We start from the raw sequence: 83,013 nt of genomic DNA on the forward strand, positions 1-83,013 counted from the left end.
GAAGCGAGCCCTCCGGCGCGGAGCGCGACACGGGGGAAGCGGGCCCTCCGGCCCGTACGCCGGGCAGAATGCCCCCATGACCGCCGAGGAACACTCCGAGCACCCCGAGCTGCTCCAGCGCTGGAACGCCACCCTGCTCGCCGCCCGCGCCGGCCACGGGGGCCCGGACCCCGCCCCGTACGGCCGCAACCTGCTCTCCCGCTGGGCCGAGCCGCAGCGCCGGTACCACACGGTCGACCACCTGCGGGCGGTCCTCGACCGCATCGACGAACTCACCGACCAGGGCGGGGAGGGCGGCGAGCTGGAACTCGTCCGCCTGGCCGCCTGGTTCCACGACGCGGTCTACCGCCCGGACCGCTCCGAGAACGAGGAGCGCTCGGCGGTCCTCGCCGAACGGGCCCTGGCGGAAGCGGGTCTGACGGCGCATGAGGTGCGCGAGGTGGCCCGGCTCGTCCGCCTGACGGTCTCCCACGACCCCGCCCCGGGCGACCTGAACGGCGAGACCCTCTGCGACGCGGACCTCGCGATCCTCGCCACCGCCCCCGATACCTACGGGGGGTATACGGCGGCGGTCCGAGAGGAGTACGCCTTCGTCCCCGAGGACGCCTTCCGGTCGGGCCGCGCGGCCGTCCTGCGCCAGCTCCTCTCCCTCCCCCGGCTCTTCCACACGCCGTACGGCGCGGCGGTGTGGGAGGAGAAGGCGCGGGAGAACATGGAAAGGGAACTCGAAGAACTGACGGACATGTCCGACGCGGGCTGAGCGCGATCCGATCCGACGTCAAAACGTAATGGAAGCGGCCCTGTACCGCCGGTAAGATCATTCTGCTTATTCTTCGCCAGCGAGAGATGCCGGGAAAGACCATGAAACTGCGCAGGGCCGCCCTTCCGATTTCCGCCGTCATACCGGCCCTCCTCGCCATGTCCGCGTGCAGCGGCGATTCCTCGGAATCCGACGGAAAGAAGCCGAAGGTGAGCGCGAGCGCGAAGAGCGAGCAGAGCGCCGAGGAGAAAGAGGCCGCCGAGGCGAAGCGCCTGGGGGCATTCGACGGAAAGGCGCTCGAAAAGGCCGCCATCACCGGAAAGACGGCGGGCTTCGACGCCAAGAAGATCGCCAAGGCGGATGTCGAGGCCGGCCGCGGCATGGAGGCCGACAACAAGGCCTGTCAGCCGCTCGCCAGCCTCATCGGCGGTTTCACGCACGTCCCCGCCGTGAGCACGGTGCACCGCTCCCTCCAGCCCGAGGAGGCCGTCAACGCGACCGTCGGCTCCATGTGGCTCGCCTCGCACTCCGAGGACGACGCCACCAGGGTCATGAAGGAACTCCGCACGGCCGTCACCGCCTGCCCCAAGGGCTTCAAGACCCTGGGCCTCACCTACGGCAAGGTCGAGAACCTCCCCGCGCCGAAGCTCGGCGACGAGGCCGTCGGCTACCGCATCACCGGCGACATCGGCAAGCAGAAGGTCCCCATGACGTACACGGTGGTACGCAGCGGGGGCGTCATCGCCGCGTTCTACGGCGTGAACATGCTGGACCAGAAGAAGGCGGCGATCCCGGAACCGGTGATCAAGGCCCAGCTGGAGCGGATCGCGAGCGCGAAGGGCTGACACCGCTTCCGTACGGACGAGCAGGGGGCCTCCCCGGTGCGCAGTGCACCGGGGAGGCCCCCTTCCTCATGCGCTCGGACCGTCAGCTGACATTCCCCGATTCCGCCGGGAACTCCGGCGGCCAGGGCCCGTCGTACAACGACTCCCGCTCACCCATCAGCTCGTACTCCGCCTCCCGCCAGTTCGGATTGGAGCTGACGACGAAGCTGTCGCCGTCCCGCTCCAGCATCCAGGTGTAGACGGCGTCCTCCGCCGGAATTCCGTGCCGTTCGCTGAGCACGCCGAACTCGGCGGCGGACGCGCGCCGAATGTGGAGCCCGTGCCGGTAGAAGGGCTTGAGGAACATCAGTTCCACATGCCCGAAGGAGACCTCGACCTTCGTCGTGGTCCCGTCCACCAGCGTGGCCTCACTGGCCAGGAAGAGCTGTCGGTGCGAGGGGAGAAACGCGGTGACCCTGAAGAGCCGTCCCTCCCGGATGAAATCCGTCATGACCGCCATCCTCCTCTCACTATTCGACCGGTGTTCCGTTGGCGTAGGTCAACTTCGTCGGGTACGCCCGCTCGAACACCTTCTTGCCGGCCGCGTCGAGCACCGGCTTGCCGGCGTCGTCGAGCTTGACCATGTACCACTTGATGGACGCCCAATTGCGGTACTCCATCCGGAGGGCCGCACGGAGTTTGACCATCTCCCACGCGGTTCCGAAGCCTTCCTTCCGGATGGTCGCCCAGTCGCCGGCCGTGATCCCCTCCCCTCGCTGCAGAAGCAGGGTCAGCGCCTCGTCGGCGCTCTTGGCACCGGCGACACCGTCCAGGGTCACGGAGAGCTCCACGTTGGGGTTGACCACCGCTCGCTCCACGCCCACTGTCCAGATGGGGCGCTCACCCAGCCCCATGGCTGCCGGGAGGTTGGTCCCGAACGCCTTGTTGTTGAACGTCTCCGCACCGAGGGACTTGGCCAGATCGTCCGAGTAGGGGTTCACCCCGAGGGTGATGTGATCGCCGTCCTTCACCAGATCACTGAGGATCTTGGTGCATTCCTTGATGACGTCGTCGTCGACCGCCGCGACGGAGAACGCCGCGAGCTTGAAGGTCCCGGTGTTCGCCGTCTCGCACGTGTCGCCGAGCTTCCGGAGGAGACGGCTGATGACGCCCTGGACCGCGGCCTCGGTCAGGCCGATGGTGCGGAGCGCCCGATAGGCGCTCATGAACCCGACGCCCATCCTGAGGGAGGCGTCCATCGCCATCACCGCGGCCTTGCCCGCCTTGAAGAGCGGGCCGGCGACGAACCAGCTCGCCGCCCAGGCGCAGTCGCCCCAGCTGCCGCCGGAGACACCCGGCGTGAGCAGCTTGGCGCAGCCGATGAAGTCGCCGAGCAGGATGTCGACCGGGTCGATGCCCGAGTTGAACTCGGCCATCGTCAGCGTGACGGTGAGGGTCTTCGTCTCGGCCTCGGTCACCTCGGGGCCGAGGTAGAACGTTTCGGCCTTCGGGCAGCTGCCCGCGGACGTGTACGACTCCCACGAGACCATGCACATGTACACGTCGACGTGCGACTTGTACGTGACGTCGGACGTGATCTTGCAGTCCCCGAAGTGGAGGATCGGGTTGCAGTTGTCCTTGACGACGTTCTTCGGTTCACCGATGTACTCGATGTGGTCGAGGACCGCCCACGTGTCGCTGATGCCGGTGGTGACACCCTGCGAGATCTGCTCGCTGCTGCCCCCCTTCTCCGTGCGGTCCGCGGCGGCCTGGGCCTCCTCCGCCGCGTCCCGGGCGCCGGCGGCGGCCGTCTCGGCGGCCGTCGCGTCCGTCTCCGCCTGGGTGGCGGTGGCACGGGCGCTGGCGGCGTCCTCCTCGGCCTTGGTGGCCACGGCGCGGGCGTTGGCGGCGTCCTTCTCCGCCTCGGTCGCCGCGGCGTCCGCCGCGTTGGCGTCGGTCTGCGCGTCGCTCGCCGCCGACGACGCCGCCAGCGCGTCGTTTCCGGCCGACATGGCATAGCCGTCGGCACGGCCGGCGGCCGCCTGGGCCTCCTTGGCGTCCTTCGCGGCCTGGGCCGCGGACTCCTGGGCCCTCAGGTACGCCTTGGCCGCGCGGGACGCGTCGGCCGCGGCTGCCGCGGAGGCCTGCGCCGCGAGCTTCATGTCCGCGGCGGCCTGTTCGGCCAGGGCCTTCGCCTCGGCGGAGAACCCTTCGGCCTGGTTGGCCGTGGCAGCGGCCGCGGCCGCCTGCTGCTGCGCGATCGTCAGCGACTGCTGGCCGGTCAGCACCGCGAACGCCGCGGAGCTGTCGACCTCCTGGAACGGACCGCCGAGGGCTATCGCCTCGTTGGCCGGCTTGATCACCGCCGCGGCGGAGTCACGGGCCGCGAGCGAGGACTGCACGGCCGCGAGGGCCTTGCCTGCCGTGGTCGCCGCCCAGGTCGCGGTCTGCAGCGCCTCGGAACGGGCGGCAGCCGCCTCCGCCTTGGCGACCTTGGCCGCCGCGGTGGCCTTCTCGGACTGCTCCTTGGCGCCCTTGGCGTCGGCCGCGGCCGCCTGCGAGGCGTCGATCGCCTCGGCCGCCGCAGCGTGGGCCGCGGCGGCGGAACCGGCCGCGATCCAGTAGGACGCCCAGGCGCTGTCGGCCGCCGCCTTGGCGCGGGAGGCGGAGCCCTGCGCCTTGGTGGCCGCCTCGCGGGCGTCGGTGGCAGCGGCCGTGGCCGCGTTCGCCGACGCGCGTGCGTTGGTCGCCGCCGTGGTCGCCGTGTTCGCGGCGGAACGTGCGTCGGTCGCCGCGGCACGGGAAGCCACGGCGGCGTCCGTACCCTCGTCGGCGGCGGCGTCGGCCTCGAAGGCCGCCGCCTTCGCGTTCAGCGAGTCCCGACGCTGCTCGGCCTCAAGGGCGTTGTCGCGTGCGGCGACCGCGTCGCGCTCCGCCTGCTCGGCGACGGCCCTCTTGGACGAGGCCGTGGATCCCGCCGCCTCGGCCGAGGTACGGGCGTCGCTCGCTATCCGGCCCTGGGCGACGGCGTCTGCCTCGTGGCCGGCCGCCTTGTCGCGCTCGCGCTCGGCGGTGGCCCGGTAGGCCGCCGCGTTGGCGCGCTCCAGTTCGGCGACGGCACGCGACGCCTGCGCGTCGGCCGCCGCCTTCTTGGCTTCCTGCTCCTCCGCGAGGGCCGTCTCCTTGGCCTTCTTGGCGGTGGCGGCGTTCGCCGCGGCCGAGGCCGCGTAGGCGTCGGCGCTGTCCGCCGCGGCCTTCGCCTGAGCGGCGGCCTCCTGCGCGGCGATACGACGGAACTCCGTGTTGATCGCGTGCGCCTCGGTCTGCGCCAGGGCGAGGAGCGCCTCCGACGTCGAGACCGTGGCGTTCGCCGCGTTCAGCGCCGTCTCCGTCGCCTTCGCGGCGGCCGTGGCGGCCGCTCCCGAGGCGCGGGCGACCTGGACCGACTGCTGGGCGTACATCAGGCCACGGCCGCGCGGCACCTCGGAGGCGTCCGCGATGGCCCAGGCCTGCTGCTGGCCGGTCACCGCGCGCTGCGACGCGGCGGCCGCCAGGGCGGCCTGCTCCTTGGCCTTGGTGCTCAGCGCCTGGACCTTGCCCCGGGCGTTCGTCAGGTCCGTCTTCGCCTTGTCGAAGAGGGCCTGCTTCGGCTTGAGGATGTGGTCCGGGTCGGCTTCGAGCTGGTCGTGCCAGTACTTCTGCCAGCGCAGGATCTGATCCGCGCGCCACGCCTGGCCGATGGCCTCGATCATGGTGGCGGTGGCGGTCCGGGTCGCGGCGGCGGCGTCGGCCTCCGCCTGCATGATGACGGCGCGCGGGGCGGCCTGACCGGCGTACTCCGACTCCCACTCGGCCGCGGCCTGGGAGACGGCCTCGCTCAGGGCATTGCGCGGGTCCACCGGGTCGCTGTGGTTGCACGAGGCCCACGCCTGCTTGAGGTTCTCCACCTCGACGCGGAACTCGGGGGTGCCCTCGGTGACCTTCTGGGCGGGGAAGCCGCCGTGCCGCAGGTAGGTGGCGATGTCGGCGGACGTCGTACCGCCGTAGAAGCGGGTGTTCTGGACGTTGGAGTCGCGCAGCATGAAGTCGGCTGCGAAGTCGTGCCAGCTGTCCTTGCCGCGGTTCTGCTCGGTGATCTCGCGGGCCTTGTTGATCGCCTCGGGGCTCGCGTTGGTGTGCGCGTCCCAGCCGATGCGGCCGGCCAGCTTCGCCTGCGTGGCGTAGGTGTAGGCGCTGATGTCGGCGCCGAACTCCGGCGCGTGCAGCGTGATCCCGTCGTCGAACGAGCTCATCGCGTACGGCCGGTTGGCGTCCTCCAGGACGGCCTTCTGGGCGGCGAACGCGTCCAGGTAGGCGTAACCGGCGTCGCGGTCCTGGTCGGCGGCCTGCCCCAGGGGCATGAACCCGATCCAGCCACGGTCACCGATGACGGCTTCCAGGCCGCCGTCGCCGCCGGTGAGGCCCTGAATGGCGACGGCCTTCGTCTTGGCGCCGCCCGCGTGCAGGGCGACTCCCGCGAGGCACCGGTTGAGACGCGGGGTGGAGCGGACGTCACGGATGACGGCCGCGAGGTCGTTGAGCCGGCGCAGGGCGTCGTCCGCGTCGTTGAAGATCGTCCGCATGCCGTCGGAGACCTTCTCGATCGCCGTCGCGAGGGCGGGGATCCGGCCCACGATCACGGCGGACGAGGTGACGTCGACGAGCTCCCAGAGGCAGTCCTCGACGTCGTAACCGGCCAGGCATGCCTTGACCTTGGCGGCGTCGAGCTGCTCGAAGAGGATCTGCCCGCCGTTGGCGGTGGCCCACTCGACGACGTTCACGGAGACGGCCGCGAGGCCCTTCCGGTAGTCGTCGACACAGGTCTGGCCGCAGGCGTCGAGAAGGATCTTCTCCTCGCGCTCACCGAGCGCGGGCCAGTTGGAAGCGCCACCCTTGATGGGCGTGGTGCCCTCGGTGAGCGCGGCCTGGTGCGCGGCCTCGTTCTTCGCCCGCTGCTCCTCCTCGGCCTTCTTCGCGGCCTCCTCGGCGGCGGAGCTGTCGCCCGCCGCGTCACCGGCCTTCGTCTCGGCGTCCTTGGCCTCCTGCTCCGCCTCGGCCGCCTTGCGCGCGGCTTCCGCGGCGGCTTCGGCGGACCGGCCGGCCTTCTCGTTCGCCTCGGCGGCGTGCCGCTCGGCGTCGGTCGCCTCGCGGTCCGCCTCGACGGCCGCGCTGCTCGCGCCGTCCGCGGTGAGACGGGCGGAGACGGCGTCGTTCCCGGCCTGCTCGACGTGCCCGGCGGCGGCGTCGGACGCCGCCTTCGCGCCGGCCTGGGCGGCCCCGGCCTCGACGGCGGACGCCTGGGCGCGGGCCACGGCCTCGACGGCACGCACCGAGTCGGCTGCCGCGCGGGCGGCCGCCTCGGCGGCGAGCTTCGCGTCACCCGTGGCCTGCGCGGCGGTCTGCTGCGCGGACTCCGCGGCGGCGGTCGCCTCGACGGCCTTCGCCTCGGCAGCGGCGGCCTGCTGCTCGGCAACCGTCTTCGACGACTGGCCGACGAGCACGGCGAACGCGGCGGCGCTGTCCTTCTCCTGGTACGGCGTGCCGATCGCGATGGCGTCCCCGGCGGCGGCGACCGCGGCCGTGGCACTGTCACGGGCGGCGAGCGCGGCCTGACCCGCGGCGTAGGCGCGGCCCACGACGGTCGCGGCCGACTTCACTGCCTCGGCGGCGCCGGTCCCGGCGGCGACCGACTCCAGCTGGGCCTTCTTGGCCAGCTCGGTGGCGTTCTCCGAGGCCGTCGCGGCGTTGTCGGCGCGGATCGCGGCGTCCTGCGACGCGTCGAGCGCGGTGGCCGCGGCGACGTGCGCGGTAGAGGCCGCGTCGAGGGAGGTGCGGTACGCCGACCACGCGCTGCTCGCGTTGGCCTGGGCGCGCTCGGCGGCGCCCTCCGCGGTGGTCGCGGCGGTCCGCGCGCCGACGGCGGCCGCGGTGGCCTGGTCGGCGGCGGTCTGCGCGGCGGTCGCGGCTTCGACGGCCTGGTTCGCGGCCGTACGGGCCGTGGTGGCCGCCGTACGCGTCTCGGCGGCTGCGGCGGTGCCCTCGGCGGCGGTGGCCGCGGCTTCGAGCGCGGCGGCGCGGGCCGCGGTGGCCTGCTTCGCCCGGAGTGCGGCGATCGCCTTCTCGCGCGCGGTCTGCGCGGCCTTCGCCTTCCCGTCGGCGACCTTGCGCTTCGCCGAGGCGTCGGTTGTCGCCGTACCGGCAGTCGTGTCGGCGTTCTTCGCCGTCGTCTGCTGAGTGGTCGCTCGCTCCTCGGCCTCCTTCGCCTTGGCCCGCTCGGTGGCGGCCTTGGCGCGGGAGGCGACGGCGGTGGCCTGCTCCGCCTGCGCCTTCGCCCGCTCGGAGGCGGCGGTCGCGGCAGCGGTCTTGGCCTTGTCCCGCTTCTCCTCGGCCGTCGTCCGCGCCGTCTTCGCGGTCGCGGCGCTCTCGGCGGCGGCCGTGGCGTTGGCCTCGGCGCTGTCGGCGGCGGCCTTCGCCTGGGCGGCGGCCTCCTCGGCGGCGACCCGGCGGAACTCGGTGTTGATCGCGTGCGACTCGGTCTGCGCCTTCGCGAGCAGCGCGTCGCTGGTGGCAATCGTCGCGTTCGCGGCGGCCAGGGCGGTCTCGGTGGCCTTCGCGGCGGCCTCGGCCGCCGCGGAGGACGCCCGGGCGACCTGGACCGACTGCTGCGCGTACATCAGACCCCGGCCGCGCGGCACCTGGGTCGCGTCGGCGACGGCCCACGCCTCCTGCTGCGCGCTCGCGGCCTTCTGGGCGGCGGCGACGGCCTTGGCGGACTGCGCCTTGGCCTCGGTGACATGGGCGGTCGCGTTGGTCCGCGCCTGCGCCAGGTCGGCCGTGGCCTTGTCGTAGAAGGCCTGGTCGGGCTTCTCGAAGATGGTGTCGGGGTCCTGGGCGAGCAGGTCCACCCAGTACTTGCGCCAGGACAGGATCTGGTCGGCGCGCCACGCCTGGCCGATGGCCTGGACCATCTGGTCGGTGGCCTCACGGGCCGCCGCCGACGCCTCGGCCTCGGCCTTGATGATGGTGGCGCGCTGGGGCGCCTGCCCGGCGTACTCCTGCTCCCACTCGACCATCGCGTTCATGACGGGCTCGTTGAGCGTGCGCCGCGGGTCGACCGGGTTCTGGTAGTCACAGGCCGCCCAGGCCTGCTTGAGGTCCTCGACCTCGACGCGGTACGCCGGGGTGTCCTTGGCGGGGGCCTCCTTGGCGAAGCCGCCGCGCCGCAGGTAGGACGCGATGTCGCTGGAGGTCGTACCGCCGAAGTAGTCCCAGGTGACGTCGCTGTCCCGCAGCATGGAGTCCGCGGACCAGTCGTGCCAGTCGTCCTTGCCGCGGTTCTCCTCCGTGACCGCCTTGGCGCGGGCGACGGCCTCGGCGCTGGCCTTGCTGTGCTCGTCCTTGCCGAGGCGCCAGGCGAGCTCGGTCTGGGTGACGAGCGCGAAGCGGGTGACGTCCTCGCCGAAGCTCGGCGCGTGCCACTCCATGTCCTCGCTGGCCCACGCGGACTCGCGGTAGGGCTTGTTGCCGTCGTCGAGGGCGGTGGTGCGCTCCGTGTTCAGGTTGGAGTAGACGCCGGCCGCTTCCTTGTCGGCGTCGGCGGCCTGGCCGAGGGGGCCGTAACCGATCCAGCCGCGGTCGCCGACGGTGTCGCGGAGCTGCTGTTCGGTGCCGGTCAGGCCCTCGATGGCCTTGGCCTTCATCAGGGGGCCGCCGACGTGCAGCGCCACACCGGTCAGACAGCGGTCGAGCCGCCGGTCCTGACCGATGGTGTTCCGGTCGTAACCGGTGTCCTCCTCCGGCACGGTGTCGGCCGCGGCGGGCACGGCCTGGACGAGGCCGGTCAGTACGGCCGAGGCGGTGACGAGGGCCGTCACACTGACGGCCCTGGCCACGGCGGACCGTAGACGACGCCGGCGTCTGCCGGCGTCTCTGAGCAATGACATGTTTCTGCCTGGCAATCTCTCGATCGTCCGGCAGCCACTCTGCGTGGGCATGACAGATGACGGCTCGCCGCCCTACGAGGTCCCCCCTCGACACGGCATCGCCGGCGCGCTCGTCTCCCCACGAGCTGGCGCTGCCGCTTACCCGGCGACCATGTCACGCAGGATTCGCCACGGGAAGATCAAATAATCGTCACGAACGGGAAGACGCGACCCAGCGGCAGACAAACCGACCCCGCTGTTGATCATCTTGTTACCCGCCGTAAGGAAGCGCGCATGGGCAACCGCCCGTCTCGCATCACGAGACACCCCCACCGCCAGGAATGACAGGCACAAAACATCCGTTCACCCATGCCATGGCCTCTCTCTCCGCCGAAGGCACTGCCCCCGCCCCCGCTCCCGCCCGGATGCCCCTGGCCGTCCACGTCCTCGGCCTCTCCGTCTTCGCACTCGGCACGAGCGAGTTCATGCTGACCGGACTCCTCCCGCCCATCGCGGAGGACATGGACGTCTCCATCCCCCGGGCCGGGCTCCTCATCTCCGCCTTCGCGATCGGCATGGTCGTCGGCGCACCGCTGCTCGCTGTCGCCACGCTCCGGCTCCCCCGCAAGACGACCCTGATCGCCCTCATCACCGTCTTCGGCCTCGGCCAGGTGGCCGGCGCGCTCGCCCCCAACTACGCGGTCCTCTTCGCCTCCCGCGTCATCAGCGCCCTCGCCTGCGCCGGCTTCTGGGCGGTCGGCGCGGCCGTCGCCATCGCCATGGTCCCGGTGAGCTCGCGCGCCAGAGCCATGGCGGTCATGATCGGCGGCCTGTCCATCGCCAACGTCCTCGGCGTCCCCGCCGGCGCCTTCCTCGGCGAACACCTCGGCTGGCGCTCCGCGTTCTGGGCGGTCGCCGCCGCCTCCGCGATCGCCCTCACCGGCGTCGTCACCCGCATCCCGCACATCACCCTCCCCGAGACGAAGCCGCGCATCACCCACGAACTGGCCATCTACCGTGACCGCCAGGTACTGCTCCAGATCACGATCGTCGCGCTCGCCGCCGGCGGCGTCTTCTGCGCCTTCTCCTACCTGGCCCCGCTCCTCACGGACGTCTCCGGCCTCGACGAGAGCTGGGTCTCCGGCGTCCTCGCGCTCTTCGGGATCGGCGCCGTCATCGGTACGGCGATCGGCGGCCGGGTGGCCGACGCCCACCTCTTCGGCGTCCTGCTCACCGGCATCACCGCGTCCACCGTCTTCCTCCTCGCCCTCACCTTCCTCGCGTCCAGCCCGGCCGCCACGATCGCCCTGACCTTCCTCCTCGGCGTCTCCGCCTTCTACACGGCCCCGGCCCTCAACGCCCGCATGTTCAACCTCGCCGGCGCCGCCCCCACCCTCGCCGCCGCGACGACCACCGCGGCCTTCAACCTCGGCAACACCGGCGGCCCCTGGCTCGGCGGCCTCACCATCGACGCCGGCCTCGGCTTCGCCTCCCCGGCCTGGGCGGGCGCGGCGATGACGGCGACGGCACTGGGCGCGACGGCCGTGGCGGTGAAGCTCCACAAGTCCCCGTCCCGCGTGGTGACATCGGGCACTCCGCAGGAACAGAAGGTCGTATCGTCCCGCTGACGTCCCACACGCGCTCACGGGGGAACTCCATGACCACGAACACCACGGACACCACCGACACCACCACCGCAGTCACCGTCATCGCACGGCTCAAGGCCGCACCGGGCAAGGAACGGGCCGTACGGGACCAGGCCCTCGCGCTGGTCGAGCCGACGCTCGCCGAACCGGGCTGCCTCTCCTACCGCCCGTACGAGGACCCACTGGAGCCCGGCTCCTGGATCGTCGTCGAGGAGTGGACGAGCCGGACCGCCTTCGAGGCACACCTCAAGAGCCCCCACCTCACGGCGGCGATGACGGCAGGCGCGGAGCTGCTGAGCGGCCCGCCGGAAGAGACCGTGCTCGTACGGGCCACCTGAGCCCTTCCCGAGGCGGGGCCCGCTTCTCCCTGGCCGGGAGGAGCGAGTCCCTCAGTTACGCCCCCGCGCCCAGACAGGCGGCGCCGTACTCCTCAGGAGAACCCCATGACCGGGAACCGTAGCCGCAGTCACTGACACCGCTGATCACCCGGCCAAGGCTCTGGACCGTCGACCCGCTCATGGAGTGCGCCCGCGCTCGGCGCCACCACGGATGAGCCGCTACGGGCTCGGCGGGCGGTTCTTCGGGCGTCGTAGGCCCGCCTCCGTGAGGCGGCGGAGGAGTTCCTTCGAGCCGACCTCGACCGCGCCGCCCGCCACCACGTCCGCGTAGCGGTCGGACGGGATGTCGTAGTGGTCCCGCTCGAAGGCGCGGGGCGGGGCGCCGATCGAGGCGGCGAAGGCGTGCAGCTCCTCGAAGGAGACGTCGCTGACCAGGTGCGACCACATGCGGCCGTGGCCCGGCCAGGTCGGCGGGTCGATGTAGAGGGTCACGTGGGACACCCCACCCGTTCGATGCGGAGGCTGGTGGGACACCCCACCCGTTCGATGCGGAGGCTCACGTCAGGCCGCCCACCCGTGCGACCACCACTCCCTGCTTGCCACAGACCCAGTGCGGGTCCGGGCCCAGTTCCGGTTCCACGTCGAGGGCGTGCGGGTCGCCCGAGGCGCAGACCGGGCAGAGCGGCCAGCGTCCGTACCGTTCGAGCAGGGCGTCCTGGACGTCCTGGGCCACGAGCCCCGCGACGTACGTCACGCCCTCCGGCCACTGCTCGACCCACCAGCGCCGGTGGGTCACCGCGTCCTCCACCATCGACACGACCTCGGCGGCGGCCACCTCTCGGGCCACCAGGTCGGCCAGTACCAGCGCGCGAGCGGCGTGGAGCGCCTGCTCCACCGGGTCGATCTCGTCCATGCACTCATTGTCACCCGGCGCCGGGAAAGGGCGAAGGTCCCGTCCGCTTCCGGGACCGATCCGGAGCCGTCCGGGCCCGAGGGGGTCTTGTCGGGCCAGTCGGCCGAAAGTATCTTTCAGGTGTGACCAATGAAGTGAAGGAAAGTTTCACGGGCGACGCGCCCGCCGCGCCTCCCGCCCCCGCCGCCCTCGCGGCCAAGGTGCGGACCCTCGCGCCCTCCATGACCCGCTCGATGCAGCGGGTCGCCGAAGCCGTCGCCGGAGACCCGGCCGGCTGCGCCGCCCTCACGGTCACCGGCCTCGCCGAGCTCACCGGCACCAGCGAGGCGACCGTCGTCCGCACCGCCCGGCTGCTCGGCTACCCCGGCTACCGCGACCTCCGCCTCGCCCTCGCCGGCCTCGCCGCGCAGCAGCAGTCCGGCCGCGCGCCCGCCGTCACCGCCGACATCGCCGTCGACGACCCCGTCGCCGACGTCGTCGCCAAGCTCGCCTACGACGAACAGCAGACCCTCGCCGACACCGCCGCCGGACTCGACACCGTCCAGCTCGGCGCCGCCGTCGCCGCGCTCGCCACCGCCCGCCGCGTCGACATCTACGGTGTCGGCGCCTCCGGCCTCGTCGCCCAGGACCTCGGCCAGAAGCTGCTCCGCATCGGCCTGATCGCGCACGCCCACAGCGACCCGCACCTCGCGGTCACCAACGCCGTACAGCTCCGCTCCGGCGACGTCGCCATCGCCATCACGCACTCCGGCTCCACCGGCGACGTCATAGAACCGCTGCGGGTCGCCTTCGACCACGGCGCCACCACGGTCGCGATCACCGGCCGCCCGGACGGCCCGGTCACGCAGTACGCCGACCACGTCCTGACCACCTCCACCGCCCGCGAGAGCGAACTGCGCCCCGCGGCCATGTCGTCTCGCACCAGCCAACTCCTGGTCGTGGACTGTCTGTTCACCTGTGTCACCCAGCGTACGTACGAGACGGCGGCCCCTGCCCTCGCCGCCTCATACGAAGCCCTCGCCCACCGCCACTCGCCCAGGACCCGCTGACCCGCCCGCCGACCCGCCCGCCGACCCGCCCGCCGAGCGTCACACGTCGACCGCCAACGACGCCGACGACGTCCACGCACCGAAAGAGCCGCACATGTCCACCTCCGCCACGTCCGCCGCGTCCGCCACGTCCGCCGCGTCCTCCGACACGTACTCCGAGCTCCGCGCCCAGCTGGCCACCCTCACCACCGAGGCGTTCCGCCCCGAGCTCGCCGAGATCGACCAGCTCCCGACCCTGGACATCGCCCGGACCATGAACGGCGAGGACCAGACCGTCCCCGCCGCCGTCGCCCGCCAGCTCCCCGCCATCGCCGCCGCGATCGACGCCACCGCCGAGCGCATGGCCCGCGGCGGGCGGCTGATCTACCTCGGCGCCGGCACCGCCGGCCGCCTCGGCGTCCTCGACGCCAGCGAGTGCCCGCCCACCTTCAACACCGACCCCTCCCAGGTCGTCGGACTGATCGCGGGCGGCCCCTCCGCCATGGTCAAGGCCGTCGAGGGCGCCGAGGACTCCAAGGAGCTCGCGGTGGAGGACCTGACCGGACTCGGACTCACCGCCGACGACACGGTGGTCGGCATCTCCGCCTCCGGCCGCACCCCGTACGCCATCGGCGCCGTCGAGCACGCCCGCACCCTCGGCGCGCTGACCATCGGCCTGTCCTGCAACGCGGACAGCGCGCTCGCCGCCGCCGCCGAGCACGGCATCGAAGTCGTCCCCGGCCCCGAGCTCCTCACCGGCTCCACCCGCCTGAAGGCCGGCACCGCGCAGAAGCTCGTCCTCAACATGATCTCGACCATCACCATGATCCGCCTCGGCAAGACCTACGGAAACCTCATGGTCGACGTCCGCGCCTCCAACGAGAAGCTCCAGGCCCGCTCGCGGCGGATCGTCGCCCTGGCCACCGGCGCGCCCGACGAGCAGATCGAGGCCGCGCTCACCGCCGCCGACGGGGAGGTGAAGAACGCGATCCTCATGATCCTCGCCGACATCGACGCCCCCACGGCCGCCCGCCGGCTCACCGCCTCCCAGGGTCACCTGCGTGCGGCGCTGCACGCGACCGAGCCCACCGCGTGACCCATCCCCTGGACCCCCGTCCCAGCAAGCTGGGGGTGGCGGTCGGGGACGGATCTCTTCGGTCCGGGACAACATGGCGTCGGTGAACGCATCGCCTGACCATTTCGCGACAAACGTCAAGTGAACGTGCAGGTCGTGGACAACATGACGCCCCGTTCTGACATCAGGGTGAGGATGCCAGCGTGGCGATGTAAACCGACGCCACGTTCTCGGCCGCGAGCCAAGACACCCTGGTCAAGCGACAGTTCGGAAGCCCGTCAACAGCCTGAAGAGGGTCAGCTCCCCAACTGCGCCAGAAACCCTTCCCGGCGCACCCCGGAAAGCCCTCTTCCCGGGCCTGAGGCGGGTGCACGGCGACCCCGCACACGGGGCCCGCCCCCTGGGGTCACACCTCCACCCGGCGCCCCCGCAGGGCCCACACAGCACACCCGCACACCACCTCTGACCTGGGCTTTTACCCCTCCAACCCCTATCCTGGAGATCGACTCGGAGGGGGATCCCGATGGACCTGAACAACCGTGACATCCGCACGGTCGAGGACGTACTGACCCTGCTCGACGGGCTCTTCGCGCCCGACGCCGACCGGTGGACCGAGGGCGGCGCCGACTGGTGGGACGGCTTCTACGCCGACCGCGACAAGCCGGTGCCGTTCTTCGTCCCGAAGCCGGACGAGAACCTCGTGGCGTACGCCGAGAAGGGCCTGCTCCCGGCCGGCGGGCGGGCCCTCGACCTCGGGTGCGGGCCCGGGCGGAACAGCCTGTACCTCGCGTCGCTCGGATACGAGGTGGACGCCGTCGACCTCTCCGCCACCGCGATCGCCTGGGCGGAGGAACGCGCACACAAGGCCGGCGCGACCGGGTCCGTGCGGTTCGTGTGCGGCGACGCCTTCAGCAGCCCCGCCCTCGACGGCCCGTACGACCTCGTCTACGACTCCGGCTGCTTCCACCACCTGCCCCCGCACCGCCGCGTCAGCTACCTCGCGCTCCTCGACCGCGTCCTCGCGCCCGGCGGGCACCTCGCGCTCACCGCGTTCGCCGCCGGGGAGGGCGGCATGGGCTCGGAGCTGCCGGACGCCGACTTCTACCGGAAGGGGAAGCTGGACGGCGGACTCGCCTACACCGACACGGAGTTGCGCACGCTCTTCGCCGACCTGACGGAGGTCGAGGTCCGCCGTATGCGCGACGAACCCACCACCTCCCCGGCCTTCGGCGAATCCTTCCTCTGGACGGCCCTCTTCCGCCACTGAGGAGGAACAACCGGCCCGCCCCGCGCCCTCACATCGTCCGCACGTGGTCCGCGAGCCGTTCGTACTGCTCGCGGACCCCCGCTTCCATGCCCGCCGCCAGCGCCTGGTCCCTGAGCTCGTTCGAGGGCCAGACGGAGGTGCTGGTCAGAGCCGTGCCGCCGTCAGGGGTCGCGTCGAAGGTGAGGGTGACGCGGACGGGGCCGGCCTCCGGCATCTGCTCGAAGACCTCCGTGTAGTCGAGCCGCTCGACCGTGACGACGTCCTCGTACGTGCCGGAGAAGACGATCTCCTGGCCGCCGGGGGCCGTCTGCCCCCAGCGCCAGGCGCCGCCCACGCGCAGGTCGATGTCGACGACCGTCGTCGTCAGCGCGGCGGAGCCGTACCACTCGCGTACGTGCTCGGGGCGCGTCCAGGCCTCCCACAGCAGGCCCGGCGGGGCGTCGAAGGTCCGGGTGATGACCAGTTCGCGATCGGCGGGCGTCGTCAGCAGAATGACCATGGTCTCGGCCCTTCCCCGGTGTCCCTTCCAGGATCACCCCGCCCTCCCCGTCCCGCACAACGCCCGAGGGCGGCACCCCCCTGCTGGGGAGTGCCGCCCTCGGTCGCGTTCAGCAGTACTGCGGTACAGCGATGAACCACCGATCCCGGAGGATCAGAAGTCCATGTCACCGCCCGGCATGCCGCCGCCGGCCGGCGCGGACGCCTTCTCCGGCTTGTCGGCGATGACGGCCTCGGTGGTGAGGAACAGCGCGGCGATCGACGCGGCGTTCTGCAGCGCGGAGCGCGTGACCTTCGCCGGGTCGATGATGCCCTCGGCGATGAGGTCGACGTACTCGTTGGTCGCGGCGTTCAGGCCGTGGCCGACGGGCAGGTTGCGGACCTTCTCCGCCACGACGCCGCCCTCGAGGCCGGCGTTGACCGCGATCTGCTTCAGCGGGGCCTCAAGGGCCAGCTTGACGATGTTGGCACCGGTGGCCTCGTCGCCCGACAGGTCCGCCTCAAGCTTCTCGAAGACCGAGGAAGCCTGGAGCAGGGCCACGCCGCCACCGGCGACGATGCCCTCCTCGACGGCCGCCTTCGCGTTGCGAACGGCGTCCTCGATGCGGTGCTTGCGCTCCTTGAGCTCGACCTCGGTCGCGGCGCCGGCCTTGATGACGGCCACGCCGCCGGCCAGCTTCGCGAGGCGCTCCTGGAGCTTCTCGCGGTCGTAGTCCGAGTCGCTGTTCTCGATCTCGGCGCGGATCTGGTTCACGCGACCGGCGACCTGCTCGCTGTCACCGGCACCGTCGACGATGGTGGTCTCGTCCTTGGTGATGACGACCTTGCGGGCGCGGCCCAGCAGGTCGAGGCCCGCGTTCTCCAGCTTGAGGCCGACCTCCTCGGAGATGACCGTGCCGCCGGTGAGGATGGCGATGTCGTTCAGCATGGCCTTACGACGGTCGCCGAAGCCCGGGGCCTTCACCGCGACGGACTTGAAGGTGCCGCGGATCTTGTTGACGACCAGGGTCGACAGGGCCTCGCCCTCGACGTCCTCGGCGATGATCAGCAGCGGCTTGCCCGACTGCATGACCTTCTCCAGGAGCGGGAGCAGGTCCTTCACCGAAGAGATCTTGGAGTTGACGATCAGGAGGTACGGGTCGTCGAGCGACGCCTCCATACGCTCCATGTCGGTGGCGAAGTACGCCGAGATGTAGCCCTTGTCGAAGCGCATGCCCTCGGTGAGCTCGAGCTCCAGACCGAAGGTCTGCGACTCCTCGACGGTGATGACGCCTTCCTTGCCGACCTTGTCCATCGCCTCGGCGATGAGCTCGCCGATCTGGGTGTCGGCGGCGGAGATGGAGGCCGTCGAAGCGATCTGCTCCTTGGTCTCGACATCCTTCGCCTGCTCGAGGAGGGCGCCGGAGACGGCCTCGACGGCCTTCTCGATGCCGCGCTTGAGGGCCATGGGGTTGGCACCGGCGGCGACGTTGCGGAGGCCCTCGCGGACGAGCGCCTGGGCGAGAACGGTGGCGGTGGTCGTACCGTCGCCGGCGACGTCGTCCGTCTTCTTGGCGACTTCCTTGACCAGCTCGGCGCCGATCTTCTCGTACGGGTCCTCGAGCTCGATCTCCTTGGCGATGGAGACACCATCGTTGGTGATCGTGGGGGCGCCCCACTTCTTCTCGAGGACGACGTTGCGACCCTTGGGGCCGAGGGTGACCTTGACGGCGTCAGCGAGCTGGTTCATGCCGCGCTCGAGACCGCGCCGGGCCTCCTCGTCGAACGCGATGATCTTGGCCATGTGAAGTGGTCCTCCCGGACATGGGGTGGATAACGCTCCAGGACCGCGCCGACGCCCGCGACGGACGGCCTCCGGTGCTCCGCGTGGTTCCTTGCCCCACCCGGCCGGCGACCTCGTCTGCCCGATCCTCGTAGCACTCTCACCTTCCGAGTGCTAACGCCAATGATTAGCACTCGCCCTAGGAGAGTGCAAGCGACTCTCAGGTTTCGGGCCACCTTCGCACCGGGCTTCCGGCCGCCTTCCCGCCGGGCCTCCCACCCCTCTCCCCGCCGGCCCTCCCGGGCGTCGGGGAACGCGCGAGGGGCCCGCTTCCCCTCAGGGATGCGGGCCCCTCGACGGCGTTGCGTCGGTGGCCGATCGCGCCGCGCTCAGACGGCGAGCTTGACCATGTCCGCCTGCGGACCCTTCTGGCCCTGCGAAATCTCGAACTCGACCCGCTGCCCCTCTTCGAGGCTGCGGTAGCCATCCATCTGGATCGCGCTGTAGTGGACGAAAACATCCGCACCACCGTCGACCGCGATGAAGCCGTAGCCCTTCTCCGCGTTGAACCACTTGACGGTGCCCTGAGCCATGCCTAACTCCCCTATTACTGGCCCTTGCGCGGGAACCGCACTTCGCGGACCCGGGGTCAGACCCTGCGCCGGAACGCGTCGACCGCCGCTGAATGTATCTGCCCAACTGCCCTCTGCAACAGGTCAATCGAGCGAGAATTCTGGGCACGACGGAAAGGGGAATTAGGGAGAATCCCTGGAGTTCCGGGGCAAGTCGGGCCCGGCAAAACGCGCAGAACGTACACAACGCGCAGACACTTTGGCTGCTTCCTGACGCACAGGGACGCATTCTCATATGCGTCCGGCATGAGCAGCGGAGGGGACTTCCCCAACTCTACCCCGTTCAACCATGCAGAATTGCCCCCTCCGCTTTATGGCGCGGAAGGGGCAATTCAAGAAAGACGGGACAACAGGTCAGCCGTGGGGGCTCAGCAGCCTCCGGCGACCGCCGGGATGATCGAGACGCCCGCGCCGGCCGGGGTGGCCGTCTCCAGACCCTGCTCGAAGCGCACGTCGTCGTCGTTCACGTAGACGTTGACGAAGCGGCGCAGCTTGCCCTGGTCGTCCAGGACGCGGGCGGCGATGCCCGTGTGGTTCTTCTCCAGGTCCGCGATGACCTCGGCGAGGGTCGCGCCCTCGGCCGGGACCTCGGACTGCCCGCCCGTGTAGGTGCGGAGGATGGTGGGGATGCGGACGTTCACGGCCATGTCTTCGTACCTCTCAGAGAGCCAGGCCCGCGGCGCGGAACGCGTCCAGGCTGGGGCGGATGGTGGCGGTCGCCTGCGAGCCCTCGGCCACGGCGTCCAGCGTCTTGAGGCCGTCGCCGGTGTTCAGCACGACGGTGGTGAGCTCCGGGTCGATCAGACCGGCCTCGACGAGCTTCTTCGTGACGCCGACGGTCACGCCGCCCGCCGTCTCGGCGAAGATGCCCTCGGTCTGGGCGAGCAGCCTGATCGCGTCCACGACCTGCTCGTCGTTCACGTCCTCCACGGCGCCACCGGTGCGACGGGCGATGTCGAGGACGTACGGGCCGTCGGCCGGGTTGCCGATCGCGAGCGACTTGGCGATCGTGTTCGGCTTCTGCGGGCGGACCACGTCGTGGCCGGCCTTGAAGGCGACGGAGACCGGGGAGCAGCCCTCGGCCTGCGCACCGAAGATCTTGTACGGCTTGTCCTCGACGAGGCCGAGCTTGATGAGCTCCTGCAGACCCTTGTCGATCTTGGTGAGCTGCGAGCCGGAGGCGATCGGGATGACGAGCTGGTCGGGGATGACCCAGCCGAGCTGCTCGCAGATCTCGTACGCCAGCGTCTTGGAGCCCTCGCCGTAGTACGGGCGGAGGTTGACGTTGACGAAGCCCCAGCCCTCGCCGAGCGGGTCGCCGATGAGCTCCGAGCAGAAGCGGTTGACGTCGTCGTAGTTGCCCTCGATGGCGACGAGGTCACCGCCGTAGACGGCGGCCATGACGACCTTGCCCTGCTCCAGGTCGTGCGGGATGAAGACGCAGGAGCGGAAGCCGGCGCGGGCGGCGGCGGCGCCGACGGCGCCGGCGAGGTTGCCGGTGGAGGAGCAGGAGAGCGTGGTGAAGCCGAAGGCGCGGGCGGCCTCGAGGGCCTGCGCGACGACCCGGTCCTTGAAGGAGTGGGTCGGGTTGCCCGAGTCGTCCTTGACGAAGAGCTTGCCGGGGGCGACACCGATCTCGCGGGCGAGGTTGTCGGCCTGGACGAGCTTGGTCCAGCCCGGGTTCAGGTTCGGCTTCTCGGCGACGTCGGCGGGGACGGGCAGCAGGGGGGCGTAGCGCCAGATGTTGGCGGGGCCGGCCTCGATCTGCTTGCGCAGCGCCTCGGGGTCACCGGTGGGGAGGTCGTAGGCGACCTCGAGCGGTCCGAAACAGAGTTCGCAGGCGAAGATCGGACCGAGCGCGAAGACTTCACCGCATTCGCGACAGGAAAGCCCGGAAGCGGGACCGAGGTCGACGGTGGCGGCGGAAGCGACAGTCTGTACAGCCATTGGAGGCGAGGCCCTTTCTCCTCATCTTTCCCATGGCGAATTTTTCGCCATGAGACGGATTTGGCACCTTCCCTAGTCGGGGACCTCGCTGGAGGACGAGTAACCGACTGGAGGGTTGCCGGGGCTTCAACGGGCCGTTTCCCTCTGCCCCTCTGGATGAGCGGTATTCGATTGTGAAGCGGGGTGAAGTTCCTCGCGGGACTTCGTTCCTGCGCTCCGACGCGGGCGGCACCCCGACGTGCATCGGGCATCCGCGTTGTTCAAGACTGTAACCGAAGGCCCCGGCGCTTGGACGGGCCGTCCGAACCGCGAGATGGAGATCACGTGCTCGAAGAGGTGGAGCGCTGGCTGGACCGGCGGTCCTGGTCCGTGGCCGACCGGCCGCTGGAGCGGATCCTCGCCGCCAAGCGAAACACGAAGGTCAGCGTCGTGCTGCCGGCGCTGAACGAGGAGGCGACGGTCGGCGACATCGTCGCCGTGATCCGCCGCGAGCTGATGTCGGACGCGGTGCCGCTCGTGGACGAACTGGTGGTCGTCGACTCGGGCTCCACCGACCGTACGGCGGAGGTGGCGGCGGCCGCCGGGGCGCGGGTGGTGGCGCGGGACGCGATCCTCCCCCGGATACCGGCCGTCCCCGGCAAGGGCGAGGTCCTGTGGCGGTCGCTCATGGTGACGAGCGGGGACGTCGTGTGCTTCGTCGACGCGGACCTGCGGGACTTCTCGGCGGACTTCGTGACGGGGATCGTGGGCCCGCTGCTCACCGAACCGGACGTCGACCTCGTGAAGGCGACCTACGACCGCCCCTTCGGCACTGCGTCCGATCAGCTCGCCTCCGGCAAGACCCCAGGTCAGGGCGGCCGAGTGACCGAGCTGGTGGCTCGGCCGCTCCTCAACCTCCACTGGCCGCAGCTGGCCGGCTTCGTGCAGCCGCTGGGCGGCGAGTACGCGGCGCGGCGCTCGCTCCTGGAGCGGCTGCCCTTCCCCGTCGGTTACGGGGTGGAGCTGGGGCTGCTCGTCGACGCGCTGCACACGGTGGGCCTGGACGCCCTCGCACAGGTCGACGTGGGGGTGCGCAAGCACCGCCATCAGGACGAGCGGGCGCTGGGCCGGATGGCGGCGGCGATCTACCGGACGGCGCAGCTACGGCTCTCGCGCGGCCACCTCGTACGGCCGAGGCTGACCCAGTTCGAGCGGGGCGAGGACGGGTTCACCCCCCGGACCTACGCGGTGGACACGGAGGAACGGCCGCCGATGGCCGAGATCACGGAGTACAGGCGCCGCCGCGTGGCGTAACGCCACCAGATGATCCGCTTTGCCTACATTGCCCTTTTATGCGCTTCAGACAACAGCACCTGGGCGGTGTGGCGGCGGTCGTCGGACTCGCGGTGGCCTCACTCGCGCTCTCGACGGCCGCGGCTGGTCCGGCCTCGGCGGACGTCACCGAGCCCTTCGGCAAGCGGTACGACGAGTCGATCTACGGCGATTTCACGACGCTCGGCAACACGGTCATGGGCTGCCCCACCGAGCCCGCGGACATGGCCGCGCGCTGCGCGACCGCCGCGAAGGGCGAGGGCTCCGACAACAACAACACCTTCGTGATGCGGCGGATCGACGCCGCCGACATGGTGGCGGGCGAGGCGCCCGAGTTCGGCTCCAGTACCGGCCACGTCGCGATCCCGGCGGGTGCCGAGGTCGCGTACGCCCGGCTGTTCTGGGGCGGCAACGACGGCACGTACAAGGGCCCGAGCGGGGCCCAGCTCCGGCGCTGCGACATCTCCGGCGCCGACGTCGGGTCCTCGCCCGGCGACCCGGCGACGACCGCGCCGGTGATCAGGGTCGGGACGGGGCCCGCGACCCCGGTCTCGATCGACAGCATGGTCACCGACCCGGCCGACACCAACGGCCCGCACTACTACACGGGCGAGTCGGACGTGACCGCCGCCTTCGCGGGCGTCTCGGGGACGGACGCGCGGGTGGCCGTCGGCAACATCTGGTCGCCGAACGGCAAGGGCTGCGTGGGCGGCTGGTCCCTGACCGTCGTCCACAAGTTCCCGGGACCCGACCCGGTCAAGGCCCCGGAGCGGCGGAACGTCTACGTCTACGGCGGCCACGTCCTCCAGCGCTCCACCTCCCCCGCGACCACGATCACCGTCGACGGCTTCTACCGGAGCGGCGGCACGGCGCGGGCGAGCGTCACCGCGTACAAGGGCGACTGGAACACCCCGGGCGACAAGTTCCTCGTCGACGGCAAGAACGTCACCGAGAACCACACCGGCAACACCAACAACTTCTTCATCGGCGAGGACGACGGGGCGGTCGCGCCCAAGCTCGTCAACAACCTGAGCATCGACGCCAAGGCCTTCGACATCCCGGACGGCGCCATCCCGCAGGGCGCGACCTCGGCCGATCTCACCTTCTCCACGAACGGCGACACGTACGTGCCGTCCGGGCTCGCCTTCTCGGTGCCGGTGCCCGACCTGGAGATCACCAAGACGGCGAGCCCGCGCACGGTGAAGCCGGGCGACACCCTCACGTACAAGATCACCGCGAAGAACATCAGCACGATCGACTACCCGAACGCCAAGTTCAGCGACGACCTGACGGGGAACCTCGACGACGCCGACTACAACGGCGACGTGAAGACGGACCTGGGCGAGGTGTCGTACGGGAAGCCGAAGATCGGGTACGTCGGGACGATCCCGGCGGGGAAGACGGCGACCGTCACGTACTCGGTGAAGATCAAGGACCCGGTGACCGGCGACGGGAAGCTCCGCAACAGCGTCGAGGTGGAGTCCCCGCGCTCCAACTGCGGCGACGGCAGCGAGGACCAGGCCTGCGCGATCACCCCGGTGCTCGACAAGCCCAAGCCGACGCCGACCCCGACGGATCCGAAGCCGACGGACCCGACGAAGCCCCCGAAGCCGACGACCTCGGCACCGGTGGAGCCCACGGACCCGGCGTCCCCGTCCGGCTCGGCCTCCCCCACCAGCCCGGCCTCCCCCTCCGCCCCCTCCGCCTCGGCCTCGGCCTCGCGGAGCACGTCCGTCCCGGTGGCCCCGGCGCCGGGACCGCACGGAGGGAACGGCGGCTCGATGGCGGAGACGGGCAGCAACGGTGAGCGGCTGTGGCTGCTCGGCGCGCTCGGCGTGGCCCTGGCGGCGACGGGCCTGGTGGCGAAGGCAGCGATGCGCGGCCGCCGCGACCACTGAGCGGCACACACCCCGTGGCCGGATCGGCCCGTCTCGTATACGTACGTTTGAGCGTTTACGGGACGGGCTAGGTTCGCCACATGGCTACTGTGCTCGTGGCATCCAACCGGGGACCCGTCTCGTACGTGCTCGGCGAGGACGGTGAGCTCGACGCCCGCAGGGGCGGAGGCGGCCTGGTCTCAGGCCTGAGCGCCGTCTCCTCTCAGGACAGCCTGTGGGTGTGCGCGGCCCTCGGCGAGGGCGACCGGGAGGCGGTGCGGCGCGGGGTCGGCGAGCCGGGCGTCCGCATGCTGGACATCGCCCCGGACGTGTACGCCGACGCGTACAACGGCATCGCGAACTCGGTGCTGTGGTTCCTCCACCACCACCTGTACGACGTCCCGCGCGAGCCCGTCTTCGACGCGGAGTTCCGACGCCGCTGGGAGGCGTACCGCGGCTACAACCGCGCCTTCGCGGAGGCCCTGGCGGCCGAGGCGTCGGAGGGCGCGGCGGTCCTGGTCCAGGACTACCACCTGTCGCTCGTCCCCTGGATGCTCCGGGAGCTCCGCCCCGACCTGCGGATCGGGCACTTCACGCACACCCCGTGGGTCTCCCCCGAGTACCTGCGGATGGTGCCGGACGACATCGTCGAGGAACTGCTGTGGGGGATGCTCGGCGCGGACGAGCTGGGCTTCCACACCTGGGGATGGGCGAGCTTCTTCATCAGCTGCTGCTCGCAGCGGGACGACGCGACGGGCACGGCCCGGGGCATCTGGCCGAGCGGCGACCCCTGGCACGGCGTGGAGCACCGCCGCCACGGTTTCAGGAAGGGCCGCACCCGGGTCCGGGCGTACCCGCTGGGCGTGGACGCCGACGAGCTGCGGGCGCTGGCGTACCGCCCGGAGGTGGACGAGCGGCTGGCCCGGCTCCGGGAGGAGGTCGGCGACCGGAAGACCATCGTGCGCGTCGACCGCACCGAACTCTCCAAGAACATCATCCGCGGCCTCCTCGCCTACCGCGAACTGCTCACCACCCACCCCGAGTGGCGCGACCGGGTGGTCCACCTGGCCTCGGCGTACCCGTCACGCCAGGACCTGGAGTCGTACCGTCAGTACACCGCCTCGGTGACGGCCCTGGCGGACGAGATCAACACCGAGTTCGGCACGCCCGACTGGCAGCCGGTCCTGGTCTCGGTACGGGACGACTTCACCCGCTCCCTGGCCGCCTACCGCCTCGCGGACGTGGCCCTGGTGAACCCGGTGCGCGACGGCATGAACCTGGTCGCGAAGGAGATACCGGTCGTCTCGGAGGCGGGCTGCGCCCTGGTCCTCTCGACGGGCGCGGGCGCCTACCAGGAACTCCGCGCCGACGCCCTCACCGTGAACCCCTTCGACGTCTCGGAAACCGCCGAGGCACTCCACACCGCCCTGTCGATGCCGGCGACCGAACGCGCCGACCGCACCAAACGCCTCGCCGCGGCGGCAACGGCCCTGCCCCCCCAGCGCTGGTTCCTGAACCAACTGGAGGCGCTCAGGGGACCCTCGTAGCCACGCGAGTCGGCGGGGCCGGGAGTCAGGACGACGTGGGGGCGAGGGCGGCCTCCCAGGCGAACCCGTCCGGGTCGGTGAACGTGTCGGCGGTGCTGCCGAGGATGACGCGGTGCGCGCCTGTGCCGTCGGCGGGGACGCCGAGGTCCTTGGCCAGGGCGCGGCGCTTGTACAGCGCCAGCTTGACGGGGCTGGACTGACCGGGGGCGAACTCGGCGTACTTGCCGCCGAAGCTCTTGGCCACGGTCAGGCCCCGGCCGACGTAGAACTGCTTGGTGGCCTTCACGTCCTCGACGCCGATCAGCAGGACGACGTCGTCGATCTCGCGGGTGGCGGGGCCGGTGTCCTTCTTCTCCGAGGTCGCGATCTTCCAGATCGTCCCGTCCGGGGCCCGGACGACGCCGCTGTAGCCCCAGAACGACTTCGCGGCGGGCTTCAGGACCGTGGCGCCGGCGTCCACGGCGGCGCCGAAGAAGCCGTCGACGGTGGCCGGCCCGGACACCGTGAGTGCCAGGGTGAAGCCGCGGAATCCGGTGGAGTGCGCCTCGGACGCCCGCAGGCGCAGGTACGCGTCCACGCCGAAGGCGCTGTAGAAGCGGTGGGCGGCCTCGAGGTCGGCCACCTCAAGGGTGACGGACGCGAGGGACGTGCCGGCTGCGGTGGAAGCGGTGGTTGCCATGACCATCACGCTAGGGGCTGCGCGGCGGCCGGGGCTTCTCGATTCCTGACCGGTCTTGAGACCTGCTTCGCCACGCACGCCGGCATCCCCTCCACGTTGATCGCCGGACCCGCACCGCGGGCCGTATCCGCAGCATCGGCATCGTCGGCCGCCGCATCCGCCGCCTGGCGCCGGAAGGCCCCGGGCGGCATGCCGACCAGCTCGGTGAAGCGGGTGGTGAACGTTCCCAGCGACGCGCAGCCGACCGCGAAGCAGACCTCGGTGACGCTGAGGTCGCCCCGCCGCAGCAGCGCCGTCGCCCGCTCGATACGACGCGTCATCAGGTACGCGTACGGCGACTCGCCGTAGGCGGCCCGGAACTGCCGACTCAGATGCCCGGCGGACATGTTCACATCACGGGCGAGCGCCTCCACGTTCAACGGCTGCGCGTATTCCCTGTCGATCCGGTCGCGGACGCGGCGCAGCCGCGCCAGGTCAGCCAGGCGCTGCGCCTGGACGCGTGCCCGCCGCCATTCAGGCTTACACATGAGCACTCTCCCCTTTGCTCTTCGTCTTCCCTTTCGATGTCGGCCCGCACGGCCGCATCGATGCCCGCACGGCTCAGCGCAGCTCCTGGATGCGGATCAGGTTGCCCGCGGGGTCGCGGAACGCGCAGTCGCGGACGCCGTACGGCTGCTCGGTCGGCTCCTGGACGACCTCGGTGTCACCGGCCTGCACCTTCTCGAACACCGCGTCGAGGTTCCGGGTGGCCAGCAGGATCCAGCCGTAGGTGCCCTTGGCCATCATCTCGGCGATCGTGCGGCGTTCGTCCTCGGTGACGCCGGGATCGACGGCAGGCGGCGCCAGAAGGATCGACGTGCCCGGCTGACCGGCCGGGCCGACCGTGATCCAGCGCATTTTGCCCTGCCCGACGTCGCTGCGGACCTCGAAGCCGAGGGCATCGCGGTAGAAGGCGAGCGACGCGTCCGGGTCGTCGTGCGGAAGAGAAGCCGTGTGAATGGTGATGTCCATGGCGCGCAGCCTAGAACCGACCCCCTGGACCGCACTTCTCGGTTCCTGATCGATGCGGACACGCCCGAATGTTCACGTCGAGACGTCTTCCTCCTAGGAGCGGGCTCACCAGACCGCCTGAAGGTTGTCGGCCGGCGTCGACCACTCCACACCGGACTCGGGGCGGATGTGCGCGACGCGGACCACGCGGCCGTCACTGTGCAGTTCGTGAGTGACGGCCATCAGCTCGCCCTTACCCCGGCTCGCGATGTCGCGGACCCTCTGATGCAGCAGCGGGTGCTCCTCGTACCCCGCGTGGTCGGCGCTCACGTCTCGTCTCGCTCTTCGGGCTGCTCGTCGGCGAAGCGCCGGAGGAACCTGTCCCAGCCGGCGGCCGCCCGCTCGCGGAGCGCCCGACTCGGCACGCCGTGCTCCGAGCACGACGTGCCGCTCTCGTGTCCGCTCTCGCCAGGCGTACGGCGGGGGAGGGTGCTGGTCATCGCTCGACTCCCATCGGTGGATTCGGGGCCGTCCGGGCTGGTAGGGGGAGCCTGTGTGACGGGCCCGCACCCGGACGGCTTGCGACCAGTCAACGACCAGAGCCCGTCCTGGAACAGGAAAGGTCACCGGCCCTGGCAGCGCTCGCGACCGGAAGACTCTGCGTCGTCTTTGCGACCCCGGTGGCCTGGACAGTGAGCCAGGGCTACGTTCTGTTTCGTGGCAGTCAACGCCGTGTTGAAGCAGCGAATGGCCGACTTAGGCCTCACGCAAGAGGAGTTGGCGGGTCGGATGAACGCCGCCCTGCTGGAGATCACCGGCAGGCCCGGCGACGTGTCGGACCGGACCGTGCGCAATCTGGTCAACGGGGCCACCCGGCGTCCGATCGGTCGCACGCGCAGAGCGCTGGAAGCGGTCTTCCGCCGCCCGTTGAAGGATCTGGGGTTCGAGTCCCCCAGCACCACAGCACCACCGGAGGACCCAGTGGAACGCCGCCAGTTCATCACCGCCGGCACGGCCTTGGCACTCAGCTCGGCGACCCCGGCCTTCGGCACTCCCCGCCGTATCGGCGTCAGCGACGTCGAACGCCTCCAGCGCAGATTCGCGGACGTCATCGCCAAGGACCACCGCCACGGCGGCCAACTCGGCATCGAGCAACAGGCCGCCGCTCTCGCGGACGAAGCCCTGATCCTCCAGAACTCCGGCAACGCCAGTCAGCGCATCAGGAGGCAGGTCTACGCCTCGGCTGCCGCGTTCCGCTCCTCCGCCATGTGGGCAGCCATCGACGGACGCCGGTTCGACGACGCCATCCGGCACATGCGGGTCGCTCAGGAGCTCGCCGAAATGGCCGGCGATCCGTACATCAAGTTCCGCATCTGGTCCCACGCGGGCGCGATGTTCCGGCACATGGGCCGTCCGACCGACGCCGCAACAGCCAATGAGGTGGCCCGCAGGCTAGGCATCACCCGCCAGGACCCCCTGTTCGCCTCCCTCGGTCTGGCCAGACAGGGCGCGATCCACGGAGCGGCCGGGGACGGCATGGCCACTCGCCGCGCCTTCGACCAGGCACAGGACGCCATGCTGCGCGCCGACCCCGGAGCCCAGCGCCCCGTGTGGATGAACGCCTTCTACGACCAGGCCGAGCTCGACAGCCTCGCATTGTCCGCGAACCTCGCGCTGGGCGACTTCGAGCGGGCCGAAGCCCACGGCCACCGGCGCACCCGTTCATTGCGCGAGATGAGCGGGAGACGGGCTTCGCTCCTCATGCACCGCTGTCGTTGCCGCTGTCGTTGCCACCGTCGATGACGGTCAGTTCCGCGCCCTTCCCGGCGTACGGGTCAGGAGTGCCGGCTGGGATGTTCTGGATGGCCTGCCCCTGTGCGGCACCGTCGCCGTTGAACACGAAGTCGGCGCGCAGGCGCCAGTTCCGGCCGTCGGCATAGATGAATCCCTGGTCGGTGAGCTGGCGGAGAGCGCGAGACACCGAGGACTGGGACATCCCGACCTGCTCGGCGAACTTGGTCTGGCTCTCGACGATGACCAGGCCATGATCCTTGCGGTTCTGGATGCCGCACATCTTGTGGAACAGCTTGAAGGCCGCCGCGCTGAGGTCGGCGTCGGCGAGTGCCAGGTGCGCCGCGTATCCCATCGTGGTGAACCCTCCTCCTCTGAACCAGAGACCGGCTGCGACAGAGACCGATGAATGGACGGTGAGGTCGTTCACCTCGCCTGTCGACCGATTGACGGTCTCGATCCGGGTCACCTTCCGGCCCGCACGCACAGATTACCCCCACGAACGAACAGAAGCCGAGCAAGGATGGATCAATCCATGCATCGCTGAGAGTCCTCACCCAGAACCGGGTGAGCCCCCTCTCATTCTATTCAGTTTTGGGTAGCCATACCCAGCATTGGGTGATCTTTCACTCATAGGTGCAGCTCAGGGGCCCGCCGTGGCAGCTCCGTCTTAAGCAGTAAGGAACCCGCCGTACGGGAACCCCTGCGGTACTCGCGCTGCTCCGTTCCTCGGGGGTGCCCCACCCTCGTCCGTTGCGCCTGCGGGCCGCCGTAAACGAGGTCGTGGCATCACGGGGAAGCGTGGCCGGGGCCGGTGGGTGGTTGCCCTGCACACGTGACGGACGCCCGTTCGGCTTTCCCACCGCCTGGGCTGACTGTCGTGGGCTGAGGCCACGACAGGGCTCCTCGGAGGCTCAGCCAGGAACGTCTCCAGCGGGAGCCTGGGCGGGGTGTCCGATGTCGGTCCGCTGGAGTGTGGTCTGCCAGCCCGACCGATCGGCTGCCCAGTCGAACAGGGCCCCGCGGACCTTCGCCTGGGAGGCCGTCCGGGCCTGAGAGCCCTCTGAGGTGCCGCTGCGGTGCTCCACCTCATAGGTCTCGTCCTCACGGAGCAGGACCTGGATGTACTCGTCGCCCTCAAAGCCGTCGGTCAGCCGCTGGAGGATCAGGTGCTTCCTGCTCCTCAGGCCGGCGAGCATCGCCTCGACGGCCGGGGGATCGGGGTCGTGCTCGATCCGGCCGTCCTCCAACGCGACAAGCCCGATCGGTTCGAGGCCGCGCCTGCGCCGCCCTTCCCGGAGCCAGGTCTTCTCCTGGCCGGTCAAGAGGGGCGGCGGTACGGGCGGCCCGTCAGGGTTGTAGACGGCGATGGGGTCATCCGGGTCGGACCACGAACTCACCGTCCACAGCCGGTAGACGTGGACGCCACCGTCGGGCAGCGGCACGGCGAGGGTCTCCGGCGCGGGAGGACCGGGAATGCACCGCCCCACGTCCTCCCCGTACGGACCCCCGTTGAAGACGGCGTGCATCCAGCCACTCGGCGGTCTGCCAGTCGTGTCGAAAACGTCCTCCACCACGCATCCCCCTCGCGCGCATCCTAGAGTTCCCGCTCCCGTCGCTCGCGCCCCCAGGCCGCGAGGGGTTCCAGGGCCTCGTTGAGGCGCATGCCGTCCTTCGTCAGGGCGTATTCGACGCGGGGCGGGACCTCGTCGTACGCGACGCGGTCCACGATGCCGTCCGCCTCCATCTCCCGCAGGTGGGAGGTGAGGACCTTCTCCGTGATGCCCGGGACGAGGCGGCGGAGTTCGCCGAAGCGGCGGTTCGGGTGTTCGTGGAGTGCCCAGAGGATGAGCACCTTCCACTTGCCGCCGATCACCTCCATCGAGGTGTCGATCCCGCAGACGTGCCCGTCCTCGGCTCCGGGCCGGTTCAGCGTCGCCATCCCCCACACCCTTCTGACCTGTTCGCTCACCTCAGGGTAACCACCCACTTCGAAGTGGGTACTTGAGCAGGTCAGAGGGGTGAAGCAGCCTGTGGACATGACGCAGAACACGCAGAACGTCGTAGAGAAGACCTCCGCCGAGAACCCCGTCACCCTCCTCGGCCTCGGTGCCATGGGGACCGCCCTGGGCCGCGCCTGGCTCGCCGCCGGGCATCCCCTCACCGTCTGGAACCGCACCCCGGGCCGCGCGGCCGTGCTCGCCGGCGAGGGGGCGCGGCCCGTCGGGAGTGTTGCCGAGGCGATTGCCGCGAGCGGCCTGGTCGTCGTCTGTCTTCTGGACGACGCCTCGGTCGGCGAGGCCCTCACCGACGTCGACCTGACGGGCAAGGACCTCGTCAACCTCACCACCACGACCCCGGCCCAGGCCCGTGACCGTGCCGCGTGGGCCCGCGAGCGCGGTGCCCGCTACCTGGACGGCGGGATCATGGCCGTACCGCCGATGATCGGCGTCCCGGAGTCCGGGGGGTACGTGTTCTACAGCGGCGCTCGCGAGCTGTTCGAGGAGCACCGGGAGACGCTCGCCGCACCCGCCGGCACCACGTACGTCGGCGAGGACGCGGGGCACGCCGCCCTGCACGACGTGGCTCTGCTCAGCGCCATGTACGGGATGTTCGCCGGGGCGCACCACGCCTTCGCCCTGATCCGGAAGGAGGACATCGACCCGGTCGGGTTCGCCCCACTGCTCGCGGGCTGGCTCGGCGCGATGGCCCAGGGCGTCCACCTCACCGCCGACCAGCTGCGGAGCGGCGACTACACGAAGGGCGTCGTCTCCAACCTCGCCATGCAGGTGGCCGGCACGCCCACCTTCCTGAGCACGGCCGAGGAGCAGGGCGTCAGCCCGGAGCTGCTCCGACCGTACTTCGACCTGATGACCCGGCGCCTGGCCGAATCGGGCCGGGGCGAGGAGGACCTGACGGGTGTGGTGGAGCTCCTGCTCCGGCGGTGACGGCCTGCGCCGCGTTGCTTGCGGGTAACACCTCGAAGTCAGTGAAATTTTACCCGTCCCAACCCCTCCTACCCATGGGTCCTTTCGTGTCACACTCTGGCGCGATCGTTCCCCCAGGCGATCCGTCACCCTCATACGGACCACGCGAACCATGCGGCATACCCGCATGCGAGCGAAGGGATCGCAAGTGAAGAAGATTGTTGTGGGCATGACCCTCGGGTCCGCGCTCACCGCACTCCTCGCCGCGGGGCTCACCCCCGCCGCCGCGCAGGAGACCCAGGACACGGCACCGGCGGGCGCGGGAGCCGCGCACCGGTCCGACAACCGTCCGGGACCGCTCACGAAGCAGCGCACCGAGCTGCGTGAACAGGCGATCGACCAGATCGCGAAGAGGAAGGCACGGGCGAACGCCGACGGCGTCGTCGAGGTCGCCAAGGGCAAGTTCGTCGAGACCGAGACCACGACCGAGCAGCGCCAGGAGAAGATCTTCACGATCCTCTCCGAGTTCGGCACCGAAGGCTCCGGCAAGCTCGGCACCGTCCCCGGCCCGCTGCACAACGAGATAGCCCAGCCGGACCGGAGCGTCGACAACTCCAACGCCTGGACGGCCGACTTCGACAAGGCGTACTACGAGAACCTCTTCAACGGCTCCGGCGAGTCGATGAAGACGTACTACGAGAAGCTGTCGGGCGGCCGCTACTCCGTCAGCAACGTCGTCGAGGACTGGGTCAAGGTCCCCCACAACGCCTCCTTCTACGGCGACAACGCCGTCGAGGACAACGGCGGTTCGTGGGCCTTCATCCAGGACACCGGCGACGCCTGGTGGAACGCGCAGATCTCGGCCGGCAAGACGCCCGCCGAGATCGACGCCTACCTCGCGCAGTTCGACGTCTGGGACCGCAACGACTGGGACCACGACGGCGACTTCGACGAGGCCGACGGCTACATCGACCACTTCCAGGCCGTGCACGCAGGCATGGGCGAGGACGCCGGCGGCGGCGCGCAGGGCGAGGACGCCATCTGGTCCCACCGCTGGTTCGTCAACGGCGACGACTACGGCCTGACCGGCCCGGACGTCTCCGGCAGCCAGAACAAGGGCGGCGGTGCCCGCATCGGCCAGTCCAAGTACTGGCTCGGCGACTACACCACCGAGGGCGAGAACGGCGGACTCGGCGTCTTCTGCCACGAGTTCGGCCACGACCTCGGCCTGCCGGACTACTACGACACCGACGGCGGCGAGAACTCCACCGCCTTCTGGACCCTCATGAGCTCCGGCTCGTGGCTGAGCCACGGCGCCGCCGCCAACGCGGGCATCGGCACCCACCCGGGCCTCATGGGCGCCGAGGAGAAGCTCTTCCTCGGCTGGCTGGACTACACCGACGCCCCGCTCGGCGCCTCCGGCACGTACACCCTCAACCCGGCGCAGCTCCAGGTCACCGGCAAGGACCAGGCGGTCCGCGTCGCGCTCCCGGACAAGACGACCAGCACCACCTACGCCGCCCCCACCTCGGGGACGCACGCCTGGTGGACCGGCTCGGCCGACAACCTCAACCAGGCCCTCACCCGCTCCGTGCCGGCCGCCCCGCGCGTCACCGTCAAGGCGTCCGCCTGGTACGAGATCGAGGCGGACTACGACTACCTGTTCGCCGAGTACTCCCTCGACGGCGGCGCCAACTGGCTCCGCGCGGGCGAGTCCGTCGACGGCTCCTCGGGCGGCAAGTGGACCACGCTGCGGTTCAGTTACGACGCGGCGGGCAAGGCGTCCCTCTTCCGCTTCCGCTACCAGACCGACGGCGGCATCCACTTCGCCGGCGCGTTCCTCGACGACATCACGCTGACGTCGGGCGGTACGAACCTGGTGGCCGACGACGTCGAGCAGGGCGTCGGCGGCTGGACGGCCGCGGGCCGCTGGAAGATCTCCACCGGCACCGAGACCGCCACCACCCCGCGGTACTACCTCCTGGAGAACCGCGAGTACGTCGGCTCCGACGCGCTCCTCGCCGAGGGCCCGTACCAGTTCAGCAAGGGCGTCTCGGCGCCGGACTGGGTGGAGTGGTTCCGCTACCAGAACGGCATGCTCGTCTGGTACGTCGACCGTTCCTTCGACGACAACAACGTCAGCGCCCACCCGGGCGGCGGCCAGGCCATGGCCGTCGACGCCCGCCCGGCGCCGTTCCGGTACGCCGACGGGACCGCGCCCAGCAACCGCCGCCAGCCCTTCGACGCGACCTTCGGCCTGGAGGCCACGGACGCGACCTGCCTCCACAAGGAGGCCCTCGTGGGCAAGGGCGGCAGCCAGACCGTCGAGACGCAGGCGGCCTGCGCCCCCTCCGTCCCGGGCATCCCGGTCTTCGACGACACCGACCCGAACGCGTACTACGACACCACGGCCCCGCAGGCCAGCGTCAAGGTCGCGGGCCACGGAGTCCGGGTCACCGTCACCGGCGACGCCGGCGACGACCTGACGATCAACGTGACCAACCCGGCCGCGCACTGATCATCTGATCACCGGTACGGCTGAGGGGGCGGTACGGGAGGGCTTCGGCTCCCCCGTACCGCCCCCTCCACCATTTCCGGGGCCCTCAGCCCCGCTCCCGTACCGCCCTCGCCAGGTCCGTCAGGAACGCCACCACGCCCGGCGGGCCCGCCACGGCGAGGTCCGCGCGGTCGGCGAGTTCCGGGACCTCGGTGGAGCCGCTGCAGACCAGCAGGCCCGGGGTGCCGTCCGAGCGGAGCTTCTCGACGGCGGCGAAGGCGGGCAGGTCGCCCAGGTCGTCGCCCGCGTAGAGCACGGACTCGGCGCCCGTCTCCCGTACGTACTCGGCGAGCGCCACGCCCTTGTCCATGCCCGGGGGCCGCAGCTCCAGGACCATCCGGCCCGGCTCCAGGACCAGGCCGTGGTGGGTGGCGAGGTCGCCGAGGGGGCCCCTGAGGGCCTCGAAGGCGCCCTCGGGGTCGAGCGCGCGGCGGGTGTGAACGGCGACCGCCCGGCCCTTCTCCTCGATCCAGACGCCCGGCCAGGCGCCCGCCCGGTCGAGGAAGCCGGGGAGCTCGGCGCGGACGGAGGCCACGCCCGGGTGCGCGGCGGCGGCCTTGACGGTGCCGCTGACGGCGTCCCAGCGTTCGGCGCCGTAGTGGCCGAGGACGACGAGGTGTTCGAGGCCGGGGACTCCGGCGAAGCCGCCGTAGCGGACGGCGACCCCGGCGGGGCGGCCGGTCACGACGGCGATCGAGGCGACCTCGGGCGCGAGGGCGGCGAGGGCGGCCACGGCACCGGGGTGGGCGCGGGCCTGTTCGGGGTCGGGGACGATCTCGGCGAGGGTGCCGTCGAAGTCGAGGGCGACGACGGCTTTCGCGGGGCGCGCGAGGAGCGCGGCCAGACCGTCGCGGCCGGCGGAGGTGGTCGGGTGCGGAAGGCTGCTGACCATGTTCACGACCCTACCGACGCGGGGCGCCCGCGTCAGCGTGGCCGGGGTCACCCGTACGTCCCTTACCCGGGTCCCCGTGGCCGGGGTCACCCGTACGTCCCTTACCCGGGTCCCCTACCGCCGCTGTTGCTTCTGCTCCCGCACCCGGCGCAGCCGGTTGACCGTCACCGGGTCGTGGGCGAGGGCGCGCGGGTCGTCGAGGAGGGCGTTGAGCAGCTGGTAGTAGCGGGTCGGGGAGAGGCCGAGGCCCTCGCGGACGGCCCGCTCCTTGGCGCCGGGGCCGGGCCAGGAGCGGCGCTCGACGGCGAGGAGGGCCCGCTCGCGCTCACCGAGCCCGCCGTCGCCGTCCGTCCCGCCCCGCTCTTCCCCGCCCTGCTCTTCGGTCATACGACCAATTTATTACTCCGCGTTCTCCGACCGCGCCGTCCTACTCGGCGGCCTCCGCCGCCGTCGCCGCCCGGCCTATCGAGCCGAGGACGTCGGCGGGCTTGCCGGCGGGGGTGACGGCCTTGCCGATGTTCTGCTTGACGTTCTCGCTGACCGTGGCCCAGGAGGTCTTGCCGACGGGCGGGAGCTGGGAGTCCGGAAGGCCCGCGAGGAACTCGCGCAGGTTGGCGTACTCGGGGTCGATCTCCATGCGGGCGGAGGCGCTGACGGTGACCGGCAGCAGGTCGTTGTCCCCGGCGAACTTCAGGACGTTCTCGTCGCTGAAGACGAAGTTGAGGAACTCGCCGATCTCCTTGCGGTGACCGTTCTGCTTGAAGCCCATGATCCAGTCGGCGACACCCATGGAGCTCCTGGGCTTGCCGTCGACGCCGGGCAGCGGCACCTGACCGACCTCGACGCCCTTCTTCGCGGCCTCCTTGAGCAGCGAGGGGTGGCCGTTGAGCATGCCGACCTCGCCGCTCGCGAAGGCGGCGAAGGCGGCCTTGCGGTTGAGCTTGCCGGGGGCGACGGGCCCGGTGAGGCCCTTGCCGACGAGGTTGTCCTTCAGCCAGTCGAAGGTGCGGATGTTCGCGTCGGAGTCGACGGCGTAGTGGTCGGAGGCGTCGGTCCAGCCGCCGCCGCCGCTGAGGAGCCACATCAGGGCCTCGGCCTGGGCCTCCTCGGGGCCGAGCGGCAGGGCGAAGGGCGTGCGGACGCCCTTGTCCTTGAGCTTCTCGGCGGCCTCGGCCAGCTCCGCCCAGGTGGTGGGCTCCTCGGCGCCGGCCTCCGCGAAGAGGGCCTTGTTGTAGAAGAGCGGCCGGGTGGAGGCGACGAAGGGCAGCCCGTACTGGGTGCGCTTGTTCTCTCCGGCGGCGACGAGCGGCGCGAGGAAGTTGGCCTGGACGGGGATGGAGAGGAGCTCGTCGGCGGCGTAGAGCTCGCCGGCGGCCGCGTAGTCGGCGTAGGCGCCGATCTGCGCGACGTCGGGGGCCTGGTCGGCCTTGACCATCTCGGCGACCTTGCGGTCGACGTCGTCCCAGGACTCGACCTGGATCTCGACCTTCACGCCCGGGTGCTTGGCCTCGAAGGCGGCGACGAGGTCGGTCCAGTACTTCTTGGTCGTGTCGCCGCCGGTGAGGTCGTAGTCGGCGGCGACCAGTCTGAGGGTCACGTCACCGCTCTCGCTCCCCAGGACGCCGCACCCGGCGACCGTAGAGGTCAGTCCGAGGGCGGCGGCGGCCGCGGTCAGTCCAAGGAATCGTCGCCGCTCCACGGCTTCATCCACCTTCTCGCTCGTCTTTGAGCTGCATGTGAGCTGCGCATGAGCGCGGGTTCGAGCTCATGCGCGTTGCGTTTGCGCTGAATGTGTACTGCTTTGAGCTGCATGTTCGCTCTCGGCAGGCCCGCAAGTCTCCCCCGCGGCCAGGCATGAGGTCTACACCACTTGGGTATCACTTCCGCAACGCAGCCGGGACCATGGGCCCCATGACGCCCACCGCGGGTCCTGAATTTGTATCCGTACGCAACAATCCTCGACAGTGGACTAGACCTTTTGGGTCCTCGCGCGCCAAACTGTCCCCCGTGAGACACGTCATCGCCCTGGATGTGGGCGGCACCGGCATGAAGGCCGCCCTCGTCGGGGCGGACGGCACCCTGCTCCACGAGGCCCGCCGCGCCACCGGGCGCGAACGCGGCCCCGAGGCGGTGGTCGAGACCATCCTCGGCTTCGCGGAGGACCTCCGTGCCCTCGGCCAGGAGCGCTACGGCGAGCCCGCCGCAGCCGCCGGAGTCGCCGTCCCCGGCATCGTCGACGCCGAGAACGGCATCGCCGTCTACGCCGCCAACCTCGGCTGGCGCGACGTTCCCCTGCGCGAACTCCTCAGCCGCCGCCTCGACGGCATCCCCGTCGCCCTCGGCCACGACGTGCGCACCGGCGGCCTCGCCGAGGGCCGCATCGGCGCGGGCAACGGCGCCGACCGCTTCCTCTTCGTGCCCCTCGGCACCGGCATCGCCGGCGCCATCGGCATCGGCGACCGCATCGAGGCCGGCGCCCACGGCTACGCCGGCGAGATCGGCCACATCGTCGTCCGCCCCGGCGGCACCGACTGCGGCTGCGGCCAGCGCGGCTGCCTGGAGCGGTACGCCTCCGCCTCCGCCGTCTCGCAGGCCTGGGCCGCCGCCTCCGGCGACCCCGAGGCCGACGCCGCCGACTGCGCCAAGGCCGTCGAGTCCGGCGACGCCACGGCCGTACGCGTCTGGCAGGAAGCCGTCGACGCCCTCGCCGACGGCCTCGTCACCGCGCTCACCCTGCTGGACCCCCGCACACTCATCATCGGTGGCGGTCTCGCCGAGGCCGGGGAAACCTTGTTCACACCACTCCGGGCCGCGGTGGAGGAGCGCGTCACGTTCCAGAAGCTGCCCGCCATCGTCCCGGCGGCCCTCGGGGACACCGCCGGATGCCTGGGCGCGGGCCTCCTCGCCTGGGACCTGCTCGCCGACCAGCACTCCACCGACTCGGAGGTTTCCGCCTGATGGCCGATCACCAGGTTCTCGCCGGCGCACACGTCGTGCTGCCCACCGGAATCGTCGAGAACGGACGCGTGATCGTCGAAGGCGACCGCATCGTCGGCAGCTCCTCCGAGGGCGCCCCGGCCGTCGACCTGACCGGGCACTGGCTCGTCCCCGGCTTCGTCGACATGCACAACCACGGCGGCGGCGGCGCGTCCTTCACCTCCGGCACCGTCGACGAGGTCCTCAAGGGCGTCCACACCCACCGCCTGCACGGCACGACCACCGTCGTCGCCTCCTTCGTCACCGGCGAGATGGACTTCCTCACCCAGCGGGCCGGCCTGCTCTCCGAGCTCGCCGAGCAGGGCGAGATCGCCGGCCTCCACTTCGAGGGCCCGTTCATCTCCCCCTGCCGCAAGGGCGCCCACGACGAGAAGCTGCTCCGCGACCCCGACCCGGCCGAGGTCCGCAAGCTGATCGACGCCGGCCGCGGCCAGGCCAAGATGGTCACGCTCGCCACCGAGCTGCCCGGCGGCCTCGACTCCGTACGCCTCCTCGCCGAGCACGGCGTGATCGCCGCGATCGGCCACACCGACGCGACGTACGAGCAGACCGTCGCCGCCATCGACGCGGGCGCCACCGTCGCCACGCACCTCTACAACGCGATGCCCGCCCTCGGTCACCGCACGCCCGGCCCGATCGCCGCGCTCCTGGAGGACGAGCGGATCACCGTCGAGCTCATCAACGACGGCACCCACCTCCACCCCGCCGCCCTGGAGCTCGCCTTCCACCACGCGGGCCCGCGCCGGGTCGCCTTCATCACCGACGCGATGGACGCGGCCGGCTTCGGCGACGGCCGGTACTCCCTCGGCCCGCTCGCCGTCGAGGTCAAGGACGGCGTCGCCCGGCTCGTCGAGGGCGGCTCCATCGCCGGCTCGACCCTCACCCTGGACCGCGCCTTCCAGCGCGCCGCCACCATCGACGGCCTCCCCGTCGAGTCGGTCGTCGAGGCCATCTCCGCCAACCCGGCCCGCCTCCTCGGCGTCTACGACCGGGTCGGCTCCCTGGAGCCCGGCAAGGACGCCGACATCGTCGTCCTCGACGCCGACTTCACCCTCAAGGGCGTCATGCGCAAGGGCGCCTGGATCGTCGACCCGACGGCGCCGGGCACGACGGCCTGACCGGACGTCAAGGCCGTCGGGCTCGGAAGTCGCGGCGGCCTGACCGGACGTCACGGCCGTCCGACTCGACGAGTCAAGGCGGCCTGATCAGGGGTCATACGGCGCCATAAGGAAGGGCGGTCGGTCGCGGGTCTGGGCCAACCGCCTTTCCTTTGGCATGATCGGTGCCCGTCGGGACGCACGTTCCACAGGACTTCACACGGAGTACGGGGGGGTGGACAGGTGATCCTGACGGTCACCCTCAACACGGCACTGGACCTGACCTACCGGGTCCCCGCCCTCACCCCGCACGCCTCCCACCGGGTCACCCAGGTCATCGAACGCCCCGGCGGCAAGGGCCTCAACGTCGCCCGGGTGCTCGCCGCGCTCGGTCACGAGACCGTCGTCACCGGCTTCGCGGGCGGCGCCACCGGCGCGATGCTGCGGGACCTGCTCGCCGCGACCCCCGTCCGGGACGAGCTCGTGACGACCGCGGGCCCCACCCGCCGTACCGTCGCCGTCGTCGACACCGCGAGCGGCGACACGACCCAGCTCAACGAACCCGGCCCGACCGTCACCGCCGACGAGTGGGCCGTCTTCCGCGCCCGCTTCACCGAACTCCTCGACGGAGCCCGGGCGGTCGCCCTCTGCGGCAGCCTGCCGCCGGGCATCCACGTGGGCGCGTACGCGGAACTCGTCCGGCTCGCGCGCGCCGCCGCCGTCCCCGTACTCCTCGACACCAGCGGGGAACCCCTGCGGCGGGGCATCGCCGCCCGCCCCGACCTGGTCAAGCCGAACGCCGACGAGCTCGCCCAGCTCACCGGCTCCCGCGACCCGCACCGGGCCACCCGCGACGCGCGCCGCCGGGGCGCCCACGCAGTGATCTCGTCCCTGGGCCCGGAGGGCCTGCTCGCCGCCACCCCCGAGGGCCTGTGGCGCGCGGCACCCCCTGCCGCCGTCCGGGGAAACCCGACGGGCGCGGGCGACTCGGCCGTCGCGGGCCTGCTCTCGGGCCTGGTGGACGACGCCCCCTGGCCCGAACGCCTCACCCGCGCCGTCGCCCTCTCGGCGGCGACGGTCCTCTCCCCTGTGGCGGGCGAGTACGACGCGGCGGCCTACGAGGAACTGCTGCCCCGCGTGAAGGTGACGCAGGAGACCCCCTGATCCTCGACAGGAGCAGGGGGCCGGGGCCGAGGGCCGGAAGGCCGGGGGCCGGGGGCGGAATTCCGCGGGGTCATCCGGTGGCGGGCGTGACTTCCAGCCAGTCGAGCAGCACGTTGCACTGATTGCCGGTCTCGCACGAGATCTTGATCTCGTTGTCGCCCTTCTGGAGGGTGACCGGCGCCCAGGTGGTCTGCCAGTTCTTCTCCAGGTTCGGGTCGGAGGACTTGATGAAGTTCTTCAGACCGAGCGGCGAGGAGTTCGCCTTGCCGTTGACCGTCAGGGTGGCGTTGGCGTCGACCGCGGGGATCGCGTACCGCACGGTCAGGCGGTACGCGCCCTCCGTCGGCATGTTCGCCTTCCACGTCACCGAGGCGCCGACCGTGTTGAAGCCCGAGACGTAGGTGCCGTCCACGCCCTCGGCGCCCGTGACGGTCTTCTCCGTGCCGGCCGTGCCGCCAAGCTTCAGCGTCGCCGCGTCCTGCTTCGGCAGCTCGACCGGGGTCGGCTCCGTGCTCGGTTGGGTGCTGGGCTCCCCGGAACTCTGGGAGGAGGGCGCGGTCGACGGCGTGCCGCCACCGGCCTGGCCCTTCTTGTCGTCCTCGTCGCCGTTGTTCGAGATCACGGCGGCGGCGATGCCGACGACCACGACCGCGACGACCGCGACCGCGCCGATCAGCAGGCCCCTGGTGTTGGGGCCTCCGCCGGAGCCACCGCGCTGCGGCGGGGGCGGGGACTGGCGGGTCGGCGGGCCGCCGTAGGTCTCGGGGGCGGCGTACTGCGCGTGCGGCTGCCCGTACGGCTGCTGCTGGCCGTAGGGGGCCTGCTGCTGCGGCGGCACGTAGGGCTGCTGGCCCTGCGGCGGCTGACCGTACTGGCGCTCGCCGACCGTCCTGACCTGGTTGTACGAGGTCCGGGGCACGCCGGGCTGAGCGCCACCGGGGCCGGGGTAGCCGTAGCCACCGCCGTGCGGCGCCTGGGCGCCCGCTGCCTGACCGTCCTCGTACAGGTAGCCGAACGGATCGTCGTCCTCGGGCTTGCTCGCGCCGTCGTTACCGGCAGCCATCCGGTCACTCCTATCCATGCTCGCCAGCCGTCGCCGACCGGCCGAGCCTACCTCGAACGGACCAGCGCCCGGGGCGGGCCTTGACAGGCGGACGGGTGGCGGTCGGGTGGCGAGCGGGTGGCGGTCGCGTCAGCCGGCCCGGCGGTGGACCTTGGCGCGGGAGCGCTTCTCGATGTACATCCGCTGGTCGGCGGAGTTCAGGACCTCTTCGACCGTCATCCCGCACTCGGCCCAGCCGATGCCGAAACTCGCCCCGACACGGACGGCCCTGCCGTCCACCCGGATGGGCGGAATGATCGCGTTCCGGAGGCGGACGGCCAGGTCGGCGGCGTCGGCCGCGCCGAGGCCGTCGGCGAGGACGACGAACTCGTCACCGCCGAGCCGGGCGACGGTGTCGCCGTCCCGGACGCCGGTGGTGAGCCGGCGGGCGACCTCGATGAGGACGGCGTCGCCGGTGTGGTGGCCGAAGCGGTCGTTGATCGACTTGAAGCCGTCGAGGTCGCAGAAGAGGACGGCGAGCCCCTTCGTACCGTCGTCGACCTCGCCGGTGGACGGGGCGACGGTGTGGACGTGGTGGTCGTACGGCCCGGCGCCGTTCGCCGGCTCGAAACCGAAGCCGTGCCCGTGCTCGTGCTCGTACGGCGACTCGTAGCGGGTCTCGTAGCCGGAGGCGGAGCCGGATCCGGACTCGTAGCCGGAGGCGCCGCCCGTGGCGACGTGGTGCCCGGTGTCGTGTCCGGCGTCGTGCCCCTGGCCGTAGCCGGGGCCGTAGCCGCCGTCCCTCGCCGAGTCGTAGCCGCCGTCGTGCCCGCCGCCCTCGTAACCGGCGCCGGCGTACGCCGCGACCTGCGCGGGGCGCTCGCAGAGGCGGGCGGAGAGCCGGGAGCGCAGCTCGGCGCTGTTGGGGAGGCCGGTGAGGGCGTCGTGCGAGGCGCGGTGGGCGAGCTGGAGCTCGTGGCGCTTGCGCTCCTCGATGTCCTCGACGTGGGTGAGGAGGAAGCGGGGGCCGTCGGCGGTGTCCGCGACGACCGAGTTCCGCAGGGACACCCAGACGTACGTGCCGTCGCGCCGCCCGAGGCGCAACTCGGCGCGGCCGCCCTCGGCGGAGGTCCTGAGCAGGGTCCCTATGTCCTCGGGGTGGACGAGGTCGGCGAAGGAGTAGCGCCGCATGACGGAGGCGGGCCGGCCGAGGAGCCGGCACAGGGCGTCGTTCGTACGGAGCAGCCGGCCGTGCTGGTCGCCGCCCATCTCGGCGATGGCCATGCCGGAGGGGGCGTACTCGAAGGCCTGGCGGAAGGACTCCTCGCTGGCGCGGAGGGCCTGCTGCTCCCTTTCGAGCCGGACGAGGGCCCGCTGCATGTTGGAGCGGAGGCGGGCGTTGCTGATCGCGATCGCCGACTGCGAGGCGTACATCTGGAGCGCTTCCTGGCCCCAGGGGCCGGGGTGCCGGCCGTTGCGCGGGCGGTCGACGGATATGACGCCGAGCAGTTCACGGCCGGAGCCGGAGGCGTACATGGGGGCGTAGAGGCGGTCGTGGGGGTGCCACTCGTCCTCGAAGCGGGGCGCGGGGCCGTCGGTGTGCCACTGGGGGACGTCGTCCTCCATGAGCACCCAGCCCTCGGTGTGCGGGATGAAGCGGAGGTCGCCCCAGGAGGAGCCCATGGAGAGGCGGCGGTCCCAGGAGGCGCGGGAGCCGACCCGGCCGGTGATCAGGGCCTCGGCGGCGGAGCTTCCGGCGAAGGCGGCGACGACGAGGTCACCGTCGGGACGGACGAGGTTGACACAGGCCAGCTCGTAGTTGAGACCGGCGACCACACCGTCGGCGACGGTCTGCAGGGTGTCCGCCAGGCTGCGGGCTGTGTTGAGGTCCGCCACGACCTGATGCAGCTGCCGCAGGGTCGAGAGACGGACGTACGGCTCCGACTCGGTCTCCATCGCTCGCTCTCCCCGAGACCTCGACAGCAACTCCAGGGTTCTCATCGGCTTCGTGCTGCACTGTCCCTGCCACTGAATCACAGCGAGCTGCGCACCCGGTACACAGGGTCAACAAATACCGTCGTCTGTGACCCAAGTCACAGCAGGTCATGGCGGGTCGCGCGCGACCTCCTGGGATGGTCCGGGCCTACGGGACGGTATAGGGGACACGTGCCACCAGACGTGTGCACGTACCGCCGGGGACGTACTGCCGGGGACGTGCTCGTGCCGCCGGAGGGACACGCGCCGGCGGGCGTGGGCTCAGGCGCCCGGCGGCAGGACCAGCGGCTTGCGCAGCAGCCACCGGCCGAAGGTCCGGCGCGCCGGCCGGAGCACGACGACCTCCTGGTCCGCGTCCCCGTCAGGAGGGGGGTCCTAGGACCCTCGGGGGTGGCGGACTGGTCCCCGGGTCCGATGCGGCCCGCGACCTGCCCGGAATAGCGTGCGGGTGTGCTGCAGAAGACGCCCGCCCCGCCCGCCATGTCCGATCTGGCCATCCCTCATGCTGAGGGGGTGAGCAACGACGAGTTCCGGGCGGCGATGTCCCGCCTCGCCGCGGGCGTGGTCCTGGTGACCGCGCACGACCCCGACGAGGGCCCGCACGGCGAGGACGTCGGCATGACGGCCACCGCGTTCATGTCGGTCTCCCTCGACCCGCCCCTGGTCCTGGTCAGCCTCCGCAACGGCTCCCGCATGGACGACCTGCTCGCGGAGGTCCCCGTCTGGGCGGTCTCGATCCTCTCCGAGGGCCAGCGGCAGATCGCCGGGCGCTTCGCGATGAAGAACCGTGTCAGCGACCGGCTCCTCTTCGCCGACCTTCCGTACACGCGCGGCGAGGAGAGCGGCGCGCCGCTGCTGGGCGGCGCGCTGTCGGTCCTGGAGTGCCGCACGGAGAGCCGTGTCGTGGCCGGGGACCACACCCTGGTGGTCGGCCGGGTCCTGACGGTCGGTCTGCCCTCGGGGGACGGCAGCGGCCCGCTGACGTACTTCCAGGGGAAGTACCGGCACCTGAGCTGAACCGCACGGGGGGCAGGCGGGACTTCCCGGACAGGCCGTAGGGGTGGTCAGCCCCAGTCCCCCCGGGACTGGCGGGTCTTCTTGGTCTCCGAGCGCTGCTTCTTCTCGCGCAGCCGGCGTTCGTTGATGCCGCGCGGGATCTTCGTCGCCCTGCGGGGCTTCGGCGGCGGGGCCGTCGCCTCGGCGAGGAGCGTGGCGAGGCGCACCGCGGCCGTCTCGCGGTTGCGCCACTGGGAGCGGTGCTCCGATGCGCGGACCGTCACGACGCCGTTGACCAGGCGAGAGGCCAGGCGCTCCAGGGCGCGGGCCTTCCACACCTCGGGGAGCGACGTGGTGGCCGCGAGGTCGAAGCGGAGCTCGACCTGCGAGTCGCTGGTGTTCACGTGCTGCCCGCCCGGCCCCGACGACCGCGAGAAACGCCACTGGAGCTCGGCCTCGGGCAGCGAGACGGAGCCGCGGATGGGATACGGACCGGACATGCCCTCCATGTTCCCCTCAGTGGGCCGTTGGAGTCATCCTGTTTTCGGCTTGAACCCGTCGGGAACCGCTGAGGGCCCGTGCGCGTTTCTCCAGGCGACGACACCACGATGAAAGGGACTTTCCATGGCTGTGAGCCTGTCCAAGGGCGGCAACGTCTCCCTGACCAAGGAGGCCCCGGGCCTCGCCGCCGTCACCGTGGGCCTCGGCTGGGACGTCCGCACCACCACCGGCACCGACTTCGACCTCGACGCGTCCGCGATCGGTGTGGACGCCGCCGGCAAGGTCGCCTCCGACGCCCACTTCGTCTTCTTCAACAACAAGGCGACGCCGGACCAGACCATCGTCCACACCGGTGACAACCGCACCGGCGAGGGCGGCGGCGACGACGAGCAGATCAACGTCAACCTCGCGGGCCTCCCGGCGACCGTCGACAAGATCGTCTTCCCGGTCTCGATCTACGACGCGGTCACCCGCTCGCAGAACTTCGGCCAGGTGCGGAACGCCTACATCCGCATCGTCAACCAGGCCGGCGGCGCCGAGCTCGCCCGCTACGACCTCTCCGAGGACGCCGCCGTCGAGACCGCCATGGTCTTCGGCGAGCTCTACCGCAACGGCGCGGAGTGGAAGTTCCGCGCGGTCGGCCAGGGCTACGCCTCGGGCCTTGAGGGCATCGCCCGCGACTTCGGCGTCAACCTCTAGGACAGCCGTCACAGATCTGGTCCAAGACCTCGTCCGAGAGTCGCTGAGCCCCGGCCGGGAATTCCCGCCCGGGGCTCTAGCCTTACCGCGTGATCGTCGAAGCCCTCGCCCCGAAGGCCCTGGAGGACGGCGCCGCCCTCCCCGGCCCGCTGCTCACCGAACTGACCGCGCTCTACGCGTCGAACGAGGAGTTCCAGCAGCTCAGCGGCGACTTCCCGGACCCGTCCGACATCCGCCCCGAGCAGGTCGCCGCGGCCCTCGCCGACGACCTCGCGCAGCCCACCGCCGAGGTACTCCTGGCCCGCTCCGAGGGCCGGCTCGTCGCCATCGCCGTCACCCTCGGCCGCCACCCCGACCCGGCCGATCCCGACCCGTGGCTCGGTCTGCTCATGGTCCACGGGGGCGAACAGCGCGCCGGCCACGGGCGCCGGCTCGCCGCGTACGTCGAGGACCGCTTCCGCGCAGCCGGCCGCACCGGTCTGCGGCTCGCCGTCCTGGAGAACAACCCGAAGGCGCTCGCCTTCTGGACCTCCCTCGGATACGAGGAGACCGACCGCCGCCCGGACCTGGCGCACGGCCGCCCGTGCGTCGTCCTGCGCAAGAGCCTGGCGGGCTAGGACGGGCCCCTACGGCTGTTCCGGCTTGCCCTCTCCGTACAACCAGACCTTCCACAGCCCGTCGAGGTCCTTCCCGGCCACGCTCTCCGCATAGGCCGTGAAGTCGTCCGTGGAGGCGTTGGCGTGCCGGTACTTCGCGGGCCAGCCGCGCAGGATCTCGTCGAAGGCCGCGTCCCCGACCGTCTCGCGCAGCTTGTGGAGGACCATCGCGCCACGCTGGTAGACGGGCGGGTCGAAGAGGTTCTCGGCGGAGGGCGGGGAGGCCGGCGGGAAGGCCCAGTTGACCTCCTGGACGAAGGCCCGCTCGAAGTGCGTGCGCGCGGGGACGTGCTCGTACTCCTCCGTGTACAGCCACTCGGCGTACGTGGCGAAGCCCTCGTTCAGCCACAGGTCCCGCCAGGTCGCGGGGGTGACCGAGTTCCCGAACCACTGGTGGGCCAGCTCGTGGACGAGGGTCGTCCGGTCGAAGGAGGCGGCGGGGAAGACGGGCCGGGTCTGGGTCTCCAGGGCGTAGCCGAGGGTCCCGTCCTCGGTGACGATCGCCCCGGCGGCCGAGAAGGGGTACGGGCCGAAACGCTTTGCCTGCCGGGCGAGGATCTCGGGGATCTCGCCCCGCAGCGCCGCGCTGCCCGCCGCGACCGACGGCTCGGCGGCGGTCAGGACGGGCACGGAACGGGTACCGGGCCCGTCCTCGGACTCCGCCGCCCCGGACGTGTTCGTCGCGGCCGAGGCGGTCGGGTCCGCCTCCGCCGCCCCGTTCGTGTCCGACGCCGACTCCGGCGTCGCGGCCGTGTCCGTCGCCGTCTCGTACCGGCCGATCGCGACCGTCGCCAGGTAGCTCGCCATCGGTTCGGCCGCGTGCCACACGGTGGTGACGCGGCCGTCCCGCTCCGTCCGCCGCTCGGTCCTCACGCCGTTGGAGAGCGCTTCGAGCCCGGCCGGGACGGTGAGCGTGATGTCGTACGCGGCCTTGTCGGCGGGGTGGTGGTTGCCGGGGAACCAGGTCATGGAGCCCGCGGGTTCGCCGACCGCGACCGCCCCGTCGTCGGTGCGCAGCCAGCCCTCCGCGGAACCGTCCGGGTCCGTGAGCGGCTCCGGCACGCCCGTATAGGTGACGGTCGCCGTGAACTCCGCCCCGTCGCGGATCTCCTCGCGCGGACGGAGCGTCAGCTCGTTCCCGGCCCTGTTGTACGCGGCGGGGGCGCCCTCGACGGTGGCCCCGGCGACGCGGAGCCCGGCCAGGTCCAGGTTGAAGGCGCTGAGTTCCTGGGTGGCGCGGGCGGTGATCTCGGCGGTGCCGTCGAGGCGCCCGCTGCCCGGGTCGTAGGCGAGGGACAGCGCGTAGTGCCGTACGTCGTAGCCGCCGTTGCCGAGCTTCGGGAAGTACGGGTCGCGCAGCCCGGCGGCCCCGGGAGCCCCCCGCACCCCGCTGCCGGCCTCCGTGCAGCCACCGGCAAGGAGCGCGAGGGCGAGCAGGGCCGCGGCGGCTCCGGTGCGGGTCCGGGTGCTGGTGCTGGTCCGGGTGCGTCGCCGGGTCACGTCCTCGTACTCGTCCACGTACACGTATCGATCCTAAGCAGGACGGATGCACGGGGCCGGACACGGAAACGGCGGTGGCGCCCGGCGGGGGATCCGGGCGCCACCGCCGGTCGGGGGGCAGACGGCTCAGTTGGTTCAGCCGGCTCGGTTGGCGAGCGCGGCCACGCCCGCCTGGGCGAACTTCTCGTCCAGGTCGCCGGACGGGGCGCCCGCGACGCCGATGCCCGCGATGGGCGCGCCCTTGGCGGTGACCGGGGCGCCGCCCGCGAGGAAGAGGGTGCCGGGGATGTCCTTCAGGTTCGGGGCCTGGGCGAGGCGGCCCGCGAGGACGGAGGTCGGGGCGTTCCAGGAGACGGCGGTGAACGCCTTGCGCTCGGCGGACTCGTAGGACTGCGGGCCGGCGCCGTCACCGCGCAGGGTCACGATGGTGTTGCCGTTGCGGTCGACGACGGCGACGGAGACGCGCTGGTTCTCCTTCTCGGCGGCGTCCAGGGTCGCCTGGGCGGCCTTCGTGGCGGCCGCGATCGTCAGGTGCGTCGACTGCTGGAGGTTGTCGTTGCCGGCGTCGGCCATGACCGCGGCGGGGGCGGCGGCCGGGGCGGAGGCGTTCGCGGAGACCGCGCCGAAGGTGCCGGCGGCGAGGACAGCGGCGGCGGCGGCACCGAAGAGGATCTTCTTCATGAGGAACTCCGTGAGGTGAGGCGAGGTGAGGCGAGGTGAGGTGGAGGGGGGGCGAGGAGGCCGGTCGTTCGTGCGTTCGTTCGCTCTGAGATCCATCCTGTGGCCGGACCCGGGGCCTTTCGGTCCACGGTCCGGCTGTCCTCCTCGCGCACACTGGAGGACGGCCGGGTCAGCCGATCGGCTGATGCCGGACTGGTCCCTCCGGGCCACGATGGACAGATATCCCCAGGTCAGGACTCGGGTCAGGACTCAGGTCAGGACTCACTCAGGTCAGGACTCAGGTCAGGACTCACTCAGGTCAGGACTCAGGTCAGGACTCACTCAGGTCAGGACTCAGGTCAGGACGGAAGCGAGAACGGAGGCAGGCAGGTGCCACCACCGCCCACCGAGCAGGACCCGGACGCCCCCTGGCTCGCGCGCGTCATGCACATCGCGTTCTTCCTCCTCCTCGGCGCCTCCCTCGCCCGCTTCCTGCTCCGGCACCCCTGGGAGGACCGCAGCCCCTGGATCGTCGCCCTCTCCGGTGCCCTCGCCTCGCTGTACCTCCTCGGCCCCGTCGTCGGCACCCGCGCCGCCCCGCGCCGGATCGCCTGGCTGGGCACGGTCGTCGCCGTCTGGATCGTGCTCGTCGTCCTCGCACCCAGCTTCGCCTGGTGCGCGGTCCCGCTCTTCTACACGGGGCTGCGCACCCTCCCGCCGCGCGCCGCGCTCGGCCTCGTCGTCCTGCTCACCGCCTTCGTCGTCTTCGCGCAGGTGCAGCTCGCCCACGGCGGCTGGGACCCGAACCTGATCGTCGCGCCGCCGGCCGTCGCCGCCATCGCCACCGGGGTGTTCGTGTACTCCGACCGGCAGGCCGCGCGGCAGCGGGCGCTCATCAACGACCTGATCCGCACCCGGCGCGAGCTGGCCGCCATCGAGCGCCGCGAGGGCACCCTCGCCGAGCGCCAGCGGCTCTCCATGGAGATCCACGACACCCTCGCGCAGGGCCTGTCCAGCCAGCAGATGCTGCTCCAGGCGGCGGACCGCACCTGGGACAGCGACCCGGGCACCGCCCGGCGCCATGTCCGTACCGCCGAGTCCATCGCCGAGCGCAACCTCGCCGAGGCCCGCCGCTTCGTCCACGACCTGGCCCCCGCCGACCTCGCCGAGGGCGGCGGCCTCGAAGAGGCCCTGCGCGGCCTGGCGGCGCGCGAGTCGGCGGACTTCCGGGTGGACGGGACCGCGGTGCCGCTGACCGACCGGACGCAGTCGGCGCTGCTGCGGATCGCGCAGGGCGCCCTCGCCAACATCCGCGAACACGCCGGTGCCGACTCCGCCGCCCTGACCCTCACCTATCTCGACGACCAGGTGGTCCTGGACATCGCCGACGACGGCCACGGCTTCGATCCGTCGCTCGCGCGCGACGCGGGCCGGCGCGGCCACGGGCTGCCCGCGATGCGGGTACGGGCGCAGCAGCTCGGCGGCACCCTGACGGTCGAGTCCACACCCGGCGAGGGCACGGTCCTCTCCGCCGCGATCCCCTTGACCCCCTGAGCCGGCTCTTGCCCCTCACCCCCACCTCTCGCCCCCAGGAGTCGCGATGTCCGTTCGGATCCTCCTCTGCGACGACCACGTCGTCGTCCGCGCCGGGCTGCTCGCCCTGCTCGGCAGCACCCCCGACATCGAGGTCGTCGGCGAGGCCGGCAGCGGCGAGGAGGCCGTCGCGATGGCGGCCAAGCTGAAGCCCGACGTCGTCCTCATGGACCTCCAGCTCGGCCCTGGTATCGACGGCGTCGAAGCGACCCGGAAGATCTCGCCCACCGGTGTCCACGTCCTCGTCCTCACCACGTACGACACGGACGCCGACATCACCCGGGCCATCGAGGCGGGCGCCACCGGCTACCTCCTGAAGGCCGAGCGGCCCGAGGAGCTCTTCGCCGCCATCCACTCCGCCGCGCAGGGCCGCACCGCCCTCTCGCCGCCGGTCGCGAGCCGGGTCATGGACCGGATGCGGGGCGCGGCCGGTCCGAGCCTCACCGACCGCGAGCGCGACATCCTGGGCCAGCTCGGTCACGGGCTCGGCAACCGCGAGATCGCGCGGGCGCTGTTCATCAGCGAGGCGACGGTGAAGACCCACCTCGGCCGGATCTACGCGAAGCTCGGCGTCGACACGCGCGCGGGCGCCGTGGCGGTCGCGAAGGAACGCCGTCTGCTGCCGTAGGGGACGTCCCGCCTCACGCCGCCACCCGCCGCCCCGTAGCGCTTCCTGTCTCCGAGAGCCGACCCCCACTGCTACCGTGCGTTACTGTCCGAACGCACGGTGTCACATCTCAGTCTCAGTGGGAGCGCACGTGAAGCTCGCCATCGTCGGCGGCGGCCCCGCCGGCCTCTACCTCTCGATCCTGCTGAAGCGGCAGGACCCGTCCCACGACATCGCGGTGTACGAGCGGAACCCCGAGGGCTCCACCTACGGCTGGGGCGTCACCTACTGGGCGGCTCTCCTCGACAAGCTGCGCGCGGGCGACCCCGAGTCCGCCGCGGCCGTCGCCGAGGCCTCCGTCACCTGGACCGACGGCGTCGCGATCGTCCGCGACGAGCGGACCGTCCACCGCGGCGACGCCGGCTTCGGCATCGGACGGCGGCGGATGCTCGCGCTCCTCGCCGACCGGGCCGAGGAGCTCGGCGTCCGGGTCTCCTTCGAGCACGACGTGACCGGCCGGGACGCGCCCGAACTCGCCGACGCGGACCTGGTCGTCGCCGCCGACGGGGTCAACAGCGTGCTGCGCGAGGCGCACGCGGACCACTTCGGCAGCGAGGTCACCGCCGGCCGCAACCCGTACATCTGGCTCGGCACCACCAAGGTCTTCGACTCCTTCAGCTTCGCCTTCAAGGAGACCGAGCACGGCTGGATCTGGTGCTACGCCTACGGGTTCAGCGGCGAGCGCTCCACCTGCGTCGTCGAGTGCTCCCCGGAGACCTGGACCGGCCTCGGCCTCGACACCAGCGGCGAGACCGACAGCCTGCGCCTCCTGGAGAAGCTCTTCCACGACCTCCTCGACGGCCATGAGCTGATCGGCCGGGCGCAGGCCGACGACGCCGCCCAGTGGCTCACCTTCCGCACCCTCACCAACCGGTCCTGGCACCACGGCAACCTCGTCCTCCTCGGCGACGCCGCCCACACCACGCACTACTCGATCGGCGCGGGTACCACCCTGGCCCTGGAGGACGCGCTCGCCCTCGCGGACGCCCTGCGCGCACCCGAGGCGGTGCGCTCCCCCGCCGGCCTCGACGCCGCCCTCACCTCGTACGGGAAGCGCCGCCGCGCCGAGCTCGTCTCGGCCCAGAGCGCGGCCCGGTACAGCGCCCAGTGGTACGAGAACCTCCCCCGCTACATGCGGCTGGAGCCGGCGCGGATGTTCGCGCTCCTCGGCCAGCGCCACTCGCCGCTGCTCCCGCACGTCCCGCCGCAGCTGTACTACCGGATCGACCGGGCCGCCGAGCAGCTGGAGGCCCTGCGGCGCCTCAAGCGCTGGCTGGGCCCCCGCGTCGCCCGCGCGGTCCACGGCCGCCGCTGACAACGGCGGGCACCTCCCGGGTAGAGGTCACACGTCCCGGCGGTGGACCGCGATCAGGGCCACCGCCACCGCGCCCAGCGACCAGGCGGCGTACACGGTCCACGCCCCGCCCGTCGTCCACGGGTAGAGCACCGGCACCGGCGAGTCGCCGACCTCCGTGAGCCGCCGCCACGCGCCCTGCGGCAGGGCGTGCAGGAACGTCGCCGACCAGCGGTTCCGGTCGTCGACGAGCGCGGGCAGCAGGAGCAGGACCCCGGTGACGGTGACGATCGTGGTCGCCGTGTGCCGCAGGAGCGCCCCGAGGCCGAAGCCGACGAGCGCGCACACCGGGGCGAGCAGGGCGGACGCGGCGACGGCGGCCGGCGCGCCCTCGTAGGTGATCGACATGCCGACGCCCCGGCCGGAGAGCACGGCCTGTGTGGCGGCGAAGGAGACGGCGGCGACGAGGATCCCGTACACGAGCATGACGCCGGTGAGGACCAGCGTCTTCGCCGCCACCACGGCCCGCCGGTCGGGAACGGCCGCGAATGTCGTACGGATCTGGCCGGTGCCGTACTCGCCGACGATCACGAGCGCGCCGATGGAGCAGGTCGCGAGCATGAACACCATGGCCCCGCCGAGGGTGAAGGCGTCCCGCATCGCCCAGATGGGCACGAACAGGTCGCGGATGCCCTGGGCGTAGTGCGGGTAGTTGCGGTAGTCGGCGACGGCCGCGTTGAGGTTGACGCCGAGGACGGCGAACGCGCCGACGCCGAAGGCCCAGGGGGTGGAGCGCAGGGACCACAGCTTCATCCACTCGGCGGCGAGGAGATCCCGGAATCGGGCGTTCATCGGTTCGCTCCCTTCTTGTGGAACTCGACGCTGTCGGCGGTGAGTTCCATGAACGCGTCCTCCAAGGAGGAGGAGCGTGGCGCCAGTTCGGCGAGCGCGGTGCCGGACCGGAAGGCGAGCACACCGATGCGGTCCGCGCCCATCCCGGTCACGGTGAACGCCCCGCCCGCACCGTCCAAGGGCCGTACGGTCGCCCCCTCCCGGGCCAGGGCGGCTGCGAGGCCCTGCGCCGCGGCCGGGTCGGCGGTCCGCACGGCCACCCCGCCGCCGGAGCCGCGCGCGGCGAACTCCGCCAGGCTCTCCGCGGCGATCAGCGTGCCGCGGCCGATGACGACGAGGTCGTCGGCGGTGTGCTCCATCTCGCTCATCAGATGGCTGGAGACGAACACCGTGCGCCCCTCGGCGGCGAGCCGCCGGAACAGTCCGCGCGCCCACATCACGCCCTCCGGGTCAAGGCCGTTGACCGGCTCGTCGAAGAGCAGGACCGGCGGGTCGCCGAGCAGGGCGGCGGCGATCCCGAGCCGCTGCCGCATGCCGAGGGAGTAGCCGCCGATCCGGCGTCCGGCCACCTCGGCGAGCCCCACCTCGTCGAGGACCTCGCCGACCCGGCGGCGTGGGATGCCGTTGGTGCGGGCGAGGGCGGCCAGGTGGGCGTCGGCGGTCCGGCCGCCGTGCACGTCGTGCGCGTCGAGCAGCGCCCCGACGTGCCGCAGCCCCCGGGGCAGGTCCCGGAACCGCCGCCCGTCGACGGTGGCGCTCCCGGAGGTGGGCTCGTTCAGGCCCAGGATCAGCCGCAGCGTCGTGGACTTCCCGGCCCCATTGGGCCCGAGGAACCCGGTCACCCGCCCGGGCCGCACGCGAAAACTGAGCCCGTCGACGGCGACGCGAGCGTCTCCGACGGGGGCGGGACGGCCTCCGACGGGAGCGGAACCACCTCCGGCAGGGGCGGAGCCACCTCCGGCAGGGGCCGAACCACCTCCGGCAGGGGCGGAGCCACTTCCACCGGGGGCGGACCCGTCTCCGCCTGAGGCGGACCTGTCTCCGCCGGAAGCGGACCTGTCTCCGCCAGAAGCGCGCCGGGCAGGGAGGAGGCCGGGGAGGAGGCGGCGGTGGGGTCGGCGAGGGCGGCCATAACGTTTCGTCAATTCTCGGACGTCGATCACCCGGTCCACGCTGCCGCTCGGGCACCCCCGCCGGCATCGGCCCGTCGGCCACAAGTGTCCTGAAGGGCTGGCCCGGAGGCGTACGCCCGCGGGCCGATGCCCGGCCCGCCGCCCCCGCCTACGATCGGCCCATGCCCGCCACCATGACCGCCGCCCCTTCCGCCACCGAGCGCGTGTCCGGGGTCCTGGCCTGGTGCATGGCCGCCGCCCACCCCTTCGTCCTCTTCTTCGGCGTGCAGGCAGGCCCGTTCCGCTCGACGGAGCTGCGTCTCGTCCTCACCACCGCCGGCATCGGCATGCTGCTGCCCCTGGCGCGGCGCAGGCCGGAGACGGCCCTCGGCCTGCTCCTCGTCGGACTGTTCGCGGCGGCGACCACCCGGCCGGCCCCCGAGCTGGTGTACCTCCCGGTCCTCGCCGCCGATGTCGGCGTCGGGTGGCTGGCGGCCCGCCGTCCGCTCCGCGTCGCGGTGCCGGCCGCCCTCGCGGCGCTCCTCGCGCAGATCGGCACCGCGCTGTACACGACCTCCGGCCAGGACGTCTTCGTCACCACGTCCCTGGCGCTCGCCCTCGCGCTCCTCACCGCCGGGCTGTTCGGCCGTTCGGTACGCGAGCGGCGCACGCACGCGACCGAGCTGCGCGCCCGGACGGCAGCCGAGGCCGTCACCGCCGAGCGGCTGCGGATCGCCCGCGAGCTGCACGACGTCCTCGCGCACAGCATCGGCGTCATCGCCATCCAGGCAGGCGTCGGCCGACGGGTCATCGACACCCAGCCCGCCGAGGCCCGCAACGCGCTCGCCACCATCGAGACGACCAGCCGCGAGACCCTCGCCGGTCTGCGCCGCACCCTGGGCGCGCTCCGGGCCTCCGCGCGGGACATCCCCGCCCCACGGGACCCGGCGCCGGGGCTCGCCGATCTGGACCGGCTCGTCGCGTCCACGGCGGACGCGGGCGTACGGGTCGAGGTACGGCGGCTCGGCGCCCCCAGCCCGCCGTTGCCGCCACTGCCGCCGGAGGTCGACCTGGCGGCGTACCGGATCGTGCAGGAGTCGCTGACGAACGTCGTCCGGCACGCGTCCACGCCCGCCTGCCGGGTGACCGTGGACCGGAGCGAGGACACCCTGCTCGTCGAGATCGCCGACGACGGCCCGGCACAGCGCATGTCCGGAGCGGCCGAGCACGCGGAGGAATCCGGGACGGCCGGGCCCGCCGGGCGCGCCGAGGAATCCGGGACGGCCGGGCTCGCCGGGCGCGCCGAGGAATCCGGGACGGCCGGGAGGGCCGAGGCAGCCGGAAGGGCGGCCGGATACGGCATCGTCGGCATGCGGGAGCGGGCCGCGCTCCTCGGCGGCCGCTTCTCCGCCGGCCCCCGCCCGGGCGGCGGCTTCCACGTGACCGCCGCGCTGCCCCTGCCGCTCCCCCGGAAAGGCCCCCGCACCCCGTGACCCCGCAGAGCCCCGTACGCGTACTCCTCGTCGACGACCAGCCGCTGGTCCGGGCGGGCCTGCGCGTCCTGATGGCCGACCACCCCGACCTCGCGGTCGTCGGTGAGGCGGGCACCGGCGGCGACGCGGTCCGGCTCGCCCGCGACCTCCGGCCCGACGTGGTCGTGATGGACGTCCGGATGCCCGGCATGGACGGCATCGAGGCGACCCGGCTCGTCACCGCGGGCCCCGGCGCGCCCCGCGTCCTCGTGCTCACGACCTTCGACGACGACGAGTACGTGTACGGCGCGCTCCGCTCCGGGGCGAGCGGCTTCCTGGTCAAGGACATGGCCCTGGACGACATCCTCGCCGCGATCCGCGTGGTCGCCGCCGGGGACGCCCTGATCGCACCGGCCGTCACACGCCGCCTGATCGAGGAGTTCGCGGCCCGCCCCGAACCGGGCCCGGCGCCCGAAGGGGGTGCCGCGTCCGGCCCCACGTCCGCCCCCGGCTCCGCGTCCGCCCCGGGCCGTCCCCTCCCCGGCGTGACTGCGCGGGAGCGGGAGGTCCTCACCCTCGTCGGCCGGGGCCTGTCCAACGGCGAGATCGCGGTACGGCTCCACATCAGCGCGGCCACCGCCAAGGCGCACGTCGCGCGCCTCCTCAGCAAGCTGGACGCCCGCGACCGGGTGCAGCTCGTGGTCCTCGCGTACGAAGCGGGCCTGGTGCCGTGACACCATCGGTCCCGTGCTCGACATCGGCTACTCCCTCTCCCGTCGCTTCCCCGACCCGCCGCAGACCGACTACCGCCGCGCGGACGTCCACGCCCTGCGCCACGACCTCTTCTGCGGGGACGTCTACCTCGCCGACACCGAGGCCGACCGCGAGGTGTCCACAGCCTGGGGATGGGTGCCGGTCCTCGACTTCGCCTGGGCCCTGTGCGACATCGTCGAGCAGCTCGACCAGGACCCGCGCGGCAGCCGCGCCGCGCAGCCGCAGTACGCGGAGCTCGACTTCACCGAGTCCTCGGACCGGATGCTCTTCGAGCGCCGCTTCGGCTGGGTCGACGTCGAGGCCGACTGGATGCCGGGCGACGAGCCGCCGGTCACCTTCAACCACGCCGAACTGCGCCGCGAGGCACGCGACTTCCTGCACGACCTGATCGCCGACCTCACCGACATGCACGAGGGCCTCGGCGACAACCCGGCCGTCTGGTCCCTCCAGGCCCGCTTCCCCCGCCTCCCGTAGCCCTCTCGCCCCCCTCGGGGGATCGGTCCCTCGACCCCTCGCCGCGCCCCCGCGCCCATCGGCCCTCGCCACCGCACCCACCGCACCCATCGGCCCCTCGCCACCGGGCCACCGGGCCACCGGGCCACCGGGCCACCGGGCCACCGGGCCACCGGGCCACCGGGCCACCGGGCCACCGGGCCACCGGGCCACCGGCAGGATGTCACTCCTCCACCCGCACCCCCAGCCGCGCCGCGAGCACCGGCGCCAGGTCGAGGAGCTGCGCCGTCGAGATCACCGCGCCCGCCAGCGACTCCACCCCGCGCGCGATCTCCAGGCGCTGCACGCCCCGCAGGTCCACGTCCTTCAGCCGCGCCCCCGAGAAGTCCGCCCCGGTCAGCACGCAGTCCACGAACTCGACCCGCTCCAGCACGGCGCCCCCGAAGTCCGGCTCGCTCAGCACGCACCCCTCGAAGACGACGTCCTTCAGCTTCGCCGCCCGCAGGTTCAGATAGTCGCTCTTCCCGCCCCGCACCAGGACTCTCTCCAGCACCGCCCCGTGCAGCTGCACCCCGCCGAGCCGCGCGTCCACGACCTCCACGTCCCGCAGCTGCGCCCCCGACAGGTCCGCGCCCACACCCCGTACCCCGGTCAGCACCGAGTCGAGGAACCGCGCGCCCGTCAGACGCGTCTCGTCGAGCCCGCACTCGCGCAGCGCGCAGTCCAGGAACCGCGCACCCGCCCCCGACTGCCCCGTCAGGTCGAGCCCGGCCAGTTCGAGCCCGTCGTAGTCCCCGTCCGCCTCGATCCCGCCCTCGTACGCCACGAGGGGAGGCAGCCGCACCTCCGGCCGCCGCGCCCCCGCCACCCTGCTCTTCTTCTTCGTCGCCATGCCCCCATGGTGATCCACGCCACTGACAACGCCCCGCCCCGATGTCACAAACACGCCCTCGCCGTCCGTCCCCCCAGCTGAGACCGGGAACGGCACGGGACACGAGGGAGACGGACATGCGCAAGCTCACGATCATCGGCGGCGGCTTCGCGGGGCTCACCGCGGCGATCACCGCCGCCGAGGCCGGCGCCAAGGTGACCGTGCACGAGGCGCACCGGACGCCCGGCGGCCGGGCCCGTACGGCCGAAGGCCCGTACCGCACCAACGAAGGCCCGCACGCCCTCTACGACGGCGGCCCCCACTGGACCTGGCTCAAGCAGCGCGGCCTCCTCGGCCCGCTCGCCCCGCTGCCGCCCACCGAGGCCCTCCGGCTCCGCTTCCACCGTGCCGGCGCCCTGCGCCGCACCCCGCCGCTCGGCCTCCTCCGCCAGACCCTCCGGAACGCCGCACAGGCCCCCGTCGACCTCGACTTCCGCACCTGGGTCACCGGCCTCGCCGGCGAGCGGACCGCCCGCGAGGCCGCCGCCTACAGCGCGGTCGCCCTCTTCCACCACGACCCCGGCTCGCTCTCGGCCCGCTTCGTGCAGGAGCGCCTGCACCGGGCCGGTTCCCTGCCGCCCGAGGCGCACTACATCCGGGGCGGCTGGGGTCAGCTGATCGAGCGGATGGTCGCGCGGGCCTGGGAGATGGGCGTGCGCATCGAGACCGGGTCCCGCGTCGACACCCTGCCGCTCGGCGAGGGCCCGGTGGTCGTCGCCACCGCCCTGCCCGCCGCCGCCCGGCTCCTCGGCGACCCGTCGCTGACCTGGGACAGCGGCCGTACGGTCCTCGTCGACCTGGCGCTGCGGACCCGCAAGAGCGATCCGTTCGCCGTCTCGGACCTGGACGCGCCCGGCTGGGTCGAGCGGTTCACGGCGCAGGACCCCTCGCTCGCGCCCGCCGGGCAGCAGCTGATCCAGGCCCAGCTGCCCGTCGGCCCCGGCGAGTCCAAGGCGGACGGCGTCGCCCACGCGGAGCGGCTCCTCGACCGCGGCTTCCCCGGCTGGCGCGAGCGGACGGTGTGGCGGCGCGAGGCCGTGTCCCAGGGCCGTACGGGAGCGGTGGACCGGCCCGGCACGACCTGGCGCGACCGGCCGGCGGTCGACCGGGGCGACGGCGTGTACCTGGTGGGCGACCAGGTGGCGGCGCCCGGCGTGCTGTCGGAGGTGTCGTTCACGAGCGCGATCGAGGCGGTGTCGCTGGCCGTCCGCACGGAACTGCTTGACCTCAAGCGCGCTTGAGGTCGGAGGCTCTCCCTGTCACCACGATGCCGGAAGACACCCGGACGACGACAGGGGAACCGTCATGCACGCCATCCGCCTCCACGCCTTCGGCCCCGCCGAGAACCTCACCTACGAGGAGACGGCCGATCCCGTACCGGCCCCCGGCCAGGTCCGCGTCCGGGTCGCCGCCGCCGGCGTGCACCTCCTCGACACCGCGCTGCGGCTCGGCCGCACCGGCCCCTTCGCCGCCCCCGCCGAACTCCCCACGATCCCCGGCCGCGAGGTCGCCGGCACGGTCGACGCGCTCGGCGAGGGCACCGACCCGTCCTGGCTCGGCAAGCGGGTCGTCGCCCACCTCGGCATGGCCCCCGGGGGGTACGCGGAGCTCGCCGTCACCGACGCCGCCCGCCTGCACGCCCTGCCCGAGCAGCTCGGCGAGGCCGAGGCCGTCGCCATGATCGGCACCGGCCGCACGACCCTGGGCATCCTGCAGTTCACCGAGCTCGGCCCGGGCGCGGTCGCGATCGTCCCGGCCGCGGCGGGCGGCATCGGCACCCTGCTCGTGCAGTACGCGAAGAACGCCGGCGCCACCGTCATCGGCCTCGCCGGCGGCCCCGCGAAGGTCGCGCTCGTCGAGGCGAACGGCGCCGACCTCGCCGTCGACTACAAGCAGCCGGACTGGCCGGAGAAGGTCCGCGCCCACCTCGGCGGGCGCTCAGCGACCGTCGTCTTCGACTCGGTCGGCGGCGACACCGGCCGCGCCGCCGTCGACCTCCTCGGCGAGGGCGGACAGCACGTCGTCTTCGGCTGGTCGGGCGCGGGACTGCACGACGGCGAACCGCTGACGTTCACGCCGGAGGAACTCGCGGCGCGGGGCATCACCTCGGAGTCCGTCCTCGGCCCCGTCATGATCCAGAAGGCGGGCGGCGACATCCGCAACCTCGAACTGGCCGCCCTCGCCGCCGCGACCGACGGCAGCCTCCGCCCGGCGGTCCACCGCTTCCCCCTGGCGGCCGCGGCGGAGGCCCACCGCGCCCTGGAGACCCGGGGCACGACGGGCAAGGTGGTCCTGATCCCGTAAGAGAAAAAGAGGAGCTCGGGGGCCTCAGACGCCGATGACGTCCCACGAGTGCGCCTTGAACTCCTTCTGGAAGTCGGCGTGGTCCTCCCACATGCGGGCGGCGGAGCGCAGCACGTCCCAGTTGTGCTCAAGGGCCTGGTCGACCACGGGCCGCAGCTCCGGCGCCGACTCCCGCTTCTCCACGAGGCCCTTGACCGCCGAGGCGGCCTGCACGGTGTAGCGCAGGGCGCGCAGGGCCCGGGACGTGTCGTCCATCCCGAACCCGTGGTCCTTCCCGTTCGCGGGGTCGAAGAGGGGCGTCAGGCGCGCCTCGATGAAGTCGGTGATCCGCTGAAACCGCTGCTCGATATCCATGCCTCCTTCCTACAACACTCGCAGGGCGTGTTTCGAAAGTCCCGTCTGCCGGGCGACGCCTGGCACGCACGCTCGCCGCGTTGTCGGGATCATCCCGATACACCAGTATCGGGACGACCCTCCGCCTTGCGATCGCACGCACCAGACGCCGCCCGGCCTGCCCTTCGGGCAGACGACGCTACTTTCGAATCACGCCCTAGAGGACTCCCACGCCACCGCCGAGCTCGGCCAGCGCCCGGTCCGTGAGGCGGTACACCGTCCACTCGTCCTGCGGGCGGGCGCCCAGGGACTCGTAGAAGTCGATCGACGGCGTGTTCCAGTTCAGGACGGACCACTCCAGGCGCTCGTAGCCGCGGTCCACGCAGATGCGGGCCAGTTCGCGGAGCAGGGCCTTGCCGTGGCCGCCGCCGCGCACCTCCGGACGGACGTACAGGTCCTCCAGGTAGATGCCGTGGACTCCGCGCCAGGTCGAGAAGCTCAGGAACCAGAGGGCGAAGCCGGCGACCTCGCCGGACTCCGTCTCGGCGATGTGGGCGAAGGCGGCGGGACGGTCGCCGAAGAGGGCCTCGTGGAGCTGGTCCGGGGTCGTACGGACCTCGTGGAGGGCCTTCTCGTACTCCGCGAGGTCGCGGATCATGGCGAAGACGACGGGGACGTCGGCGGGCGTGGCGGTACGAATCATGGGACCAGCCTGCCCCGAGTCACACCCTCCCGGCCAACGCCCGCCGACCGCTCACCCCCCGCTCACACCCTCCTGGCCAGCAGGATCCGTGCGAGCGCCACCTGCTCGGGGTCCAGGCCGAGGTCCATGCCGGGGTCCAGACCGGGGGCCAGACCGGGGTCCAGACCGGGGTCCAGACCGGGGTCCAGACCGGGGTCCAGGCCCGGCTCCGCGTCCTCGACGTCCCAGAGCCCGTTCTGCAGGACGCGGCCGAGGGTCCACGCCACCGCCCGCCGCCGGTCGCCGACGACCTCGGCCAGCAGGTCGAACCGCCACAGCAGCTCGTCCGGATCGGGATCGAACCGGTCCATCAGGGCGGGCAGGAGGTCGAAACCCGGGTCGCCGGCGAGCGGCTTCGGGTCGATGGCCAGCCAGGGCTCCCGCTCCGCCGCGAGGACGTTGTCCAGGTGGAGGTCCCAGTGCAGCAACCGGTCCCCCGGCTCGCCGGCGACGTCCCGTACGGCCGCGGCGCACTCCCGCAGGACCGCCGCGTCCTCCGCGCCGAGCCGCGCGACCGCCTCCGGTACGTCCGCGAGCATGGCGGCGGCGACATCGCCGAGGGTCCGCAGCCCCGGCGGCGCGGGCACGGCCACGAGCCGGGCGAGCAGCCCCGCCACGACCCGCAGGGCCTCCCGGGTGTCCGCGACCGACGACAACGGCCGCCCGGCGTCGAGCCGCTCGAGGAGCATGGTCCCGGTGTCGACGTCATGATCGAGCAACCGCACGGCACCCGCCCCGCCCCACACCCGCAGCCCGACGGGCTCGCCCTCGGTCTCGTCGTCGAGGAGCTGCATCTTCAGCGCCGCGCGCGTACCGTCGGCGACCCGCTCCACGGGCAGCACCAGCGAGGCCACCCCGTACATCGAGGGCCCGGTGACCCGCAGCCCCCACCGGCCGAGGAACTCCTCGGCCCGCCCCGGCAGCCCGGCGACGAACACCCGCCCCGCCTCACCGTTGTACTTCGCCTGCGACCGCGCGAGCTCCTCGGGTACGTGAATCACGCCCCGAGACTAGACCCGTATCCACAGGACCGAGGCCCCCGGTAACGTCCCGCCCACGCACCGGGAAGACGGACTGAGGAACGGGAACGACACATGAGTACGGTCAACGGCGGCATCTCGTTCTGGTACGGGCAGGAGGGCGCCCCCGCGCCCCGCGAACCGCTCCCCGGGGACACCGCCGCCGACGTCTGCATCGTCGGCGGCGGCTACACCGGCCTGTGGACCGCCTACTACCTGAAGAAGGCCGTCCCCTTCCTCAACATCACGGTCCTCGAAGCCAAGTTCTGCGGCTACGGCGCCTCAGGGCGCAACGGCGGCTGGCTCTACAACGGCATCGCGGGCCGCGCCCGCTACGCCAGGCTCCACGGCCACGAGGCCGCCGTCCGCCTCCAGCAGGCCATGAACGCCACCGTCGACGAGGTCCTCGACGTCTGCGAGACGGAGAAGATCGAGGCCGACCAGCACCGCGGCGGTGTCCTGGAGGTGGCCCTCTCTCCCGCCCAGCTGGCCCGGCTGAAGGACTTCCACGCGTCCGAGGCAGCCTTCGGCGAATCGGACCGCGAGCTCTACGGCGCGCGTGAGACCGCCGACCGGATCCGTGTCACGGGCGCCGTCGGCTCGTCCTGGACGCCGCACGGTGCCCGCCTCCACCCGGTGAAGCTGGTCAAGGGCCTGGCGGCGGCCGTGGAGTCGCTCGGCGTCACGATCCACGAGTCCACGCCCGTCACGGAGATCAGGCCGAAGCACGCGATCACCCCGTACGGCACGGTCCGCGCCCCGTACGTCCTGCGCTGCACCGAGGGCTTCACGGCCTCCCTCGCCGGCCAGCGCCGCACCTGGCTGCCCATGAACTCCTCGATGATCGCCACCGAGCCGCTCACCGACGCGCAGTGGGAGTCCATCGGCTGGGAGGGCCGCGAGACCCTCGGCGACATGGCGCACGCCTACATGTACGCGCAGCGCACGGCGGACGGCCGGATCGCGCTCGGCGGCCGGGGCGTCCCGTACCGCTACGGCTCGAAGACCGACAACGACGGCCGCACGCAGCCGCAGACCATCGAGGCCCTCCGCGAGATCCTGGTCCGCTTCTTCCCGCAGCTCGCGGGTGTACGGGTCGACCACGCCTGGTCAGGCGTGCTGGGCGTCCCGCGCGACTGGTGCGCGACCGTCACCCTGGACCGCTCGACGGGCCTGGGCTGGGCGGGCGGCTACGTCGGCTCCGGCGTCGCCACGGCCAACCTGGCGGCCCGCACCCTCCGCGACCTCATCCAGCAGGACTCGGGCCAGTCGGGCCCGACGGACCTCACGGCCCTGCCCTGGGTGAACCACAAGGTCCGCAAGTGGGAGCCGGAGCCGCTGCGTTGGCTCGCGGTGCAGACGATGTACGCGGCGTTCCGGGGCGCGGACCGCCGCGAACTCACGGGCCACAGCGCACAAACCGACCGCGTGGCGACGCTGGCGGACAAGGTGACGGGCCGCCACTGACGGAGGGGCGGGAGGAGCGGGGGAAGGGGGCGAGGGCCGGGCGCTGGGCCGGGCGCGGGGCCACGAGCCACCCGTCCGACCCGCCCCCTACTCCAGTACTCCACCCGCCCCCACTCCACGGGTCACTCCACCTCGATCCCGAAGTCCCCCACCAGCTCCTCAAGGCCGCCCCGGTACCCCTTCCCCCCGAGGACGAAGTCCCAGTTGCCGCCGGCGCGCCGCCGGAACGACCCGAGGACGAGCGCGGTCTCGCCGGGCCGCCCGTCGGACACCTCAAGGCGGTCGAGCTCGTTCCCCGAGTCGTCCCGCAGCCGGATTCCGGCGTCGGAGAACCCGCTCAGATCGGCGTCGGGGTTCACCTCCGGGTCCACCGCGGCCACGAGGACCAGCCGGTCGGCGCGGGCGGGCAGCGCGTCGAAGCCGACCCGTATGGCGGCCCGGTCGCCGGTGGCGGCGGCGACCATGGCGACCGAACCATCAGGTGTGGCGGGGTTGTTGAAGAAGACGAACCACTCGTCGCCGAGGACCTGGCCGCCCGCGCAGACCAGGGCGCACACGTCGAGAGCGGTGGACCCCGACCACACCATGCCGAGCAGGTTGAAGTCGTCGGCGGCGTCGACGGGCGGAGTCACGGCGGGCGGGGCCACGGCGGCCTCGACGGGGCCGGGCGACGCCACCTCCCCCGTCCCCAACCGCCCCCGCAGCCCGTGCTGATGGAGCAGATCGACGAGCTCGGTCCCGGAGATCAACGTCAACGGCTTCCCGTTGGCGAAGGCGTACGAACCCGGTCCGAACTTCGAGGTCGTGACGAGCACGCCCTTGTTCGCCCCGGCGTCCTGCACGGTCCCGTACAGGTCACGGACGGCGGTCGGCGGGACGGTGTTCCGGTACCGCTTGACCTGCACGACGATCGAACCGCCGCTGATCGGGTCGGAGTCCAGGGCCTCGACGTCCACGCCGCCGTCGTTGGACCGGCGGGTGGTGACGGCCTGGAGCCCACGGGCCCTGAACAACTCGGCGACGAGCCCCTCGAAGGCGATCGGGTCCATGGCGAGCAGATCGGGCTCCTCGCCGTCCCCCTGGACGACGACGTCCGTGCCCACCTGCTCGGGCGTCCGCAGCGGCGGCACGGCGACCCGGTCCTCGGGCTTGGCGGACAGCCGCCCGGCGAGGGCACCGGTCAGACACTCCACGGCCCCGACGAGCTCCAGGTTCAACCGGTCGAAGTCCTGCCGCCCCACGACGACGGAGGCGACGCACACGCGCCCGGCGAGCCCGGTGGCGGGATCGACACCCCCGACGTACCCGTTCAGGGCGACGCCCTCCAGCGCCCCACCCCGATCGGCGGCGAACAGCTCCCGTACGGCGAGGAGCACACTCTGCGCGAGCACGTCCCGGTAGAGGGCCCGCCGCTGCGTCACCGGCCGCGGGACCTCCTTGTCCTGGTCGGTGCTCGGCAGGTACTTGACCCCCTTGGCGGCCGGCACGACCTCGTACCCGGGCAGGTCCCAGTCCAGGACGAACGTGCGCCCGCCGCGGTCGTACGCCGCGACGACCTCCCGGGGAAACCCCTCGGGCCAGGCGGTCGAGGCGAAGAGCACGGCCGAGAAGAACTCGACGACGGTCTCCGGCTCTCCCATCCGCAGGGCGTCGGCGGCCCCGGCGACCCCGGAGTTGTGCTGCCGGATCTCCCGGGTCCGCTCCTCCGCCCAGGAGTCGTACGCCGCCCGGTACGCGGCCAGTTGCTCCAGACGCCGCGCCTCGGCGGCCTGCGCCGCGTACCAGTCCCGCTCGAACCGCTCCCGGCCGCCGTGGTCCTGGTAGTACCGCTGATCCGGCATGGCCACGGGCACCCCCAACGCCCCGGGCGCGAACGGCGCGACCTCCTCGCTCCGCCGCAGTCCCTCCACGCCGAGGGCGGGGGCCCGGCACCCCGAGACGAGCAGCCCCTGGAGCTGGGCGACCCGCGCGTCCAGCTCATGGGTCCGCCGGAGAGCGTCCTCGTCCCGATGCCGCCGGTAGGCGGCGCGCTGCTCCTTCTGCATCCGGGCGACGTCCCGCTCGTGCGCCCGCTGCGCCCCTTCCGCCTCCCTGCGCTGCCGCAGCACCGCCTGCTGCTGCCCCTCCCGCTCCCTCTGCGCAACCCGCTGCTGCTCGGCCCACACGCCGATCAGCCCACCGGAACGCCGCCCCATCCCCGCACCTCTCCCCGACAACCCCGCGCCACCTGTACACCCCGTAACGCACAAGTGTCCCGGACCGAGCCGGTCCGGGACACAGAACCAGCGGGTAAGAAGCGGGTGGGAGCGGACGGGGAGCGTGAGGAACTCCGCCGGTCAGCCGGTCAGCCGGTACGCCGGGAGCGGGCCAGAGCGACCCCGCCGAGGACCGTGGCGACCAGCCCCAGCAGCAGGGCCACGTAGGCCCCGCCACGACCGTTGCCGGTACCGATACCGGCGTCGGCGGTGACCGCGACAAGCCCGCCGAGAACCAGGCCGACCGCCCCCGCCGCCAAGGCCGCCAGGGCTCCGCGCGGCCCGCGGGCGGTGCCGACGGGACCGGCGGGGCGGATCAGCGCGAGGACGGCGACGACGACGCCGACCAGCGCGACCAGCCCGCCCGAGGCGGCGCCGATCCGCCCCAGGCTGAAGTCGGTGACGGCGGCGGCGACGGGCTGGGCCGAGGCGGACGCGGCCGCGGGTGTGGCGAGAGCGAGACCTCCGCCGAGAGGGACCACGAGAGCAGCCCCGACGAAGGCCGGAAACAGACGGCGAACAGACACAGAACGACGACGGCTCCCACGCGTACTACACATGCTCGTGCTCGTGCTCGTGTTCGTGGTCGTGCTCGTGCTCGTGGTCGTGCTCGTGCTCGTGCTCACTCGGGCTCTCCTCCTACGACTGGACATGGTCCGATCCTGTCGGCCGCGACCACTCCGGTCGTCCCGCGGACGCGGACACTTCGCGCTACCGCGGTCGTGGCAGGCGCCGCGAAAGTACTGCGTGCGCAGTAGCCCGCCACTCGTCCGCGAGCGGGATTCCACCGCCGGGCCATCCGGCTAGGGTGCCCGCATGAACAAGGGACGCTTCGGTGTGCGACCCGAGGCCAGGGACTTCCTGACCGCCGTCGGAGTGGCGGCGGCGCTGCTGGTCACCGGGGTGTCCGCACAGCACCCCGCCTCGGCGCGCGGCCTGCTCGGCTACGCGCTGCTGGTGGCCGGAGGGCTGGCGCTGGCCGCCGGGCGCCGCGCCCCGGTCGCCGTGCTGGCCGTCACCGGGGTCTGCGCCGTCGGGTACCAGGCGGCCGGTTTCGACGTGGCAGCCGTCGCGTTCCTGTTCGCGGTGTACGCGGCGATGCGAGCCGGCCATCGGATCGTCACGGTGGCGGCGAGCGTGACGGTGCTGGCCGCGCTCCCGCTCGCGGCCCTGGTCTCGGGCCCGCACACGACGGGCGAGGCCTTCGCGCAGGCCCGAGGTGCCCTGGAGATCGCCTGGCTGATCGCCGCCGGTGCCGCCGGTGAGGCGCTCCGGCAGGCGGAGCGGCGAGCGGACGAGGCGGAGCGCACCCGGGAGGAGACCGCGCGGCGCCGAGCGGACGAGGAACGGCTGCACATCGCGCGGGAGTTGCACGATTCGCTCACCCATCAGATCTCCGTCATCAAGGTGCAGTCGGAGGTCGCCGTGCACGTGGCCCGGAAGCGGGGCGAGGAGGTCCCGGAGGCGCTGCTGGCGATCCGGGAGGCGGGCCGGGACGCCGCCAGGGAGCTCCGGGCGACGCTGGAGGCGCTCCGCGACGACGACACGAGCCCTCCGCACGGACTCGAACACGTCCCGGACCTGGTGGAACGGTCCGAGAAGACCGGCCCGAAGGCCACCCTGACGATCGCGGGAGACCCACGCGGCGTGCCGGCCGCGGTGGGCCGGACCGTCTACCGGATCGTCCAGGAGTCGCTCACGAACGTCGCCCGGCACGCGGAGGCGACCGAGGCATCGGTACGGATCGACTACCGCCCGGACGCGGTCGTCCTCCGGATCGACGACGACGGCAGGGCCACGGCGGCCGCCGCGCCCGTACCCGGCATCGGGCTGCTGGGGATGCGCGAACGCGTCACGGCCCTCGGCGGCCGCCTGCGGGCAGCGCCGCGCCACGGAGGCGGCTTCGCCGTCGAGGCGGAACTCCCCGTACTCCCCACACTCCCCGTACTCCCCACACTCCCCGTACTCCCCGTGGAAGGGGCGTCATGATCCGCGTCCTGCTGGTCGACGACCAGCCCCTGATCCGGAGCGGCTTCCGCGCGCTCCTCGACCTCGAGGACGACATAGAGGTGGTGGCCGAGGCCGCCAACGGCCAGGAGGGCCTGGAACTCGCCAGGAAGCACGCCCCCGACATCGCGCTCATCGACATCCAGATGCCGGTGATGGACGGGATCAAGGCGACCGAGCACATCGCCACGGACCCCGCCCTCTCCGACGTACGTGTCGTGATCCTGACCAACTACGGCCTGGACGAGTACGTCTTCCACGCGCTGCGCGCGGGTGCGGCCGGGTTCCTCGTCAAGGACATCGTGCCGGAGGACTTCCTGCACGCCGTCCGCGTGGCCGCGCGCGGCGACGCCCTGCTCGCGCCCTCGATCACCCGCAAACTGATCGCCCGCTACGTCACCCAGCCACCCCCCACCCACACCGGCACCGGCGCCGGCGCCGGCGCGGCGCTGAAGCACCTGACCGCCCGCGAACGCGAGGCCGTCACCCTCGTCGCGCAGGGCCTGTCCAACGACGAGCTGGCGCACCGCATGGTGATCAGCCCGGCGACGGCGAAGACCCACGTCAACAGGGCCATGACCAAGCTGCACGCCCGCGACCGCGCCCAACTGGTGGTCCTGGCCTACGAGTCCGGCCTGGTCGTCCCAGGCGCCGGCTGAGGGACGACGGAGCCGGCCGCCGTCAGGTCGCCCGCCGGGTGAACCGTCGTGCGCCGGCGACCGCCTGCGGGGACCCCATCAGCCCGTCGCTGACCGGGTCCTGGAGGGCGAAAGCGGTGGGCTCGTCGTGGCCCCGTGTCAGGTGGACGATCCGCTTGACGGTGGCGACGGCGTCGCGGGTGTGGCGGCTGATCTCCTCGGCGAGGCCGAGGGCGGCGGTCACCGCCTGCCCGTCCGGTACGAGGCGGTTCACCAGACCGTGGTGTTCGGCGCGGGTGGCGGCCAGCCGGTCTCCGGTGAGCAGCAACTCCATGGCCAGGTGGTAGGGCAGGCGGGTGGGCAGCCGGATGGCCCCGCCCTCGGACGCGACGAGGCCCCTGGCGACCTCGGGCAGACCGAAGAAGGCCGACCGGCCTGCGACGATCAGATCGCAGGCCAGGGCGAGTTCGAAGCCGCCGGCGACGGCCGCGCCCTCGACGGCGGCGATCAGCGGAGTGGTGCGGGTCGCGCGGGTCAGCCCGGCCAGGCCGCGGTCGGGATGCCGTGCTCGGGGAACGCCTTGAGGTCCGTCCCGGAGCAGAAGTGACCGGCTGCTCCGGTCAGCACCCCGACGCGCAACGCGTCGTCGTCCTCCAGCGCGGACAGCGCCGCGTCCAGGGCGGCGGCCGTCGCGGCGTCGACGGCGTTGCGTACGGCGGGCCGGTTCAGCGTGATGACGAGGGTGGTGCCGTGCACGGCGGTGAGCGTCGAGCGGCACGTTCTGAACGTGCTCCACCGCCCCGGCGACACCCACGGCGCCCACACGGACGACTACCCGCTCGCGCTCGTCCTCTTCCTGGAAGCCCCGCCGCACCCCGCCGACGGCGGACTGCTGGAGTTCCACCCCGGCCGCGGGGACCTCGACGCCCTCGACGCACCGGGCACCCACCGGGCACACCACCGCCCGGGCGACGCCTACGTCCTGCGCAGCGACCGCACCGCCCACCGCGTCACCCCACTCGACCGCCCGGGCCTACGGCGCACGGTCCTCAACTTCGCGTACACGACACCCGGCCACCAGAACCCCACCGCCCCGTCCGCCGCCCGCCTCTACGACTGAGACACGACGGCGGGCCGGGGCGGGACACCCAGGCGCTGTCGTCGGCACGTCACGCGGACCTCGGAGTCTCCAGGACCATGCGGATCTCCGTCACGGCGTAGTTGGCGCGGTCGAAGGCGGCGGCCATCGGGAGGTTCGTGGTGTCCGTGGTCGCGGTGATGCGCTCGGCGCGTTCGGTCGCGTGGAAGCGGGTGATCTCGGCGAGGATCTCGTCGATGAGTCCCTTGCCTCGCTGCTCGGGTACGACGCCGAGGTACCCGACGTTGCGGTTGTACGGGGTCGCTGACGGGAGGGCCAGGCCGGCGAGCGTCCCGTCGGGCAGCTCCGCGAGCCTCCACCAGGAGCGCTCGCCCGGGCAGTCGAGGTAGAACTCCATGTCCTCTTCGGCCAGCTGCCTGGCGCTCTTCGTGCGCAGCTCGTCCCGGGTGGCCTCGTCGAGGCTGTCGGTCGACACCCGGACGAAGGCGTCCAGGAACTCCTCGTCGTCGCCCTCGCGGAACGTCAACCGCCCGCCGGCCTGGGGCAGTCCCGCCGCCGGGGTCCACTCGTAGCGCAGGCGCTGAATCTCCCGGCTCAGCCCTGCGCGCAGGCCCGCTTCGCGACGCCAGGCCACCGCCTGGCCGAGTTCCGGTCGGCTGCTCCAGTCCGCGGGGAGGGAGAGGTTGTACAGCGGGCGCGCGCCGAAGGCGGCATGCCCGGCGTCAAGAAGCCCGGTGGCGACGGCGACCGGATCGGCGACGCTGGAGCGGACCTGAAGACAGTCGAGCGCTATGGGGCGCTCGCTGTCGGCACGGCCCCACCACAGCGCACGGGCAAGGACGTTCCCGTCCTCGTCCTCGGCCAGCCAGACCCACTCCGGGCGGAACTGGTCGGCGTCAAGCTCCTCGCGGATCTTCTCAGCGGTCAGGGGGACGATGGGACCGTCGGCCGGGTAGGCGACGGCACGGTCCAGGGCGGTCGGGTCCGCGGAGGCGGGAAAGAATCGCATTCGGCACATGATCACGACTGGGAAATACCGGAGCAATCCATTTGTCGCTGCCGGCCACGGCGTGGGCGGCAGCCGCGTCCAGCATGCGCCGGCCTGCGGACGGGGAAGGGGCTGCCGTCAGGCCATAGGTGGGGATGCCCTAGGCGGGGATCCTCATGAAGTCGAGGCGCCGGGTAACCGCGGCGCCCTAGGCGGATCGACCGACTCTCTCTCGTGCTGGCGGCACTCGCCGGCGCCCAGCAGCGCATCCCACGACAGAGCAGCCCCGGATCCCGTCCGGGGCTGCTCTGCTGTGCCTCCTACTCGTACGTCGTCGCCGCTTGGAGCGCTCGGGCGAAGAAACGCCAGTCTCCGTCGACAGGCAGCTCGTGGCCGGCGTTGCGGTACCACCCGTCCGCGTCGTCAACCCATGCCGCCAGGGCTTCCAGGAACCCGGCAAGGTCTGCGTTGCCCCACGAGTCACCGTCGTCGGCACAGCCACGGCGCAGAGAGCGAACGAAGGATGCCAGGTCTTCTCTGCTGTCGACGTGATCGGGAGAAGTGGTCATGCGCGGCACCCTACTTGGGAAGCCATATGCGACCGGATGGCCTGCGCGCCGAAGGCGCTACTCCTCGTCGCTCCGCTCCAGTACCAAGCCGACGGAGCCGTCTTCCAGCCCGTTGTTGTCTTCGAGGTGCAGGTGCGCTCCGTCGGAAACGCCGTCGCCGGCCAGCACGAGCAGGTGCCCAGCAAGCGTCCTGAGGCCCGCGGCATTCGCCTCGATGACAACCTCACCCCCGAGGTTTCGCACCTCGATCCGAGCGTCCGCATCCCACGTGAAGACGAGTGCGGCACCATCCGTCACCGTGACGTGGGTGCTTTCGATCGGGGCATGGAGCGGTTCGGAAGCCATGAAGACCATGATGCCGCTCATGACCCACGCCTCCGGAGGGCGCGTGAGTCCTGCGCGTCAACGCCGGCCAGAGGGTCGACAGAGCATCGCCACGCCTCCGCCGTCCACAGATGGACCGCACGCCGCACGGGCGGCCACTCAAGCAAGATGCCTTCGAGGCGTCGCAGTTGGACACTCAGCCCAGACAGCACCGTTGTCAGTGCATCCCCCTAGGGTTTCAAGCGCGCGGTCGGCTTCCGGGGGTTCCAGCTCTGAAGTGAACGGTTGCATCCCCGATGTGTCTGGGGGCGGCCCGGAGACTCGTCCGGGACCTAACCGACGGTCGGGCTTCGTCGATGGCCAGGAGTGACCTGCCAGCGCCGACCGCGCACAACCCTCCACGTGGGCAACACCTGATCCCTAGCTCTAGCCGGATCGGGTCAGCCATACGGTCGCCACGCTTCACCCAGTCGCGTCCGTGGAGCACGCCACCTGAGCACCCGCTCACGGAGCCCCCGCCGCCCTGGAGCCTGAGCCCCCCGCCGGAGGCATCGTCCTGGCCCGAGTGCCGTGGCCGCCCCTGGGTCGTCACCCATCGACCCGAACTGCCAGGCCTGCGGTCGGCGCCCGGGCTGGAGCGCAGGTCCGGGCGACGGGGTCGCCGAGAGACGATCCGCCAGGCCCGGAAGGACCGTAAGGACGGGCCTTCCGGCACGTAGGTGGCACGGCCGTGATCATGCGAAAGGGCCAGCGCCGGGGAAACATGCGCCTGCGCTGGCCCTTTGCCTGGAGCCCCCTGTCGGGTTCGAACCGACGACCCCCGCTTTACAAGAGCGGTGCTCTGGCCAGCTGAGCTAAGGAGGCAGCGAGTGCAGTGTAACCAAACCCGTCCCGGTGGCGGCCGGAAATCTCACGCGCTCCGGAGTGCTGACAGATCGGGCATCGCCAGGTAGCGTCACTTGCGGTTCACCCAGGTGGACTAGACCTCAATCCTTCCTTTACTCGGATCGTCCGGCACGTTCCTGCCGGTGAAGGGACACATCACCATGGCTTCCGTCACTTTCGACAAGGCGACCCGGGTGTACCCCGGTGCCACCAAGCCCTCCGTCGACCAGCTCGACATCGAGATCGCCGACGGCGAGTTCCTCGTCCTCGTCGGGCCCTCCGGCTGTGGCAAGTCGACCTCGCTCCGCATGCTCGCGGGGCTCGAGGACGTCAACGCCGGCTCCATCCGCATCGGTGACCGCGACGTCACGCACCTGCCGCCGAAGGACCGGGACATCGCGATGGTGTTCCAGAACTACGCGCTGTACCCGCACATGACCGTCGCCGACAACATGGGCTTCGCACTCAAGATCGCCGGCGTCAACAAGAGCGAGATCCGCGCCAAGGTCGAAGAGGCCGCGAAGATCCTCGACCTCACCGAGTACCTGGACCGCAAGCCGAAGGCGCTCTCCGGCGGTCAGCGTCAGCGTGTCGCCATGGGTCGCGCCATCGTGCGTGAGCCGCAGGTCTTCCTCATGGACGAGCCGCTGTCGAACCTCGACGCCAAGCTCCGCGTCTCGACCCGTACGCAGATCGCCGGTCTCCAGCGCCGCCTGGGCATCACCACGGTCTACGTCACCCACGACCAGACCGAGGCCCTCACCATGGGCGACCGCGTCGCCGTGCTGAAGGACGGTCTGCTCCAGCAGGTCGACTCCCCGCGCAACATGTACGACCGCCCCGCCAACCTCTTCGTCGCCGGCTTCATCGGCTCCCCCGCCATGAACCTGATCGAGGTCCCGATCGCCGACGGCGGCGTGAAGTTCGGCAACAGCGTCGTCCCCGTCTCCCGTGACGCCATCGCCGCCGCGTCCGCCAACGGCGACACCACCGTCACCGTCGGCGTCCGCCCCGAGCACTTCGACGTGCAGGGCTCCGAGAGCGACCAGGGCATGGCCGTGACGGTCAACGTCGTCGAGGAGCTCGGCTCCGACGGCTTCGTGTACGGCTCCACCCGCGTCGGCGGCGACGACAAGGACCTCGTGGTCCGCGTCGGCGGCCGTGACGTCCCCGCCAAGGGCTCCACGCTCCACGTCGTCCCGCGCGCCGGCGAGCTGCACGTCTTCTCCACCTCCACGGGCGCCCGCCTCAGCGACTGATCCGTAGAGCCTCTGATCCGTAGAGCCTCCCCGAACGGCCCCTCGTCTCTCGCAGACGCGGGGCCGTTCGCGCCTCACACGCCCAAGTGGTGGTTTACCCCGGAAAACCCCGGCATTCAGGGCCTGCCCACGACCCCGCCGTCAACACGGAATTCGAAAAGCCGCCTCGAACCATCCCCCGCGAGAGTGACTAAATGTCGCCATATCACTACCGGCCGCTACGCTCGCCTGCGTGACGCACACTGCCCGCCGAATCGGCCGCTCTCTCGCCCTCGTCCTGCCCGTCGTCCTGGTGCTCTCGGGCACGCTCGCGGTGTCCGCCGTTCCGTGGGCCGGCCAGGACTCCGCCACCCAGCTGACGGCCTCCTCCACGGAGGTCTCCGTCCGCGCCAAGTCCCGTGCCCCGCAGGATATTCTCCGCGACCAGCTCCTCGCAGAGCTTCAGGAGAAGGACCCCGGCACGGCCCTCACGCACCTCCAGCGCGAGGTGGAGAACCGGCCCTCGCTCGCCGTGCACTGCATGTCCATCGCCCGCGCCCTCGGCCGCGCCGCCGTCAAGCACTACGGCCCCTCCCGTGCCCAGTCCTTCTCCCGCCCGGTCTGCGACACCTCGTACGCGACCGGCGTCATGCGCGCCGGCTGAGCCGCGACCTGAGCCACGAGCCGGGACCTGACCCGAGCCCTGACCCGAGCCCTGGCCCGGGCCGCGAGCCGGGACCTGACCGGAGCCTTCCCCTGAGCCTCGCGCCGAGCCGCGACCTGAGCCACGGGTCGAGCCTCACGTCGCGTCCCCTCGCGCATTCGGGCCTAGGGCGTGCGGGGCGCCTATCGTTCCCCGTATGCACATCAATCCGACGCAGGCCGTGGTCCTGGCGGGCGGCCAGGGCTCGCGGCTGCGCCCCTACACCGACGACCGCCCCAAGCCGATGGTCGAGATCCCGGGTACCGGGACCCCGATCATCGGCCATCAGCTTTCCTGGCTCGCCGCCGAGGGCGTGACCGACGCCGTCGTCTCCTGCGGCCACCTCGCCGAGGTCCTCCAGGAGTGGCTGGAATCCGCCGACCTCCCCCTCAAGGTGACGACCGTCGTCGAGTCCGAGCCCCTGGGCCGCGGTGGTGGCCTCAAGTACGCCGCCACGCACCTCCCCGCGCCGGACCAGCCCTGGTACGCGACCAACGGCGACATCTGGACCCGCTTCTCGCTCCGCGAGATGGCCGCGTTCCACGCCGAGCGGGACGCCCTCGCGACGCTCGCCCTCGCCCGCCCCCGCATCCCGTGGGGCGCCGTCGAGACCGACAACTTCGGGCACATCACCGACTTCATCGAGTCGCCGCCGTCGCCGTTCCTCATCAACGCCGGCGTGTACGTCTTCTCCGCCGCCTTCACCGAGCTCCTCCCCGACCTCGGCGACCACGAGCGGACCACCTTCCCCCGGCTCGCGCGCGAGCGCCGCCTGGCGGGCTTCCCGCTGCCCCAGGGGGCCTACTGGCGGGCCATCGACACCGCCAAGGACCTGACCGAGGCCGCCAAGGAGCTCGCCGCCCAGCGGGCCTGAAGCCGGCCCAACGGAGCACCTCTGCACGCGGTACGCCTGTACCTCTGTACGCAGACCAGAAGGGCGGCTCCGCGTCCCCGCGGTGCCGCCCCTCTCCGTACGTCCTCCCGGCTCAGCCCAGCAGGCCGCCGATCGGGTTCTGCGCGCCGCCCGTCGTCGAGCCGCTCTCCGTCGGGGTGCTGCTGCCGCCCGTCGAGCCCGTGGAGCCGCCGCTCGACGTGCCGCCCGTGGTCGTCGGGGTGTCGCTGGTCGTCGGCGGCGGGGCCGGGTCCGACCGCGTGGGCGGACGCGTGGTCGTCGAGGAGCCCGTGCTGCTGCCCTGCGTCGCCGTCGGGCGCTGCTCCCGCGTGCGGGTGGACTCCGGGGTCGTCTCGGTCGGCCGGGTCGCCTCCTCGGTCTCCTCGCGGCCCTCGGTGGCCTCCGTCGTCGCGGAGGTCGCGGCCGGCTCGGGCGCGGTGGAGGCGCTCTTCGAGGGGGCGCGGCGCGTCGGCTCCGTGGGGAGCGGCGCGCCGGGGAGGTGGTTGATCGGGTCGTCGTTGGGGCCCGGGACGGTGACCATCTCGGTCGAGCGGACCGCGCCGCCGAGGACGGAACCGATGAGGAGCGTGAGGCCGACGACGACCGAGGCGAGGAGGGTGCTGCGGCGCGTGACACGGCGGCGCAGGGCCCAGAGTTCGGCGCGGGGGCCGAGGGTGCGCCAGGCCTCTCCCGCGAGGCGGCCGTCGAGCGAGTAGACGGGGGCGCCGGCGATGATCAGCGGCGACCAGGCGGCCAGGTAGATGATGTCGGCGGAGTCGTAGACCGGGACGGTCCGCCAGCTGACGGTCAGGATGAGCGCGGCGGAGAGCAGGGCGCCGACGACGGCGGCCGCCCGCTGCCACAGGCCGAGGACGGTGAGGACGCCGACGACGACCTGGAGGAACGCGACGGTGAGCCCGGCGCCCACGGGGTGCTGGAGGGCGAAGTCGCGGAGCGGTTCGGCGAGGGCCCACGGGTGGAGCGAGTTGAGCCACTTCACCATGGAGCCGCGCTCGCCGCCGTCGAAGTAGACGGGGTCGCAGAGCTTGCCCATGCCCGCGTAGATGGAGATGAAGCCGAGGAACACGCGGAGCGGCAGGAGGACGACGCCGAGGTTCATCCGGCGGCCGGGGTAGAACGCGTGCCGGACGGGGTCGTGCGCCTGGCGGCGACCGTCGCGGCCGTCGCGACCGGCCGCCCTGTCGTCCTCGTACGGCCCCGGCGTCTCGGGCCGGAGGTCGTACACGTCGTCGTAGGCGCCCTCGGCGCGCCGCATCGGCGGCAGCAGCGGCGCGGCGGCCTCGGCGGGCACCACCGGGGTAGGCATCGTGTCGTCGATGCGCGGGATGGCCTGCGTGGCGCCCGCGTCCGGACCGGTGTGCCGGACGGACGGGTCCAGCGTGGAGACGGCGGAGGACTCGCGTACGGCCTGGAGGAGTCCGGTCGCGCCCGGCGCGGACTTCCCCGTCCACACGACGGGCCGGCGGCGCGGCGCGCCCCCTCCTGCTCCCGCCCCTCCGCCGGCTCCGGAGAGCGCGGCGACGCGCGGGTTCGCGGCGAACGTCGGCGCCTGTGCCGGCGCGAGCCGCACACGGAAGCTGGCGTGGTTCACGATCACCTGGGCGGGATCGGAGTCCACTTTGACCATGCTCAGCGCGGGCTGATCGTCGAACCCCGGCCGGGGCGTTCTGGTGTCCACACTCATCTAACCGAGTGATCTGGGTTTAGGACACTGCCTTGACGGCTCGCAAATGTCCGAGACCCGTCAAGATCAACGCCGCGGCCGGGGCCGGGTCGTACGTGGGGGTGTGACGCGGAGGTGTTACGCCATACGGCGGCGGGCCGCCTCGTACAGCACGACACCCGCGGCCACACCGGCGTTGAGCGACTCGGCGCCGCCCGGCATCGGGATGCGGACGCGGTAGTCGCAGGTCTCGCCGACGAGGCGGGACAGGCCCTTGCCCTCGGAGCCGACGACGATGACGACCGGGCCGGACAGCGCCTCCAGCTCGTGGACCTCGTGGTCGCCGTCGGCGGCGAGGCCGACGACCGTGAGACCGGCCTTCTGGTACTGCTCCAGGCAGCGCGTCAGGTTGGTGGCGCGGGCGACCGGGGTACGGGCGGCGGTGCCGGCCGAGGTCTTCCACGCACCGGCGGTCATGCCGGCGGCGCGGCGCTCGGGGACGACCACACCGTGGCCGCCGAAGGCCGCGACGGAGCGGACGACGGCGCCGAGGTTGCGCGGGTCGGTGATGCCGTCGAGGGCGACGATCAGCGGGTCCTCGTTGTCGTCGAAGGCGGCCGCGGCGAGGTCCTCGGGGTGCGCGTACTCGTACGGCGGGACCTGGAGGACGAGACCCTGGTGGTTCAGGTTGTTCGTCATCCGGTCGAGCTCGGGGCGCGGCGCCTCCATGATGTGGATGTTGCCGCGGCCGGTGGCGAGGTTCAGGGCCTCGCGCACGCGCTCGTCGTTGTCGATGAACTGCTGCACGTACAGGGTCGTGGCGGGCACGCCGTCGCGCAGCGCCTCGAAGACCGGGTTGCGGCCGACGACCATCTCGGACGTCCCCTTGCCGCCGCGGCGCGCGACGGGCTTGCGCTTGGCCACGTTCCGGGCCATCGCGTTGGAGACGCGGAACGCCTTGTGGCCCTTGCGGTCGGTGGCCTTGGGTGTCGGGCCCTTGCCTTCGAGGCCCTTGCGCCGCTGGCCACCGCTGCCGACCGTCGCACCCTTCTTGTTGGACGTGCGACGGTTCCTGCGCTGGCTGTTCCCGGCCATGACTACCTGTTTCCTCTATTGCCTGCGTACATAAGTCTGTAACTGAAGTGTGCCGCCCGGAGCCCCGAGCGGCACGTCTTCTAACGGTTGCCCAGCGTCCAGCGGGGGCCGTCGGGGCTGTCCTCGATGGCGAGGCCGGACTGGCTCAGCTGATCGCGGATCGCGTCCGCCGTCGCCCAGTCCTTCCGCTCGCGGGCCGACTCGCGCTGCTGGAGCACGAGCCGTACGAGGGTGTCGACGACGCCGTGGAGCTCTTCGCCGCCACCGGACTCCTCGGCCCAGTGCGGGTCGAGCGGGTCCAGGCCGAGGACGCCGAGCATGGCGCGGACCTCGGCGAGGCGGGCGATGGCCTCGTCCTTGTCGTCCGCGGCGAGGGCGCTGTTGCCCTGGCGGACGGTGGTGTGGATGATCGCGAGCGCGTGGGGCACGCCCAGGTCGTCGTCCATGGCCTCGGCGAAGGCCGGCGGCACCTCGTCGGCGGGGGCGACGGTCGTCCCGGCCTTCTCGGTGGCGCGCTGGATGAAGCCCTCGATGCGGGCGAACGCCGACTCGGCCTCGCGCAGGGACTCCTCGCTGTACTCGATCATCGACCGGTAGTGCGGGGTGCCCAGGTAGTAGCGGAGGACGATGGGGCGCCAGTTCTTGACCATCTCCGACACCAGCACGCTGTTGCCGAGCGACTTCGACATCTTCTCGCCGCTCATGGTGACCCAGGCGTTGTGCACCCAGTACTGCGCGAACTCGTCGCCGAAGGCCTTGGCCTGGGCGATCTCGTTCTCGTGGTGCGGGAAGATCAGGTCGAGGCCGCCGCCGTGGATGTCGAAGGCGGAGCCGAGGTACTTGTGGGCCATGGCCGAGCACTCCAGGTGCCAGCCGGGGCGGCCGCGGCCCCACGGGGTCTCCCAGTCGGGCTCGCCCGGCTTGGTCGCCTTCCACATCGCGAAGTCGCGCGGGTCGCGCTTGCCGGTGATGCCGTCCTCGGTGGGCTGGCGCAGGTCGTCGATGTCCTGGTTGGACAGCTCCAGGTACCCGGGGAAGGAGCGCACGTCGAAGTAGACGCTGCCGTCGGCCTCGTACGCGTGACCGCGCTCGATGAGGCCGCGCATCATCTCGATCATCTCGGGGACGTGCCCGGTGGCGCGGGGCTCGTAGGTGGGCGGCAGGCAACCGAGCGCGTCGTAGCCCGCGTTGAACGCGCGCTCGTTCTCGTACCCGATCGACCACCAGGCGCGGTCCTGGTCGGCGCCCTTGGCGATGATCTTGTCGTCGATGTCGGTGACGTTCCGGATGAACGTGACGTCGTAGCCGCGGTAGGCGAACCAGCGGCGCATGATGTCGAAGTTCAGCCCCGACCGGATGTGGCCGATGTGCGGGGCGGCCTGCACGGTCGCGCCACAGAGGTAGATCGAGACGCAGCCCGGTGTGAGCGGGGTGAAGTCACGGATCTGCCGGGCGCTGGTGTCGTACAGGCGAATAGTCACCACTCCAGGGTAGTGGGCGTGTGGTAGTGCCCCGCGACCTGTTGCGCTATCACGGGGCACGTTTTTCACGGCCTCTGCGGCGATACGGGGTAGACGAGGGCGGTCGCGAGGGCGGCGAGGCCCTCGGCACGGCCCGTCAGACCGAGCCCGTCCGTGGTCGTTCCCGAGACGGAGACGGGTGCGCCGGCCGCCGCGCTCAGCGCCTTCTGCGCCTCGTCGCGGCGCTTGCCGACCTTGGGGCGGACGCCGACGACCTGGACGGCGATGTTCCCGATCTCGTACCCCTCGGCGCGGACGATCCGGGCGGCCTCGGCGAGGAGGGTGACGCCGGCGGCGCCGGACCACTCGGGGCGCGAGGTGCCGAAGTGGGCGCCGAGGTCGCCGATGCCGGCGGCGGAGAAGAGGGCGTCGCAGGCGGCGTGGGCGGCGACGTCGCCGTCGGAGTGCCCGGCGAGGCCGTACTCCTCGCCCTCCCAGAGGAGGCCTGCGCACCAGAGTTCGCGGCCCTTCTCGAAGGCGTGGACGTCCGTGCCGATGCCGGTACGGGGGATCAGGGGGAGGTTCGGCTGCTCAGAAGCCATCGTTGGCCCTCCTGCGGGCGAGTACGGCCTCGGCGAGGACGAGGTCGAGCGGACGGGTCACCTTGAACGCCTCCTCGTGGCCGGGCACGACGACGACGGGCGCGCCGAGCCGCTCGACCATGCCGGCGTCGTCGGTGGCGCCCTCACCCGTGAGGGCGATGGTGGCGTGGGCGTTGACCAGCGTGTCGTGGTCGAAGCCCTGCGGGGTCTGGACGGCGCGGAGGCGGGCGCGGACCGGCGTCGCGACGACCTGCTCGGGGTCTCCCGGCTTCTCGGCCGGCTCGACCTCCTTGACGGTGTCCGCGACGGGCAGCGCGGGGACGACGGCGACGGCCCCGTCCCGTACGGCCTCGATGACGGCGTCCACGGTGTCGACGGGGACCAGGGGGCGGGCCGCGTCGTGGACGAGGACGGTGGTGATGCCCTCGGGCAGCGCCTGGAGGCCCAGGTGGACGGACTCCTGACGGGTGTCGCCGCCGGGGACGACGAGATAGTCCGTCCTCTCGGGGAGGGCGTGGGCGTCGAGGAGGTTCTTGACCTCGGCGGCGCCGTCGTGGGGTGCGACCACGACGACGAGCGAGACCGCGCGGGAGGCGGCCATCGCGCGGACGGCGTGGATCAGCATGGGGGTGCCGCTCAGCGTGCGGAGCGCCTTGGGGGCGCCCGGGCCGAGGCGTACGCCCCGCCCTGCCGCCGGGATCACCACGGCGGTACGAGAAGGACGCGCTTCGTCTGACATCGGTTGCACTCCGGCAGGTTTGTTTCCGCGGCCGACATGGGTATGGCCTCACCGTGCCGGACGCGACGCCTTGACCGGGCCCTTTCCGTGACGACGGTCGAGGCGTTGCCGCGTGAGCACAGGGGTTCGGACGTAACAGGGGGTGCGGGTTCTCTTCAGCGGTACGCACAGGCTTGGCTGACTGTGTGCGTGTAGCCGCGCGTACGCTCCGCATTCGTACGCGAACATGCCGCAGCGCCCGGCAGCAGCACTGTGTGGTTCACAGTGCGCCGGCGGGCACCGCGGCATCGCTTCACTTGGAAGCACGCTCACAACGAAGCGTTCGAAACGAACCGTCCGGAAAGACCGGGACGGTTCGCTCGGAACGATTCAGAGCGCGCTCGCTCAGGACGCGAGGACCTCGTCGAGGAGAGCCTCGGCCTTGTCCTCGTTCGTGTTCTCCGCGAGAGCCAGCTCGCTCACCAGGATCTGCCGAGCCTTTGCAAGCATCCGCTTCTCACCGGCGGACAGCCCGCGCTCGCGCTCCCGACGCCACAGGTCGCGCACTACTTCGGCGACCTTGATGACATCGCCGGAGGCGAGCTTCTCGAGATTTGCCTTGTAGCGCCGGGACCAGTTCGTCGGCTCTTCGGCGTACGGCGCGCGCAGCACCTCGAAGACCCGGTCCAGCCCGTCCTGACCGACTACGTCGCGAACACCGACGAACTCCGCATTGTCCGCCGGTACACGAACCGTCAGGTCGCCCTGCGCGACCTTGAGCACCAAGTAGGTCTTGTCCACGCCTTTGATCTGGCGAGTTTCGATGGCCTCGATCAGCGCGGCCCCGTGATGGGGATAGACCACGGTGTCGCCAACCTTGAACGTCATGTGACAGGTACCCCTTCCGTGGCTATCCAGGGTAACACGGATACAGCTTCTTCTGAATGGCGTTTTCGCAGGTCAGAGCATATCTCGGGGCTTGACAACAGCATCACGAACGTGCTGCGAAGGGCTTCCGGAAGGCGGTATTCGCAGGTCGGAGCGGCTGCGCGGACGGAGGGAAACGCGCGCGTTACACGTACCCGCAACCCCGCCAGGGAGGGACGATGCCCCGGTTTGTCCGGTTCGGAGCGCCCTTCTCCACGTACTCCGTTCGAGGATCGTCCACCCGTACGGATGCATGTCGGGGTGATTCCCGAATTGATCAGTGCGACGACGGTCCGTGATTTTCCGGAGCGGGGACGCGGGGAATGCGGGGCGGCCGTCGAATTGATCAAGGCGGTTATGTGAACAACAGGTCAATGGGTCGAGATCCGGCCACAGTGAGTCGCTCACGGCGACGATCCGGACACCCCTCGGGGCGGGCCGGAGGCCATCCGGGTGGCCGGTCAGACGACCACCGCGGCCGGTTGGGGCCGGTTAGGGGCGGGTCGGGTGCGGGACGGAGAGTGCGGCTCGGTAACCTAAGCGCGCTGACACACCTTTAGCTGGTCCTTAGTCCCCAGACCTGTCCGTTCGTCCTAGGAGATGCCGCCGCCGTGAGCCGCAGCCTTCGACGCGGCGCCCTCGCCGCTACCGCCATCGTGTTCTCCATCGCCGCGCTGTCCGCCTGTGGTGCGGGCAACGACGCGCAGACGCTCGGCGTCAAGCCGGACAACGCGGCCGTCACCGTGGACGACGTCAAGATCCAGAACGCGCTCGTCATCACCCAGCCCCACGAGGGCGTGAAGGGCCCGGCCGTCGTCTCGGCCACCGTCTTCAACAACGGCAACACGCCGCAGACCCTCGACGCGATCACCCTCCCGGGCACGACCGCGACGGTGAAGCTGACGGCCGCCGCGGGTGGCGCCGGCCCGATCACCGTCCCGGCGCTCGGCTCCGTCGTGATCGGCGGCGCGGGCAACGCCACCGCCGTCATCGAGAACGGCAGCGAGGCCGCCAGGAAGGGCGACGCGCAGAAGGTCGTCTTCAAGCTGAGCAAGACCGGTGACGTGGGCCTGAGCGCGTACGTCGTCCCCTCCGACGGCTACTTCAAGGACTTCGGCCCGTCGATCGTCCCCGCTCCCCCGGGCTCCTCCCCGACCGCCTCGGCGTCCGCCGAGGCCGGCGAGGGCGAGCACGGCGCGGCCGAGGGCGGCGAACACGGCGCCGAGCCCTCGGGCGAGGCCACGACCGCCGGTCACTGACCCGCGGCGGCAGAGCACAGCAGTACGTACGTGTGAAGGGGCGCCCCCGGTGGGGGGGGCCCCGTCACACGGACGAACCGTTAGCTTATACACAACAGCCAACCCACGAGGACCAAACCCCAGACCGG

At 72.0% G+C, this 83,013-nt stretch carries 78 protein-coding genes, 1 tRNA gene, 2 pseudogenes and 1 riboswitch; of the genes and pseudogenes, 35 read left to right on the forward strand and 46 right to left on the reverse strand.

All coding sequences use genetic code 11. The features are described 5' to 3' along the window. The first annotated feature begins 76 nt into the window (after positions 1-76). Entirely contained in the window at positions 77-760 is a 684-nt protein-coding gene (locus tag ACWFR1_RS03735) for an HD domain-containing protein (RefSeq protein WP_453546067.1), read from the forward strand. A 101-nt stretch (positions 761-861) separates the two neighbouring features. Next, positions 862-1,605 carry a hypothetical protein gene (locus ACWFR1_RS03740; RefSeq protein ID WP_453546069.1) on the forward strand — a complete coding sequence of 248 codons (744 nt, stop codon included), beginning with the start codon at positions 862-864 and terminating at the stop codon, positions 1,603-1,605. Between the two features lie 82 nt (positions 1,606-1,687). On the opposite strand, the gene ACWFR1_RS03745 is transcribed toward ACWFR1_RS03740, so the two are convergent. Continuing rightward, on the reverse strand, positions 1,688-2,095 hold the full coding sequence (locus ACWFR1_RS03745; RefSeq protein ID WP_453546071.1) for a hypothetical protein: 408 nt from the start codon (positions 2,093-2,095) through the stop codon (positions 1,688-1,690). A 19-nt stretch (positions 2,096-2,114) separates the two neighbouring features. Further along, entirely contained in the window at positions 2,115-9,515 is a 7,401-nt protein-coding gene (locus ACWFR1_RS03750; RefSeq protein WP_453546073.1) for a polymorphic toxin type 27 domain-containing protein, read from the reverse strand. Between the two features lie 455 nt (positions 9,516-9,970). Between ACWFR1_RS03750 and ACWFR1_RS03755 the strand changes: the two genes are divergently transcribed. Further along, entirely contained in the window at positions 9,971-11,173 is a 1,203-nt protein-coding gene (locus ACWFR1_RS03755; RefSeq protein ID WP_453546218.1) for a Cmx/CmrA family chloramphenicol efflux MFS transporter, read from the forward strand. Positions 11,174-11,202: 29 nt separating this feature from the next. After that, on the forward strand, positions 11,203-11,529 hold the full coding sequence (locus ACWFR1_RS03760) for a putative quinol monooxygenase (RefSeq protein WP_453546075.1): 327 nt from the start codon (positions 11,203-11,205) through the stop codon (positions 11,527-11,529). A gap of 219 nt (positions 11,530-11,748) precedes the next feature. On the opposite strand, the gene ACWFR1_RS03765 is transcribed toward ACWFR1_RS03760, so the two are convergent. Both ACWFR1_RS03765 and ACWFR1_RS03770 read right to left on the reverse strand, forming a co-directional pair. Further along, complete coding sequence (locus tag ACWFR1_RS03765; protein WP_453546077.1) at positions 11,749-12,021, reverse strand: DUF4031 domain-containing protein; 273 nt, start codon at positions 12,019-12,021, stop codon at positions 11,749-11,751. Between the two features lie 64 nt (positions 12,022-12,085). Further along, a complete protein-coding gene (locus ACWFR1_RS03770) occupies positions 12,086-12,442 on the reverse strand; it encodes a hypothetical protein (protein WP_453546079.1) in 357 nt (118 codons plus the stop codon). A 122-nt stretch (positions 12,443-12,564) separates the two neighbouring features. On the opposite strand from ACWFR1_RS03770, the gene ACWFR1_RS03775 reads away from it, so the two are divergent. Further along, the gene (locus ACWFR1_RS03775) at positions 12,565-13,491 is read left to right on the forward strand and encodes a MurR/RpiR family transcriptional regulator (RefSeq protein WP_453546082.1); all 927 of its coding nucleotides are present in this window, start codon (positions 12,565-12,567) and stop codon (positions 13,489-13,491) included. A gap of 94 nt (positions 13,492-13,585) precedes the next feature. Continuing rightward, positions 13,586-14,566: an N-acetylmuramic acid 6-phosphate etherase gene (murQ, locus tag ACWFR1_RS03780; protein WP_453546084.1), complete on the forward strand. Its 981-nt coding sequence runs from the start codon at positions 13,586-13,588 to the stop codon at positions 14,564-14,566. 51 nt (positions 14,567-14,617) lie between these two features. On the opposite strand, the pseudogene ACWFR1_RS03785 reads toward murQ, so the two are convergent. Beyond that, a pseudogene (locus tag ACWFR1_RS03785) lies at positions 14,618-14,755 on the reverse strand (IS200/IS605 family transposase); the annotation flags it as partial. A gap of 313 nt (positions 14,756-15,068) precedes the next feature. Between ACWFR1_RS03785 and ACWFR1_RS03790 the strand changes: the two are divergent. Continuing rightward, complete coding sequence (locus ACWFR1_RS03790; protein ID WP_453546086.1) at positions 15,069-15,812, forward strand: class I SAM-dependent methyltransferase; 744 nt, start codon at positions 15,069-15,071, stop codon at positions 15,810-15,812. Between the two features lie 28 nt (positions 15,813-15,840). On the opposite strand, the gene ACWFR1_RS03795 is transcribed toward ACWFR1_RS03790, so the two are convergent. The 5 genes from ACWFR1_RS03795 to thrC all read right to left on the reverse strand — a co-directional run bounded on the left by ACWFR1_RS03795 (position 15,841) and on the right by thrC (position 20,651). Next, on the reverse strand, positions 15,841-16,311 hold the full coding sequence (locus ACWFR1_RS03795) for an SRPBCC domain-containing protein (RefSeq protein ID WP_453546089.1): 471 nt from the start codon (positions 16,309-16,311) through the stop codon (positions 15,841-15,843). A 153-nt stretch (positions 16,312-16,464) separates the two neighbouring features. Beyond that, positions 16,465-18,093, reverse strand: coding sequence for a chaperonin GroEL (groL, locus tag ACWFR1_RS03800; RefSeq protein ID WP_266967782.1), 1,629 nt, complete (start codon positions 18,091-18,093; stop codon positions 16,465-16,467). Positions 18,094-18,461: 368 nt separating this feature from the next. Continuing rightward, positions 18,462-18,665: a cold-shock protein gene (locus tag ACWFR1_RS03805; protein WP_015035246.1), complete on the reverse strand. Its 204-nt coding sequence runs from the start codon at positions 18,663-18,665 to the stop codon at positions 18,462-18,464. Between the two features lie 407 nt (positions 18,666-19,072). Further along, complete coding sequence (locus ACWFR1_RS03810; RefSeq protein ID WP_329622015.1) at positions 19,073-19,351, reverse strand: MoaD/ThiS family protein; 279 nt, start codon at positions 19,349-19,351, stop codon at positions 19,073-19,075. Positions 19,352-19,364: 13 nt separating this feature from the next. After that, entirely contained in the window at positions 19,365-20,651 is a 1,287-nt protein-coding gene (thrC, locus tag ACWFR1_RS03815; protein WP_453546092.1) for a threonine synthase, read from the reverse strand. A gap of 18 nt (positions 20,652-20,669) precedes the next feature. After that, positions 20,670-20,814, reverse strand: a riboswitch (SAM riboswitch). 161 nt (positions 20,815-20,975) lie between these two features. Between thrC and ACWFR1_RS03820 the strand changes: the two genes are divergently transcribed. The 3 genes from ACWFR1_RS03820 (at position 20,976) to ACWFR1_RS03830 (ending at position 25,386) form a co-directional block, all read left to right on the forward strand. After that, complete coding sequence (locus ACWFR1_RS03820) at positions 20,976-21,944, forward strand: glucosyl-3-phosphoglycerate synthase (RefSeq protein WP_453546094.1); 969 nt, start codon at positions 20,976-20,978, stop codon at positions 21,942-21,944. Positions 21,945-21,982: 38 nt separating this feature from the next. Then, the gene (locus ACWFR1_RS03825) at positions 21,983-23,860 is read left to right on the forward strand and encodes a DUF7927 domain-containing protein (protein ID WP_453546096.1); all 1,878 of its coding nucleotides are present in this window, start codon (positions 21,983-21,985) and stop codon (positions 23,858-23,860) included. Between the two features lie 80 nt (positions 23,861-23,940). After that, positions 23,941-25,386: an alpha,alpha-trehalose-phosphate synthase (UDP-forming) gene (locus ACWFR1_RS03830; protein ID WP_453546098.1), complete on the forward strand. Its 1,446-nt coding sequence runs from the start codon at positions 23,941-23,943 to the stop codon at positions 25,384-25,386. A 25-nt stretch (positions 25,387-25,411) separates the two neighbouring features. Here the strand turns inward: ACWFR1_RS03830 and ACWFR1_RS03835 are convergent, their stop codons facing one another. The 5 genes from ACWFR1_RS03835 to ACWFR1_RS03855 form a co-directional block, all read right to left on the reverse strand. After that, positions 25,412-26,071 carry a glyoxalase gene (locus ACWFR1_RS03835; RefSeq protein ID WP_453546100.1) on the reverse strand — a complete coding sequence of 220 codons (660 nt, stop codon included), beginning with the start codon at positions 26,069-26,071 and terminating at the stop codon, positions 25,412-25,414. Further along, a complete protein-coding gene (locus ACWFR1_RS03840) occupies positions 26,071-26,592 on the reverse strand; it encodes a helix-turn-helix transcriptional regulator (RefSeq protein WP_453546102.1) in 522 nt (173 codons plus the stop codon). The genes ACWFR1_RS03835 and ACWFR1_RS03840 overlap by 1 nt, the downstream gene beginning before the upstream one ends. Positions 26,593-26,665: 73 nt before the next feature. Then, the gene (locus tag ACWFR1_RS03845) at positions 26,666-27,076 is read right to left on the reverse strand and encodes a VOC family protein (RefSeq protein WP_453546104.1); all 411 of its coding nucleotides are present in this window, start codon (positions 27,074-27,076) and stop codon (positions 26,666-26,668) included. A gap of 105 nt (positions 27,077-27,181) precedes the next feature. Continuing rightward, positions 27,182-27,385 (reverse strand): hypothetical protein, encoded by a 204-nt coding sequence (locus ACWFR1_RS03850; RefSeq protein WP_453546106.1) that lies wholly within the window; start codon positions 27,383-27,385, stop codon positions 27,182-27,184. Beyond that, the gene (locus tag ACWFR1_RS03855; RefSeq protein WP_453546108.1) at positions 27,382-27,555 is read right to left on the reverse strand and encodes a hypothetical protein; all 174 of its coding nucleotides are present in this window, start codon (positions 27,553-27,555) and stop codon (positions 27,382-27,384) included. Before ACWFR1_RS03855 ends, ACWFR1_RS03850 begins: the two co-directional genes overlap by 4 nt. A 289-nt stretch (positions 27,556-27,844) precedes the next feature. Here ACWFR1_RS03855 and ACWFR1_RS03860 point away from each other — a divergent pair, with 289 nt between their 5' ends. After that, positions 27,845-28,858, forward strand: a complete 1,014-nt coding sequence (locus ACWFR1_RS03860; protein WP_453546111.1) for a hypothetical protein — start codon at positions 27,845-27,847, stop codon at positions 28,856-28,858. Here ACWFR1_RS03860 and ACWFR1_RS03865 read toward each other — a convergent pair. From ACWFR1_RS03865 to ACWFR1_RS03875, 3 genes are all read right to left on the reverse strand, one after another. After that, a complete protein-coding gene (locus ACWFR1_RS03865) occupies positions 28,815-29,315 on the reverse strand; it encodes a helix-turn-helix domain-containing protein (protein WP_453546113.1) in 501 nt (166 codons plus the stop codon). The genes ACWFR1_RS03860 and ACWFR1_RS03865 overlap by 44 nt on opposite strands. Before the next feature lie 445 nt (positions 29,316-29,760). After that, positions 29,761-30,423, reverse strand: coding sequence for a hypothetical protein (locus ACWFR1_RS03870; protein ID WP_453546115.1), 663 nt, complete (start codon positions 30,421-30,423; stop codon positions 29,761-29,763). Between the two features lie 20 nt (positions 30,424-30,443). Next, positions 30,444-30,788, reverse strand: a complete 345-nt coding sequence (locus tag ACWFR1_RS03875) for a winged helix-turn-helix transcriptional regulator (protein ID WP_453546117.1) — start codon at positions 30,786-30,788, stop codon at positions 30,444-30,446. Between the two features lie 97 nt (positions 30,789-30,885). On the opposite strand from ACWFR1_RS03875, the gene ACWFR1_RS03880 reads away from it, so the two are divergent. Further along, positions 30,886-31,794, forward strand: a complete 909-nt coding sequence (locus ACWFR1_RS03880) for an NAD(P)-dependent oxidoreductase (RefSeq protein WP_453546119.1) — start codon at positions 30,886-30,888, stop codon at positions 31,792-31,794. A gap of 187 nt (positions 31,795-31,981) precedes the next feature. After that, positions 31,982-34,291 carry an immune inhibitor A domain-containing protein gene (locus tag ACWFR1_RS03885; protein ID WP_453546121.1) on the forward strand — a complete coding sequence of 770 codons (2,310 nt, stop codon included), beginning with the start codon at positions 31,982-31,984 and terminating at the stop codon, positions 34,289-34,291. An 85-nt stretch (positions 34,292-34,376) separates the two neighbouring features. On the opposite strand, the gene otsB is transcribed toward ACWFR1_RS03885, so the two are convergent. The 3 genes from otsB to ACWFR1_RS03900 form a co-directional block, all read right to left on the reverse strand. After that, positions 34,377-35,222, reverse strand: a complete 846-nt coding sequence (gene otsB, locus ACWFR1_RS03890) for a trehalose-phosphatase (RefSeq protein WP_453546123.1) — start codon at positions 35,220-35,222, stop codon at positions 34,377-34,379. Positions 35,223-35,336: 114 nt separating this feature from the next. Continuing rightward, positions 35,337-35,609 (reverse strand): DUF3263 domain-containing protein, encoded by a 273-nt coding sequence (locus ACWFR1_RS03895; protein WP_453546125.1) that lies wholly within the window; start codon positions 35,607-35,609, stop codon positions 35,337-35,339. Positions 35,610-35,649: 40 nt separating this feature from the next. After that, entirely contained in the window at positions 35,650-36,933 is a 1,284-nt protein-coding gene (locus ACWFR1_RS03900) for an extracellular solute-binding protein (RefSeq protein WP_453546127.1), read from the reverse strand. A gap of 296 nt (positions 36,934-37,229) precedes the next feature. On the opposite strand from ACWFR1_RS03900, the gene ACWFR1_RS03905 reads away from it, so the two are divergent. The 3 genes from ACWFR1_RS03905 (at position 37,230) to ACWFR1_RS03915 (ending at position 40,480) form a co-directional block, all read left to right on the forward strand. Then, entirely contained in the window at positions 37,230-38,180 is a 951-nt protein-coding gene (locus ACWFR1_RS03905; protein WP_453546129.1) for an ROK family protein, read from the forward strand. Then, the gene (gene nagA, locus ACWFR1_RS03910) at positions 38,180-39,337 is read left to right on the forward strand and encodes an N-acetylglucosamine-6-phosphate deacetylase (RefSeq protein WP_453546131.1); all 1,158 of its coding nucleotides are present in this window, start codon (positions 38,180-38,182) and stop codon (positions 39,335-39,337) included. Before ACWFR1_RS03905 ends, nagA begins: the two co-directional genes overlap by 1 nt. A 222-nt stretch (positions 39,338-39,559) precedes the next feature. Then, the gene (locus ACWFR1_RS03915) at positions 39,560-40,480 is read left to right on the forward strand and encodes a 1-phosphofructokinase family hexose kinase (RefSeq protein WP_453546133.1); all 921 of its coding nucleotides are present in this window, start codon (positions 39,560-39,562) and stop codon (positions 40,478-40,480) included. 70 nt (positions 40,481-40,550) lie between these two features. Here the strand turns inward: ACWFR1_RS03915 and ACWFR1_RS03920 are convergent, their stop codons facing one another. Continuing rightward, positions 40,551-41,543: a CBM35 domain-containing protein gene (locus tag ACWFR1_RS03920; RefSeq protein ID WP_453546136.1), complete on the reverse strand. Its 993-nt coding sequence runs from the start codon at positions 41,541-41,543 to the stop codon at positions 40,551-40,553. Between the two features lie 129 nt (positions 41,544-41,672). Continuing rightward, positions 41,673-43,478 (reverse strand): diguanylate cyclase CdgB, encoded by a 1,806-nt coding sequence (cdgB, locus tag ACWFR1_RS03925; RefSeq protein ID WP_453546138.1) that lies wholly within the window; start codon positions 43,476-43,478, stop codon positions 41,673-41,675. A 489-nt stretch (positions 43,479-43,967) separates the two neighbouring features. Here cdgB and ACWFR1_RS03930 point away from each other — a divergent pair, with 489 nt between their 5' ends. After that, positions 43,968-44,534, forward strand: a complete 567-nt coding sequence (locus ACWFR1_RS03930; RefSeq protein ID WP_453546140.1) for a flavin reductase family protein — start codon at positions 43,968-43,970, stop codon at positions 44,532-44,534. Between the two features lie 47 nt (positions 44,535-44,581). On the opposite strand, the gene arfB is transcribed toward ACWFR1_RS03930, so the two are convergent. Further along, entirely contained in the window at positions 44,582-45,022 is a 441-nt protein-coding gene (arfB, locus tag ACWFR1_RS03935; RefSeq protein ID WP_453546142.1) for an alternative ribosome rescue aminoacyl-tRNA hydrolase ArfB, read from the reverse strand. A gap of 115 nt (positions 45,023-45,137) precedes the next feature. Between arfB and ACWFR1_RS03940 the strand changes: the two genes are divergently transcribed. Further along, the gene (locus tag ACWFR1_RS03940) at positions 45,138-45,713 is read left to right on the forward strand and encodes a TerD family protein (RefSeq protein ID WP_453546144.1); all 576 of its coding nucleotides are present in this window, start codon (positions 45,138-45,140) and stop codon (positions 45,711-45,713) included. Between the two features lie 89 nt (positions 45,714-45,802). Continuing rightward, positions 45,803-46,330 (forward strand): GNAT family N-acetyltransferase, encoded by a 528-nt coding sequence (locus tag ACWFR1_RS03945; RefSeq protein WP_453546146.1) that lies wholly within the window; start codon positions 45,803-45,805, stop codon positions 46,328-46,330. A 9-nt stretch (positions 46,331-46,339) separates the two neighbouring features. On the opposite strand, the gene ACWFR1_RS03950 is transcribed toward ACWFR1_RS03945, so the two are convergent. Together ACWFR1_RS03950 and ACWFR1_RS03955 are read right to left on the reverse strand one after the other, a co-directional pair. Beyond that, complete coding sequence (locus ACWFR1_RS03950) at positions 46,340-47,869, reverse strand: M1 family metallopeptidase (protein ID WP_453546221.1); 1,530 nt, start codon at positions 47,867-47,869, stop codon at positions 46,340-46,342. Between the two features lie 135 nt (positions 47,870-48,004). After that, positions 48,005-48,550: a GlcG/HbpS family heme-binding protein gene (locus ACWFR1_RS03955; RefSeq protein ID WP_453546149.1), complete on the reverse strand. Its 546-nt coding sequence runs from the start codon at positions 48,548-48,550 to the stop codon at positions 48,005-48,007. Between the two features lie 423 nt (positions 48,551-48,973). On the opposite strand from ACWFR1_RS03955, the gene ACWFR1_RS03960 reads away from it, so the two are divergent. The 3 genes from ACWFR1_RS03960 (at position 48,974) to ACWFR1_RS03970 (ending at position 52,104) form a co-directional block, all read left to right on the forward strand. Continuing rightward, on the forward strand, positions 48,974-50,083 hold the full coding sequence (locus ACWFR1_RS03960) for a sensor histidine kinase (RefSeq protein ID WP_453546223.1): 1,110 nt from the start codon (positions 48,974-48,976) through the stop codon (positions 50,081-50,083). Positions 50,084-50,129: 46 nt separating this feature from the next. Then, entirely contained in the window at positions 50,130-50,750 is a 621-nt protein-coding gene (locus ACWFR1_RS03965; RefSeq protein WP_453546152.1) for a response regulator, read from the forward strand. Positions 50,751-50,880: 130 nt separating this feature from the next. After that, the gene (locus tag ACWFR1_RS03970; protein WP_453546154.1) at positions 50,881-52,104 is read left to right on the forward strand and encodes an FAD-dependent monooxygenase; all 1,224 of its coding nucleotides are present in this window, start codon (positions 50,881-50,883) and stop codon (positions 52,102-52,104) included. A gap of 27 nt (positions 52,105-52,131) precedes the next feature. Here ACWFR1_RS03970 and ACWFR1_RS03975 read toward each other — a convergent pair whose 3' ends face one another. Both ACWFR1_RS03975 and ACWFR1_RS03980 read right to left on the reverse strand, forming a co-directional pair. After that, on the reverse strand, positions 52,132-52,935 hold the full coding sequence (locus ACWFR1_RS03975) for an ABC transporter permease (protein WP_453546155.1): 804 nt from the start codon (positions 52,933-52,935) through the stop codon (positions 52,132-52,134). Beyond that, a pseudogene (locus ACWFR1_RS03980) lies at positions 52,932-53,816 on the reverse strand (ATP-binding cassette domain-containing protein); the annotation flags it as partial. The gene ACWFR1_RS03975 and the pseudogene ACWFR1_RS03980, both read right to left, overlap by 4 nt. A gap of 413 nt (positions 53,817-54,229) precedes the next feature. On the opposite strand from ACWFR1_RS03980, the gene ACWFR1_RS03985 reads away from it, so the two are divergent. Genes ACWFR1_RS03985 through ACWFR1_RS03995 form a run of 3 tightly spaced genes read left to right on the forward strand, consistent with a single transcriptional unit; the run spans position 54,230 to position 56,767 of the window. Further along, entirely contained in the window at positions 54,230-55,540 is a 1,311-nt protein-coding gene (locus ACWFR1_RS03985) for a sensor histidine kinase (RefSeq protein WP_453546157.1), read from the forward strand. Continuing rightward, positions 55,537-56,253, forward strand: a complete 717-nt coding sequence (locus ACWFR1_RS03990; RefSeq protein WP_453546160.1) for a response regulator — start codon at positions 55,537-55,539, stop codon at positions 56,251-56,253. The genes ACWFR1_RS03985 and ACWFR1_RS03990 overlap by 4 nt, the downstream gene beginning before the upstream one ends. A 13-nt stretch (positions 56,254-56,266) precedes the next feature. Further along, positions 56,267-56,767 (forward strand): hypothetical protein, encoded by a 501-nt coding sequence (locus ACWFR1_RS03995; protein WP_376411199.1) that lies wholly within the window; start codon positions 56,267-56,269, stop codon positions 56,765-56,767. Positions 56,768-56,969: 202 nt separating this feature from the next. Here the strand turns inward: ACWFR1_RS03995 and ACWFR1_RS04000 are convergent, their stop codons facing one another. Continuing rightward, positions 56,970-57,638 carry a pentapeptide repeat-containing protein gene (locus ACWFR1_RS04000; RefSeq protein ID WP_453546162.1) on the reverse strand — a complete coding sequence of 223 codons (669 nt, stop codon included), beginning with the start codon at positions 57,636-57,638 and terminating at the stop codon, positions 56,970-56,972. Between the two features lie 116 nt (positions 57,639-57,754). Here ACWFR1_RS04000 and ACWFR1_RS04005 point away from each other — a divergent pair, with 116 nt between their 5' ends. Together ACWFR1_RS04005 and ACWFR1_RS04010 are read left to right on the forward strand one after the other, a co-directional pair. Beyond that, complete coding sequence (locus tag ACWFR1_RS04005; protein WP_453546164.1) at positions 57,755-58,918, forward strand: NAD(P)-binding protein; 1,164 nt, start codon at positions 57,755-57,757, stop codon at positions 58,916-58,918. 64 nt (positions 58,919-58,982) lie between these two features. Further along, a complete protein-coding gene (locus tag ACWFR1_RS04010) occupies positions 58,983-59,981 on the forward strand; it encodes a zinc-binding dehydrogenase (RefSeq protein WP_453546166.1) in 999 nt (332 codons plus the stop codon). Between the two features lie 24 nt (positions 59,982-60,005). Here the strand turns inward: ACWFR1_RS04010 and ACWFR1_RS04015 are convergent, their stop codons facing one another. The 3 genes from ACWFR1_RS04015 to ACWFR1_RS04025 form a co-directional block, all read right to left on the reverse strand. Further along, positions 60,006-60,335, reverse strand: coding sequence for a hypothetical protein (locus ACWFR1_RS04015; RefSeq protein WP_056652160.1), 330 nt, complete (start codon positions 60,333-60,335; stop codon positions 60,006-60,008). A gap of 196 nt (positions 60,336-60,531) precedes the next feature. After that, complete coding sequence (locus ACWFR1_RS04020) at positions 60,532-61,017, reverse strand: N-acetyltransferase family protein (protein ID WP_453546170.1); 486 nt, start codon at positions 61,015-61,017, stop codon at positions 60,532-60,534. Positions 61,018-61,079: 62 nt separating this feature from the next. Then, positions 61,080-62,057 (reverse strand): aminoglycoside phosphotransferase family protein, encoded by a 978-nt coding sequence (locus ACWFR1_RS04025; protein ID WP_453546173.1) that lies wholly within the window; start codon positions 62,055-62,057, stop codon positions 61,080-61,082. 93 nt (positions 62,058-62,150) lie between these two features. Between ACWFR1_RS04025 and ACWFR1_RS04030 the strand changes: the two genes are divergently transcribed. After that, positions 62,151-63,542 (forward strand): NAD(P)/FAD-dependent oxidoreductase, encoded by a 1,392-nt coding sequence (locus ACWFR1_RS04030; protein WP_453546175.1) that lies wholly within the window; start codon positions 62,151-62,153, stop codon positions 63,540-63,542. 122 nt (positions 63,543-63,664) lie between these two features. On the opposite strand, the gene ACWFR1_RS04035 is transcribed toward ACWFR1_RS04030, so the two are convergent. Together ACWFR1_RS04035 and ACWFR1_RS04040 are read right to left on the reverse strand one after the other, a co-directional pair. Next, positions 63,665-65,737, reverse strand: coding sequence for a restriction endonuclease (locus ACWFR1_RS04035; protein ID WP_453546178.1), 2,073 nt, complete (start codon positions 65,735-65,737; stop codon positions 63,665-63,667). A 149-nt stretch (positions 65,738-65,886) separates the two neighbouring features. Further along, positions 65,887-66,324 carry a DUF6223 family protein gene (locus tag ACWFR1_RS04040; protein WP_453546181.1) on the reverse strand — a complete coding sequence of 146 codons (438 nt, stop codon included), beginning with the start codon at positions 66,322-66,324 and terminating at the stop codon, positions 65,887-65,889. Between the two features lie 289 nt (positions 66,325-66,613). Between ACWFR1_RS04040 and ACWFR1_RS04045 the strand changes: the two genes are divergently transcribed. After that, on the forward strand, positions 66,614-67,786 hold the full coding sequence (locus ACWFR1_RS04045; RefSeq protein ID WP_453546183.1) for a sensor histidine kinase: 1,173 nt from the start codon (positions 66,614-66,616) through the stop codon (positions 67,784-67,786). Next, positions 67,783-68,463, forward strand: a complete 681-nt coding sequence (locus ACWFR1_RS04050) for a response regulator (RefSeq protein ID WP_453546185.1) — start codon at positions 67,783-67,785, stop codon at positions 68,461-68,463. The genes ACWFR1_RS04045 and ACWFR1_RS04050 overlap by 4 nt, the downstream gene beginning before the upstream one ends. Before the next feature lie 22 nt (positions 68,464-68,485). Here ACWFR1_RS04050 and ACWFR1_RS04055 read toward each other — a convergent pair whose 3' ends face one another. Both ACWFR1_RS04055 and ACWFR1_RS04060 read right to left on the reverse strand, forming a co-directional pair. Then, on the reverse strand, positions 68,486-69,043 hold the full coding sequence (locus tag ACWFR1_RS04055) for an enoyl-CoA hydratase-related protein (RefSeq protein ID WP_453546225.1): 558 nt from the start codon (positions 69,041-69,043) through the stop codon (positions 68,486-68,488). After that, positions 68,977-69,198 carry an enoyl-CoA hydratase-related protein gene (locus ACWFR1_RS04060; protein ID WP_453546227.1) on the reverse strand — a complete coding sequence of 74 codons (222 nt, stop codon included), beginning with the start codon at positions 69,196-69,198 and terminating at the stop codon, positions 68,977-68,979. The genes ACWFR1_RS04055 and ACWFR1_RS04060 overlap by 67 nt, the downstream gene beginning before the upstream one ends. Between ACWFR1_RS04060 and ACWFR1_RS04065 the strand changes: the two genes are divergently transcribed. Then, the gene (locus tag ACWFR1_RS04065; protein ID WP_453546188.1) at positions 69,176-69,562 is read left to right on the forward strand and encodes a HalD/BesD family halogenase; all 387 of its coding nucleotides are present in this window, start codon (positions 69,176-69,178) and stop codon (positions 69,560-69,562) included. The genes ACWFR1_RS04060 and ACWFR1_RS04065 overlap by 23 nt on opposite strands. A 49-nt stretch (positions 69,563-69,611) precedes the next feature. Here the strand turns inward: ACWFR1_RS04065 and ACWFR1_RS04070 are convergent, their stop codons facing one another. From ACWFR1_RS04070 to ACWFR1_RS04085, 4 genes are all read right to left on the reverse strand, one after another. Next, positions 69,612-70,550 (reverse strand): GNAT family N-acetyltransferase, encoded by a 939-nt coding sequence (locus tag ACWFR1_RS04070; RefSeq protein WP_453546190.1) that lies wholly within the window; start codon positions 70,548-70,550, stop codon positions 69,612-69,614. A 299-nt stretch (positions 70,551-70,849) separates the two neighbouring features. Beyond that, the gene (locus ACWFR1_RS04075; RefSeq protein ID WP_453546192.1) at positions 70,850-71,098 is read right to left on the reverse strand and encodes a DUF7660 family protein; all 249 of its coding nucleotides are present in this window, start codon (positions 71,096-71,098) and stop codon (positions 70,850-70,852) included. A gap of 57 nt (positions 71,099-71,155) precedes the next feature. Further along, positions 71,156-71,464 (reverse strand): Imm32 family immunity protein, encoded by a 309-nt coding sequence (locus tag ACWFR1_RS04080; RefSeq protein WP_453546194.1) that lies wholly within the window; start codon positions 71,462-71,464, stop codon positions 71,156-71,158. A gap of 745 nt (positions 71,465-72,209) precedes the next feature. Continuing rightward, a tRNA-Thr gene (locus tag ACWFR1_RS04085) sits at positions 72,210-72,286 on the reverse strand. 182 nt (positions 72,287-72,468) lie between these two features. Between ACWFR1_RS04085 and ACWFR1_RS04090 the strand changes: the two genes are divergently transcribed. The 3 genes from ACWFR1_RS04090 (at position 72,469) to ACWFR1_RS04100 (ending at position 75,122) form a co-directional block, all read left to right on the forward strand. After that, on the forward strand, positions 72,469-73,566 hold the full coding sequence (locus tag ACWFR1_RS04090) for an ABC transporter ATP-binding protein (RefSeq protein WP_453546197.1): 1,098 nt from the start codon (positions 72,469-72,471) through the stop codon (positions 73,564-73,566). A gap of 232 nt (positions 73,567-73,798) precedes the next feature. Next, the gene (locus ACWFR1_RS04095; protein ID WP_453546199.1) at positions 73,799-74,209 is read left to right on the forward strand and encodes a hypothetical protein; all 411 of its coding nucleotides are present in this window, start codon (positions 73,799-73,801) and stop codon (positions 74,207-74,209) included. Positions 74,210-74,405: 196 nt separating this feature from the next. Then, positions 74,406-75,122 carry a nucleotidyltransferase family protein gene (locus tag ACWFR1_RS04100; protein ID WP_453546201.1) on the forward strand — a complete coding sequence of 239 codons (717 nt, stop codon included), beginning with the start codon at positions 74,406-74,408 and terminating at the stop codon, positions 75,120-75,122. A 112-nt stretch (positions 75,123-75,234) separates the two neighbouring features. Here the strand turns inward: ACWFR1_RS04100 and ACWFR1_RS04105 are convergent, their stop codons facing one another. The 6 genes from ACWFR1_RS04105 to ACWFR1_RS04130 form a co-directional block, all read right to left on the reverse strand. Beyond that, positions 75,235-76,845, reverse strand: coding sequence for a DoxX family membrane protein (locus ACWFR1_RS04105; RefSeq protein ID WP_453546203.1), 1,611 nt, complete (start codon positions 76,843-76,845; stop codon positions 75,235-75,237). 117 nt (positions 76,846-76,962) lie between these two features. Continuing rightward, positions 76,963-77,919, reverse strand: a complete 957-nt coding sequence (rlmB, locus tag ACWFR1_RS04110; protein ID WP_376411150.1) for a 23S rRNA (guanosine(2251)-2'-O)-methyltransferase RlmB — start codon at positions 77,917-77,919, stop codon at positions 76,963-76,965. Positions 77,920-77,999: 80 nt separating this feature from the next. Then, positions 78,000-79,400 carry a cysteine--tRNA ligase gene (cysS, locus tag ACWFR1_RS04115; RefSeq protein WP_453546205.1) on the reverse strand — a complete coding sequence of 467 codons (1,401 nt, stop codon included), beginning with the start codon at positions 79,398-79,400 and terminating at the stop codon, positions 78,000-78,002. A gap of 65 nt (positions 79,401-79,465) precedes the next feature. Beyond that, positions 79,466-79,981: a 2-C-methyl-D-erythritol 2,4-cyclodiphosphate synthase gene (ispF, locus tag ACWFR1_RS04120; RefSeq protein ID WP_453546207.1), complete on the reverse strand. Its 516-nt coding sequence runs from the start codon at positions 79,979-79,981 to the stop codon at positions 79,466-79,468. After that, on the reverse strand, positions 79,971-80,720 hold the full coding sequence (gene ispD / locus ACWFR1_RS04125) for a 2-C-methyl-D-erythritol 4-phosphate cytidylyltransferase (protein ID WP_453546209.1): 750 nt from the start codon (positions 80,718-80,720) through the stop codon (positions 79,971-79,973). Before ispD ends, ispF begins: the two co-directional genes overlap by 11 nt. Before the next feature lie 384 nt (positions 80,721-81,104). Then, positions 81,105-81,587, reverse strand: a complete 483-nt coding sequence (locus ACWFR1_RS04130; RefSeq protein WP_003953493.1) for a CarD family transcriptional regulator — start codon at positions 81,585-81,587, stop codon at positions 81,105-81,107. A gap of 650 nt (positions 81,588-82,237) precedes the next feature. Here ACWFR1_RS04130 and ACWFR1_RS04135 point away from each other — a divergent pair. Further along, on the forward strand, positions 82,238-82,885 hold the full coding sequence (locus ACWFR1_RS04135; protein WP_453546211.1) for a DUF461 domain-containing protein: 648 nt from the start codon (positions 82,238-82,240) through the stop codon (positions 82,883-82,885). The last annotated feature ends 128 nt before the right edge of the window (positions 82,886-83,013 follow it).

This window comes from Streptomyces sp. NPDC055103, assembly GCF_053607625.1.

What these genes read in the sequence shown, in the direction of transcription:
- ACWFR1_RS03920 (WP_453546136.1), bottom strand. Translation starts at nt 41,543, where the DNA reads ATGGCTGCCGGTAACGACGGCGCGAGCAAGCCCGAGGACGACGATCCG.
- ispD (WP_453546209.1), bottom strand. Translation starts at nt 80,720, where the DNA reads ATGTCAGACGAAGCGCGTCCTTCTCGTACCGCCGTGGTGATCCCGGCG.
- ACWFR1_RS03895 (WP_453546125.1), bottom strand. Translation starts at nt 35,609, where the DNA reads ATGACCGAAGAGCAGGGCGGGGAAGAGCGGGGCGGGACGGACGGCGAC.
- ACWFR1_RS03755 (WP_453546218.1), top strand. Translation starts at nt 9,971, where the DNA reads ATGCCCCTGGCCGTCCACGTCCTCGGCCTCTCCGTCTTCGCACTCGGC.
- ACWFR1_RS04100 (WP_453546201.1), top strand. Translation starts at nt 74,406, where the DNA reads ATGCACATCAATCCGACGCAGGCCGTGGTCCTGGCGGGCGGCCAGGGC.
- groL (WP_266967782.1), bottom strand. Translation starts at nt 18,093, where the DNA reads ATGGCCAAGATCATCGCGTTCGACGAGGAGGCCCGGCGCGGTCTCGAG.
- ACWFR1_RS03875 (WP_453546117.1), bottom strand. Translation starts at nt 30,788, where the DNA reads ATGGCGACGCTGAACCGGCCCGGAGCCGAGGACGGGCACGTCTGCGGG.
- cdgB (WP_453546138.1), bottom strand. Translation starts at nt 43,478, where the DNA reads ATGGAGACCGAGTCGGAGCCGTACGTCCGTCTCTCGACCCTGCGGCAG.
- ACWFR1_RS04000 (WP_453546162.1), bottom strand. Translation starts at nt 57,638, where the DNA reads ATGGCGACGAAGAAGAAGAGCAGGGTGGCGGGGGCGCGGCGGCCGGAG.
- ACWFR1_RS03845 (WP_453546104.1), bottom strand. Translation starts at nt 27,076, where the DNA reads ATGGACATCACCATTCACACGGCTTCTCTTCCGCACGACGACCCGGAC.
- otsB (WP_453546123.1), bottom strand. Translation starts at nt 35,222, where the DNA reads ATGGTCAGCAGCCTTCCGCACCCGACCACCTCCGCCGGCCGCGACGGT.
- ACWFR1_RS03975 (WP_453546155.1), bottom strand. Translation starts at nt 52,935, where the DNA reads ATGAACGCCCGATTCCGGGATCTCCTCGCCGCCGAGTGGATGAAGCTG.
- arfB (WP_453546142.1), bottom strand. Translation starts at nt 45,022, where the DNA reads ATGGAGGGCATGTCCGGTCCGTATCCCATCCGCGGCTCCGTCTCGCTG.
- ACWFR1_RS03965 (WP_453546152.1), top strand. Translation starts at nt 50,130, where the DNA reads ATGTCCGTTCGGATCCTCCTCTGCGACGACCACGTCGTCGTCCGCGCC.
- murQ (WP_453546084.1), top strand. Translation starts at nt 13,586, where the DNA reads ATGTCCACCTCCGCCACGTCCGCCGCGTCCGCCACGTCCGCCGCGTCC.
- ACWFR1_RS04080 (WP_453546194.1), bottom strand. Translation starts at nt 71,464, where the DNA reads ATGAGCGGCATCATGGTCTTCATGGCTTCCGAACCGCTCCATGCCCCG.
- ACWFR1_RS04050 (WP_453546185.1), top strand. Translation starts at nt 67,783, where the DNA reads ATGATCCGCGTCCTGCTGGTCGACGACCAGCCCCTGATCCGGAGCGGC.
- ACWFR1_RS03835 (WP_453546100.1), bottom strand. Translation starts at nt 26,071, where the DNA reads ATGGTCATGGCAACCACCGCTTCCACCGCAGCCGGCACGTCCCTCGCG.
- ACWFR1_RS03960 (WP_453546223.1), top strand. Translation starts at nt 48,974, where the DNA reads ATGCACATCGCGTTCTTCCTCCTCCTCGGCGCCTCCCTCGCCCGCTTC.
- ACWFR1_RS03740 (WP_453546069.1), top strand. Translation starts at nt 862, where the DNA reads ATGAAACTGCGCAGGGCCGCCCTTCCGATTTCCGCCGTCATACCGGCC.
- ACWFR1_RS04030 (WP_453546175.1), top strand. Translation starts at nt 62,151, where the DNA reads ATGAGTACGGTCAACGGCGGCATCTCGTTCTGGTACGGGCAGGAGGGC.
- ACWFR1_RS03860 (WP_453546111.1), top strand. Translation starts at nt 27,845, where the DNA reads ATGAACGCCGCCCTGCTGGAGATCACCGGCAGGCCCGGCGACGTGTCG.
- ACWFR1_RS03840 (WP_453546102.1), bottom strand. Translation starts at nt 26,592, where the DNA reads ATGTGTAAGCCTGAATGGCGGCGGGCACGCGTCCAGGCGCAGCGCCTG.
- ACWFR1_RS03855 (WP_453546108.1), bottom strand. Translation starts at nt 27,555, where the DNA reads ATGACCAGCACCCTCCCCCGCCGTACGCCTGGCGAGAGCGGACACGAG.
- ACWFR1_RS03940 (WP_453546144.1), top strand. Translation starts at nt 45,138, where the DNA reads ATGGCTGTGAGCCTGTCCAAGGGCGGCAACGTCTCCCTGACCAAGGAG.
- ACWFR1_RS03810 (WP_329622015.1), bottom strand. Translation starts at nt 19,351, where the DNA reads ATGGCCGTGAACGTCCGCATCCCCACCATCCTCCGCACCTACACGGGC.
- ACWFR1_RS04045 (WP_453546183.1), top strand. Translation starts at nt 66,614, where the DNA reads ATGAACAAGGGACGCTTCGGTGTGCGACCCGAGGCCAGGGACTTCCTG.
- ACWFR1_RS04065 (WP_453546188.1), top strand. Translation starts at nt 69,176, where the DNA reads ATGACGAGGGTGGTGCCGTGCACGGCGGTGAGCGTCGAGCGGCACGTT.
- ACWFR1_RS04035 (WP_453546178.1), bottom strand. Translation starts at nt 65,737, where the DNA reads ATGGGGCGGCGTTCCGGTGGGCTGATCGGCGTGTGGGCCGAGCAGCAG.
- ACWFR1_RS03805 (WP_015035246.1), bottom strand. Translation starts at nt 18,665, where the DNA reads ATGGCTCAGGGCACCGTCAAGTGGTTCAACGCGGAGAAGGGCTACGGC.
- ACWFR1_RS03735 (WP_453546067.1), top strand. Translation starts at nt 77, where the DNA reads ATGACCGCCGAGGAACACTCCGAGCACCCCGAGCTGCTCCAGCGCTGG.
- ACWFR1_RS03830 (WP_453546098.1), top strand. Translation starts at nt 23,941, where the DNA reads ATGGCTACTGTGCTCGTGGCATCCAACCGGGGACCCGTCTCGTACGTG.
- ACWFR1_RS04015 (WP_056652160.1), bottom strand. Translation starts at nt 60,335, where the DNA reads ATGGATATCGAGCAGCGGTTTCAGCGGATCACCGACTTCATCGAGGCG.
- ACWFR1_RS04020 (WP_453546170.1), bottom strand. Translation starts at nt 61,017, where the DNA reads ATGATTCGTACCGCCACGCCCGCCGACGTCCCCGTCGTCTTCGCCATG.
- ACWFR1_RS03955 (WP_453546149.1), bottom strand. Translation starts at nt 48,550, where the DNA reads ATGAAGAAGATCCTCTTCGGTGCCGCCGCCGCCGCTGTCCTCGCCGCC.
- ACWFR1_RS03760 (WP_453546075.1), top strand. Translation starts at nt 11,203, where the DNA reads ATGACCACGAACACCACGGACACCACCGACACCACCACCGCAGTCACC.
- ACWFR1_RS04090 (WP_453546197.1), top strand. Translation starts at nt 72,469, where the DNA reads ATGGCTTCCGTCACTTTCGACAAGGCGACCCGGGTGTACCCCGGTGCC.
- ACWFR1_RS04070 (WP_453546190.1), bottom strand. Translation starts at nt 70,550, where the DNA reads ATGCGATTCTTTCCCGCCTCCGCGGACCCGACCGCCCTGGACCGTGCC.
- ACWFR1_RS04010 (WP_453546166.1), top strand. Translation starts at nt 58,983, where the DNA reads ATGCACGCCATCCGCCTCCACGCCTTCGGCCCCGCCGAGAACCTCACC.
- ACWFR1_RS04105 (WP_453546203.1), bottom strand. Translation starts at nt 76,845, where the DNA reads ATGAGTGTGGACACCAGAACGCCCCGGCCGGGGTTCGACGATCAGCCC.
- ACWFR1_RS03745 (WP_453546071.1), bottom strand. Translation starts at nt 2,095, where the DNA reads ATGACGGATTTCATCCGGGAGGGACGGCTCTTCAGGGTCACCGCGTTT.
- thrC (WP_453546092.1), bottom strand. Translation starts at nt 20,651, where the DNA reads ATGGCTGTACAGACTGTCGCTTCCGCCGCCACCGTCGACCTCGGTCCC.
- nagA (WP_453546131.1), top strand. Translation starts at nt 38,180, where the DNA reads ATGGCCGATCACCAGGTTCTCGCCGGCGCACACGTCGTGCTGCCCACC.
- ACWFR1_RS04005 (WP_453546164.1), top strand. Translation starts at nt 57,755, where the DNA reads ATGCGCAAGCTCACGATCATCGGCGGCGGCTTCGCGGGGCTCACCGCG.
- ACWFR1_RS03790 (WP_453546086.1), top strand. Translation starts at nt 15,069, where the DNA reads ATGGACCTGAACAACCGTGACATCCGCACGGTCGAGGACGTACTGACC.
- ACWFR1_RS03770 (WP_453546079.1), bottom strand. Translation starts at nt 12,442, where the DNA reads ATGGACGAGATCGACCCGGTGGAGCAGGCGCTCCACGCCGCTCGCGCG.
- ACWFR1_RS04075 (WP_453546192.1), bottom strand. Translation starts at nt 71,098, where the DNA reads ATGACCACTTCTCCCGATCACGTCGACAGCAGAGAAGACCTGGCATCC.
- ACWFR1_RS04130 (WP_003953493.1), bottom strand. Translation starts at nt 81,587, where the DNA reads ATGACGTTCAAGGTTGGCGACACCGTGGTCTATCCCCATCACGGGGCC.
- ispF (WP_453546207.1), bottom strand. Translation starts at nt 79,981, where the DNA reads ATGGCTTCTGAGCAGCCGAACCTCCCCCTGATCCCCCGTACCGGCATC.
- ACWFR1_RS03985 (WP_453546157.1), top strand. Translation starts at nt 54,230, where the DNA reads ATGCCCGCCACCATGACCGCCGCCCCTTCCGCCACCGAGCGCGTGTCC.
- rlmB (WP_376411150.1), bottom strand. Translation starts at nt 77,919, where the DNA reads ATGGCCGGGAACAGCCAGCGCAGGAACCGTCGCACGTCCAACAAGAAG.
- ACWFR1_RS03795 (WP_453546089.1), bottom strand. Translation starts at nt 16,311, where the DNA reads ATGGTCATTCTGCTGACGACGCCCGCCGATCGCGAACTGGTCATCACC.
- ACWFR1_RS03880 (WP_453546119.1), top strand. Translation starts at nt 30,886, where the DNA reads ATGACGCAGAACACGCAGAACGTCGTAGAGAAGACCTCCGCCGAGAAC.
- ACWFR1_RS03825 (WP_453546096.1), top strand. Translation starts at nt 21,983, where the DNA reads ATGCGCTTCAGACAACAGCACCTGGGCGGTGTGGCGGCGGTCGTCGGA.